The organism is Actinoplanes siamensis (assembly GCF_016862395.1).
GTDB lineage: Bacteria > Actinomycetota > Actinomycetes > Mycobacteriales > Micromonosporaceae > Actinoplanes > Actinoplanes siamensis.
Window position 1 is genome coordinate 1 of sequence record NZ_BOMW01000019.1, and the last position, 115,343, is coordinate 115,343.

Genomic DNA, 115,343 nt, shown 5'->3' on the forward strand with positions numbered 1-115,343 from the left:
GCCTCGGACCACAACCCGGACAGCGCCGGCCGGGTGCTCGCGATCGACATCGACTCGACCGGACCGTGGCCGATGCCGTTCAACACCCTGGTGGAACGGCTGCGGGGCGACTCCCGGCTGGAATACATCATCTGGAACCGCCGGATCGCCTCGCGCACGCGCGGCTGGACCTGGCGGTCCTACACCGGTTCCAGCGATCCGCACACCGGCCACGCGCACTTCAGCGCGCGCCACGACCACACCGGAAACACGTCAACCGCACCCTGGCCCCTGGAGGACGTCGTGACCCCCGAAGACATCGAGAAGATCGCCAACGCTGTCTACGCGAAGCTGAAGCCGCAGCTCGAGCAGGCCTCGTCCGCCTGGGACGACACGTTCGGCCGGGACACGGCGCAGGCCGCGGCCGGCACGATCCTGGTCGAGACCCGCAACAACACCCGCGAGATCCTGTCCCGGCTGCCCGACGACGAGCCGGCCGCGCCCACCGCCTGAACGTACGGAACCGGGGTTGCGCGGACCGCGCAACCCCGGGACTCGTCCCGTCAGACGCGGCACTGCCAGGAGCGGGCGTCGTAGAAGTCGCGGAAGCGGTCGATCGTCGCGGCGCCGCCGGCCGTGTACCGGCACACCTCGGGCAGGCTGACGTCGAAGTAGACCGGGTCGACCCGGCTGTAGTTGACGCAGCGCCAGTCGTAGACCGTGCCGCCGAGCAGCGCGGCCGCGCTGTGGCCGGTGGAGACGCAGTAGTCGTCGATCGCCGGTGACACGGTCGCCGAGGTGACCCGCCAGCACCGTACCGACGTGGGGTCGGTGAAGCTGCCGATCCGGTCCACCGCCTCGTCGGTGCTGTAGGTCCAGCGGCAGGCCGCCTCGAGGGTCAGGTCGTGCCGGCTGCCGTCGCCGGCCACGCAGTGCCAGTCGTAGGCGGTGGAGCCGGTCAGCGCGGCGTCCGGATACCCGATCGAGCGGCAGTAGGCGCCGAGGTCGAGACCGCCGAGCTGGTGGGGCGTCGAGGCCGCGGCGGCCGGGCCGGCCGCCGTGAGCGCTCCGGCGGCCGCGGCGATCAGGGCGAGCAACACCTTGCTGAGCGAACGCATGGCTCTCCTGAGAGATCTGGTGATGTCCGGCAAGCCGGATCCATCCTCTTTGGACAGGGCAGCCTCAGCCTAGGGCGAGCTCGCGGCTTTGCAAGTCTTTGCAAATAGAACGTAACTTCATCCAGCCAATGATTCATCTTGCGGACATGACAGCCCGTCACCCATCCCGGCGCCGGACCGATGTCAAGGGGACGAAAGGGGATCATCGTGCGCTGGACCCGGGCAGTGGTGTCCGTCGTCGCCCTGGTGACCACCACCATGGCGACCCCCGCGACCGCGGGAACCGAGGCGTGCGAGGCGGCCATGACGGTCGTCGCGCACGAGGACGACGACCTGCTCTTCGTCAACCCGGAGATCAGCGAGGACATCCTCGCCGGGCGCTGCGTCACGACTGTCTACATCACCTCGGGCGACGCCGCCCGCGGCAAGGCCTACTGGCGCGGCCGCGAGCTGGGGGAGATGGCGGTCTATGCCCGGATGGCCGCCCGCCCGGCGCGCTGGATCGAGGACACCCAGACCATCCGGGGGTACGACGTGCACCGCGCCACCCTCGCCGACGCCCCGGTCAGGCTGCTGTTCCTGCGGCTGCCCGACCGGGTCGGCGGCTGGCCGGACCAGACCCTGCAGATGCTCTGGCTCGATCCGGCGGCACGGGTGCGCACGCTCGGCAGCGAGCAGGCGTACACCCGGTCGTCGCTGCTCGGCGTGCTGGTCGCGATGCTCGACGCGTACCGGCCGCGGGTGATCCGGACCCTCGACTTCCACAACGCCTACGGCGACGGCGACCACGACGACCACCACACCACCGCCTATTTCACCTGGGCCGCGCAGCAGCGTTACCACGTCCCCCACCGGACCATCGGGCACCTCGGCTATCCGGTGGCGCGGCGGCCCGCCAACCTGACCGCCGCCCAGTACGACCTCAAGCTGCACTACTTCCTCACCTACGCCCCGCACGACCCGGTGGTCTGCCAGAGCATGGACTGGTGCGGCCGCGGGAACTACGGCGCCTACGCCCGGCGCGACGTGGCGGTCCCCGCGCCGGCCGGCCCCGGGCGCAACGTGGCCGCGCAGGCCCGGGTCACCGCGTCCTCCGGGAACGGCGCGACCGTGCAGGTGCCGGCCAAGGCGGTGGACGGCCGGCTCGGCGCCGACCTGATCGGCGAGTGGGCGACCGCTGGCGAGCGGGAAGGCGCCTGGCTGCGCCTGGTCTGGCCGGCGCCGCAGCGGATCGGCGCGGTCGTGCTCCACGACCGGCCGAACCCCAGTGACCGGATCACCGGCGGTCTGCTCCGCTTCTCCGACGGCAGCACGATCCCGGTCGGCCCGCTGCCCGACGACGGCAAGCCGCTGATCGTGCGCTTCGCCCCGAAGACGGTGACCAGCCTGCGGTTCGTCGTCACCAAGGTCTCCGCCGGCACCCGGAACACCGGCCTCGCCGAGATCCGGACCATCACCGCCGGCCCACCGGCGACATGAGACGTCGCGGGCCCGGCGGGCAGTCGAAGCACCGCCGCCCGGCCCGCCCGCGGGACGAGGCGCCCCCGGCCCGGCCGGGAGGCGACGGGCCGCACGTCCGAGCTGAGCGTCGCGAAGGCGTTCCTGGGCGGCCGCGGCAAGCGCGCGCTGTCGGGATTCACAGGCGTGGGGGGTAAGCGATTTTCCGGCATTCCCGGTTACGTGACGGGCGGGGCGTTGATGGCATATCGTGCCGGAGTCGTTGCTGTCGGTCATTTTCGGGGGAATCATGCCGCGCCGCTGGCACCTCGTCGTGCTGAGTCTGCTCGCCGTCCTGGCGCTGGCCTGCGAGGGCGGGGCCGGCGCGGCCGACCCGGAGGCGACGAAGCCCCGGACCCGGCCACCGGCCCAGGGGTACCCGTCGTCGATGGCCGCGCTCGGCGACTCGATCACCGCCGGGGTGGGCAGCTGCCTGGCGTACCTGGCGTGCAGCCGGAACTCCTGGTCCACCGGCGCCGACGGCGACGTGGAGAGCCACTACCGGCGGATCCTGGCGAAGAACTCCAAGATCAAGGGCAATGTGCACAACTTCGCGGTGCCCGGCGCCGAGGCCGACGGCCTGGCCGCGCAGGCGACGCGGGCGGTCGAGGCGAAGGTCGCCTACGTGACCGTGCTGATCGGGGCGAACGACGCCTGCGCTCCGTCGGCCGGCGCGATGACCTCGGTCCCGGCGTTTCGCGCCGCGGTGGACCGGGGGCTGGCGCGGCTGAGGAGGGGCCTGCCCAAGGCGCGGGTGCTGGTGGTCAGCATCCCGGACCTGTACCGGCTGTGGCGGGTCGGCCGGGACGACGCCGAGGTGGTCCGGGCCTGGAACGCGGGCAAGATCTGCCAGTCGATGCTGGCCGACCCGACCTCCACGGCCGGCGCCGCCGAGAAGCGGCGGCGCGCGGTGCGGGACCGGATCGACGCGTACGACGGCGAGCTGCGCGAGGCGTGCGAGGCGTACGGCAGCCGGTGCCGCTGGGACGGCGGCCGGGTGCACGACGTCCGCTTCGACCTCGACCTGGTCAACACGTTCGACTTCTTCCACCCCAACCTCAAGGGCCAGAACGCGCTGGCCGAGGCCACGTATCCGGACCGCTTCACCTGGTGACGCCGGGCGCCGTCCATCCGGCGCGGACTACCTGAGGTTCCTTCCCGGGCGCACGTCCGGTCCCCGCGCCGCGCCGCTGCCCGCGGCGGCTGAGCGCGGGCCCACCCGCCGGGTCCGGGAGCGGACGGTCACGCGCCGGCGGTCGGCAGCGTGGCCCGCCGCGCGGCGGACCTCGCGTACCACCAGGCCAGCAGCGTGCCCACGCAGAGGGCCGCCGCGCTCAGCCCGAGCGACCAGTGGATCCCGACGATCGCGCCGAACAGGCCGACCGTCACGCCGCTGCCGAAGCGCAGGCCGTTCGCGGACATCCCGTACACGCCGATCACCCGGCCCCGGTCGGCCGGCGGCGCCATCAGCTGGACCACGGTCTGCCCCACCGACATCGACGCCAGGTTCGCCACCCCGCCCGCGACCAGCAGGATCACCGCCAGCAGATAGCTCGGGGTGACCGCGAAGCAGAGCGTGAACAACCCGTAGAGACCGGTGCTGATCACCGCGGAGATCACCGTGGGCCGGATCCATCCGGTCGCCTCCAGGACCAGGCCGCCCAGGACGCCTCCGGCGCCGTTGGCGAAGAGCAGGACGCCGTACGCCGTACCGGCGCTCCCGCTGCCCAGATCCTGCGCGAAGAGCGGCATCGCCGACTGCAGGGACGCGCCGACGAAGAACGACCCCAGCCCACCCAGGATGATCATGCTGACCAGGGTGTGGTCGGCGCGTACCTTCCGCAGCACCCGGACCGAATCCATGATCCCGACGCGTTGCCGCTGCCGGGGGACGCCGCCGTCCCGGCTGTGCCCGGTGAACCGGGTGCGGAACAGGAACAGCGTGAGCGGCAGGTAGAACGCGATGTTCGCGAAGATGCCCCAGGTCGGGCCGAGGCCGAGCAGCAGGGCCGAGCCGACCGCCGGCCCGAAGAGCACCCCGAGGCTGCGGAACGTGGCGTTGAGCCGGACCGCGCTGGGCAGCTCGTCGTCGCCGACGAAGTCGTGCAGCATCAGCTGTTCGCCGGGACCCCACAGCGCGCCCGCGACGCCGTGCAGCACCAGCAGCACGCAGGCGTGCCAGATCTGCAGCGTGCCGGTCAGGAACAGCACCCCCCAGGCCGCCGAGACCAGCATGAACAGCACCTGTGCGGCCTGGATCACCCGGCGGCAGTCGTAGCGGTCGGCGAGCGAGCCGAACCAGACCGACAGGAACAGGAACGGCACCCAGTGACTGATCACCTGGAAGCCGGAGAGCGCCGGCGAGTGGAACTTCTCCCACAGCACCCAGTACGTGACCACGTGCTCGATGTTGTCGGCCATCATCGCCAGGGCCGCTCCGAACAGATACGGCCGGCAGTCCTTGTTCCGCAACGCCGCGAACCGGCGGGGCGTTTCCGGCTTCGGCACATGGGTGTTCTGACCACAGGCTGCGCACACACCTACAGCCTTGTGCCTGCGGCCGGGCCGGGGACAACGTAAGTGATCAAACTAACCGGCCCACATGGTGGGACCGCGCGCCCGGCCCCACCGTCGCCGGCCGGGTCCGGACACCGCCCGCGCCGCCGACTCCCGGGGCGCCCGCTGCCGATCTCCGTGTGGCTTCCCGGCGATCGACCCCCGGTTTCCGTGTGACGGGCCGCACCCGATGGCTTGCATCGAGTAACGTAAATCACATGCCGGACCTATACTCACGGCGATCCTTCATCGCCGGCGCGCTCACCGCCGGGATGCTCTCCAGTACCGCGGGCTACCTGTTCACGCGGCGCGCCCCGGTGACCCTCACGCTGGTCACCGGGGTGGACAACACCGGTGGCCGGAACCTGCTGATCAATCTGTGGAACCGGTTCCACCCCGACGTGACCGTCGAGGTGGTGACCGTCAACAGCTCCACACAGGACCAGTACGACAAGTTCGTCAGCACCCCCGCCGACATCTACAACCTGGACGTCATCCACATCCCGCGCTTCGCCGCCCGGGAGCGGATCACGCCGCTCCGGCCGCCCGACGGCATCACGCTGCTCCCGCCGGTGCAGCGGGTCAGCCAGGTTCGGGAGGACGCGGCACAGCTCTGGGCGGTCCCGTTCAACACCGACGTGGGCATGCTGTTCCGCCGGGTCACCGACAAGACGGTCGCCGACCCGGAGCCCACGCTGGACACCGTGATCGCCGGGAACCGGCAGTTCACCGGCCAGCTGAACACCGAGGGGTCGGTCACCGACGAGGCCTTCGTGATCAACGTGCTGGAGCAGGCCCTCGCCCAGGACCGGACCATCCTGGACGAGCGGGGGGTGGTCTCCACCAGCCTGGGCCAGTGGCAGCGGGCGCTGCGGCCGCTGGCCGAGGCGCTGCGCGGCAACCGGATCGTGACGGCGGCCGGCGAGGAGAACACCAACGCGGCGTTCACCAAGGACACGCTGCGCTACATGCGGAACTGGCCGGTCTGGTACCCGGCGATCGACCGCGGAGAGCGGGAGAAGGCCGGCACCGTCGCGATCCGGCTCGGCCGGCTCCCGATCGGCATCCTCGGCGGTCAGGGCCTGGCCATCGCCGAGAGCAGCGAGCACCGGGAGGAGGCCCAGGCGGTGATCCATTTCCTGACCGGCATGCCGGCCCAGAAACTGCTGGCCACCTACGGGTTCGCGCCGACCGCGCAGGAGGCGTACAACGATCCGGAGGCGCGGGCCGCGGTGCCGCACCTGGACATCGTCCGGTCCGCCGTGGAGGACGCCCACCCGCGGCCGATGCACGCCGGGTACGCCGACTTCGCCCGGGTGTTCCGCCAGCACACCTACGACTACCTCTACCGCCGGGTCGAGCTGACCGACGGCTTCGTGGAGGGGATGCAGAGGGCCCTGCAATGAACGCCAGCCTCGCGATGAACGACGACAGCGGCCTGCAGGCCTGGCTGGTCCCGGTCTTCGTGACCGCCGCGATCATCCTGATCGAGGCGGCCGTCTGGCTGGTCGCCAACCGCCGCGCCTCGTCCCGCTCGACCAGCACGCACCCGGATCGCCGGGCGCAGACGGTCGCCCTCGGCCTGCTGGTGCTGCTGGCCCTGGCGGTGGCCGGCATGGCCAGCCTCGGCCCCAATCTCGCCGACCAGCTGGCCAGCGTCATCGCGGCCCTGCTCGGCGGCGTCTCGGCCTTCCTCACCTACCTGTCCTACAAGGCCAGCCAGGACGCCAAGACCGTCGACACCAAGGACGAGTCCGGCTAGCGTCGCGGGGATGCCAGGAGGCCGGCTACCGGGCCTGCGGCGAGGGCGTGACGCCGCCGAAGCGCGCCACGAACCGCCGCTGCCACGGGGTCTCCACCGCGCCGCGGTGGTAGTGCTCGCGCACGTAGGCGACCGCCTCGGCCGGCGGCACGCCGTCGAGGACCGCGAGGCAGGCGAGCGCGGTGCCGGTGCGGCCGCGGCCGCCGCGGCAGGCGATCTCGACCCGGTCGCGGTCCGCCCGGCGCAGGGCTTCGAGCAGGACCGATTTGGCGTACGACGGATCGGCCGGCAGCCAGAAATCCGCCCATCGCACCCAGCGGCTCTCCCACCCGAACTCGGGCGGCGCCGAGCCCAGCAGGTAGACGCCGAACCGGGGCGGATGCCCGGACGGCATCGGCTCGCGCAGCCCCCGCCCCCGGACCAGCCGCCCGGACGGGAGCCGCAACACCCCCGCCGCTTCTGGATCCCAACCCGCAAATTCGGTCACAGTCCGGGATGTTATTCCGTAAGGTGCACCCCTTGTGATTGCTCCTCTGGTCCGGACCGTCCTGCCCCCACGCCTCGGCCGGAGTTTCCGCTGGCTGGTCGCCTCGTCCTGGGCGACGAACCTCGGTGACGGCATCTCCGCGGCGGCCGGCCCGCTGCTGGTCGCCTCGCTCACCGACGACCCGTTCCGGATCTCGCTGGCCGCCCTGCTGTCCTGGGCCCCGCCGCTGGTCTGCGGCCTGTACGCCGGGGTGCTCTCGGACCGGCACGACCGGCGCCTGATCCTGCTGGTCGCGAACGCGGTCCGGGTCGTGGTGCTGCTCGCCCTGATCGGCACGCTGGCCGCCGGCCGGCTGTCGGTGGAGCTCGCCCTGCTGGGCCTGGGACTGTTGAGCACCGCCGAGGTGTTCGCCGACAACACCGCCGGGACGCTCGCCCCGATGCTGGTCTCCCGGGACGACCTGGCACTGGCCAACGCCCGGCTGCAGGCCGGCTTCGTCACCCTGAACCAGTTGGCCGGACCACCGGTCGGCGCCGCGCTGTTCGCCGCCGGACGAGCCTGGCCGCTGCTCGCCGAGGCGCTGCTGCTCTGCGCCGGGACGCTGCTGGTGGCCCGGATGGCGCTGCCGCCGCACGGGCGGGACGAGCCGTCGGCCGGCGTGCGCCGGGACGTGGTGGAAGGGGTGCGCTGGGTGGTGCGGCACCCGGCGGTCCGCACGCTCTGCCTGATCGTGCTGATCTTCAACCTGGCGTTCGGAGCGGCGTGGTCGATGCTGGTGCTGTACGCGAGCGAGCGGCTCGGGCTGGGCGCGGTCGGCTACGGCCTGATCACCACGGTCGGGGCGGTCGGCGGGATCCTCGGCACCGTGGCGTACGGGTGGCTCACCGCCCGGATCAGCCTGGGCAACCTGATGCGGATCGGCCTGATCATCGAGACCGGCACCCACCTGGTCCTCGGCGTCACCAGTTCGCCCTGGGTGGCGCTGCCGACCTTCTTCCTGTTCGGGGTGCACGAGTTCGTCTGGCGGAGCACCGCGATCACGATCCGGCAGCGGGCGGTGCCGGCCCACCTGCAGGGCCGGGTCGGCGCGGTCAACGTCATCTGTGTGTACGGCGGCCTGGTGGCGGGCGCGGCCTTCGGCGGCGTGCTGGCCTCGCGGTACGGCGTGGTGGCCCCGTTCCGGGTGGCGTTCGTGGGCGCGCTGGTCTTCCTGGTCGCGCTCTGGCCGCAGATGAAGCACGTCGCCCACGACGACTGAGCCCGGCTATAGTCACGCCATGCACAGCGCGTTCAGCTCCCCGCTCGTCACCGGGCGACGCGGGCGTCCCCAGGGCCGCCGCTGATCTGTGCTTTCCGCCGGCGGGTCGATCCCGCCGGCGACTGATCCGTTTCCGGTCGACCCGCTTCGTTTCGTACGACATGTGGGGTTGCTCGTGGATCTCGAAGTTCTTCTGCAGGACCGGCTGGCGCCCGCGCTCGAAGCGGTCGCCGGGCATCCGGTCGATCCGGCGGTGCGGGTCTCGCCGCACGCCGACTTCCAGTCCGGCGCGCCGCTGGCGCTGGCCCGCGAGTTGGGCCGGCCGCCCCGGGAGATCGCCGCCGAGGTGGCCGCGAAAGCGGACCTGGCCGGCCTCGCGGAGATCGCTGTCTCCGGTCCCGGCTTCTTGAACCTGACCGTTTCCGGCAGCGCGCTGGACGAGGCTCTGCGGGCGACTGCCGCCGACGGGCGGCTCGGCGTCCCGCGGACGACCGTGCCCCGCCGGGTGGTGATCGACTACTCCGGGCCTAACGTGGCAAAGGAGATGCACGTCGGCCACCTGCGGTCGACGATCATCGGCGACGCCCTGGCCCGGATGCTGGAGTGGCTCGGCGACGACGTGGTTCGGGTGAACCACTTGGGCGACTGGGGCACCCCGTTCGGGATGCTGGTCGAGCACCTGATCGACAGGGGTGGCGACGCCGACCACTCGATCAGCGACCTGACCGCCTTCTATCAGGCCGCCCGGGTCAAGTTCGACAACGACGACGACTTCCGGAGGCGGGCCCGGCTGCGGGTGGTGGCGCTGCAGTCCGGCGATCCGGTCTCCCGGGAGCTGTGGCGGGAGCTGGTCAGCCGGTCCGAGCGGTACTTCCTGGACGTCTACGCGCGGCTCGGCGTGACGCTCGGCCCGGACGACTTCGCCGGCGAGAGCCGCTACCAGGACGACCTCGACGGCATCGTGGCCGAGCTGGGGGAGAAGGGGCTGCTGACCGAGAGCGACGGCGCGCTCTGCGTGTTCCCGGCGGGCTTCACCGGGCGTGACGGCGTCGCGCTGCCGCTGATCGTGCGCAAGGCCGACGGCGGGTACGGGTACGCCGCGACGGACCTGGCCGCGATTCGGCACCGGGTCCGGGCTCTCGGCGGGCAGCGGCTGCTCTACGTGGTCGGCGCCCCCCAGCGCACCCACTTCGAGATGGTGTTCGCGGTGGCTCGGGCGGCCGGCTGGCTCCCGGACGTTGTGACCGCCGAGCACATCGGGTTCGGCTCGATCCTCGGCGCGGACGGCAGGATGCTCAGGACCCGGGCCGGGGACACGGTCAAGCTGGCCGGGCTGCTGGACGAGGCGGCCGGCCGGGCGTCCGCGCCAGCGATCGGGATCGGCGCGATCAAGTACGCCGACCTCTCTGGCGACCGGCGCGGCGACTACGTCTTCGACCTCGACCGGATGCTGGCGATCACCGGGAACACCGGTCCGTACCTGCAGATGGCGCACGCCCGGGTGCGGTCGATCTTCCGGAGGGCCGGCCGCCCGGCGGGCACGATCACGGTGACCGAGCCGGCCGAACGGGATCTCGCCCTCGTGCTGCTCGGATTCGAGCCGGCCGTGCGGGCCGCCGCCGGCTCGGCCGAACCGCACCGGCTCGCGGTCCACCTGCACGACGTGGCCGCCGCGTTCTCGGCCTTCTACGAGCGGTGCCCGGTGCTGCGGGCGCCGACCGAGGAGGTGCGGAGGAGCCGGCTCGGGCTGGCCGACCTGACCGCGCGGACCCTCCACACCGGGTTGTTCCTGCTGGGTATCGAGGCGCCGGAGGAGATTTGAGGAAATGTGATCGGCGGGCAACCCGGCGTTGATCGACCGATGACCCGATCGGCCGTTAGGGTGCTCTGGTTGCGCCGCCCGCGAGGCGCGCATCGAAAACTGCGAAAGGTTCGCCATGACGCTTCCCAACGGTGTATCCCGGCGCGGTGTGCTGGCCGTCTCGGCGGCCGCCGCCGCGACGCCGCTCGCCTTCCCGGCCGCGGCGCAGGCCGGCGGCAAGGGCCACCCGAAGCCCCCGGAGACATACCACCTCACCGTGCTGGGCACCTCGGACCTGCACGGCAACGTCTACAACTGGGACTACTACAAGGACGCCGAGTACGACGACTCGGCGCACAACGACGTCGGCGTCGCCAAGGCCGCGGCGCTGATCAACAAGCTGCGCCGGGAGGCGACCGGCGGGACGCTGGTGCTCGACGCCGGCGACACCATCCAGGGCACGCCGCTGGCTACGTACTACGCCAAGCAGGAGCCGATCACCACGACCGGTGAGAAGCACCCGATGGCCAAGTCGATGAACGTGCTGAACTACGACGCCGTGGTGCTCGGCAACCACGAGTTCAACTACGGCCTGCCGCTGCTCAACCTGTGGATCCGGCAGCTCGGGTTCCCGGCGCTGGCGGCCAACGCGGTGAGCGCCCGGAACGGCAAGCCGGCGTTCACGCCGTACGTCATCAAGAAGGTCTCCCTCGGCAGGCACGCGCCGACGCTGCGCGTCGGCATCCTCGGCCTGACCAACCCCGGCGTGGCGATCTGGGACAAGGGCAACGTCGAGGGCAAGCTGAACTTCCTCGGCATGGTGGAGACCGCCGCCAAGTGGGTGCCGGTGATCCGGGCCCGCGGCGCCGACGTGGTGATCGTGGTGGCGCACGGCGGCGACAGCGGCGCCTCCAGCTACGGCGACGAGCTGCCCAACGAGAACCCGGTGACGCTGATCGCCCAGCAGGTCCCGGGCATCGACGCGATCCTGTTCGGGCACGCGCACGCCGAGATCGCGCAGCGGTTCGTCACCAACACCCGAACCGGTAGGCAGGTGCTCACCTCGGAGCCGTCGAAGTGGGGCCAGCGGGTCACCAGGATGGACTTCGACCTGGTCCGCGAGCACGGCCGCTGGACGATCACGGCCGCCGCGTCGGCGACGCTGAACACCAACACGGTGGAGGCCGACCCGAAGGTGCTGGCCGTGGTGAGGAGCCAGCACAACAAGACCGTGGCGTACGTCAACCAGGTGGTCGCCGCCTCGACCGGGGAGCTCTCCGCCGCCAGCTCGCGGTACGAGGACACCCCGATCCTCGACTACATCAACAAGGTGCAGACCGACGAGGTGACCCGGGCGCTGGCCGGCACGCCGTACGCGAGCCTCCCAGTCCTCTCGATCGCCGCGCCGTTCAGCCGCACCGCCGTGTTCCCGAAGGGCGACGTCAAGATCAAGGACGTCGCGGGCCTCTACATCTACGACAACACCCTGGAAGCGGTGGTGCTGACCGGCGCCGAGGTGCGGGCGTACCTGGAGCACTCGGCGAAGTTCTTCAAGACCCTGGCCGTGGGCGCCCCGGTCGACGTCGCGAACATCAGCGACAGCTCGGTCCCGGACTACAACTACGACATCCTCTCCGGCGTCGACTACGACATCGACATCAGCAAGCCGATCGGCAGCCGTATCACCCGGCTGCAGATCGGCGGGGTGGAGGTGGCCCCCGACGCGCAGTTCGTCGTCGCCGTCAACAACTACCGCCGGTCCGGCGGCGGAGCGTTCCCGGGCATCGTGAAGACCCAGGTCTACAACGAGCAGAAGGAGATCCGCCAGCTCCTGATCGACTGGGCGCAGGCGAAGGGCCGGATCGACCCGGCCGACTTCTTCGTCCGGAACTGGCAGCTCGTCCGCGAGGGTGTCCCGGTCACCTTCTGACCGGCGCCTCCCGGCCGGCCGGGCCCGCCTTCCGGCCGGCCCGGCTCAGTCGGAGGTCTCCCAGTTGCCGCGGGTGTCCGCCTCGATGGTCACCGAGGCGGACCGCCCGTCGGCCAGCTGGAACGTGCAGGTGTAGGGGCGCAGGCCGGCGGCGCCACGGTCACCGGACGGCGCGCAGCCACCGGTCTTCACCCTGGTGCCGACGGCCGCCTCGATCCGGCCGTCGCCGAGCACCTTCTGCTGCACCGCCGCCGTCGCCCGGTCCTCCACCCGCTGCTGGTGCAGCGGCACCACCACGTTCAAGACCAGCGCCGACCAGAACGCGGCGCCAGCGACCAGCGTCATGCCGAACGCGATCCAGTACGGGGCGCGGGCCCGGCCGTACGCCTTGGCCCGGCCGGACCGCCGCATCGCCGAGACCACCCCCAGCACGCTGAGGAAGAACGTCCACGCCACCACCGGCCGCCAGGACGGCGCCTGCGGCCGCGCCTCGCCGAGCAGCGCGTGCGGGAAGCGGACCAGCAGAGCGCCGTGCTTGTTGTCCGGCGAGCCGTACGGCGGGACCGTACCGCCGAAGGGCAGCACCTCCAGCTCCGCTGTCTCCGGCTCGGCGCCGGCGGCCCACGGCGGCGACACGGGATACTCGTTGCGCGACATCTGGACGGTCATCTTGCGGCCTTTCCCGGTAGCGGCTCGGGTGCGGTTTCCGTGCCGCCCGGTTTCATCGGCCGCCGCCGGGAGCAGTTGAGGATTCAGTTGCCGCCGGTTGCAATTCCGGTGCCGGCCGGTGGCGCTGCACCTCGGTGAGCCGGTCGGCGAGCTCGCCGGGCGGCAGTGCGGGTTACACCTCGCGGGTGTGACGCCCACCCCGACATCGCCGATCGGGAACGTGCGCGGTGATCGTCTCGTCCCGGCCAGGCCGGCTTGTGGTGCGCCGGCGGCCACCCGGTGATCGCGATCCCGGACCGCTCCGGCGACTCCCGCGGACGCGGGTGAAGGGGGATCAGATCTCCGGTGACCGACGCGGGGTGGCCGCGCCCCGTGCGCGGCGTCTCCGACACCCGGCACGGTCGTCACACCGTGCGGCCAGACCCGGCGTGCGGGTCAATCCTGCAGGTCCGGAATCGCCGGGGTGGTCGTCGTGGTGGGGTCGTTCGCCGGGGTGGTCGTCGTGGTGCCCGGGTCGGGCTCGTTCGTCTCGGTGTCCGTCGGCTTCGTCGACGGCGGCGCCGACGACGGCTTGACGCTGGGCGGCGCGGACGACACCGGAGCCGAGATCGTCGTGCTGGGGGCCGGCTTCGACGTCCGCCTGGTGCCTGTCGGCTTGTGCGTGGGGCCCTCGACCACCGGGGCCTCGGACTGCTCCGGGAACGGCGCGTCGCTGGTCTCGATCACCGCCGGCTGGTTCCTCTTACCGTTGTCGCTGGCGTCGGCGGGCTTGTTCGCGTTGTTCAGCGCGAACGCCACGCCCAGGCCGCCGGCCAGCACGAACAGCGCGATCACGGCGATCATCAGGCCGCGCTGGCCGCGCGCTCCGGTGCTCACCACCTCGGGCGCCGGCATCGGCGGGGGCGCCGGCGACATCCGTGGGCGGGTCAGCGCCTGGGTGGGCAGCGCCGGCGGCGGGCTGACCGGCATCGGACTCTTCGGCGCGATCATGGCGGTGCCGGTGAGGCGCTTCCAGTCCTGCGGGGTGCCGACCGCGGCATACGCCGCCTCGGCGAACTCGGCAGCGGTGGCGAACCGGTCGGCCGGCTGCTTGGCCATCGCGCGGGCGATCAGCTCGCGCACCTCGTACGGCACGTGGTCGGGCAGCGGGTCGGGCTCGTCCTCCAGGTGGCGCAGGGCCACCTGCAGCGCGTTGTCCCCGTCGAACGGCGGGCGGCCGGCGATGCAGTGGTAGGCCACCGCGCCCAGCGCGTAGACGTCCGTCCCGGGCGTGAGGTTGCCCTTGGCGACCTGCTCGGGGGCCATGTAGAGAGCCGTGCCGACGATCGCGTTGAGCCCGGTCATGCTGGTCATCGCGTTGGACCTGGCGACGCCGAAGTCGATCAGGATGACCGCGCCGGTCGGCTTCACGATCAGGTTGCCCGGCTTGATGTCGCGGTGCACGATGCCGGCCTCGTGCGCGGCGTGCAGCGCGTCGGCGGCCTGTGCCACGATCGACAGGGTCTCGGTGACCGGGATCGGGCCCTGCTTCACCCGGTTGGACAGCGGCTCGCCCTCGACGAACGCCATCACCAGGTACGCCACGGTCTCGGGGCCGCCGGCGTCGCCGGCCTCGGCGTAGTCGTAGACCTCGACCACGCCCGGGTGACGGAAGGCGGCCATCATCCGGGCCTCGCCGTAGAACCGGGCGGCGAACTCCGGGTCGTCCAGCATCGCGGTGCGCAGCACCTTCACCGCGACGACGCGACCCAGCACCACGTCGGTGCCGCGCCACACGTCGCCCATGCCGCCGGTCGCGATCCGTTCGTCCAACCGGTAGCGGTTGTCCAGGAGATGTCCCGCACTGAGCACCAGGTGGACCTTTTCTGATCAGGCGGCCGGGCCGCTGGACGAGTCGATCGTGTGCAACGCCGCTCAAGAGTACAGAGCCGGGCCGATCAACGGGAGGTCAGCGGCCGCCCTGGTGACATGGCTGAACGACAGCGGAACAGGGCATGACGGCCAGCCGCCATGCCCTGTCGGGTCGAGACCTCGGAAAAACCCTTATTGATTGTCTCCGTACGCCGGGGTGACCACCACCGCGGTCTCGGCCAGCTCGAGCTGCTCGTTCTCGGCCTCCCGCTCCAGCGCGGCCCGGGCGGTCGTGGCGACCGCCCACCCGGCGGCCAGCCCGAGCAGACCGACACCGGCGATCAGCCCCCACGGGCGGCCCGGTCTGCGGCCGGCCAGGGCGTCCGCCGCGGCGTTCGCTCGGGCCCAGGCCTCGTCGGCGGCCCGGTGACCTTTCTTACTCGCCGTGCGGGCCTTCTTGTTGGCCTTGTCGGCCAGCTTCTGGCTGCGCCGGCTGGCGCTGGTGGCCAGCTCATGGCCGCGCTTGCCCGCGTTGGTGGCCAGCTTGCGGCCTCGCCGGCCAGCCTCGTCGGCCGTGTTGGCGGCCTTGCTGGCCGTGCTGGCGGCCTTGGCGCCGGCCCGGCCGGCCGTGCCCGCCGCCCTGGTGCCGGCGTCCCGCGCGGTCTCCCCGGCGGCCGCCATGGCGGACGACAGATATTCCCAGGCCTGGGCGGCTGTCCGTTCGGCCTGGTTCTTCCTCGTCGCGAACATCGTCGGTTACCTCCTGCGCTCGCCTTGCACTCCGATTCCTGCCCCGCTGGGGTCAACGGCAAACGTCCGGTATGGACGTCATCACGTTTCCAAAACGATTTGACGTCCCGCAGTAGTGTTGACCGGGCTCATACGGGGCCACTCAGTTGTCTAACAGGTTCGGGGCCTAACCTTTCGGTCAGTTTCACCGAACCTTCCGGGGGTAGTTCAACCGCCCTGCTCGTCGGGGCGATCGTGGACAACCCGCGTTATCGAGGAACAACGCCCGGAGCCCCCGGGCGGGTGGAGGGAAGAGGCGTGACGCTGTCGATAACGACGTCGACGCTGGCTGACGGCGCCGTCGAGGTCTCGCCCCGCGGCGAGATCGACGTCGAGAACGCGTACGAGATCCGGGAAGCCGTCGCAGCCCAGCTCGATGGTTCTCCGGCGCGCATCGAGCTCAACATGCAGCACGTGACCTTCATCGACTCCGTCGGCATCAGCGCCCTGGTGGCGGCTTTCCAGCTCGCCGGTGTCAGTGGTGTCAAGGTGGTCGTCACCCGGCCCAGCCGGTTCGCGCACAAACAGCTGTGGGTGACCGGGCTCCTGGGTCTGTTCGGCAACCCGCAGCCGCACCAGGAGGACGCCGCGCTGTCCGGCGCCTGATTCCCTCGGCTTGTCCGCGCCCGGACCGTGCGGGGGCGGCGCCTGACCGGGGCGCGGCGGCGCTCGCGTTCCAGGGGCGCGCCGTTCACCTGGCATTTCGCATGGGCCGTGCTCTGCGCCCACCGGACCGTCCCTAGATGGCCGGGGACTGGATCCGGACGCCGTCCACGTTGACCCGGATACCGATGTCCTCGTGCGGGGCCCGGATCGGCGTCACCACAGCGAAGTTGTCAGCCAGCGCGGCCAGGTCGGTCCCCGGGTCCAAATCCTCCTCGGCGGCCTGGACCGCGGTGCGGACGTAACCGTCGCCGGCCTCGGCGATGCTCATCTGCACCTGACCGAATCGGGCCAGGGCCGCCTGCTTCAGGCCGCGGATCCCGTCCACGTGCAGGTCCGGCACGTTCAGGTTGAACACCGTTCCGGGCGGCGTGTGCAGCAGGGACGGCATCAGCCGGACCGCCAACTCGGCGGCGCTGGCCCAGTGATGCTTCTCCTCGTCCGCCTTGTGGATCGCGTCGATCGCCGCGCCGCCGCTGGCCGCGGTCGCCTGCGCCGGGGTGAGCACGTCCAGCGACACGGCCAGGCCGCGCAGCCCGGCTTGGGACGCGGTCAGGGTGGCGCCGACGGTGCCCGAGTGGATCACCGCGGCGCCGGCGTTGGCGCCGCGGTTGATGCCCGAGACCACCAGGTCCGGCGCCGGGCCGAAGGCTTCCCGGAGGGCGAGCAGGACGATGTACGCCGGGGACGCGGCCACCCCGTACGCCGGAATCTGTTTGGCCCCGCTGATCCTGCGTGGCTCGGAGACGATCTTGCCGTCCTGCACCACCGCTGTGACCGAGGCGCTGCTACCGCTCGACTCGCTGAGCGGGGCGGCGACCACCACGTCGTAGTCCGCGTGCGCGAGCGCGCGGGCCAGCCAGCAGATGCCCGGCGCCTCGATGCCGTCGTCGTTGGTGATCAGGATCCTCATATGGCGGTGGTTGCCCGGGTTCGCGGTCATGATGCCTTCTTGATCGGGGTCAGCCGGACTCGTTCGGTAAGTACCCGGACGGCGTCGACGTGCCCGGTGCCGAGGCCGTGCCGGGTGACGTTGAGGGCGCCGGCGGCCGCGCCGGTGCGCACCGCCTCGGTCATCGATCCGCCGCCGGCCAGCGTGGCGGCTACTCCGGCGGTCATCGAGTCGCCGGCGCCGCGATGTTCGGCGGCGGCCAGCCGGGGCAGCGTGACCTCGTAGATCTCGTCATCGATCAGGGCCAGCGCGCCGTCGCCGGCCCGCGACACCAGGGCCGCCGCGGCGCCTTCGCTGTTCAGCTTGACCAGCGCGTTGACCAGTTCTTCGGTGGAGCCGTCGGTGACCAGCCCGTCCTTGATCAGCTCTTCGTGACTGATCTTGACGACGTCCAGGCCGGCGGCCAGCACCTCCTCCAGGTACCGGCCGCACAGATCGGCGATCACCTGGCAGCCGTGCGCCCGCAGGTCCGCGGCCAGCCGTCCGTACACCTCCGGTTTGATCACCGAGGGATGGGCCGGGCCGCTGAGGATCGCGATGCCCGCCCGCAGCCCCTCGGCCAGCGTGACGTTGTAGAGCTCGTCCAGCTCGTGGCGGGAGAGCGGAACGCCGGGGCGCTCGGCGATCTCCTGGCGGCTGCCGCTGCGGCGGTCGTGCACGTACCAACCGGTGCCGTGGTCGCGGGGCACCAGCCGGATGGTCACCCCGCTGAGCCCGGCCATCAGTGGGATCAGCACCCGGCCGACCTCGCCGCCGGCGGCCGTGCAGAGCGTCACCTGGGAGCCGAGCGACGTGATCATCCGGGTCTGCCAGATGCCCTGGCCGCCCGGGTGCACGTGCAGCTCCGGCTCGTCGTGGTGTTGCTCGATGGTCACCGTCAGCTGGGGAGCCGGTGCGAAGACCATGACCCGGCCGTCACTCATGACTCGCATTCTCATCTTTTTGCGCATCCGGCGTGGGTGATCGCAAAAAGAGCAGAAGCCCCGTTCTACAACGCGAAGACCCGGGCGGTGAGCCCGACCACCGCGCGGTTCGGATCCGGGCGGGCGCGCAGCAGTTCCTCCAGCCGGATCCGCCACCGGCCCGCCTCCAGATCACCGGCGGACCGGTCCCCGCCGGTCCGGATCCACGCCGCCGCCAGGCGTTCCCGGGTGGCGGCGAGCTCGGCACGCGTCTGCGGGCCGGGCAGTTCCCGCACCCGTTGTGCGAAGCCGGGGCCGGAGGCGGCGCGGACGCCGTCCCGGACCACCCGGGGCTGGCGCACCACCGGTGAGGTCATGGACCGATCCTCCATCGTCGATGTGATGATCGCCATAGTCACCAGCCGGTCGGGGTACAGTGCCTCCCCGCGCCGGCCGGCTCGACCTGGAGCGTGGCGTGCTCGATGGCGAAGTCGTCGTGCAGCGCCGCCCGCGCCTCGGTCAGCACGTCGCCGAGTTCGGCGGACGGTTCCAGGCTCAGGTGCGCCGACGCCACCTCCATGCCCTCGGTGAGCGTCCAGACGTGCAGATCGTGCACATCGCAGACGCCCGGCACGGCGGCCAGCCGCTCCCGGACCGTTGCCACGTCCACGTGCTCCGGGGCCGCCTGGACCAGGATGCGCACCGCCGAGCGGCCCAGCGCGAAGGTGCGGGGCAGGATCATCAGAGCCACCACGACGGCGACGATCGGGTCCGCGTACGCCCAGCCGGTGAGCCAGATGATCACCGCGGCCACGATCACGCCGACCGAGCCGAGCAGGTCGCCGAGCACCTCCAGGTACGCCCCGCGGACCCCGATGTTCTCCTTCGCGCCCGAGCGCAGCAGCGCGAACGCCACCAGGTTGGCGACCAGCCCACCGATCGCGACCAGCAGCATCGCGCCGGCCGGCACCTCCGGCGGGTCGGTGAACCGGCGCACCGCCTGAACCACCACGACGATCGCCACAGCGGTCAGCAGGGCGGCGTTGGCCAGCGCGGCGAGCACCTCCAGGCGGTACAGCCCGAAGGTGCGCCCGGAGTCCGACCGGGCCCGGCCGGCGGCGGTGATCGCGGCCAGGGTCATCGCGATCGCCAGCACGTCGGTGAACATGTGGCCGGCGTCGGAGAGCAGGGCCAGCGAGCCGGTGAGCCCGGCGGCGGCCGCCTCCGCCAGCATGAAGCCGGTGAGCAGCGCGCCGGCCCACCACAGGCGGCGGCGATGGCCGGCGCCGGCGTGCAGCGCCCCGGCGCCGTGATCGTGACCGGCTCCCATGTTCTTACCTTCCGTCGTCGAGCGGACCGCCGCCAAGGTATGCGTACATCGCAATATGTGCAATCGGATGTCCGACTCGCTCCCGCGGGCGGGAATCGGGGCGACGTGCGTGCGGCGTACCCCCGCGAAACGTCTCCGCGCCGTTATCGCGGTGACCGTAACCGCCCAACCGGCCGCGGCGTCGAAGACGCCCGCGCCGGTCAGCACAATCACCCAGCCGAGCGGCCTCCGGCCGGAGGACGCGGGGACCGGCCGTTCGCCTGCTCCGGCTCACGCGGCAGCGGCGTGCGGACCCCCGGGCCGGCCCGGCACAGGGGCGTCTCCGCCGGGGTGCGGACCCCCGGGCCGGCCCGGCACAGGGGCGTCTCCGCCGGGGTGCGGCGCCCCGGCCCGGCCGGACGTCGCCTACGGATGCCAGCCGGGGTTCGTGCCGACCGTGGTGAGGCGCTGCGTGGCGCGGGACAGCGCGACGTACAGCGTGCGGACGCCGGCCCGGTCCACCGCGATCTCGCCCGGCTCGACCAGCACCACCGCGTCGTACTCCATGCCCTTGGCCTCCAGCGCGGTCACCACCTGGACGCGTTCCGGCAGGCCGGCCACCCAGCCGGCCGTCTCGTCCCGGCGCGGCACCGGGGCGATCACGCCGATCGTCCCGTCCACGTCGGCCAGCTGCTTCTCGGTCAGCTCGCGGACCGTCGCCGGCAGCGCGCCGGGAGCGGTCACCACGTCCACCGGGTCGACGCCGGTGGACCGGACCGCCGAGGGCAGCGGCAGATCCGGCAGGATCGCCCGGATCACCCCGGCCGCCACCGCGAAGATCTCCGATGAGTTCCGGTAGTTGGTGGTCAGCGCGTAGCTGTTGCGCTTGCGCGAGCCGAGCGCCTTCTCCCGGGCCCGGTCCAGCTCGGCGGGGTCGCCGGACCACGCGGTCTGCGCCGGGTCGCCGACGATCGTCCAGGACGCGTACTGCCCGCGGCGGCCGATCATCCGCCACTGCATCGGCGAGACGTCCTGCGACTCGTCGACCACGACGTGCGCGTAGTCCCGGTAGTCCTCCTCGCGCTGGACCTGCTGGGCCCGCTGCGCGGCCTGACGGTCGGCGAAGGTGGAGACCTCCTGGATCCCGTCCCGTACGTGGAAGGGGTTCTTCGTCTTCTTCTGCGGCCGGCGCGGGCGGCCCATCAGCTCGTCGAGCTCGTCCAGCAGCGCCACGTCGGCGATCGTCGGGCCGTGCTCGGCCAGGGCGTCGAAGGAGCCCTGCAGGGTCTCGATCTCGTCCCGGGACAGGACCCCGGTGGCGTACGACCGGAGCCGCCGCGGATCGGCCAGCCACCGCAGCACCCCCAACGGGGTGAAGCGCGGCCACCACGCCTTGAGGAACTCCCGGAAATCGGAGCGGTCGGCCAGCTCCGCCTCGAATTCGCGCTTCTCCGGCAGCCCGGCCACCTTCTGATCCCGGGCCTGCGCCCAGAGCGCGTCGAAGAGCCGGTCGAAGCCGTGCCCCCGAACCTCGTTGCGGCGCGCGCCCCGGGGCAGCGCGGCGCGGCGGATCTTGTCCAGCCCGGCCGAGTCCACCCGCAGCAGCGTGCCGCGGTAGAGCAGGCGCAGCTCGGTGGGACCGTCCGGGACCGCGTCGTGCGAGGCCCGCTCCAGCACCCGGCGCATCCGCAGCGAGCCCTTGATCGCGGCCACCTCGCCGGTGTCCACCCGGGTCGCGTCCCAGCCCGGCACCAGCGACCCGAGCGAGCGCAGCGTCGCGGTGTCCTCGCCGAGCGAGGGCAGCACGGTGGCGATGTACTCCACGAAGACGCCGGACGGGCCGACCACCAGGATGCCGCCGCCGGCGAACCGGCTGCGGTCGGAGTAGAGCAGGTAGGCGGCGCGGTGCAGGGCCACAGCGGTCTTGCCGGTGCCCGGGCCGCCGGTCACGATCGTCACCCCGGAGGCGGGGGAGCGGATCGCCTCGTCCTGCTCGCGCTGGATGGTGGCGACGATGTCGCGCATCCCGCGGCCGGTCGCCTTGGCCAGGCTGGCCAGCAGGGCGCCGTCGCCGACCACCCGCATCCCGGGCGGGGCCGACTCCGGGTCCAGCAGGTCGTCCTCGATGCCGGTGACCTTCTCCCGGCTGGACTGGATCATCCGGCGCCGGATCACGCCCAGCGGCTCGGCCGGGGTGGCCTGGTAGAAGGCCGCGGCGGCGGGCGCCCGCCAGTCGACGACCAGCGGTTTCGAACTGTCGTCGCGGATGCCCATGCGGCCCACGTAGTGGGTGGCGCCGTCCTTCTGGTCGAGGCGGCCGAAGACCAGCCCCTCGTACTCGGTGTCCAGGGCGTGTCGGCGGCGGGCCGCGTGGTAGACCATCGCGTCGCGCTCGACCAGGGCTCCGAAGGTGCCGACTCCGGCGAGCTGATAGCCCTCCTTCTCGGCGCGGGACGCGAGTGCCCGCAGCTCGGCGAGACGGGCGTAGACCCGGTCCACGTGCTGCTGCTCGACCGCGATCTCCTGTTGCAGGACGGTGGCGTCGCTCAAGTCGGTCGTTCTCCCTTTCATGCGCACCACCAGCGCTCGCGCGAAGGGGGCAATCGAACTTACTCCTGCCCCGCAACGTGCGTCGAAGCGGCCTGGCGTCACCGCATCGTTCGAACCTCTCACAAACGATCGGCGAGGTGCGGATGTTCCGGTCAAGCGGCCTTGCGGTACTGGGCGCGGGTGGCCCTGCGGGTGGCCCGGTTGGCCCGGCGCACCACCTCGACCAGCGCTGCGGAGACCTCCTCCGGGCGCTCCAGCGGCAGCATGTGCCCGGCGCCCGGGCAGACCGTCAGCCGGGCGTTCGGCAGCGCCCCGGCGATCGATTCGGCGCACGGCGGCGGGGTGAGCCGGTCCCGGTCGCCGACCAGCACCGCGGCCGGCACGTCGGCGAACGCGGCCAGGGTGTCCAGCCGCTGCTGGGCGCCGATCGAGGCGCGGAAGCCGCCGATCGAGCGCAGCGACGCGCGTCCCACGCCGCGCAGGGTCAGGCCGAGCGCGTCGTCGGCGCACTGGTCGCCGAAGAGCAGCCAGCGCAGCGCGGGCGCCAGGGCGGGCAGCACGATCCGGTGCGGCCGCCAGGCGCCGGAGCGGGCCAGCACGCCGGCCCCGAGCGTCTCACCCACCCGCAGCACGCCGGCCACGCTCTCCGGCAGCCCGTAGCGGGTGTGCGTGTGGCCCTCGGCGGTCGTGGAGACCAGCAGCAGGCCGGCCACCCGGCCGCTGAACTCGTCCGGGTGGCGGTGGGCGTACTCCATGATGGTCATGCCGCCCATCGAGTGCCCGCCGAGCACCACCGGGCCGGCCGGCGCCAGCCGGCGCAGCACCTCGGCCAGGTCGTCGCCGAGCTGGTCCAGGGTGGCCGAGCGGCGCCGGGTGGCCGACGAGCGGCCGTGTCCCCGGGTGTCGTAGGTGATCACCCGTGGCGCTCGGCGGCCCAGCCCGCGCAGCGCGTCCACCTGGTGCCGCCAGGTCCGCCGGTCCAGGCACCAGCCGTGCGCCAGCACCACGGTGACCGGGGCGTCCCGCGGCCCGTCGATCTCGGCGTGCAGGCGCACGCCGTCGGCCAGCGTGATCTCGGTTCGCTCGGACATGGGCACCTCCGCGTATCGCACGTACGCCCCCCGCTGTACCCACGGGTAATAATCATCACTCGCGATCTTCCGATCCGCTACTGTGCGACACGATCACGGTGAACTGCCTCCCAATCACTTTCGTTCGCCCCCCGGGCAGCGAGAATCAAGGACATGACAGCCATCCGCGCTGCCCAGGCCATCACGCCCAGTACCGCCTTGGGCGAGCTCATCACGGGCAACAAGCGCTTCGTGTACGGGAATCCGCAATACGGGCACAACGTCACTCAGGCCGCCGCGACGGCCGGGGGGCAGCAGCCGCACTCGGTGGTGCTCGGCTGCATCGACTCCCGCGTGCCGCTCGAGGCGATCTTCGACCAGCCGTTCGGCTCGATCTGCGTGGCGCGCTCGGGCGCGCACGTGCTGGACCGGTCCCTGGTCGGCTCGGTGGAGTTCGCGGTGTCGGCGCTCGGCGTCTCGCTCGCCCTGGTGGTGGGGCACAAGCGGTGCGGCGCGGTGACCGCCACTGTCGACGCGATCCGTTCCGACGACCGTCCCGGCGGTGACGTCGGCTACCTGGTGGAGGAGATCGCCGCGGCGGTGGACGGGGTCGACCTGGACGACCCGGCCGCGACCGACCAGGTGATCCGGGCGCACGTGATCCGCACGACCGAGCGGCTGCGGGAGAGCCCCGCGCTGGCCACCGCTGTCGCCGAGGGGCGGATCGACGTGGTCGGCGCGATCTACGACCTGGACACCGGCTGGGTGGAGTTCCTCAACCGCAAGGACTGATCAGATTGGGCTGATCATCAGCAGATGTGAAAAGGCACCTCCCGGCCGCGGCCGGGAGGTGCCTTTTACCGTTCCTGCTCAGCCCTCGAAGACGCCGGCGTCGACGAGACGCTTCTCGGTGTCGGCCCAGCCGTGCTCCGGGTTGGTCGAGTGCAGCGAGTTGATCTCGGCGCGGATCTTGGCGCCGTGGCCGGCCCCGGCCAGCACGCGGATCTCCTCGACGAAGGCGTCCGAGTCGGTCTTGAGGTGGGTGGTCTTGCCGTTGGTCAGGTTGCGCACGTACGCGAAGCGGCCGTTGGCAAGCGGGATGAGGTACTTGTACTCACCGAGCACGCTGAGGGCGCCACCGGTGCTCTGGCCGGCGCGGACTGATGCGCGGGCGGTCTTTGAGGTGTTGCTCGCCACGGCGGTACTCCTTGAGGAAAAGCTCGAGCAGAGAGAAAAAGGCCGTACCAACTCTACACGACCGGCCGCGGACCGTGCCGTCGGAGCAGGTACAGCCGTTGGACCGGATATGCCACTACGACTGGTCCCGCAGTCGATGTTGCGGATTCTCTGGCGCACCATCCGTACCAACCGGCATCATGGGACACGATCAACCGCGGTCGAGGTCGTAGGGGAAGACGCACCTCGGTCTCCGGGAGGTCACCGTGCCAACGTGTGGCGTCGTATACGTCCACTCAACCCCGCTCGCCGTGTGCCAGCACGTCGAGTGGGCCATAGCGCGCGTCCTGACCGCGCCGGTCAACCTGCATTGGACCGTGCAGCCGGTCGACCCCAGCATGCGTCGAGCGGAGTGCAGCTGGACCGGACGCGCGGGAACTGGCGCCGAGCTGGCTGCTGCCCTCCGGCAGTGGCCCATGATCCGTTTCGAGGTGACCGAAGAGCCGAGCCCCGGACTGGACGGCGAACGCTTCATGCACGTCCCGGGCCGCGGGCTGTTCCACGCAACGATGGGCGCCTCGGGCGACATCCAGCTCGGCGAGGACCGGCTGCGCGCCATCATGGCTTCGGCCCGCGCTCCGGAGGCGTTGGCGCATGCCCTGGAGAAGGCGCTCGGCACCGCGTGGGACGCCGAGCTCGAGCCGTACCGGTACGCCGGCGACGGCGCCCCGGTGACGCTTCTCACCCGGGTCGGCTAGACCCTGTCCCGCGGCACGCGCATACGAGGCCAGGGGCCCGAGAACACGCGATCGGTGGACGTACCTGGGGGGATCACGTGGCGGCGATTTCCGCGACCTGATTCGATGGCGGTCGTGAAAAAGTTGTCGCGTGTCGCATTTGTCGCGCCGCTGTTGCTGCTCGCCGGGGCCTGCGGGGACGACACGAAGACGCCGCGGGCCACGCCCAGCGCCGCCCCGGTGGGGTCGGCCGCGTCCGCCCCGATCTCCGAGTCGGCGTCCGCGCCGCCCGGCGACCCGGCGGCGCGCGCCGCCGGGACGGTGGCCAAGCTGAGCGACGAGGACCTGGCCGGCCAGGTGCTGATGCCGTACGCCTACGGCGGGTCGGCAACCCGGGTGGACGCCGGGTCGGCGGCCGGAAACCAGCAGCTGGCCGGGGTCGCGACGCCGGCCGAGATGATCGCCAAGTACAGGCTCGGGGGCCTGATCCTGGTCTCGTTCACCCAGAACGACCCGACCGGCGGGACCAACCCCACGTCGAACGTGGAGAACCCGAAGCAGGTCCGGGAGCTCACCGACGGCCTGCAGGCGGCGGCCCGGCAACTGCCCGCGGCCGCGCCGCTGATGATCGGGACCGATCAGGAGTACGGCATCGTGACCAGGATCACCGAGGGGGTCACCGCGCTCCCCTCGGCGCTCGCGGCCGGCGCGGCCGGCAAGCCCGAACTGACCGAGGCGGCCTGGCACGCGGCCGGCGAAGAGCTGGCCGCGATGGGCATCACCGTCGACTTCGCTCCGGTCGCCGACACGCTCGGCACGGCCGGCAGCGCGGTGATCGGCTCCCGGTCGTTCGGCTCGGACCCCAAGGCCAACGCCACCCAGGTCGCGGCCGCCGTCCGCGGCCTGCAGGGCGCCGGGGTGTCCGCCGCCCTCAAGCACTTCCCGGGTCACGGGCACACCAGCGGCGACAGCCACGACGAGCTGCCGGTGATCAAGCAGAGCGCGTCCGCCTGGCGTACCCGGGACCTGCCGCCGTTCCAGGCCGGCGTGCAGGCCGGCGCCGGCGTGGTGATGTCCGGCCACCTGGACCTGCAGGCTGTCGACAAGGGCGTGGCCGCCACGTTCTCGCACAAGGTGATGACAGACGTGCTGCGCGGACAGCTGAAGTTCACCGGGGTGGCGATCACCGACGCGATGAACATGGCGCCGGCCCGCAAGTGGCCGGCCGGCGAGGCAGCGGTCCGGGCGCTCAACGCGGGCAACGACATGCTGCTCATGCCACCGGACATCGGCGCCGCCCGGGACGGCATCCTGGCCGGCCTGAAGAGCGGCAGCCTGAAGCGGGCGCGGCTGGTCGAGGCGGTGACCCGGATCCTGACGCTCAAGTTCCGGACCGCGGCGACCCCGCAGCCCGGCCTCGAGGTGGTCGGCTCGGAGCAGCACGTGCGGGCGGTCTCCGCGCTGGACGCGGCCTCGGTCACGGTGCTGCGCGGGCGCTGCTCCGGACCGCTGGTCAGCGGCCCGGTCACGGTGACCGCGCCGTCGTCGCGCGGACTGGCCCGGTCCACCCTGGTCAAGGCGTTGCAGGACCAGGGCGTCACGGTCCAGGCCGCTGGTGGTCAGGAGATCCGATTGGTGGGGTACGGCGACAAGCCCGTCGACCTGTCCCCGGATGCCGCGATGACGGTGATGATGGACCTGCCGGGCATCCTGGCCTATGCGAAGTCGCCCACGCTCGTCGCCACCTACTCCTCCAGCCAGCTGTCGCTCACCGCCCTGGCGGCGGTCATCGCCGGCAAGGCCAAGGCGCCCGGCAAGTCCCCGATAGCCGTCGCGGGCCTGCCCCGAAGCGCCTGCGTGAAGTAGCCGGCCGGTCGGTCAGGGGTGTCCCGCGCCCCGCGAGACACCCCTGAGCGCCGGCCGGGACCCGGCGCCGCAAGCGCCGCGCCCCCGCTGCCGGCCGGTTCCGGGGGCGTCGCACGCGGACCCTGCGACACCCCCGGCGCCGGCTGGTCGTGAACGGTGGCTCGCGGTCCGTGAGAGACCGCTCAGGGCCGGCTGCGGCGTGGTCTCAGAGGGGGATGTTGCTGTGGGTGCCCCGGCCCGGCGGGGCGGCCGCCAGGGCCTCGGCCAGGCGACGACGGGTCTCGTCCGGGGTGATCACCGCGTCGACCCGGCCGGCGGGCGTCTCCAGCTGAGCCCGGACCAGCCGCTCGTGCAGCGCGTCGCGCTCCTCCGGCGGGACGCCCGCCAGCCGGCGGCGGTGCAGGATCGGGACCGCCTCGGCCGGGTCGTGCACCGCCAGCTCGGTGCCCGGCCAGGCGAACACCGCCGACGCGCCCAGGGCCGCCGAGTTCAACGCCAGGTAGGCGCCGCCGTACGCGCGGCGGGTGACCAGCGTGACCCGCGGGACCACCGCCTCGGCGAACGCGTGCAGGAGCTGGGCGCCGCTGAGCACGACGCCGTCCGGCTCGTGACCGGGGCCGGGCAGATAACCGGGGGTGTCCACGACCACCAGCAACGGCAGGGCCAGGGCGTCGCACATGCGGACGAAACGGGCCGCCTTCTCGGCGCCGGCCGCGTCCAGGCGACCGCCGAGGTGCTGCGGATTCGTGGCGACCACACCGACCGTGCGGCCGGCGAACCGGCCCAGCGTGGTGACCAGGTTCGGGGCGCGCGGGGCGTGCAACTCCAGCGGGTCGCCGTCGAGGAGGGCGCGGAGCAACGGCCGTACGTCGTAATCCTGGTGGTGATCTCGGGGCAGGAACGAGTCGAGCGACCGGCCCAGCGTGCTGCCCGGCGTGACGTCGGCCGGCGAGAGCCGGCCCGGACTGCCCAGCAGCCGCACCGAACGGCGGCCCGCGGCCACCGCTGTCCCGTCGTCCCCGGCGACCAGGTGTGCCACCCGGGTGGACCCGCCGGCACTGGTGATCACGATGTCGGTGAGCGCCGACGCGTAGGCGGCGCTGCCGGCCGTCGGTCCGAGCAGCACCGAGATCTGCGGGATCCGGCCGGACGCCCGCACCGTCGCGGCGAAGACCTGGCCGGCCGCGTCCAGAGCGGCCATGCCCTCGTCCAGGCGCGCCCCGCCGGAGTGCCAGACGCCGGCCACCGGCACCCGTTCCCGGACCGCGAGGTCGATCGCCTCGACGATCCGCCGGCAGCCGCGCACCCCGATGGCGCCGCCCATCCGGGTGGCGTCGGTGGCGAAGGCGACCGCAGGCGTGCCGTCCACCGATCCGCGCGCGTGCAGCACCCCCGAGTCGTCCCCCGGTGCGAGCAGGCGCATCGTGTCGTGGTCGAAGAAGCGGCGGAGCCGTGATCCCGGGTCGCGAATCACGGCTCCACCCCTGGTCGCGTCAGGGACGCGTGAAGACCAGGGCCACGTTGTGGCCACCGAAGCCGAACGAGTTGTTCATTGCCGCCGGGATGTCGAGCGGGCGGGCCTTGTGCGCCGCCACGTCGAGGTCCAGACGATCGTCCGGGTCGTCCAGGTTGATCGTCGGCGGGACCACGCTGTCGCGGATCGCCAGGATGGTGGCGATCGACTCCAGCGCGCCGGCCGCGCCCAGCAGGTGGCCGGTCATCGACTTGGTCGAGGTGATCACCGGGTGGTCGCCGACAGCGGCCCGGACGCCCTTGACCTCGCCCATGTCACCGGCCGGGGTCGAGGTCGCGTGCGCGTTGACGTGCGCGATGTCCGCACCGGTCAGACCGGCGTCGCGGATCGCCATCGACATGGCCCGGATCCCGCCCTTGCACTCCGGGTCGGGCTGGACGATGTCGTAGCCGTCCGAGGTGATCCCGGCGCCGGCGAGCCGCGCGTACACGGTGGCCCCACGAGCCGCCGCGTGGTCGGCGCGCTCCAGGATGAGCGCGCCCGCGCCCTCGCCGAGGACGAAGCCGTCCCGGTTCCTGTCCCACGGGCGGGAGGCCCGCTCCGGGTCGTCGTTACGGGTCGACATGGCCCGCATCGACGCGAAACCGGCGATCGGCAGCGGGTGGATCACGGCCTCGGTGCTGCCGGCCACCACCACGTCGGCCCGTCCGGCCCGGATCAGGTCCAGGCCCAGGGCGACCGCCTCGGCGCCGGTGGCACAGGCGCTCGCCATGGCCCGGACGCCGGCGCGGGCGCCGACCTCCAGCCCGACGTACGCCGCGGGGCCGTTCGGCATGAGCATCGGCACCGTGTGCGGGCTGACCCGCCGCGGTCCCGACTGCTCCAGGATGTCGTCCTGGTCGAGCAGGGTGATGGCGCCACCGATGCCGCTGCCGAAGCTGACCGCGAGACGCTCCGGGTCCAGCCCGGTGCCCTCCAGGCCGGAATCGGCCCAGGCCTGCTTGGCGGCGACGATGGCCATCGCCTCACTGCGGTCCAGCCGCCGCATCCGGACCCGCTCGATGACCTCCGACGGTTCCACGGCGATCTGCGCGGCGATGCGGACGGACAGCTGCCCGGCCCACTCCTGGGTGAGCGGACTCACCCCGGAGCGGCCGTTGAGCATGGCGTCCCAGGTGGACGCGACGTCCCCGCCCAGCGGGGTCGTCGCGCCGAGCCCGGTGACGACGACGTCGACGGAGCTCATGTCAGGCGTTCGCCTCGATGTAGTTGACGGCGTCGCCCACGGTCTTGAGGTTCTGCACCTCGTTGTCAGGAATCTTGACGCCGAACTTCTCCTCGGCCGCCACCACGACCTCGACCATCGACAGCGAGTCGACGTCCAGGTCGTCGGTGAACGACTTGCCCTCGGCGACGTCGTCCGGGTTCACCCCGGCGACCTCCTCGAGGATCTCGGCGAGGCCGGAGGTGATCTCTTCACGAGTAGCCATGGTTGTTCTTTTCCTCTCGAAACTGTGTGAAATGAGACGGACGGGCGCCGCTCACGGGCAGCGGACGACCTGACCTGCGTAGGTGAGGCCGCCGCCGAAGCCGAACAGCAGCACCGGCGCCCCGGAGGGCACCTCGCGGCGCTCGACCAGCTTGGACAGAGCCAGCGGCACGCTGGCCGCGGAGGTGTTGCCGGACTCGACCAGGTCCTTGGCGACGATCACGTCGGGGCCCAGGCCCAGCCGCTTCACGATGCCGTCGATGATCCGGGTGTTCGCCTGGTGCGGCACGAACGCGGCCAGCTCGGACGGCTCCACGCCGGCCCGCTTGCACGCCTCCAGCGCGAACGGCGCGAGCTCGGTGGTCGCCCAGCGGAAGACCACCTGACCCTCCTGCTGGATGTAGGGCTGCCAGCCCTCGATCCGCAGCACGTCGCCCTTGTCCGGGGCGGAACCCCAGAGCACCGGGCCGATGCCGGGCGCCTCGCCGTCCGGCACGCCGGTGATCACCGCGGCGCCGGCGCCGTCGCCGAACAGCACAGCTGTGGTCCGGTCCGACCAGTCGGTGACGTCGGAGAGCTTCTCCGCGCCGATGACCAGCGCGTTGCGGGCGGCCCCGGCGCGGATCGCGTGGTCCGCGCTGCCGACCGCGTACGAGAAGCCGGAGCAGGCGGTGTTCAGGTCGTACGCCGCGGGGGCGACGATGCCGAGCTTGGCCGCCACCCGGGTGGCCACGTTCGGGCAGCGGTCGATCGACGAGCACGTGGCGACCACGACCAGGTCGATGTCGGCGGCGGTCAGGCCGGACCCGGCCAGCGCCTTCTCGGCGGCGAACCCGGCCATGTCGGCGACCGTCTCGGTGTCGGCGATGCGGCGCTCGGCGATGCCGACCCGGCTCCGGATCCACTCGTCGTTGGTGTCCAGGGTCTTGGTCAGGTCCTCGTTGGTGACCACGCGCGAGGGCTGGTAGTGGCCCATCGCGACGATGCGGGAACCCGCGGTCATCCTGTTCCTCCTCTAGTCGCGACTGCGCGCGTCAGTGCTGGGGCGTGGCGTGCCGGGCGATCAGGTCGCGCGCGGCGGGCAGGTCGTCAGGTGTGTTCAGGGTGACGATCTCCGGAGCACCGTCGCCCTTCAGCTCCCGCTTGACCAGGCCGGCCAGCGTGCCGGCCGGGGGCAGCTCGATCACCGCGGTGACGCCGAGATCCTCGAGCGTGCGCATGCACAGGTCCCAGCGGACGCCGGCGGTGATCTGGCGGACCAGGCGGTCGAGCATCTCCTGCCCGCTCGTCACCGCCGTGCCGTCCAGGTTCGACAACAGTGGGCGGGCCGGATCGGTGACGGCTGTGTTCTTCGCCACGACGGCCAGCGCGGCCTCGGCCGGCGCCATGAAGGGCGTGTGGAACGCCCCGGCCACCTGCAGCTTGATTACGCGCGCCTTGGCCGGCGGCTCGGCCGCGAACTCGGCCAGGGCGTCCAGCGCGCCGGCCACGACGACCTGACCGGCGCCGTTGCGGTTGGCCGCGTGCAGCCCGTGCTTCTCGACGGCGGCCAGCACCTCGTCCGGCTCCCCGCCGAGCACCGCGGACATCCCGGTCGGCTCCAGCGCGCAGGCGGCGGCCATCTCCCGGCCGCGGACCCCGGCCAGGGTGATCGCGGCCTCCGGGGTGAGCACCCCGGCGGCCGAGGCGGCGCCCAGCTCGCCCACGCTGTGGCCGGCGACCACGCCGACCTGCTCCAGCGGCAACTGGGCGGCGGCGAGCAGGGCGGCGGCGACCAGCAGCGGCTGGGTCCGGGCGGTGTCCTTGATCTCCTCGGCGCCGGCTTCGGTGCCGAGGTGCACCAGATCGACGCCGGCGAGCGCTGACCACTCGGTCAGGCGGTCGGCGGCACCGGGGAGTTCGAGCCAGGGGGCCAGGAAGCCGGGCTTCTGGGAGCCCTGGCCGGGCGAGAGTACGGCGAGCACGATGACGACTCTTCCGGATCGGGGAGCGTTCCGGGGTTGCCGGGCGCGACCAAACCCTACGACAGACGTTGTGGGAACCCTACAAATCGGGGGTTGAGTTGCCCTACTTGAGCACTATTTCAAGCCGCAGTCGTTAGTGCTGGACCCTTGTGACGCTGGGCACTGATCAGACGTTTACGTCACCGGATCGAGTCGGCCGATGCTCAGCGCCAGGCGCAACGCGAAGGCGTCCCGGCCGTCCAGCGGGGAGAGCGCGGTCACCTCGGTGACCCGGCGCAGGCGGTAGCGGACCGTGTTCGGGTGCACGTACAGCTCCCGCGCCGCGCTCTCCAGCACCCCGCCCGCGGCGAAGAACGCGTCCAGCGTCTCCAGCAGGCCGCCGCCGGACCGGGCCAGCGCGCCGTACACGTCGTTGCGCAGTTTCCGGCGGGCGTCCAGGTCGCCGGCCAGAGCCCGCTCCGGCAGCAGGTCGTCGGCGGCCACCGGGGTGGGCGCGCCCGGCCAGGCCGGCGCGGCCCGGAATCCGGCGAGCGCCGCCCGGGCCGACTCGGCGGCCTGCTCCAGGGTCGGCACGGACGGCCCGGCGACGATCGGCCCGTCGCCGAAGCCGGACCGCAGCGCCGCCGCGGTGGCCACCGGGTCGGCCGCGCCGCCGACCACCGCCACCAGCCGGTCGCCGTGCAGCCCGCCGATCACCTCGAGCCGGGCGCGCCGGGCCGCCCGGTAGAGCGCGTGCAGCACCGCTGTGATGTCCCCGCCGGGGGAGCGGCCCACCACCACCGCCACCGGCGGCGAGTCCACCCAGCCCAGCGCGGCCGCCCGGCTGGCCAGCACGTCCGAGGAGTCGCCGCGGAGCAGCGCGTCGACCAGCATCGCCTGCAGGCGGGCGTCCCACGCGCCGCGCGACTCGGCGGCCCGGGCGTAGACCCGCGCGGCCGAGAAGGCGATCTCCCGGGAGAACCGCAGGATCGCCCGCAGCAGCAGGTCCTCCTCGCCCTTGCCGGCGAAGCTGGGCACCTCGACCTCGGCGACGTCGATGGTCACCTTGATCAGTTGCACGGTCTGGGTCAGCGTGATCGCCCGGGCCAGCGCCCGCGGCGCGGCCGCGAACACCTCGTCGGAGATCTCCTGGGTGCTGGCCGCGACGGTGGCCCCGGACCGCAGCCACTCGACCAGCGACCGCACGCCGGCCTGTGCGACGAGCATCACCCAGGACCGTTGATCGGCCGGCAGTGCCCGGAACCACGGCAGCGTCTCGTCCATGCGGGCCACCGCGGAGCTGGCCAGAGCCCCCGCGTGCCGCTCGATCCGGCGCAACGTCGCAGGTTGCAGCGGGTTCGCCGGCGCCTCGGGATCGGATTCGGTGATTCGGCTCTCGGCCACGCGCCCAGAGTGTCACGCTCCCATGTGCTGACGCGAGCCGCGTCAGTTTCATCATTTTTATGACATTTGTCGGGTGTAGCGGTGCGCCTCTTCCCTGATTCCGGTGGGTGACCTGGCATCGTGTGTGCCGGTTCGGGTTCAACCCGGCCCCGGGCGTGCCGATGAAGAAACGGTGCCGGAAAACCGGGCGACGGCCGAGACCGAGGATCGAGGAGGGGATGATGGAACGGGACGACGCACGTGCCGAGATCGATCCCGCCCTTGAGGACCTGCCACCGGTGGCCGAGGAGGAGCCGATCATCGTGTCGGCGCCGGGCCGCGTCGGTTGCCGGACCGAGTTGCGGGGTTGGGCCGGGGCTCACCTGCACGGCGCTGTGCGCCCGCGCCGTCGTGCGGCGGGGCGTGGCCGCCCTCCGGGCCGCTGGTGCTGACGGTTCTGGATCTCCGCGGCCGGCTTGCGGGGCGTTGACGGTTTCAGGCTCTCGGTGAGCGGCGTGCGGGGGTCCGCGGGCTGATCTTTCCGCGGCCGGCGGACGGCCGCCCGTTCGTGGATCTTGACAACGTCAGTGAGTTCCACCCTGTGTGGATCTTGGAAACTCACGGCCGGCGGTGCCGGCGCGGCGGGTCACTCCGGCGGGTGAGCGGGGGACCTGCCCCGGGCGCGTTTCGCCGGTGGAAGCGATCGTGCTCGTCACGGTGAACGGGTGGACGACAAGAGACGGCTGATCCTGGACCAGGCGCTCGCCCTCGTGGACGAGCGGGGACTGGCCGCGATGTCGATGCGGGCGGTGGCCGAGCGGGTCGGGCTCACCTCGATGGCGTTGTACCCCTACGTCGGCGGCAAGGACGCCCTGCTCGACGGGCTTGTCGATCTGCTGCACCTGGAGCTGGGGACCGCTGTCGGCGACGATCCCGCCGACATCGACTGGCGGAAGCGGCTGCGTGCGCTCGGCCGGTCGGTCCGGGCGCTCGCCCACGCGCATCCGAGCGCCTTCCCGCTGCTGCTGAACCGTTCCGCGGCCGGCGCCTCGGCCTCCTGGATGACCGCCGCCCTGCGCGGGATCCTGCACGACGCCGGGGTCGCCGATCGCGAAGTGCCGCGGTTGGCCCGGATGATCTGCGCGTTCCTGCTCGGATACACCACCGGTGAGGTCACCGGAGGCCTTCCGTCCGTTCCCGCGGCTGCCCCCGAGTCTCCGGACGCGGTGGCGGGCCCGGAGCCCGGCGCCGCCGCGGCGGAGGCCCAGGAGCGCGAAGCCGATCCGCGGGCGGGAGCGGCGGAATTCGAGGAGGACCTGGTGGACCTGGTCGCGGTGGTGGAGCGTGCGGTTCGCCACCACGCCGTCGACCCCCGCTGAAACGGGGCGGCCGGCCCGGGAACGACGAACGCCCCGGTGCCGGAGCAGCCGAGGCGTTCGTGACGAAGCCGGTCGAGCGGGGAGGCGGCGGAGGTCGCGGAGACTCAGACCCGGCGGCGGATCAGGAACGCCATGCCGGCCAGGCCGGTGAGGATGATCAGCAGGACCGCGCCGTTCAGCAGGAACAGGCGGCGGAACTCGCCGAACATCTGGTTCGCGTCCTCCATCGGGTCGGTGTCGGCCGCGAGCTTCTTGCCGACCCCGCCGCCGATGCCGCCGTTGACCACGTCCGGCTTGGACTTCAGCGGGACGCCGCTGAGGCGCAGCGACTCGGACAGCGACAGGCGGCCGTAGAACCACCCGTCCGACTTCTTGCCGGACGGCTGCGCGGCCGGCCGGTGTGCCCGCGGACCGCCGGTGGCGAGCGGGTAAAGGTCGTACAGCTGGGTGGCTTTTTCCTTGATCAGGATCTGGACCGTGTACTTCGGGCCCATCTTGCCCTTCTGCGGCGCCGCGGTCTGCGGGGTCGCCGAGGCCAGCCAGCCCACCTCGTCGAACAGCATGCGGAACAGTTTCGGGTCCTCGGCCTGGAGGACCTTGATACCGGATTCCGGGATCTGCTCGCCGGTGATCAGAATCGTGTCCGGCTGCGGTTTCGCCGTGGGCTTGGTCGTCGACTCGGCCTTCACCGAGCCGGTCTGGCCGGCGGGTGCGGCGTGCGCCACCGCCGGAGTCGTGCCGAGAGTGACCGCGGCCGCTATCGCCAGCGCACCGATGCCGGCGGCGAACCGCTTCCTCGCTCGTCGAACCACCATCCGACCTCCCCCGCCCGTGGATGACATGGTTACGTGGACCGCGCTGCCCGGCCCCGACCTCCAGCCTTCCCGAGCGCCGCCCCGGCCGCATCCTGAGGCGGGGTGAATTGGAGCTATCTGGGGGGACGACCGTGCAGGGCGGAACAGCCGGTGATCAGCGGCCGAATATTACCCAGTCCCCGCAACCCGTGGGGGCGGCGGCCACCCCGGTAGCTGACCGCATCACCGCATTCGACGACCAGCTATGGTGGCGGGCCGTCGAATGCGGTAAAAGGGGGCGGATCAGGCGGACAGGCGTGCCCGAGCGGCGGCGATGCGGGCCAGCGTCCGCTCCCGGCCGAGGAGCTCGATCGACTCGAACAGCGGCAGGCCCACCGTACGGCCGGTGACCGCGACCCGGACCGGCGCCTGGGTCTTGCCGAGTTTCAGCCCGCGCGCCTCGCCGACCTGCTCCAGCGCGGCCTTGAGCACGTCGGCGCGCCACTCGGTGAGCTCGGCGAAGACGGCCGCCGCGCCGTCCAGGATGTCCGCCGCGCCCTCCTTCATCGCCTTGGCCCAGGAGGCCTCGTCGTCGACCGGCTGGTCGAGGAAGAGGAAGTCGACGTTCTCCACGATCTCGGAGAGGACCGCGATCCGGGTCTGTGCCAGCGGCGCGATCGCGGTGAACAGGTCGGCGTCGAACGCGGACGGCTCCCACGGCGGGGCCGGGATGGTGTCGGTGCCGCTCAGCCACGGCGCGCAGACCTGGGTGAACTCGTTCGGGCTCAGCGCCCGGATGTACTCCCCGTTGAACGCGCGCAGCTTCTTGACGTCGAAGAACGCCGGAGCGTGGTTGACGTCCTCGATGCGGTACTCCTCCTCGACGACCGACCACGGGACGATCTCCCGGTCGCCGGTGGGCGCCCAGCCGAGCAGCATCAGATAGTTGCGCATGGCGGCGGCCAGGTAGCCCTCGTCGCGGTAGGACTCCAGAGCGACCTTGTCCCGGCGCTTCGACAGCTTCTGCCGCTTCTCGTTGACGATCACCGGGACGTGGCCCCAGACCGGGGGAGTGGCGCCCAGCGCCTCCCAGAGCAGCTGCTGCTTCGGCGTGTTGGGCAGGTGCTCCTCGGCGCGGAACACGTGGGTGATCCCCATGCTGAGGTCGTCGACCACGTTGGCCAGCAGGAACACCGCCGAGCCGTCGCTGCGGGCGATGACGAAGTCCTCGATCAGCTTGTTCTCGAAGGTGGGCTTGCCGCGGACCAGGTCCTCGACCACCGTCTCGCCCTCGTCGGGCGTGCGGAAACGCAGCGCGCGGCCCTCGCCCGGGCCCAGGGCGCGCTCACGGCAGAAGCCGTCGTAGCCGGTGTGCGTGTTGCCGGTGCGCGCGACCACGTCCTCGCGCTTGCAGTCGCAGTAGTACGCCTTGCCCTCGCCGTAGAGCCGGGTGGCGGCGGCGGTGTGGTCGGCCGCGTAGGACGACTGGAAGTAGGGGCCCTCGTACGTCCCGCGCTCGATGCCGATCCAGTCCAGTGCCGAGATGATGCCCTCGGTCCACTCGGGCCGGTTGCGGGCCGCGTCGGTGTCCTCGATCCGGAGCACGAAGACACCGCCGTGCTGCTGGGCGTAGATCCAGTTCTGCAGCGCCGAACGGGCGCCGCCGACGTGGAACATGCCGGTGGGAGACGGGGCGAAACGTACGCGAACAGTCACGGCACCAGCCTACCGAGGCCCGCGAGGGGTATTCGACCTGCGGTGGCTTTACCGGACGGAAGGAGTACGGGCCATGGGCAAGGTCGTGGCGGTGGAGTACGTGACCCTGGACGGCGTCTTCGAGGAGCCGTCCTGGAGCGCCCCGTACTTCGACGAGGAGCTGAGCGCCTGGCAGGACCGGAACCTGCGGGAGGCGGACGCGATGTTGCTGGGCCGGCGGACCTACGAGGGGCTCAGGACCGCCTCGATGCTGAAGTACGTCGCCACCACCACGCTCACCACGCTGGAGGGGAACGCTGTCGTCTTCCCGGGTGACCTGGCCGGCCTCGGGAACCTGCTGATCACCGGCAGCGCCACCCTGGTGAACCATCTGACCAGACACAACCTGATCGACGAGTACCGGCTGATGGTCTGCCCGGTGGTGCTCGGCGAGGGGCGGCGGCTCTGGGCGGAGGGCACCCGGGTCGCCCTGGCCCTGAAGGACTCCTGGACCACGGCGACCGGTGTCCAGGTGGTCACCTACGTACCCGCCTAGGCGCGCACCGCGCGGCGCGGCGTTTCCGTGGCGAAAGGCGAGGCCCGCCGCGGAAACGCGACGGGCCTCGCTCGGATCGGAGGATCAGCTGTCGCCACCGGTCTCGCCGACCGGGGCCGCGTTCACGTCGTCGATCGCGTACTTCTTGGCGGCCTCGCCCGGCACGTGCGCCGGCACCTTGCCGCGCAGCGCGAGCTCACGCAGCGTGGCGACGGCCACCGACTCGCCGTCCACGTGGAAGTGGCGGCGCAGCGCGTGCCGGGTGTCGCTCATGCCGAAGCCGTCGGTGCCCAGCGAGGTGTAGCCGTTCGGTACCCAGCGGGCGATCAGGTCCGGCACCGCCCGCATCCAGTCGCTGACCGCGACCGACGGGCCCTCGGTGTCCTCCAGCTTCTGCTGGATGTACGGCTTGCGGGGCTGGTCACTCGGGTGGAGCAGGTTGTGCTCCTCCGCCTCGACCGCGTCGCGCCGCAGCTCGGACCAGGAGGTGACCGACCAGACGTCGGCGCTGACCCCCCAGTCCTGGGCGAGCAGCTCCTGCGCCTTGAGCGCCCAGCGCATGCCGGTTCCGGAGGCCAGCAGCTGCGCCTTCGGGCCGTCGGAGAGCGAGCTCTCGGAGTACCGGTAGATGCCCTTGAGCAGGCCCTCCACGTCCACACCGGCGGGCTCGGCGGGCTGGATCGCCGGCTCGTTGTAGATGGTGAGGTAGTAGAAGATGTTCTCCTGCTTCTCGCCGTACATCCGGTGCAGGCCGTTCTCGACGATGTGCGCGATCTCGTACGCGAACGCCGGGTCGTACGCCACGACGGCCGGGTTCGTCGCCGCGATCAGCAGCGAGTGCCCGTCCTCGTGCTGCAGGCCCTCACCGTTGAGCGTGGTGCGGCCGGCGGTGGCGCCGAGCAGGAAGCCCCGGGCCATCTGGTCGGCCGCGGCCCACAGCTCGTCGGCGGTCCGCTGGAAGCCGAACATCGAGTAGAAGATGTACAGCGGGATCATCGGCTCGTCGTGCGTGGCGTACGACGTGCCGGCCGCGATGAAGCTCGCCGTCGAGCCGGCCTCGTTGATGCCCTCGTGCAGGATCTGGCCGTTCGTCGCCTCCTTGTAGGACAGGAACAGCTCCCGGTCCACCGAGGTGTACGTCTGGCCGTGCGGCGAGTAGATCTTCTTGGTCGGGAACAGCGAGTCCATGCCGAACGTGCGGGCCTCGTCCGGGATGATCGGCACCCACCGGGCGCCGAACTCCTTGTCCTTCATCAGGTCCTTGAGCAGGCGCACGAAGGCCATCGTGGTGGCCACCTTCTGCTTGCCGCTGCCGCTCTTGACGCCGCTGAACTGCGAGGACTCCGGGATCGCCAGCGACTTGGCCTTGGTGCGCCGGGACGGCACGTAACCGCCCAGATCGCGCCGGCGCTCCTGCATGTACTGGTACTCGTCGGACTTCTCACCGGGGTGGAAGTACGGCGGGAGGTACGGGTTCTCCTCCAGCTGCTTGTCGCTGATGTCGAGGTAGAGCCGGTCCCGGAAGCCCTTCAGGTCCTCCAGGGTCAGCTTCTTCATCTGGTGCGTGGCGTTGCGGGCCTCGAAGTGCGAGCCCAGCGTCCAGCCCTTGATGGTCTTGGCGAGGATCACCGTCGGCTGGCCGGTGTGCTCGGTGGCCGCCTTGTACGCCGCGTAGAGCTTGCGGTAGTCGTGACCGCCGCGCTTGAGGTTCCAGATCTCCTCGTCGGTCATGTGTTCGACGAGCTTGCGGGTGCGCGGGTCGCGGCCGAAGAAGTGCTCCCGCACGTACGCCCCGGACTCGCCCTTGTAGGTCTGGTAGTCGCCGTCGGGCGTGACGTTCATCAGGTTGACCAGCGCGCCGTCGGTGTCCGCCGCGAGCAGCGAGTCCCACTCCCGGCCCCAGACCACCTTGATCACGTTCCAGCCGGCGCCGCGGAAGAAGGACTCCAGCTCCTGGATGACCTTGCCGTTGCCGCGCACCGGGCCGTCGAGCCGCTGCAGGTTGCAGTTCACCACGAAGGTGAGGTTGTCCAGTTCCTCGCGGGCGGCCAGGCCGATCGCGCCGAGCGACTCGACCTCGTCCATCTCGCCGTCGCCGAGGAACGCCCAGACGTGCTGCTGGCTGGTGTCCTTGATGCCGCGGTTGTGCAGGTAGCGGTTGTACCGCGCCTGGTAGATCGCGTTCATCGGGCCGAGGCCCATGCTGACGGTCGGGAACTCCCAGAAGTTCGGCATCAGCCGCGGGTGCGGGTAGGACGGGAGGCCGCCACCCGGGTGGCTGAGCTCCTGGCGGAAGCCGTCGAGCTGGTGGGTGGTGAGCCGGCCCTCGAGGTAGGCGCGCGCGTACATGCCGGGGGAGGCGTGGCCCTGGAAGAAGATCTGGTCGCCGCCGCCCGGGTGGTCCTTGCCGCGGAAGAAGTGGTTCATGCCCACCTCGTAGAGGCTGGCGCTGGACGCGTACGACGAGATGTGGCCTCCGACGCCGATCTCGGGACGCTGCGCGCGGTGCACCAGCATGGCGGCGTTCCACCGGACGTAGGCCCGGATGCGCCGCTCCACGAACTCGTCGCCGGGGAACCAGGGCTCCTGCTCCGGCGTGATCGTGTTGATGTAGTCGGTGGACGTCAGTGGCGGAACGCCCACCTGTCGTTCGCGAGCGCGCTCCAGCAGGCGCAACATCACGTACCGGGCTCGTTTGGCGCCCCGCTCGTCGATGACTCCGTCGAGGGACTCGATCCATTCGTTTGTTTCCGAAGGGTCGATGTCGGGAAGTTGGCTCGGCAGGCCATCGCTGATCACCGGGCGCTTGCGCTCCGTGGCCACAGGCAATCCTCTTGGTTGAGTGTCGGAACCGGTGCGATCCAGGTGGCGTATCGCCCGGAGGTCTCCATCCTGCCTCTTAACGGTGGGCATCGTCACGCCTAACGGTCGGGGCAGCGATACGCGACACATGTACCGACCAGTAACTTTGTGGATCACCCGGCGAGGAAGGAGAACCGCACCTGCCGGGTCGGGTTGTCGCCATTGGGATCCACCAGGCAGATCGACTGCCACGTGCCGAGCGCGATCCGGCCGCCGATCACCGGCAGCGTGGCGTAGGGCGGGATCCAGGCGGGCAGCACGTGGTCGCGGCCGTGCCCCCGTGAGCCGTGCCGGTGCCGCCACTTGTCCTCGGCCGGCAGCAGCTCGCCGATCGCGGTGAGCAGGTCGTCGTCCGAGCCGGCCCCGGTTTCGATGATCGCCAGTCCGGCCGTCGCGTGCGGCACGAAGACGTGCAGCAGCCCGTCGGTCTCCGATCCGACGAACCGCTCCGCCTCGCTGGTGATGTCGACGACGACCGGTGAGCTCCCGGTCCGGACCGTGATCACTTCGGTGCGCATCCGACGAGCCTAGCCGGAAGATCGACATCGATGATCGGGCTTCCGGCGGGTGGCACGGCTCGCCCGGGTCCGCGATGCTGATTTCGTGACCACCCCGCAAAACCTCGACGAGCGGTTCCGCGAAGCGGTCTCGGCCCTGCGCACCCCGGAGCACCGGCGCGCCCCCGGCGACCCGGTCCGCGACGGCTCCGCGCTGACCGGCGCCCGTGCCCTGGAACTCTTCGACGCCCAGCTCACCAGCCGTCACCTCGACCTCGCCGCGCGCTGGCTGCGCAGCTTCAACGAAGGCTTCCACACCGTCGGCTCGGCCGGCCACGAGGGGAACGCGGCGGTCGCCGCGGCGCTGCGCGACGACGACCCGGCGCTGCCGCACGACCGGGCCGCCGCCTTCTATTGCGTACGGGCCGCCCGCTCGTCCCCGGAGAACCGCGCCCAGCGGCTGGAGGACGCCGCCCGCGACATCCTGCGCGGGGTCGTGGCGTCGGTCCGGGACCCGATCAGCGGCGGCCGCGACAAGGTCTTCGGCAACGCCGCGCTGCACCTGGTCCCGGTGGTCTCGACGCCGGCGGGCCATCTGCCGAGAGCTGTCGGACTGGCGTACGGCCTGAGCCGCTCACCCGATCCGCGCTGGCCCGCCGACGCCATCGTGGCGGCCACCTTCGGCGACGACGGGGCCGACCAGCCGGGCGCCGTCGCGGCCCTGCACGCGGCCGGCTGGCACGACCGGGCCGGGCAGCCGATCCCCCTGCTCCTGGTCTGCGAGGACGACGTCTGCGAGGACGACGCGCCCGGCGGGCCGGCCGAGGACGGCTGGGTGGCGGCGGTGCTCCGCGGCCGGCCGGGGGTGCGGTACTCCGCCGCGGACGGCTGCGACCTGGCGGCCACGTTCGACGCCGCGGCCGAGGCGGCGCAGTACGTGCGCCGCGAGCGCCGCCCCGCGGTGCTGCACCTGGGCACGGTGCGCCTGCTGGGCGACCCCGGCGACCCGGAACCCGGCGCCGGCCTGGACCGCGACCCGCTGGCCGGCACCGCCCGGCTGCTGGTCGAGGCCGGCCTGCTCGGCCCGGACGACGTGATCACCCGGTACGACGAGGTCGGCTGGCAGGTCCGCAAGGCCGCCGAGGAGGTGCTCGGCGAGCCGAAACTGGCCACCGTCGGCGAGATCGTGGCCGCGCTGGCCCCGCGCCGGCCGCTGCGGGTGGCGCACGCGATCGCCGACGCCGCGGGCCGGGCCACCGGGCCGGCCGCGGCGAACCGGTCCCGGGTCTTCGGCGGCCGCCTGCCCGAGCAGGCCGGCCCGATGACCCTGGCGCAGACCCTCAACGCCACCCTGACCGACGCCCTCGCCGCCCGCCCGCAGCTGCGGGTCTTCGGCCCCGGCGCCACCCGCGGCGGGCGCCACGGGGTCACCGCCGGGCTGCACGAGCGCGGCGGCGACCGGGTCTTCGACACCCCGCCGGACGCCACCAGCGTGCTCGGGCTGGCGCTCGGCGCCGGGCTGGCCGGCCTGCTCCCGGTGCCCGAGCTGCCCGGCCTGGCCGCCCTGCACAGCGGCGAGGACCAGCTGCGGATGGAGGCGGCGACCATGTCGTTCCTCTCCTCCGGCGCCTACCGCAACCCGCTGGTGCTGCGCGTCCCGGCGCTGGCCGACCCGTTCGGGCTGGGTGGCCCGCTGGCCAACGACAACTCGCTGGCGGTGCTGCGGGACGTGCCCGGTCTGGTCGTCGCGGTGCCGGCCCGGGCCCAGGACGCCGCCCCGATGCTGCGCACCTGCCTGGCCGCCGCCGAGGTGGACGGCAGCGTCTGCGTCTTCCTGGAGCCGGCCGCGCTGTATCAGACGAGGGACCTCTATCAGCAAGGCGACAACGAGTGGCTGGCGGTCTATCCGGGCCCCGACCGGTGGGCCGGCGAGCACGCCCCGATCGGTCGCGCGCGCATCTACACCCTGGGCACGGGGCAGGACCTGACCATCGTCACGTACGGTGGCGGTGTGCGGATGTCCCTGCGAGTCGCGGCCCGGCTGGCCGCCGACGGGTACGGCACCCGGGTGGTCGATCTACGCTGGCTGAGCCCGCTTCCCGTCGCTGACCTGGTGCGCGAGTCGCTGGCCACGGGCCGGGTGCTGATCGTCGACGAGACCCGCCGCTCCGGCGGGGTCGGCGAGGGCGTGCTGGCGGCGCTGGTCGACGGGGCGTTCGTCGGGTCCGCGCGCCGGGTGGCCGCGGCCGACGCCCCGGTCCCGCTGGGGCCGGCGGCACAACACGTGCTGGTGGGGGAGGATGCCATCACACAGGGTGCCCAGGCCCTGCTGGCGCGGTAAATTGCCACACACTCGGTGCGCCACTTGCGCCGGGGGCCCGGAGTGTGTGGACTACCCCCAGGTTCCGGTGCGTTTTTGATGCATTTCACGGCTAGGAGGATTTGGACAGTGAGCGCGACCGCGGGTCAGGCCGACGGCGTACGCAGCCTGGCGGACCGGTTCGGCTTCGAGCCGAACATGGTGGTCATGGAGATGGGTTACGACGACGACGTCGACGAGGAACTCCGTGACGCCCTGACCGAACGCGTCGGTGAATTGGTCGACGAGGACACCGACGAGGTCGTCGATGCGGTGCTGTTGTGGTACCGCGACGGCGACGGTGACCTGTTCGAGCTGCTCACCGATGCCCTCGGCCCCCTCGCCGACAACGGCGTGGTGTGGCTGCTGACCCCGAAGGCCGGCCGCGACGGGCACGTCGAACCGAGCGAGATCAGCGAGTCGGCGCCCACCGCCGGCCTGCAGCAGACCTCGACGGTGAACGCCGGCAAGGACTGGACCGGGGCTCGACTCGTCTCCCCGCGGGGCGCCAAGAAGAAGTAGCTCACCGCTCGATCCCCACCCCCAGGTCGGCGTCCCCTCGCGGGCGCCGGCCGACAGGCATGACTAGGCTTGGCCGGGTGCCGATCGAGGTGGGCGCGCCGGCGCCGGATTTCCTGCTCAAGGACCAGAACAACCAGGAGGTACGCCTCGGCGGCTTCCGCGGCCGCAAGGCGGTGCTGCTGGTCTTCTACCCGCTCGCCTTCAGCCGGCGCTGCCACGGGGAGCTGACCGAGATCCAGGAGCACCTGGGCGACTACGCGAACGAGCGGGTCCAGGTGCTCACCGCCAGCGTCGACTCGGTCTACAGCCACAAGGTCTGGGCGGAGCAGGAGGGCTTCGAGTTCCCCCTGCTCGCCGACTTCTGGCCGCACGGGGAGGTGGCCCGCGCCTACGGAGTCTTCAACGAGCAGACCGGCTTCGCCAACCGCGGCACGTTCCTGATCTCACCCGAAGGCGTGATCCTCTTCGCCGAGATGACCGGTCCCGGCGAGTCCCGCGACCAGTCCGCCTGGCGCGCCGCCCTGGCCACCGTGTGACCACACCCCACCCCCGCCGGCCGGCACCCGTCCCGACCGCCGCGGCGTCCAACCCTGGCGGATCGTGCCGCCGGCCATTGCGCTCCGCGCCCGCAGCTGCCGTGCATTGACGCCGGAGCCCTGTCCCGCGGCCCAGCGAGCCCCGCGCCCGCAGCTGCCGTGCACTGACGCCGCAGCCCTGTCCCGGGGCCCAGCGAGCCCCGCGCCTACGGCCCGCGGCGCGGCGCCGCCGGCCCCCGGCCCGCAGCGCTCTGCGTCCGTGGTCCGCAGCGCTCTCGGCCCGCGATCCGTGGCAGGGTAGGATGACCACTCCGGCGAAGCCGTAGCCGGGCGCGTAGCTCAGTGGGAGAGCACTCGCCTTACAAGCGAGGGGTCGTAGGTTCGAAACCTACCGCGCCCACCACCGTGAGCAGCACCGGAGCGGACACCGAACGGGTCGGCCGTCCGCTCCGGTCTCATTCTTGGTCTCAGTTGCTCTTCCACGGCAGGACGGCAACCTGCTCGGCGATGCCGCTGTCAGTGCTTTCTGAAAGTTGACCCTCTTTGGGTTCTTGGGTTCGAGTACTCGTCGCAACCTCCATGATGATCGGCGTGTTGATGGCGAGACGTGGACGTAAGCGGCGGTTGGACGTTGAAACCCGGTACTGGGGGATGATCCTGGCCGGTCTCCGGACGGTGCAGGCGTGCAAGATCCTCGGGATCGGCCGCAAGACCGGCTATTGGGTGGCCGGCCGAGCACGGCGGCGTGCCGCCGGTCCGGCTGGTCGAAGCGGCGCGGTGCGGACGGTACTTCTCGCTGCTGGAACGGCAACGGATCGCCACCCTGCGTCGAGACGGGCTCGGAGCGCGTGCGATCGCGGAGGTGCTGGGCCGGTCGACCTCTACGATCAGTAGGGAACTGCGCCGCAACACCCGCCTGCACGACGTGGCCTACCGATTCCGAAGAATGCAACCCCTGTGTGCCCCGGGAAGACCCCCGCGCGTGCGGGGACAACATCATCAGGACGACGCCGCCGATCTTGACCTCGGGAAGACCCCCGCGCGTGCGGGGACGACTAGGTGCCGAGGTCGACGCCGAACGCGTCCTCGGGAAGATTCCGGCGCGTGCGGGGACGACGACCGCCGTCTTCGGCGAACGACCGCAGGATGTGGAGACCCCCGCGCGTGCGGGGACGACCGGCGCAACGGCATCCCCGGCGACACCGTCAGCGGAAGACCCCGCGCGTGCGGGGACGACACCTCGTACCGATCCACTACCTCGCTGAACGGGGGAAGACCCCCGTGCGTGCGGGGACGACCCGGTGGACCACCTGAGCAGGTCGTTCCGGAAAGGAAGACCCCCGCGCGTGCGGGAACGACGGCACCGACCGCCAGGGCCGCCATGAGGGACGCGGAAGACCCCCGCGCGTGCGGGGACGACTGGCCAGCCCGGCGCTCGCTGTCGCCTCCGGCGGGAAGACCCCCGCGCGTGCGGGGACGACACGGGCACGGTCCACCTCGGCGTGCTGGACGTGGGAAGACCCCCGCGCGTGCGGGGACGACAGGATGCTCCACTTCAGCGCGCCGATGGCCGAGGGAAGACCCCCGCGCGTGCGGGGACGACGATCGTGCGACCGGCGGCCCCGGTCGTCGTGACGGAAGACCCCCGCGCGTGCGGGGACGACCTGCGCGGGACGGTCGATGATCTGCCCCGGAAGGGAAGACCCCCGCGCGTGCGGGGACGACCGGATCGCTCCCGCGATCAAGACGGGATCGACGGGAAGACCCCCGCGCGTGCGGGGACGACCAGCGCGCGCACGTCATCACGAGGCAGAAGGGCGGAAGACCCCCGCGCGTGCGGGGACGACGCCGCGTGACCGGGGCTGACGCGGGCGTGACCTGGAAGACCCCCGCGCGTGCGGGGACGACGCTCCCCCCGCTGTCCCGGACCGAAGATCGTATGGAAGACCCCCGCGCGTGCGGGGACGACACGCCTAGATAGGACTGTGCGGTCGCGATGATCGGAAGACCCCCGCGCGTGCGGGGACGACAGCCGGTCCTCGCTGTTGGTCTTGCGCGCGAAGGGAAGACCCCCGCGCGTGCGGGGACGACCCCCGCGCGCTGTTGCTGGACCAGACCCGGCCGGGAGAAGACCCCCGCGCGTGCGGGGACGACCGCACCGTCGCAACGGTGATCCGTTCCTCGGGAGGAAGACCCCCGCGCGTGCGGGGACGACGGCGGCGGTGGCCAGCGCGACGGGGATGGAGACGGAAGACCCCCGCGCGTGCGGGGACGACGTGGTCTGCCGCGGCGTCTGCGACACCAAGAGCGGAAGACCCCCGCGCGTGCGGGGACGACTGGACGGTCAGCGTCGGCATCGGCACGTCGGGGGGAAGACCCCCGCGCGTGCGGGGACGACGAAGCGCATCAGTCGCTCACCGCCTCGGTGACCGGAAGACCCCCGCGCGTGCGGGGACGACCCCGAAATGGTGCTGATGTTGGTGGCCGGCGCGGGAAGACCCCCGCGTGTGCGGGGACGACTGATGGGCTCCGCCGCAGAGGTACCCTCAACCGGGAAGACCCCCGCGCGTGCGGGGACGACCTGCCCACCACCGATCTCTGCGAGCCTGTCGTAGGAAGACCCCCGCGCGTGCGGGGACGACATGGACGGGGTGCCGCGCACCAACGCCGGTTGGGGAAGACCCCCGCGCGTGCGGGGACGACCACGGGGAGGCCATCGAAGCGGACCTCCGCCGGGGAAGACCCCCGCGCGTGCGGGGACGACACCCCCACAACCGCGGTCACCGTCGGATTCAAGGGAAGACCCCCGCGCGTGCGGGGACGACGCAGGTGAGCCGATGAGCCTCGACCTGCAGTACGGAAGACCCCCGCGCGTGCGGGGACGACTCGGCCACCTACAGCCCCACCGATCATGCGTGGGGAAGACCCCCGCGCGTGCGGGGACGACTGCGGGCGCGACCTGCCCGCGCACCTGTATCAGGGAAGACCCCCGCGCGTGCGGGGACGACATGAGATCAGACCGAACTCAAGGGAGCGTTCCGGGAAGACCCCCGCGCGTGCGGGGACGACTTCCACGTGCCGAGCACGTCGGTCTTCCCGCCCGGAAGACCCCCGCGCGTGCGGGGACGACATTCCCGCCGCCCGGCTCGGCGCGAGTTTCATCGGAAGACCCCCGCGCGTGCGGGGACGACACTTGCTGAGCTGGCCCTTTATCGGCGTGGCCGCGCCATCAGGATTAGTCCGTCAAGATCGATAGGGTGCCAACGATCTCGACCGGCCGTCCGTGTTGTCCAGCCTTGCTCATTTCGAGCAGGTTCGATCATGATGGCTTGGCCGTCGTGGATGCGGTCGCTGAGAAGGTTCCAGAGTCGGTCCCGGACACGAGCGCTGGGGTTTCCTACAAAGACGCCGGCAGCGACTTCGATCATCCAGCGGGTGAGGTGCCCGCGAAGTCCTTCCGCGGCGGCGATGAGGACGATGACGGTCACCAGTCGACCTGCTGCGACTCGTCGATCTCGGGACCGCTCACTCCGATGTACGCGTCATCGTCGAAGTCATCCGCGTAGTCGCCGGCCCAGTTGATGCCACCCGGAACTGCACCCGCGCGTTCATCCCAGAGCAGGTTGGCGTCTTCTTCGGTGGCATTGTCGGAGCCGTCGAGCAGGAGCTCCTTGATGTCCTTGACGACTTGCGCCATCAGTTTGCCGTCAGCCACCTTGTCGCGGAAGGCAAGACGTATTTTGCGTTCGTCGGTGTGACCTGCCGCCGCGAGGTCGAATGCGAGAGGAATCGTGTATTCGGCCTTGTAGAGGTCGGCGATGTCGAGCACGAACGAGGTGGCTCCGCCGGTGTGCACGAAGCCGAGGGCGGGGCTGGCACCGATGCCCACGATCGCGGCGTGGCAGATCGCGTAGAGGCAGGCGTGTCCGGCAGACAGCAGGCGGTTGATGTCGTCGCCGGCCTCGAACGGCTGACCCGGCTTGTATTCGCGCCCTTGCCAGGGAACCTTGGTGCGAACGGAATGCTGACGGTAGATCTTCTTGACTCGCGCGCCCTCGCGCCCTCGCAGCTGTTGCATGTTCAGGCCGCTGACGTCCTCGCCGGGAAATCGTTTGGCGTACATGGCACGGGCGACGGCCAGGCGATGCGGGGCGCGGGTGACGAGGTACGCCTGCCGGTGTATGAGTGCGGCGCCTCGCGACGGTCCGAGACCACTGGCGTAGAGACGTACTCCGTGCTCGCCGACCCAGCAGATGGTGGTGCCGGAGTCGGCGAGCAGGGCGGCAGCCGCATGGGTGATGCGGGTGCCGGGCCCGAGTAGGACGCTAGCGATCATGGCGGCCGGAACGCGGATGGTTCGCTCCCGGTTAACGAGCACGATCGCATTGTCGGCACGATCGACGTGGCATCGTTCGATGTAGATGGTGGAGAGCCGGTCGCTGACCCGGTGGAGATCTTGCGGATTGGCCAGCCACCACATCAGGTGGTGCTCCTCGCTCGGGGTGGGGCCAGAGTGATGAGTCCCATGCCGTAGGCCTTACCGGGACCGACCCCCTCGAGAAGGGCATTCCGGGCGGCCTGTGGGTCGGTGACGCGTACGAGCCCGTGGAAGGTGGCGGTTTGCAGGACCACCTGGTCGCCGCTCTTCTTGCGGAAGCTGACGCGATCACGAGCGGTCAGGTGTACGGCGGGAAGGTCGTTCTCGCCCGTGACGGCAGCGAATCCCCATCGTTCGAGCCGATTGGTGAGCCATTCGATTTGGTGAGATACGGTGCGGTGTGGGACTCGAACGCCTCGTGGGCGATCGTGGGTGAGACGTTCCTTCTGTGTCACCGATGGCTTGTCGGGCGTCTTGGTCGTACCGACGGTGTTGGCTCGTAGCTTGAAGGCGAATTCGCGGCCTAGGGAAACAGCGGCCAGGACTGGTTCGTACGGCCGGACGAGGATCTGCGGCTCGTCGCTGTCCGGCCAGCCGGCCTGCTCGACGATGTGCTCCCAGGACGGACGGCCGCGTGTCAGAACGATGAGCTGAAGTCGGTGCCGGCTGTCGGGGGCACTCTCAAGACGCCACAGGACCCGTTCATGGTCGCCCGGTGCGCTGAATCCTCCGAGCGTTGCGGCGTGCACGGTCTGGGGGTTGCGCAGATACGCCTGCGTGGTGGTGCGCAGCGGGTTCAGCCAGATGCGTGACAGGTAAGGCATGGCGGCTCGCTAATAGGTGAGGGCGAACGGATCGTGGTCGTCGGGGCTTGCCTCAGCCGGCGCGTCCGATGGAGGGTCGACCCAGATATTGCGTACGGTCCTGGTGGCGTAGCTGCGATTCTTCGGGTCGAAGGTGCGCGGGACATCGATCCGCACCTCGTCGCCGGCCGGGTCGTCAATGGTCGCGGCCAATGGCCGCCTACCGCCGAGACGTCCTCCCTGGCGAGGTACTGCTTGCAGAACCTCGGTGAGGGTGCCTGGCCACAGAGGTTTGTCCGGGCCGGTGTACGGAAGGACCAGCGGTTGTGTGGGCGGGCAGGAGCGGCGTCCCAGCGCCAAGGGGAATCTGGGGTTGGCCAGCGCGGCGGTCAGCGCGCCGAGCAGCTCGAGCGGCCCGTGTACAGCCGCGACGAAGACGGCGTCCTGCAGGTAGTAGCGCGTGGTGACGTACGTGTTCTTGGCCGGGGAGGTGGCTTTCTGCCGCCCCCGGTTGTTCGTCTGCGCCGATGGCAACGGACTTCCGTCGAGGTTGCTCGCCGTGTGGTAATCGCGGAGCAGGCTGCCCGGCCGGTCGGTGCGCACACCGAGGCTCAGACCGAGCAGATCCTCGATCGGGTCCTGTCGGCGCCGTCCCTGTGCGGCAGCAAGCAGGCCCACGATCCCGCCCTTGGTCGGTTCCGGCATGGTGTCACGGCGGTTGAAACGGCTCGGCCCTCCCCAGGATTGCAGCGGTGCCGCCAGACGCAGGACGAGGCAGCGCGGTGGCGTCAACGCGGTGTTCACGGCTGCCCCGCCAGGTGGGCGCCGACCGTGTCGCGGACTGCGGTGATCAGGTTGGCGAACGTGTGCACCGGTCCCAGCTTCTTCGGCTCGGGAAGCATGTCGCGGCGATAGACGGAGATGACCGCCGCCGGGTGCGCGCCCCAGTTCTCGGCCGCCCCGGAAAGCTCCTGATCAAGAAGGTCGATGGATTTGGCGGCGATGCCTTCGCGCGAATCAATGGGTTTTTCGAAGGCGGAGACAAGATTGACCGGCTGGTCGGTACGGACCACGACGCTCAGCAGTTGCGGGAGGGTCTGATGAGCGAAGCTGTTGCGGTGGCCGCTGGGAATTGAGTATGCGAAGGCTTCGAGGAACGCGGCGAGGGCTGCCTGAGCGGCCTCCAGGTCGCCGTCGAGGTTCTCCAGGAGCTGGTGCACTCCGACGGTCGCGAACCGGTAGAGCGTGGCCGAAGTGAATTCGACCGTGCCAATCATTCCCGCCCCGGCGTCGTCGGTGTTCGCGTCATCGACCGCGGTGAAATAGTCGAATTCGATTTCGGCGGCATGGGTGCTGATGGCATGTGCGACCTGCGTGGCGGCATCGACGTTCAGGTTCGGCAGGTCGGCGACCATCCGACCGAACAATGCGACGTCGATCGGGTGCCCACTGGTGAGGATCGGCAGGATGTTGAGCTCCTTGCCGGTGGCCGCCTTGGAAAGCGCATCGTCGGGAAGAGCGGCGAGTTCCTCCACCCGGTCAGCGACCAGGTCGACGATGCGGTCCAGTTGATGCCGCCCGTAGAACAGCAGGTAGGAGCTCTCTTCGGCCTTCTTCTTGCTCGCGGTGAGTCCTAGTTGGCTCAGAAGAGCATCTGCCAGGCGTCGGCTCTCCTGAGCGGATAGCCCGGTCCGAGCGGCGATTCGATCGCCGAGCTGTCGTCCGATCCGCTTGGAACGGGTGCCCAGTTTCTCGTCGGGCAGATTGAGGCGGTCAGCGAAGGCCGACCGGGTGGCTCGTTTCCAAGCCTGGGATGACACCCGCGCGCGACGCACGCCGCCATACGTGGCCTGTTTCGGGCTTCCGGCGTCGTCCCGGTTGACGTTCGACGGTGGCAGCGTCTGAATGATGTGGACGTCGACGTAAACAGGCTTCTTCACTTCTGGTCCTCCTCGGCGGAGCTCGCGGATGGCTTGCTGATGGTGCGATCGACGAAATACTGCGATCCCCATCGGCGGCGGATCTTCGAAGCCTCCTCAGGCTTCTCCCAATTGGCCAGGTCCTTGTGCAGAGCGGTGTAATCAAGCCCTTGGCCGACCCCGCGCAGTTGGGTGATGAGTCCCCGCAGGTGCAGAACCAATTCGCTGCGGCTGCTGGCAGTCGCGGCCGCGGCGAATCTACGGTCGACGGCCTCGATCCGGTCCTGCTTCGGTGTCCCACGGTCGTTGCTTTGTTTTTGAGCGCCATCACCGTTGAAATTCCGCAGGGCTCGGACGGCGGTTCCGAGCCCCACCCCAGCACGATGCATCGGCCGAGACTGCGACTGCTGGTGCAGGGCGAAAAGTGCCAAGGCGTCGTGTTCCCCCGCAAGCCAAGCGGTCTTGTTGCCCTCCCGGTTCAAGGTTGTGTAGAAACGCCACATCTCCGGCACATCCCCTGGCTCGCGGCCGAGGCCACGCCGCAGCTTGGCAAGGTCCGCGCCGGGTGGCATTCCGTTGCCGTCACCAGCGCGGATCCACCGTCCGTCACCGGTAGTGTGGCGGGTCCAGTAGAAACGGGATTCTCGCGAATCGCTGCTCATCGTGCCTGTGCCCCTCCCGATCGGGTCTCGCGCTCCGGTCGCCCGAGGACTTTCGTGACTGCGCTGACGAACCACAGTTCAGCGGTCGCCGTGCGCTGCGGGTGCTGGTTCTTGACGACACGACCGAGGAACGCCTGCGGCGGAGTGCGGTCGAGCAATGGCTCTGCCGTTTCCCATGCGACCTTGCGCGCAGCGCGCAGCCAGACCTCACGAATGTCTTCCGTGTCCGAGGGGTTGTGTTGCAGGGCCGAGAGCGCCTCCCTGGCCGGGCGGTTGAGGTCGTGCATCATCTGGTCGCCCATGCGGTGGCCGCGGTCCCACGGCAGCCGCTCACCGCCCGCGGCCGCCCGCAGGTCGTCACCGAGTCGGTTCAGCGCCTGGCGCAGTTCTTCGGCCTGCTGCACGATTTCTTCGATCAGCTGGTAGGCGTCGCTGGAGTCGTCGAGTGCGGCGACGGGGACCGGAAGCAGATCCGTGACCACGTCTTCGACCACGGCGTTCTGGGTGCCGTACGTCATGCCGACACACAAGACCCGAAGCGGATAGTCGGCCGGCAGCACGTCGCGGTACTGCATGTCACGAATGTGCACCAGCGTTCTACTGCTGGACCCGTACGCGGTCGGCCTGCCGCTGGCTGAGAGCATCGGCAGCATGCCGCGCCATGCGGCCTGCCCGGCGGAGTGCCGGACCGGTACCTGGTGCTTCGTCTGCTTGGAAGTACGCCACGCGCAGTGCGGTTCGATCTGTGGGGTGCTGTGCATCCGGTCGCCGGCAGAAAGCACCACCTGACGGACTCGGATTCCCTCCGGGCTCTGCTCCGGCACGAGTCTGATCCGGCGAGCCTGCCAGGTGAGCAGGTCGAGCAGTCCTTGCGGATCGCGTACCTGCCAAGCCGACGGCGGCTTGCTCTGTTCGATCTCGTCGCGTCGCCACTGCGGTCGGTCCTCAGGTTCCAAGCCGCTGGTGCACCGCAGGTGCAGAAGGATCGTCTCTGCCAGAGTCCGGCCCAGCGGCACGACAACCCCGATGGAGCCGAGCGGGCCGACCTGGTTGCCGGTGGTCTTGCCTGCCTTCACGGCCGGATCGTCGGCGGCTCCCGACTTGATCCCCGCTGTGTCCCAGCAGTGGGTGGCAAGAACCGCACGGATGGCGGCGCCTGCTGACAAGGCCGGAGCCTCGGCTTCCGTCCGGGCGGAGAACAGCGGCACGTTGTTCCCGGTCGCCGCGGACGCCAGCAGCAAGGACACCGGCTTCGTCGCATCATTGGCCGTACGCAGTCCCGCCACCTGGGCGAAGGGAGACTCACCGAAGACCTCGAAGCGGTCACGGTAGCGTTCCAGGTAGCTGGTGATCGGCGGCGGCATGGCGCTCCCAGGTGAACACCATGACGGCCACCGGTCCAGAGTTTCGGCTGACCAAAGCTCGGCCCACTGTTCTGCGTCAGCTGGGGGATCACATCCCGGCTCCTGGAATACCGCATCGAGGTAGGCCGGGAGCAGCACCTGGCGGAGCAAGGCCACCGCCTCGAGCGGCGAATCCAGCGCCAGGCCGAGATAGCCAGGCGCACCGATCAGGCACTCCGAGAGCGAGACTTCGGTAGGACCCTGTTCGGTCAGTACCGGAATCCAGGGGTCGATCACGAGATTGAACCCGCTCATGACTTTCCTAACTAGTGGAGGAGCCGCATCGCTATGACTGCCGCTTCTGCGAGGACTTGTGTGCATGTCCGGCCGAATCGGTACCACTTGCCTTATCGGTCTCGTCTCTCAAGCCGAGTTGGCGGTCGTAGCGGAGTCGCCGGCCGCCGACGACCGCGCGACGGTCCTGATCGAGGTCGAGCACCCGGGTACGGCACAGCCACGGATCGCCACCGCTTTCGACAAGTGGCCGAAGCTCCTCGATCGCGCTCTTGGTCAGTCGAGTGGGCAGTCGGAGCGACGACCGCAGGAGCGCTTCCGTGACCTCGGGGTCGCTGACCCGGGTATCTGCAGTACCCAGCCACCGGCCGTCGAGGGTGAATCGACCCTCTTCGGTACGACGTACCAGAATTACTTCTACGGAATCTTCGCCGTCCCGGACCAGGGCCTGGACAGTGTCCTCATCGTCTTCCGGGCCACGGGCGCGCATCACGTGGAGCCCGGCCAAGTCCGTACGGTTGAGGTCTTCCTCGCCGGCCAGAACGAACGGTGCGGCAGCCTTCGCCCGGCGTGCCTGCTGCTCGATAAACTCCCCGCAGGCAGCTTCCATCTCTTTCCGCCAGGCTGCGGGGCCGACAGGGTCGCTGCTGTAGCCACGCCTGACGAGTTCGGGGACCTGTGCGGGGATGTCCCACGTGCCGCTGTTCCCAGCTACTTCTTCGACTAGAGCAGCCGCTCGCAGCAACGGGTAGCTGCCGTAGACGTGTTTGCTTCCGCGAGGAAGTCCGGGTACACCGTCGCGGCGTCTCATACCGGTCACGATCACTGTCGCCGGGCTCAGGCGGCCCGGACGACGTGGCCTTTCATGCCGGTGCAGCCGCCCGATGCGCTGCAGCAGCAGGTCGATCGGAGCGAGATCTGTGATTAGTAGATCGGCGTCAACGTCGAAGGACTGCTCGGCGAGCTGAGTCGCTACGACGATCATGGGCGGACGCTCGGCCGCCGCATCTTCCTCGCCCGGAGGGCCGAAATGCGCGAGCACTCGCTCGGTACGGTCGGCACGTTCGCCCGCTGTGATACGCGAATGAAGGAGCACCACGGGCATCCGGGCACCGAACTCCTTCTCGAGACAGACGTAGGTGTCCTGGGCCCGCGCGACGGTGTTGCGTACGACGAGAAGGCAGCCACCGTCGGCAAGGCGCTCTCGAAGCAATACCGACAAGTCACCGATCGGGTCGTCACCCTCGTCGAGGATCTCAACGTTGACCTTCATGGATTCCCGCCAGCCGCGGGCACCGCATGCGGTGGCTGAAGGCCGACCCTCTTCGACAGTCAACGTCCGCACTACCGGATAGCCATCATCGCGATTCCAGGCCTCCGGAATTTCGACACGCCGGCGCCGCAGTGCGCCCTGAAGGTATGCCGACGCCAACGCCGACCGAACCGGTGGCGGTAGCGTCGCCGAGAGCAGAACCACCGGTACGCCGGCATCGGCCAGCCAGCGCAGCGCTTCGCCGAGGAACTGCATCATGTACACGTCGTAGGCGTGCACCTCGTCGAGGATCACGACTCTGCCAGCCAGGCCGAGGTGGCGAAGCATCACATGCCGGGTTCGTGTCGCGGCATAAAGGAGCTGATCGATGGTGCCGACGGAGCACCTCATCAGCAGACCGAGCTTCGGCCCGAGAAACCATGCCGATGGCGCCGACTCGGCTGTTCCGTGGTCGCCGCCTCCCATCCCGTACTCGTCGCTACATCCGTATTCGTCCTGGTCATGAATGTCCGCTGTACGCGCCAACTGCTCGAGGTCCCACCACCGGGTGTTGAACCGGCGCTTCCCGTGCAGCAATCCGAGTGGCGTCGTTCGATCGACCTTGCTGGCCCATTCGATCGAACGGTTGTAGAGAGCGTCGCTGGTAGCTTGGGTCGGCATCCCGATATAGACGCCGTCAGCTCCGAACCGATGTGCAAGCACCTCGGAGGCGGCCAGCGCCAACTCCGTCTTTCCCTCGCCCATCGGCGCCTCGACCAGCAGTAGACCCGGTGCGAACATCGCCCAGGCTTCCCGGACTGCCAGATCTTGCACGGGCCGTGCTGCCTTGCCGAATCGATGCTGGATCAGATCTTCGGAGTTCGGTGCCGGCACGTCGCACCACCCACCGGAGATCCGGAGCGCATCCCACGCACGTCGCGCCCGCTCGCGAGCCACCGGCAAACCAACCTGTGCCGGGTCGTCGAGCCCGGAAAAATGAACCCCGCTGGCGATCCAGTCGGCCATGATCACGGCACCGGAAAGCGCCAACTGCACAGCCCGCGGCGGTTCCAAGGTTGGTGCCATCGCGGGCAGATCGAGATCCAGCTCGCTGGCGACTGCATCGACGATCTCTTCTTGCGCCGATCGCCAGCCTGCGGCCCGCCCATGGCCCTCGGGCGGAACGGTTCGATATTCCTCAGCGGGAGGTATGACGCCGTGATGGCCACTGATCAAGGGCACAATCCAGAAAATCGTCCGACGAGGCCAACCGCGAGTGCTCAACACTCGGTCCACAATCACGGCGCCGGACAGCGTGTGGTGCCAGCGGCGGTCCTTGCCGCTCAGGGGGCGCCAGTCCAGTCCGCGGCGACGGAGCCGAGCGGCAAGGGCATCACTTTTGGATTGGAAAGATGGCGTCGCTTTACCGACGTCGTGAAGGCCCGCGAGCAACGCGAACAACTCTCGGCCGCGCCCGGCGCAGCAGTCGTCCAACTGCGAGCGCACCGCCGGAGCCAGGTAGTGATCCCAGATCAGCTCCGCGACAGCGGCGGCATCCAGAAGGTGCTGTAGCAGGAGATTCGGGCTTCCGCCGGCATTCGATTTACCCCACAACCAGCGCCATGCTGCGGTCTCGGGCTCCGTCATGGCGGGCACTCTAGCCAGCCGCACCGACAATTTTAGGGCTGGAAGTCCTGATCATGGATAGAAATGACGGTAGATGCCCGTGCCTTCGCTGGCATGACCTGCGTCGATTCACTCGTCCGGCTTAATCTGGCAGACTTCCTGCTTAGCGCATGGTGCCCCTCGGAAATGAAGCCTCCGATGCTGTCAGTCCGTGCCCAACTGGGACTTGAGTGCTAAGAGTGCCGCGGTGATATGTTCTCGGCTGGACTGCGGATTTTGATGGTTCCTCAGCTGTAAAGCTGCAGTTCAGCAAGCGTCGTCCCCGCACGCGCGGGGGTCTTCCTCGACGACCGCGCGCCGTCCTTGATTAGCGCCGGTCGTCCCCGCACGCGCGGGGGTCTTCCGCGGGAGCCCTTGCGCCGGCCGCTGGCCCACTCGTCGTCCCCGCACGCGCGGGGGTCTTCCGACCGGGTGTTCACGCAGGCCGGCGCGGAGGCGGTCGTCCCCGCACGCGCGGGGGTCTTCCCCAGCTCCAGCCGCCCGGCCACGGCCCGGTGGAGTCGTCCCCGCACGCGCGGGGGTCTTCCTCAACATCGCGTACGGGACGACCTCGTTCACCTGTCGTCCCCGCACGCGCGGGGGTCTTCCTGACCCCTTCCGCTGGCCGGTCGGACACTCCGCGTCGTCCCCGCACGCGCGGGGGTCTTCCGCGCTTGGAAACCATTTCCATTAGTGATGTCGAGTCGTCCCCGCACGCGCGGGGGTCTTCCGGTCACCGTGTCCGGCGGCGTCGGATCCGGCACGTCGTCCCCGCACGCGCGGGGGTCTTCCCTTTTCCCCAACGCTGACCGCGCCCGCAGCTACGTCGTCCCCGCACGCGCGGGGGTCTTCCGTACCCGCTGTTTGTCCTTGACTCCGCGACCAAGTCGTCCCCGCACGCGCGGGGGTCTTCCGTCGAGGGGCCCGCCGGAGCCGTTGGCGATCTCGTCGTCCCCGCACGCGCGGGGGTCTTCCGCGACGGGGGTGATGCCGACCCGGCCGAGAGACGTCGTCCCCGCACGCGCGGGGGTCTTCCGGCGACGATGGCGGTCGCTCCGTAGCCGATGCAGTCGTCCCCGCACGCGCGGGGGTCTTCCCCAGTCCGCGGAGGGCGCCCAGCTCCAGCGCGAGTCGTCCCCGCACGCGCGGGGGTCTTCCCCGAACCGGATCCAGCGACTGACCAGGGCCACGTCGTCCGCGCACGTGTGGGGTCTTTCCCGCGAGTACGCGCCGCTCGTCCCCGTGCGCGAAGGTGTGTCGGCTGGATCGAGAGCCTCTGGTCCAGCCGGCGGCTGGCAGCGAGAGGTGTGTCGGCTGGGTTGACGCGCCTCCCGGGATCAGCTGAGTGCTGGCGGCTGCGGGTGAGAGGCCTGGTGGGCCGGGGTCGGGCCGGCCCACCGGGTCGCTGTGGTCAGGTGGTTGCCGGTGGGGCGGGGCGGGGTGACTGCCAGCGGCCGCCGGGTGCGAGCTCGCCGAGGTGCTCCAGCCGGGCGCGGACCGCGCCGCTGGTGCGGCCGAACTCGGCGGCCAGCTCGGCCTGGCCGGCGCCCTGGTGGTAGCGGGCGCGGAGCCGGTCGTCGTCGGCCGGGGTCCAGCGGGCGCCGCGGTTGGGCGCGCGGCCGCGCTGGGCCGGGACCTGGGCCGTGCCGGGGGTCGGCGGGCCGGTCATCGCGATCAGGCCGGCCAGGGTGGAGGCGAGCACCTTGGTGAGGCCGGTCAGGTCCGCGGGGGCGAGGCTGCCGCTGATCTCGCTCACCGCCTGGCCGTCGGCGTCGCTGCTCACGATGCAGAGATCGAGCCGCTGGTCCTCGGTGGGGAAGACGGTGACCTGGTAGTCGGTGTCGCCGAGCCGGAGGCGCCGGTCGAGGGTGATCGGGGCGTCGCGGAGTGCTGTGTCGGTCATGGGGGGACTCTAGGGTTGCCCTCTGACAGTTTTTCGCGGCGTGCTGGGCGGCGTTCCGGTCAGCGCCGCCGGGGCCGGAGGCGGCCGACGGGAGTGTGCGGGTCGGTGCCGGCGGCGGTCGGATGGAGTGTGCGGGTCGGTGCCGGCGGGGCTGACGGCGGTCGGGTAAGAGTGTGTGGGTCGGGGCCGGCGGCGGTCGGGTGGAGTGTGCGGGTCAGCGCCGCCGGCGGCCGGGCATGGCGGCGCGGGCGAGCCACTCCCGGTAGCGCCCGGCGAACGGCTCGGCGCCCCCGGTCAGCGCGGCGTGCAGCTCGGCGGCAGCCGCGGTCGCGCCGGCCACCACGTCGTCCGGGTATCCGAAGCGGACCCGGTGCTCGGCGAACTCGTCCTCGTCGTCGATCACCACCCGGCCGTCCGGGCGCATCCGGATCAGGTCGATGTCCAGGTCGATCACGGTGAACTCGGCCGGGCCGGTCCGCCGGGCCGGGGTGGTCACGTCACAGTAGATCTCCGAGCGGCTCGGCTCGGCCGAGAACATCGCCATCCACCAGGCGTCCCGCGGGATCAGCCGGACCGAGTCCGACCTGGTCCAGGAGACTCGCCGCAGGCCGTAGCTGTAGCGCACCCGGGTGCCGCGCGGGGTGCCGATCCAGGCGCCGAACTCGTCCTCGCCGAGGAGGTGGCCGGTGACCCGCCGGTGCGGGCGGCCGTCGTACTTGCGCAACACCAGGTCGACCCTGTCCACGCCCGCGACGGTAGCGCAACGGCCGTGCAACCGGTGGTGTCTCAACTCGCCCGGGCGCGCTCCGATCCCTACTGGTGCGCGGGGCGAACCCGCGGTGGGCGGGTCCGGCCGGTTTCCCCTCGGCGGTTCGGGCCCGCCCGGTCGGCGCAACGGCGAAGGGGACCGCGGTGAGCACGGATCTGCACATCGGCACGGACGCGGAGAAGGTCGTGGTCTCCGCCCGCCCGGTGCGGGTGCGCACCGGGCGCGCCCGCCGCCGCCGTACCGGATCGATCGTCGAAGCCCGGCCCCGCACCCCGAGTGGGCGGACCCGGGAGGCCCGGGCGGCGAACGCCGGCCGGCTTGCTCTCTGCCTGCTCCTGGTCAGCGCCGTTCTCTGGGCCACCGGCCTGGCCTGGTGGCTGCCGGCCGCGGTGAGCGCCGGCCTGGTCGTCCAGTTCTGGCGGGCGCAGGCGCGGGCCGCCCGGACCGCCGTGTTCGCGGTGCCACGCGACCCGCAGGCCCGGGTGCTCTGGACCGAGCCGGAGCGCGACGCGTTCGCGCGGGCCCTGGCTGTCTCGCACCGGGTGCGCCGGACCTGGCCGGCGCTGGCCGGCATGGTCGACCCGGTGCTCGCCGACCACTCGCTGACCGGGGCCCTGGACGAGCTGGCCGGCCTGCTGGCCCGGCGCCAGGAGCTGCGCCGGGTGCGGGCCGGCCTGCACGCGACCCGCGACGCCGACATCCCGGCGGACAGCCCGGCCCGGATCGCCGCGGACGTCCAGGGGCGGCGGGCGGACGAGCTGTGGCGGGAGACCGGCGCGGCGGCCAACCGGATCCTGCGCGCGATCGACGCGGCGGCGCGGGCCGGCGAGAGCTTCATCAGCGAGCAGCGGGTGGCCGCGACCGCGCGGCACGCCGAGCGTGCGCTGGCCCGGGTCGGCGGCGCGCCGGCCGCGGAGAGCGGCCCGGAACTGGCCGACCGCACGGCGGCGGTGATCGCCGCGTACCGTGATCTGATGGTCTGAGCTCTTCCTTCCTCAGTGTCATCCATTCGGGTGACTCGTCCCATGCCGCGGCGCGGGATACCTTGTCGGATGACATGTGTTCCCGTGCCCACACCCGGCAACCGGCCGCCGGCAGCGACGAGGCGGCCGGCGGCGGACGGCTGCCCGGTTCAGGCCGCCCGGCGGGTGGTCGACACCTGGCGGGGCACGACCGGTGGTCGTGGCGCCCGGCGCGCCGCGGCCGCGAGCCGTTCCTGGACCTGTTCCGGGTCCGGCAGGCTCCAGTCCACCTGACCGGGTGTGACCACCCAGCGGACCGGCCCCTCGGCCATCCGGCTCGGCGGGGCCGGGATCCACGAGCCGGTCCCGTGCCGCACCACGTCCAGGCGCATGTCGAGTTCGGCCCGGAGCGGGCAGCCCGGCCGGACCAGGAACATCCAGCGGCCAGCCGCGGTGACCGCTACCGGTCCGGACCTGCCGGCGTCCTGGTCCGCGACCGGGCGTCCCAGCATGGCCGGCACCTCCAGCACGTCGAAGGCGGCGCCGGTGGTGAGCAGCACGTTGTGCGGCCGGCGCCGCCACCAGCCGGCCACCTGGCCGGGGTCGGTGCTGGCCGACTCGGCGACCGAGTCGACTGCCGGATGGCAGCCGGTGACCGGGCATCCGGGGCGCCCGCAGTCGAAGCGGGCGCCGGTCGGGAAGGCTCCGGGCGCGACCGGCCAGCCGCGCCCGGCGTAGGTCTGCGCGGCCCGGCGCAGGCGCACCCGGCCGAGCCGATCGAGAAGCGATGGTCGGACGAACGGCTGACGCCTGCTCCACTGCATGGCCCAACTCCCCCGGTTCCGGGAGACCCGGCCGTATCCCATCGAGGTGAGTCTCGTTGGGACGGGCAGATCCACCCTTTGCAACTTGCAAGAAAACTACGAGCATCGGTGAGCAGGCGATCACACACGCTGTGCGATCTGTGCGCATATGAGCGGTTGACACTGCAGGTCACCGGATGGCTCACCGGCGGAAGGGCCGCCGGTCGAGTGGGGGAGGCACCGTGGACGAGCTGCCGATCGGCCGCCGCGTCGCCTACTGGCGGGGCAGGCGCAAGATGTCCCAACAGGTCTTCGCGGACCGGTTGGGCAAGAGCAAGAGCTGGGTCGACAAGGTGGAGCGCGGGGTTCGCCGACTCGACAAGTTCTCCGTGGTGTACGACATCGCGGACGTGCTCCAGGTCGATGTCCAGCTGCTGCTGGGCAAGGAAGTGGAGCGCAAACCGGAGACGCAGAGCTGCATCGACCAGGTTGAGGTCGAGGAGATCCGGGCGGCTCTGGAGCGGTACGACCAGATGAGCGCGTTCTTCCAGGCCGTGCCGCAGTCACCGCCGCTCCCGGAGATGCACAAGGCGGTCAGCCACGCCTGGTTGACCTACCAGCACGCGAAGTACGGCGCCCTGGCCCGTGCGCTGCCCAAACTCTTGCGCGACGCGCAGGCCGCGGACAGCGCGTACGCCAACAGCGACCAGGCGTCGCGGGCCGCGCACCTGCTCGGGCAGGTCTACCAGATCGCCTCGTCGGCGCTGCGGAAAGTGGGCGAGCACGAGCTCTCCTGGCTGGCCGCGGACCGGTCGATCGCGGTCTCCCAGCGAGCCGGCGACCAGTTGCTGGCCGGCCTGGCCAGTTACCGCGTGGGCAGCGCGCTGCTGGCGCTCGGCCGGGTCCGCCCGTCGCTCGAGGTCAACGTCAACATCGCGAACCGGCTCGCGCCCGGGCCGAACCGGCCCGACGCGGAACAACTCTCGGTGTACGGGATGCTGCTGCTCAACGGCGCGATGTCGGCGTCCCGGATCGGCGACAGCGCGACCGTGCGCGACCTGCTCAGCGGCGCCGAACAGGCGTCGATCGAGCTGGGTGGCGACTTCAACCACTACTGGACCTCCTTCGGGCCGACGAACGTGCAGCTGCACCGCTGTGCCACAGCTGTGGAACTGGGCGACGGCCGGTTGGCGGTGGAGGCCCACGAGCGGATGGACCGGGCCGGGTTCAACGCCCTGCTTCCGGAACGGCGGGCGCACCACTACCTGGACATCGCCCGCGGGTACACACAGATCGGCGACGTGGAGAAGGCCGGCGAGATGCTGCTGGAGGGCGACCGGCTCGCCCCCTCGGAGATCCGCTGCCGCCCACTCGCCCACGAAGTCCTTTCCGACGTGCTCCGGCGTACCCGTGGCACGCCGCCGGCTCCGATCGCGGAGCTGGCCGAACAGATGGGAGTCGGCGTATGAGGTGGGTCCACGCGTGATGACGGGTAACCCCTCACCCGGTGTGCTGTACGTCCTGGTGTGCGGCTCACCGATGGCCCGGGACGTCGGGATCCTCGTCACTCTCGCCCAGAACGAGGGCTGGGAGGTGTGCGTGATCACGACCCCGGACGGTCGCAAGTTCGTCGATGTGCAGGCCCTGCAGGAGCAGACCGGGCATCCGGTGCGCACGTTCTACAAGAGCCCCGGCGACCCGGACGTGCTGCCGGCCGCGGACGCGATGATCGTCGCGCCGGCGACCGTCAACACGGTGAACAAGTGGGCCGCCGGGATCACCGACACGCTGGTGCTCGGCCTGCTCGTGGAGGGGTACGGCTACGGCGTCCCGACCGCCGTGGTGCCGTACACCAACCGGGTCATGGCCCTGCACCCGTCGCTGCACGAGAGTCTCGCCAAGCTCCGTGACTGGGGCGTGCACGTGCTCTACGGCGAGGACGTGTGCCGGCTCGGCGGCCCCGGTCAGACCGACAGGTTCCGCGGCCAGTTCCCGTGGCGCCGTGCCCTGCAGGCGGTGAGCAACCCGATCGCGGCGGCCGGCCGAGTCGAGCCTGGAGCGGTTTCCTAGCCGTATAGAGTTTCTGGTCGTGACCGACCGCACCGCGCCGAGCCCCGTACCGACCGTTCGCCAGGTGGTCGACGCCCTCGACGCGCGCTATCCCAGGAGCTGGGCGGAGTCCTGGGACCGGGTCGGCCTGGTGCTGGGCGAGTTCGAGCACGCCGTCTCCCGCGTCCTCTGCGTGGTGGACTGCGTGCCCGAGACCGTCGACCAGGCTCTCGCGGCCGGCGCCGATCTGATCGTCGCCCATCATCCGCTGCTGCTCAAGCCGGTGTCGTCGATCGCCCCGGACACCTTCAAGGGGCGGATCGTGCACCGGTTGATCCGCGCCGAGGTGGCGCTCTACACCGCGCACACCAACGCGGACGTCGCCAACCCCGGCGTCTCCGACGCGCTGGCCGCCCGGCTCGGCCTGACCGGGCTGCGCCCGCTGGCGCCGGCCGAGGGCGCGGCCGCCGGCGAGGGTCGCGGCGCAGGCCGGATCGGCGAGTTGGCCGAGCCGCTCACCCTGGCCGCGCTCGCCGCGCTCGCGGCGGAGCGCCTGCCGGCCACCGCGGCCGGGGTGCGCGCCGCCGGTGATCCGGAGCGGACGATCCGCACGGTCGCGGTCTGCGGCGGCGCCGGTGATTCCTTCCTGGCCGACGCGGCACGTGCCGGCGTGGACGCGTATCTTTGCGCGGACCTGCGGCACCACCCGGCCGGCGAGCACCTCGCGAACGACGGCCCGGCGCTGCTCGACGCCGCGCACTGGGCCACCGAGCGGCCTTGGCTGGACGACGTGGCGGCCTGGCTGCGTTCGCGGTTCCCCGTCGATGTGGTGGTGTCCGACCTGGACACGGACCCCTGGACCGTTCATTCCGCATCCGCGCAGAAGGAGACCCACTCGTGAAGGCCGCCCCGGAAGCCCAGCGCCGCCTGCTCGACCTGCAGGCGGTCGACACCGCGCTGGCCCAGCTCGCGCACCGCCGCAAGAACCTGCCCGAGCTCGCCGAGATCGCGGCGGTGGTCCGGGAGATCTCCGCGCTGGAGGACGAGCGGGTCCGCGCCCAGGTCGCGGTCGACGACCTGGACCGTGACATCGCCCGGTTCGAGAAGGACATCGACCAGGTCCGGCAGCGCAAGGCGAAGGACCAGCAGCGGCTCGACGCGGGCGGCTCGCTCCGGGAGGTCGAGGGCCTGCAGCACGAGCTGGCCACGCTGAACCGGCGCCAGTCCGAGCTGGAGGACTCCGAGCTGGAGCTGATGGAGCAGCGGGAGTCCGCCGCGGCGGCGCTCGCCGACGTGCAGGCCCGGATCAGCGCGGCGGGTGAGCGGCGCGCCGCCGCCGAGCAGCGCCGCGACGAGTCGTACACGGAGATCACCAAGGAGCAGGAGTTCAAGTCGGCGTCGCGTGGCCCGCTCGCCGCCGACCTGCCGTCCGACCTGGTCACCCTGTACGACAAGATCCGTACCGAGACCGGGATGGGAGCGGCGCTGGTGTACGCCGGACGCTGCGGCGCCTGCCGGATCGAGCTGTACGGCGCCGACCTGAACCGGGTGAAGTCCGCCCCGGCCGACGAGGTGGTCCGCTGCGAGGAGTGCCGCCGGATCATGGTGCGCACCGCCGAGTCGGGGCTGTGATGCGACAGCACCGGGCGGCAGGCCAGGAGGAAACGGCACCTTGAGCACAGTGAGCGGTGAGCTTCGGGTCGTCGTCGAGGCGGACGGCGGCTCGCGGGGCAACCCCGGGCCGGCCGGCTACGGCGCCGTGGTCAAGGACGAGTCCGGCGAGGTGCTGCTGGAGCGGTACGCCGGTCTCGGCACCACCACGAACAACGTCGCGGAGTACTCCGGGCTGATCGCCGGCCTGCGTGCGGCCGCCGAGCTGAACGCCACCCGGGTCGACGTCCGGATGGACTCCAAGCTGGTCATCGAGCAGATGTCCGGTCGCTGGCAGATCAAGAACCCGGGGCTGCGGCCGCTCGCCGCGGAGGCGGCCGGGCTGGTCGCGCGGTTCCGGGCGGTCACCTTCGAGTGGATCCCGCGCGACCGCAACCGGGACGCCGACGCCCTGGCCAACCGGGCCATGGACGAGGCGGCTGGCCGGGTGCCGCGGGACGCGGCGGCCCGGGTCCCGCAGGAGAAGGGGACAGCCGCGCCGAAGTCCTGGGCCCCGCCCTCGCTCGACAACGCCACCCGGCTGATCCTGGTCCGGCACGGGGCGACCGCCATGACCGCGCAGGGCCGCTACTCCGGCCGGGGCGACGTGCCGCTCACCGAGGAGGGCGAGGCCCAGGCGATGGCCGCGGCTGGCCGGGTGGCCGGGCTGTCCCGGGACGTCGCGGCCGTGCTGACCTCGCCGCTGACCCGTTGTGTGCGGACCGGCGAGCTGATCGCCGCCGAGGTGGGCGGCGTGCCGGTGACGGTGATGGACGACCTGATCGAGTGCGACTTCGGACTCTGGGAGGGCAAGACCTTCGCCGAGGTGCAGGAGGCCTGGCCCCGGGAGATGACGGCGTGGCTGGAGTCGACGAGCGTGGCGCCGCCGGAGGGGGAGTCGTTCCAGGCGGTCGCGAAGCGGGTGCGCGGCGCGCTGGCGAAGATCCTGCAGGCGTACCCGGGTCAGGTGATCGTGGTGGTCTCGCACGTCACGCCGATCAAGCTGATCCTGCGCGACGCGCTGGCCGCCGGTGACGCGTTCCTGCACCGGCTGTTCCTGGACGCGGCCGGCGTTTCCACCATGGACGTCTGGCCGGACGGCAACATCGCGGTCCGATCGGTGAACGAGACAGCCCATCTTCGATAGAGACCGTCGAACCTCCCGGGGCGGCACGTCTCCGGCCCGGGGACAAGCAGAACTTCACGCTGCCCGGCACCTGAGGTCACCCCTCGGGCGCCGGGCGTCGGTCAGCTCACCGGTTTCGCCTCCCTCCGCGTCGCTGACGGGCGCGGCACACCACCGGCTCACGCCGTCACCAGGACCCGCCTCGGCGCGACGTCAGTGATCGTCGATGCCGTCCTCTGGAAGGCGTGGACGCGCGGCGGGGCGGACGAACTCGCGGAGCTCGGGACGAGCCGCCGCCGGCGGGTACGGGCCGTTCGGCGCACGGCCCGGCCCGTTCGGCGCAGGTTGATCGCCAGCGGTCCGGCCGGATCGCTAGCGTGACAAAAACCCTACGCGCTGTTGACGGAGGCGGATCATGGCGGAGCCCCAGTCCCCACCACCACGTACCGATAGCAGTCCCTGGAACTGGTTGCTCCTGGTGCCGATCGTGGTGCCGCTGCTGACCTTCCTGTTCAACCACGACCAGCCGCGGCTCGCCGGCTTTCCGCTCTTCTACTGGCTGCAGTTCGCCTTCATCCTGCTCGGCGTGGGCACCACCACGCTGGTCTACCGGATGACCACGAAGCGGAGCCGGCCATGAGCGGTCACGTGACCGAGATCGTCGTCTTCTCCGTCCTCTTCCTGCTGGTGAGCGGGATGGGCTTCGTCGCGGCGCGGTGGCGGGCGCCGCGGGACATGGCTCATCTCGACGAGTGGGGGCTGGGCGGGCGCAGCTTCGGCGGCTGGATCACCTGGTTCCTGGTGGGCGGGGACCTCTACACGGCGTACACCTTCGTGGCGGTGCCCGCGCTGATCTTCGGCGCCGGGGCGGCCGGGTTCTTCGCCGTGCCGTACACCGTGGTGATCTATCCGTTGTTCTTCCTGATCCTGATCCGGTTGTGGTCGGTGTCGCACCGGCACGGCTTCGTCACCCCGGCCGACTTCGTGCGGACCCGGTACGACTCGCCGACGCTGGCGCTGCTGATCGCGGTCACCGGGATCGTGGCGACCATGCCGTACATCGCCCTGCAGCTCGTCGGCATCGAGGCGGTGCTCAAGACGATGGGGGTGACCGGGGACAGCGCGATCGCCCGGCACCTGCCGATCATCATCGCGTTCGCGATCCTGGCGGCGTACACCTACCAGTCCGGGCTGCGGGCACCGGCGCTGATCGCGTTCGTCAAGGACACCCTGATCTACCTGGTGATCATCGTGGCGGTGCTGTACCTGCCGTACAAGCTCGGGGGTTGGGGTGCGATCTTCGAGGCGGCGGACAAGAAGTTCCAGGCCTCGCCGGCGCCCGGCGACGGGATCATCCTGAACGCCAACAACCAGGTGCAGTACTTCACGCTGGCGCTCGGGTCGGCGCTCGCGCTCTTCCTCTACCCGCACAGCATCACCGGCGTGCTGGCCAGCAGGAACCGGGACGTGATCAAGCGGAACATGTCGGCGTTGCCGGCGTACAGCTTCCTGCTCGGCCTGATCGCGCTGCTCGGCTACATGGCCATCGCGGCCGGGGTGAAGCCGCTGCCCGGCGCCAAGGCCGGCAGCGTGGACAGCAACACGGTGGTGCCGCTCCTGTTCGACCTGCACTTCCCGGCCTGGCTCGCCGGGGTGGCGTTCGCCGCGATCGGGATCGGCGCCCTGGTGCCGGCCGCGATCATGTCGATCGCCGCGGCCAACCTGTTCACCCGCAACATCTACAAGGAGTACCTGAAGCGGGACGCCAGCCCGGCCCAGGAGGCGAACGTCGCCAAAATCACCTCGCTGGTGGTGAAGATCGGCGCGGTGGCCTTCATCGTCTTCCTGGACCCGCAGTTCTCCATCGACCTGCAGTTGATCGGCGGGGTGATCATCCTGCAGACCGCGCCGTCGGTGATCCTCGGCCTCTACACCCGCTGGCTGCACCGGGGCGCGCTGATCGCCGGCTGGGCGGGCGGCATGATCCTGGCGTTCTGGATGCTCTGGCAGATCCCGAACGCGGCCACCGGACGCGAGCACTTCGGCGGCTCGGCGTTCTCGCTCGCCGAATTCGGACTGGACACCCCGAAGACCATCTACGTGGGGTTCGTCGCGGTGCTGGCGAACCTGGTCGTCGCGGTGCTGGTGACGTTCCTGCTGCGGGCGCTGCGGACGCCCGAGGGAGCGGACGGGACGACGCCCGACGACTACTTCGCCGACGAGGGCGACCCGCGGATCGGGCGGGAGACGAGCACCACTGTCGGCACGGTCTCCTCGACCTGACCGATCGCCGGAGAACACGACTGAGGGGTACGGGGCGCCGCGTCCCGCCGTGGACGCGGCGCTCGTGCTCAGGCCGTGCGGCCGGACCGGACCGGCCCATCACGCCCTCGGTCCGGCGACTTCGAGGGCGGCGGACGAGTCGGCCTGTACGCCGGATTCTGTGGCCGGGACCTTGCGGTCCGCGGTGGCGGCCATCCATCTCGGCCTGCCGTCGCCGACAGGCTCTTGCGGCCTACCCGCAGGATCAGGCGAGCAGCCCTCGAACCCTGCGCCGGCCGTGACCTCGCGGTCGCGGCCTTGCTTGGCCTTGCTCCGGGTGGGGTTTACCGAGCCACCCCGGTCACCCGGGGTGCTGGTGAGCTCTTACCTCACCGTTTCACCCTTACCGCCTGGCGCCGAGGCACCGGCGGCGGTCTGTTTTCTGTGGCACTTTCCCGCGGGTCGCCCCGGGTTGCCGTTAACAACCACCCTGCTCTGCGGAGTCCGGACGTTCCTCGGCGGTGCCACAGGGCACCGACGCGGCCGCCCAGCCGACTCGTCCGTCGCGCCGCAATACTACGTCGCACCCGGTGGCCCGCCGCGGACCCGGTGGGTGTCGGTCGTGCGGCGGGTTCCCGGACAGCGCTGGCGGGCACGGCAGTAGATTCACTCCCATCATGGATCTGGCACATGTGGTGTTGCTCGTGGCGGCGGGCCTGGCGGCCGGCGGCGTGAACGCGATCGCCGGCGGCGGCTCGCTGATCACCTTTCCCAGTTTGATCGGCACCGGGCTGGCCTCGGTGGCGGCGAACGTGACTAACTCCGTGTCGGTCTTCCCGGGGTACGTCTCCAGCGTGGCCGGCAGCCGGGCGGATCTCGCCGGGCAGGGGCGACGGGTGCGGGCGGTGCTGCCGGCCGCGGTGATCGGAAGCATCGGCGGGTGCGTGCTGCTGCTGGCCACTCCCGGGCGGGTCTTCGAGGTGGTCGTCCCGTTCCTGGTGCTGGGCGCGGCGGCGACTCTGGCCTTCCAGGAGCGGCTGCGCGGGCTGGTCGGGCACCCCCACGCGATGTCACCGCGGCGGGCGTCGCTCACCCTGCAGGGTGTCGTGCTGGTCGGGGCGGTGTACGGCGGCTACTTCGGCGCGGCGCTCGGCGTGATGTACGTGGCGGCGCTCGCGCTGATCCTGGACGAGCCGCTGAAGCGGATCAACGCGTTGAAGAACGTGCTCTCGGCGACCGTCGGGCTGCTGACGGTGCTGGTGTTCGCGCTGTTCGCGGATGTGGACTGGGTGGCGGTGGCGGTGCTCGCGCCGGCGACGGTGGTGGGCGGGTACGCCGGGGCGCGGGTGGCCCGCCGGCTGCCGGCGCGGGTGCTGAGGTACGTCATCGTGACCTTCGGTACGGCGATCGGGCTGGTGCTGCTGTACCGGGCCTTCGCGTGACGACGCCGGCCGGTCACGATTGACGATCTGCATACTCCACATCGAGCGGAGTCAAACGGCCCACAATCACGGCGTACGCGAAAAAGGGCTTTGCGGGCCGCCGACGGCGGCCATCAGGATCTCCAGAGCCTCCTCTTCATCCAGGTCGTGCAGGCTTTCGCAGTCGGCGGCGCGCAACGCCGGCGGCACCGGGCAGGAATCCAGTCGAAGCACCGTCAAACCGGTCGAGACGGGCACCGCGGACCAGTCCGAATGGGACGCCCGGTGCTCGGCGGAGACCAGGATGATCACCGGATCCGCACCGGCGAGCGCTGATGCGATCCGGTGCGCGAAGCCGGTTCCGGCGGGCAGCATTTCCACCGTATGGCCCGCTGCCTGCAGCGCACCGCGGATCCATTGTGCCCAGAGGGCGTCCGCCGGGGCGAAGGAGAGGAGTACGGGCACGCCTTCCAGCATGACGCAACCCTCTCCCCAGCGGGCGCAGGGCTTCGAAGGGCGTCACTCGGAGGGTGTGACATTGTCATCCGTTGACGTGCAACTTGCACAACTCATAGTGTCGACTCCATGACACCGGGTGCGCTCTTGCGCGAACAAGGGCGTCCGGCGGCGGGGACACATAACAGCACCGGAGTCGAGGAGCGCTCGATGACTGTCGCGATCGGGATCAACGGCCTCGGGCGGATCGGTAAAAGCTTGACCCGAATCGTGGCGTCGGCGACGAATCCGGGTGTCTCGATCGCCGCGGTGAACGACATCGCGACCACCGAGAAGCTGGCGTACGGCCTGCGCCGGGACAGCATCCGGGGGTCGTTCCCCGGCACGGTGACCGCCCGCGGCGAGTACCTGGTGGTCAACGACCACGCCATCCGCGCCTATCACCACGAGCGCCCGGAACGCATCCCCTGGGCCGACCAGGGCGTGGACGTGGTGATCGAGGCGACCGGCCGGTTCCGGGCCGGCGGCACCGCGCGGACCCACATCACCCACGGCGGCGCCCGCAAGGTGGTGATCAGCGCCTCGGCCGACGACCCGGACGCGTTCCTCGTCTTCGGGGCGAACCACCTGAGCTACAACCCGTCCGTGCACGACGTGGTCTCGCCGGCCTCCTGCGGGGTGAACGCGCTGACCGTGATGGCGAAGGTGCTGCTCGACCGGTTCGGGCTGCGCTCGGTGAACACCTCGGTGATGCTCGCCAGCCAGGGCTGGGGCCGGGTGCAGGACTCGCTGATCGGCGCCTCGCGGGACGATCCGCGGCTGGGCCGGGCCAGCGCGGAGAGCATCATTCCGCACAATCACGTGGTCGGCGACCTGGTCCGGATGGCGCTGCCGGAGATCGGCGAGATGCGCTACAGCTACTACTGCGTGCCCACCCCGGTCGGCTCGCTCGCGGAGCTCTCCGGGCAGATCGATCGGCCGGTGTCGGCCGAGGAGGTCAACCGGGCGATGGCCGAGGCCGCGGCCGGGCCGCTGCGCGGCATCCTGGCGTACGACCCGGACCCCACCGTCTCGATCGACGTGAAGAACAACCCGGCGTCGTGCCTGTTCGACCCGTCCGGCACCCAGGCCACCACGGACGGCGGGGTGAAGGTGCGCGGGTGGTTCGACAACGAATGGGGCTTCTCGAACCGATTACTCGACCTCGCACGGCTGATCGGTGAGCGTCTGCCCGTCCCGTCCGGTCAGGTGAGCTGGAGCGTCGCCTAGTTTGACGGCATGACGAACCTCGCGGACGTGGAAGCCGCCGCCCGGCGCATCGAGGGCCGGATCCGGCGTACCCCGCTGGTCGAAGCCGGGCCGGATCGGTGGTTCAAGCTCGAGTACCTGCAGCACGCCGGGTCCTTCAAGACCCGCGGCATGATGAACAAGATCCTCGGCAGCACGGTCCCGGAGGCCGGCATCGTGGCCGCCTCGGGCGGCAACGCGGGGCTGGCGGCCGCCTGGGCGGCGCGCGAGCTGGGCGTGCCGGCCGAGGTTTTCGTGCCGGTCACCGCGCCCCCGGTGAAGGTCGCCAAGCTGGGCAGGCTGGGCGCCAAGGTGGTGCGGACCGGCAACGAGTACGCGGAGGCCTACGCCGCCGCGCGGGAGCGGACCGGCGCGCTGTTCTGCCATGCCTACGACGACCCGGCCATGGTCGCCGGGAACGGCACGATCGGCCTGGAGATCTCCGAGGTCACGGATACCGTGCTGGTCGCGGTGGGCGGCGGTGGCCTGGTCGCCGGCGTGATCGCCGCTCTGCGCGACCGGGTCCGGGTCGTCGCGGTGGAACCGGTCACCTCGCCGACGCTCCACGCCGCCTTGCGGGCGAAAAAGCCGGTGGATGTACGGGTCTCCGGAGTCGCCGCGGACTCGCTGGGCGCCCGCCGGGTCGGGGAGATCGCCTTCGAGCTGGCCACCGACGCGAGGATCGAGTCCGTCCTGGTCGAGGACGACGCGATCGTCCAGGCCCGGCAGAAGCTCTGGGACGACTACCGGATCGTGGTGGAGCACGGCACGGCCGCCGCCTATGCCGCTCTCACCTCGGGCGTCTATCGCCCGGCTCCCGGTGAACGGGTGACGACGCTGCTCTGCGGCGCCAACACCGACCCCGCCGACCTCGGCTGAGAGAATCTCGCGGAGCACCCTCAGATTTTTCCCACCGCGCCGAACCAGTAGAGCGTGGGAATCGACGGAGTGAACGCACGCATCGCCGACATCCAGAGCCGCATCCTGGCGCTGCAGACCCAGCAGGCCACCACGACCACCGCGACCACCGCGTCCCGGACGTCCCGGGTGAGCGGCACCACGTCGTTCGCCAGCGAGCTCCAGGGCGCCATCGCGGCACAGAACGCCCCCGCGGCGAACAAGACGTACAAACTGAACGGCAAGGGCATTCCGCAGGATCTCGCCGCGTACGGCAACGGGAAGATCCCCGCGAGCGCCCTGGAGCAGGTCGGCGGCACCCGGCACAAGCTCTGGGCGCCGGCCGCGCAGAAGCTCACCCGGCTGATCGCCGACGCCAAGCGGGACGGGGTCACCATCGGCATCACCGACTCCTACCGTCCCTACGCGGAGCAGGTGGACCTGGTCCGCCGGAAGGGGCTCTACTCGCAGGGCGGCCTCGCGGCGCGGCCGGGCACCAGCGAGCACGGCTGGGGCATGGCCACCGACCTGGACCTGAACTCCGAGGCGCTGTCCTGGATGCGGAAGAACGCCGGCCGATACGGCTTCGTCGAGAACGTCAAGCGGGAGAGCTGGCACTGGGCGTTCCGCCCCAACACCTGACGATCGAGGGGTACGCCGCCGGCTCCACCGCACTCCGGGCCCGGCCGCGCCCGGCGCTTCCCGGCTGGTCGCCAAGGGTGTCTCCACCCGGTTGAGACACCCCGGGGGACCGGCCGGAGACCCGGCGCCTGGGCCTCAGCGGTCTCTGCGGCCCGCTGAGGGACATCCGGGTGCCGGCCGCGAGGTTGCGGCTGGCGCGCGGGGCTGTCTGCGGGGCCGGCTCAGACTCGGCAGAGGATCTCGCCGTGGGGGATGGTGAACCAGCCGTCGCCCGACTGCGACCAGCGGCGCCAGCCGGCCGAGATGCGCTCCAGGCCGGCCTCGGTGGCCGCGCCGGTGGACCGGGCGGTCGCGGCCAGGTCCGACTTCAGGACGCGCTCGGCCCACATCGTGCCCCACCACTCGCGGTCCGCCTCGTCGGCGAAGCACCAGACGCTCGCGGTGGCGGTGACGTCGGTGAAGCCTGCAGCGCGCGCCCAGGAGAGCAGGCGGCGCCCGGCGTCCGGCTCGCCGCCGTTGCCCCGCGCCACCTTCTGGTACAGCGCCAGCCACTCGTCCAGCTCCGGCGCCGGCGGAAACCAGACGAAGCCGGCGTAGTCGCTGTCGCGGGCCGCGACCACGCCGCCGGGGCGGGTGACCCGGCGCATCTCGCGCAGCGCCGCCACCGGGTCGGCCACGTGCTGCAGGACCTGGTGCGCGTGGACCACGTCGAACGAGTCGTCCGGGAAGTCGAGCGCGTGCACGTCGCCGGTCGCGAAGTCGACGTTGGAAAGGCCGCGGCGGGAGATCTCGGCGCGGGCCAGGTCCAGCGCGTCGCCGGTGCGCTCCAGGGCGGTGACCCGTGTGACCTGTGTCGCCAGGTCGGCGGTGATGGTGCCCGGCCCGCATCCGACGTCCAGCAGTGTGAATCCGGAGGAAAGATGCGGCAGCAGGTACGCCGCCGAATTCTCTGCGGTGCGCCAGCGGTGTGAGCGCAAGACCGACTCGTGGTGCCCGTGGGTGTACGTCGCCATGCCCTCGAAGCTAGTCCCGTCATCCTCAAATGTGGGACATGCTTCCCGTATTTTGGACAAGACGATTTCTTGGTGCACAGTTCAGGCCGTATTTTGGTCGTCATGAGGATCGGCATCGTCGGCGCGACGGGACAGGTCGGTGGCGTCATGCGCCGCATCCTGGCCGAGCGCGCCCTCCCTGTGGACCAGCTCCGGCTCTTCGCTTCCGCGCGTTCCGCGGGCCGCACCCTGCCCTGGGGCGGCGGCGAGGTGACCGTCGAGGACGCGGCGACCGCTGACTACAGCGGCCTGGACATCGTGCTCTTCTCGGCCGGCAAGGGCGGCTCCAAGGAGTACGCGCCACGCGTCGCCGAGGCCGGCGCCGTGGTCGTCGACAACTCCTCGGCCTGGCGGATGGACCCGGAGGTCCCGCTCGTCGTCGCCGAGGTCAACCCGGACGCGGCGAAGGTGCGGCCCCGGGGCATCATCGCCAACCCGAACTGCACGACCATGGCGGCGATGCCGGTGCTCCGGCCGCTGCACGACGAGGCCGGTCTGGTGTCCTTCGTCGCCACGACGTACCAGGCGGTCGGCGGCGCCGGGCTGGCCGGCGTGGCCGAGCTCGACGAGCAGGTGAAGAAGGTCGCCGACCGGGCCACCGAGCTGACCTTCGACGGGGCCGCCGTGGAGTTCCCGGAGACCAGGGTCTTTCCGAAGCCGATCGCGTTCAACGTCATCCCGCAGGCCGGGTCGTTCGTCGACGACGGCAGCTTCGAGACCGACGAGGAGCAGAAGCTCCGCAACGAGAGCCGGAAGATCCTGGGGCTGCCGGAGCTGCTGGTGTCCGGCACGTGCGTGCGGGTGCCGGTGTTCACCGGGCACTCGATCCAGGTGAACGCGCGGTTCGCGCGGCCGCTCGCGCCGGAGCGGGCGCGCGAGCTGCTCGCGTCGGCCCCCGGCGTGGAGCTGTCCGACGTGCCGACCCCGTTGCAGGCGGCCGGCCGCGATCCGTCGTTCGTGGGCCGCTTCCGGGTGGACCCGACCGCGGAGAACGGGTTGGCGTTCTTCATCTCGAACGACAACCTCCGCAAGGGCGCGGCGCTGAACGCCGTGCAGATCGCCGAGCTGGTCGCCGCCGAGCTCAGCTGATCCCGGTTCTCCCCACCGCCCCCGGTCGCCCCGCGCGACCGGGGGCGGCGTCGTTTCGAGGCAGTGATGGTCTCTGTGGTGTGAATGCGAGCGGGAAGCCGGGCGAATTGACCGGGTGGCTCGTTCCGATGAGATATGACGGTCAATCCACTCGGATCCACAATGGAAATCTTGGGCATTTTGCCCGAATCGGTAGCGCATGGTCGTTTTTAGTTGCACAGTGATGGGATGAACGACAGTGGGCTCGGTGGGGCGGGCTACTTCTGGTGCCTCCGACACCACCGGGTCGAGATCGGCGACGAGGTGTGTCCCGCTCAGTACCGGCTCGGCCCGTTCGCCACGGCTGACGAAGCGACGCGGGCCCTCGAAACGGTCGAGAAGCGCAATGCCGAGTGGGATGCCGAAGACGCCCGCTGGACCGGGGAGAGCAGTTAGACCGTCATCGCTCCCTGTTCGACCTTCCCTGGCGCAGACGTGCCCGCAGTCATTCGCAAGGAGGAACGCCCCCGATGTCCGCTGCCAAGAAGAAGGCTCCGATCAGACCCGCCGCCTCCGGCGCGGGTCCAGATTCCGTTTCCGGTACGGGGAAACGCGCGACCGCGAGCAGGACGACGGCCGGTGTGGCCGGGGGGAAGGGTGTGGCCGGGCGGGCGCCCGCGTCGCGGGCCGGCACGCCGAAGACGGCAGCGCTGGGACGTGCCGCCGCGAAGGCGGGGAGTGGTGTCGCGGTGGCGGCCAAGACGAAGGTTCCGGCGGGTGTGACGGCCCGGGTGCCCGGCAAGCAGGCGGCGGCGCAGCCGGGTGCGGTCCGGGCGAAGGTGAGCAAGGCGGCGGCCGGCAAGCCGGCGGTGAGCAAGACGGCGGTGAGCAAAGCGGCGGCCGGCAAGACGGCGGTGAGCAAACCGGCGGCCAAGAAGGCGACCGTGGCGAAGACGGTGGCTGCGGCCAAGCCGGTGACCTCCGGGAAAACGGTAACCCCGGCGAAGACGGTGCGGAAGACGGTGGTTCCCGCCGCGCGGACCGCCAAGGCGGTTCCGGTCGAGCGGGCTGCCGGCACCAAGGCGACCGGCGTGCGAGCGACCCCGGCCAAGGCGTCCGCGACCAAGAAGGTTGCCGCGGCGAAGGCGACCGCGACCAAGACGGCCGCGACCAAGAAGGTTGCCGCGACCAAGAAGGTTGCCGCGGCCAAGGCGGCCGCGACCAGGACACCTGCGGGCAAGGCGACTTCCGGCAAGGCAGCTGCGAGCAAGACGACCGCGGGTAAGGGGACCGCGGGCGGGGCGAGCGCGGGGAAGTCCGGGGTGACGAAGGCGGTGGGGAGCAAGGCCGCTGCCGGGCGGGGGAAGGTTCCCGCGGCGCGGGCTGAGGTCGTACAGAAGCGGGGTCTGTCGCAGGCGCCGAGCCCGAGTGCGGCAGCCGGCCGGAGCGGGCGGCGGGTCGCGGCGGCCAGCGGCAACGTGCCCAACAAGAGGCAGGTGACGGTCTCGGCGGACGCCGGGGAGGAGAAGGACCGGAGCGATGTGCGGAACTCCGAGTCCGCCTGGCCGGCGTCGACGTCCGAAGGGGCGCCACCCGGAGGATCGGACGAACCGGAGACGTCGCCCAGTGAGCTGACCGACCGGCCGTTCCTGGGTGGGTGGTTCGCGCCGCCCCGCGACGCGGCGAACCCCGAACGGGAATCCGACCAGTGGGGCGCGGACCGGCCCGACCTGGAGGCGCTGAGCACGCCGGAGAGTCCGGTCGCGGAGGCCGGCCGGGCCGGGATGGAGGCGGCGTCGGCGCAGATGGAGGCGTTCGCCATGAGCGCGCGGGCCCGGGGACAGTTGTTCCTCTCACCCGAGGACGAAGGGGTGATCGAGGAGGACGACGGGATCGTCCGGAGCACGCCGGTACGGAAGCGGGCCGGGGCCGCCGAGCGGGCGGCCGCTGCCGGTTCCGCCGGGCGTGGCTCCGAGGCGGCTGCCGGGCAGCCCGCGGCCCGTCGTGATGCCGGGGCGGTCGCCGGGCGACCCGCGGGTGAGCGCGGCGACTCCGAGGCGGCGGCGGTTCGGGCGGCGCAGGCGCAGAGGGCGGCCACCCGGGCGGCTCAGGCCGGGACCGTGGCGGTCGGGCAGTTCGGGCCGGATCAGCCGGAGCCGCCGGCCGGGCAGGTGGCGGTGGGCGCCGGTGGGGTGCCTGGTGGGCCCGCCGCGAGGCGGCCCGGGCTGGCTGCCGTTCCGCCGGCCGCACAGGCCGGGGCTGAGCCCTCCGCGCCGGAGTCTGCTCCGGCGGCCGACCGGGGAGAAGCCGGGCGGTCGTCGGTGGAGCCGGGTGCCGCTACGGAGGCCGCGCCGGCGCGGATGACCCGGCGGGAGGCTGCGGCCCGGCGTGCTGCCGGGCGGGCCACCCGGGCCGGTGCGCCCGGTGGGCGACCGGCGGTCCAGCCGGAGGAGGACTGGGACTCGAAACCGGCGGCGGACGTCGACGAAGGGCTCGAAGCCGCGCCCGGGGCCGTCGGGGCGGCTCGCGGGGCGGCGGTCAAGGCGGCGGAGGCGGCGGAGGCCGCGGCGGAGGCCGCGGAACTCGCTGACGAGGCGGTCATGGCGACGGTCGAGGAGCAACAGCCGGCCGTACGCCGCAGGAGGGCGACGCCGGTCAAAGCGGTCGGCTCCCGGGCGACTGCCGAGCGGGGCGCCCGGCCGGCGAAGGCTGTCGGATCCAAGGCCGCTGGGGCGAAGAAGGCGACCCCGGTGAAGAGGGCCGGGGGCGCCGGCAAGGCGGCCGCGGCGGCTGCCGCCCGGGCAGCGGCCGCGGCTGAGGAGGCGGCGGCCGCCACCACCCGGGAGCGGGCGGCGGCGAAGAAGACCGGGGGACGGGTGACCGGCGCTTCCAAGGCGGTTCCGGGCAAGGCGGCTGCCGGTAGGGCTGCCGCGGGCCGGGGCGCCGCCAAGGCGACGGGTGCGAAGGCCGCGCCGGTGAAGGCTTCCGCGGCGAAGGCTGCGGGCGCCAAGACCACCGGGGCGAAGGCTGTGGGTACCAGAGCCACCGGGGCGAAAACCGTCGCGGGTAAGGCCGCGGGCGCGAAGGCTGTTGCGGGCAGGACGGCGGGTAAGGCGGCTGGTGTCAAGGCTGCGCCGGGCAAGGTGGCGGCCACCAAGGTGACCGCGGTCAAGGCGACCGGTGTCGAAGCGACCGGGGCAAAAGCGACCGGGGCAAAAGCGACCCGGACCAAGGCGACCGGGACCAAGGCGACCGCGGCGAAGGCCACTGCTACGAAGGCTACCGCCGCCAAGGCCGCTGCCAGCAAGGCCGCTGCCAGCAAGGCTGCCAAGGCGACGGCCGCGAAGGCAACCGGCGCCAAGGCGACGGCGGCCAAGGCGACCGGGACCAAGGCGACCCGCACCAAGGCGACGGCGGCGAAGGCGGGCGGGACCAAGGCTGCGGCTTCGAAGGCGACTGCGGCGAAGACGACCGGGACCACGGCGGCCAAGGCCAAAGCGACGGCGGCGAAGGCCGCTCCGGCCAAGTCGGCTGCCAAAACGGCTGGGAGCAGGGCGGCCGCGGCCAAGGCCACTGGTACCAAGGCGACAGCCGCGAAGGCGACTGCGGCCAAGGCGACGGGAACCAAGACGGCCGCGATCAAGGCGACCGGGACCAAGGCGACCGGGACCAAGGCGACCGGGACCAAGGCGGCGCCGGCCAAGGGTGCGGCTGCCAAGGCTACGGCGGCGGGCCGCAAGACGACGGCTGCCAAGACCGCCACCGCGAAGACCACCGGGAGCAAGGCGGCGGCGAAGGCGGGCGGCACCAAGGCCGCGGCGGCGAAGTCGGGCGGGACGCGTGCGGGGGCGGGCCGGTCCACGGCCGCCAAGGCGTCCGGCCGGGGTGCCGCGGCGAAGGCCGCGGCTCTGGCCGAGGCGATGGTCGCCGAGGCGGCGGCCGCGGAGGCCGCGGCCACCGAGGTCGCGGCCGCGAAGGCGGAGGAGGCGATGGCCTCCGCGAGCCAGGCGGCGGAGTCGGCCACCGCCGCCCGGAGTGCCGTGGCCAAGGCTGCCAAGATCGCCTCGACCACCCGGACGGCGGCGGTGAAGGCTGCCAGGACCACCAAGGCGGCTGCCGCGAAAGCCGTGCAGGCGGCCGAGACGATGCCCGGGGAACCACCGGCGAAGGCAACGAGCCGGTCCACCGCCAGGAAGACCGCGTCCAAGTCGGCCACGTCGAGGACGACGAAGGCTGCCGGAGCGACGAGAACGGCGGGCGCGACGAAGGCGGCCGGGACGGCGAAAGCCGCAGGCGCGACGAAGAAGGCCACCGCGACGAAGGTGGCCACCGCGACGAAGAAGGCCAACGCCGCGAAGGCGGCCGGGGCCACGAAGGGAACGGGGGCGGCGAAGCCGAGCCGGGCGGGTGCCGGATCCGCGGCGGCGAGGGCCGCTTCGGCCGCGAACTCCGCGGCCTCGGCCAGGAAGGCGCCCGCGAAGAAGGGCGCCAACCAGCCGGCGGCCGCGACCGGCGGTAAGGCCACCGGAAACGGGGCCAAGCCCGCCAAGGCCACCGGAAACGCGGCCAAGCCCGCCAAGGCTGGACGTGCCTCCGGTACGAAGGGCGGCGCCGGTGGGTCCCGCACCTCGAAGAACAGTGCTGCCACCGCGGCGTCGCGCGCTCGCGCCGTCCGCGCGCCGTCCGAGACGGTCCGGCGGCGCCGGTAACCCACGCCGGGGAGCACCAGCGGGCCGCGCCGCAACGGCGCGGCCCGTTCGACGTGCGCGGCGGCAGGCGGGAGGCGCTGCGGTGAGGAAACGGCGCCGGCCTGGTAGGAATGGGCGGTGCCGATCAAAAGGGTGTGGGCGCCGCAGATCGACTTCTCGGTTCTGCGGCGGGAGCTGGGACTGCCGGGCGAGTTCCCGGCCGAGGTGATCGCCGAGGCCGAGCGGGCGGCCGGGACGTCGCCGGGTGGGGCCGACCGGACCGCGGTGCCGTTCGTGACCATCGACCCCGCCGGGTCGCAGGACCTTGATCAGGCGATGCATCTGAGCCGCCGGGACGGGGGCGGCTACCGGGTGCGGTACGCGATCGCGGACGTCGCCTCGTTCGTGCCGCCCGGCAGCGCGGTCGAGGCGGAGAGCTGGGTGCGCGGTCAGACCGTCTACCTGCCGGACGGGCGGATCCCGCTGCACCCGCCGGTGCTGAGCGAGGGCGCGGTGAGCCTCTTCCCGGACGTCGACCGGGCCGCCGTGGTGTGGACGATCGACCTGGACGCGGACGGGGCGACCAGCGGGGTGGGCCTGGAACGGGCGCGCGTGCGCAGCCGGGCCAAGCTGGACTATCCGAGAGTGCAGCGGGAGCTGGACGGCGGGAACCCGTCCGAGACGGTGGCCCTGCTCGCGGAGATCGGCACGGTGCTGGCCCGGCGCGCGGCCGAGCGGGGTGCGGTGAATCTGCCGCTTCCGGCGCAGGAGGTGGAGCGGGACGGGAACGGCTGGCGGCTGGTGCTGCGGGCGCCGCTGCCGGTGGAGGAGCACAATGCACAGATCTCGCTGCTGACCGGGATGGCCGCGGCGCGGATCATGCTGGACGGCGGGATCGGGATGCTACGGACCATGCCGCCGCCGAAACCGGAGGCGGTGGCGGGGCTGCGGGCCGCGGCGGAGTCGCTCGGGGTGGACTGGCCGGACGGGGCGAGCGTGGGCGCGGTGGTGGCCTCGGTGGATCCGGGCGGCCCGCGCGGCGCGGCGTTCCTCGACCAGGCGGCGGAGCTGTTGCGCGGTGCGGCGTACACGGCGTTCGGCGGGGCCGCCGGGCCGGTGCCGGAGCAGACCGGGCACGGTGGCGTGGGCGCGCCGTATGCGCACGTCACGGCGCCCCTGCGGAGGCTGGCCGACCGCTATGTCACCGAGGCCTGCCTTTCGCTGTACGAGAACCGCCCGGTCCCGCAGTGGGTCCGCGACGCCCTGCCGCGGCTGCCGGAGCAGATGACCACCACGGACCGGCTCGCCGGGGCCGCCGACCGGGGCGCGATCGACCTGGCCGAGGCCGTGCTGCTGCAGGGCCGGGTGGGTGACCGGTTCGACGCCGCGGTGCTGGACCGCGAGGAGGCGTCCGGGAAGCGGCCGGCCGGCGGCACGGTGGCCCTCGACGATCCGGCCGTGCGGGCCCGTTGCCTCGGTGATCTGCCGCTGGGCGGCCGCGTCCAGGTGCGCCTGACCACCGCCGACCCGGCGACGCGTACCGTCCGCTTCGAAAAGGCCTGACCCGGCGGCGCGCTGCCCACCGGGAGTGGGCAGCGCGCCGCGCGTACGTACGACTCGATAATCAGAACGTGTGCTCAGCGGCCGGGAACTCGCCGCTGCGGACCTCTTCCGCGAATCGCCGCGTCGCCTCGGTCAGCACGCCGGACAGGTCGGCGTAGCGCTTCACGAAGCGCGGCGCCTTGCCGGTGCGCAGCCCGGCCATGTCCTGCCAGACCAGCACCTGGGCGTCGGTGTCCGGACCGGCCCCGATGCCGACCGTGGGAATCGCCAGCTCCTTGGTGATCTGCTTGGACACCTCGCCGGGCACCATCTCCAGCACTACCGCGAACGCTCCCGCGTCGGCCACCGCGCGGGCGTCCGAGATCACCTCGGCGCCCTCGTTCTCCCGGCCCTGCACGCGGTAACCGCCGATGGCGTGCTCGCGCTGCGGGGTGAAGCCGATGTGCGCCATCACCGGGATGCCGGCGCCGGTGATCGCCTCGATCTGCGGGGCCATCCGGCGGCCGCCCTCCAGCTTGACCGCGTGGCAGCCGCCCTCCTTCATGAACCGGACGGCGGTGCGCAGCGCCTGGGTGGGGCCCTCCTCGTAGCTGCCGAACGGCAGGTCGCCGACGATCAACGCGGTCCTGGTGGCCCGGACGACGGCCTTGACCAGGGGCAGCATCTCGTCGACGGTGACCTGGACGGTGGTCTCGTAGCCGTAGACGTTGTTGGCCGCCGAGTCGCCGACCAGCAGCACCGGTACGCCGGACTGATCGAAGACGGAGGCGGTGTACTGGTCGTAGGACGTGAGCATCGGCCAACGGTCGCCGCGGGCCTTGGCGTTGAGCAGGTCACGGGTCCGGACCCGGCGGGTGGCCGGCCCTCCGTACAAAGTCGGGATCTCCGACATCTCGTCACTCTCCTCCCTCGAGGCCGCCTGGTGCGGTCCCCGGGTGTTGCGAGCATCGTCGCACCGGGAGCCAGGCCGCTGTCAGGGTGCAGTGGAGGTTTTCACAGACCTTCGCGATACCGGTTGGTGATGGGTAGGCGCCGGTCCCGGCCGAACGCCTTGCCGGAGATCTTGGTGCCGGGAGCCGACTGGCGGCGCTTGTACTCCGCCAGGTCGACCATCCGCAGCACCCGGTCGACCAGCTCGGGGTCGTTGCCGGCCGCGATCAGCTCGGCGCGGCCCAGGTCGTGGTCCACGTACCCCTTGATGATCGGATCAAGCACGGCGTAGTCCGGCAGCGAGTCCGAGTCCTTCTGGTCCGGGCGCAGCTCCGCGCTCGGCGCCTTGGTGATCGAGTTCTCCGGGATGGGCGGCTCGCCCTGCGTGTTCCGCCAGCGGGCGAGCTGCCAGACCATCGACTTGGGGACGTCCTTGAGCGGGTTGAAACCGCCCACCGAGTCACCGTAGAGCGTGGAGTAGCCGACCGCGAGCTCGCTCTTGTTGCCGGTGGTGAGCACCAGGTGCCCGTCGGAGTTGGAGAGCGCCATCAGGATCACGCCGCGGACCCGGGCCTGCAGGTTCTCCACGGCGACGCCGGAGAGCGACAGGTTCGCCAGGAACGCGTCGACCATCGGCTGGATCGGCTCGACGCGGTAGTGCAGGCCGGTGCGCTTGGCCAGGTCGGCGGCGTCGTCCTTGGAGTGCTCGGAGGAGTAGCCGCTGGGCAGGGAGACGCCGGTGACGCGGTCCGGGCCGAGCGCGTCGACGGCGATCGCGGCGACGACGGCGGAGTCGATGCCGCCGGAGAGGCCGAGGATCACCGAGGGGAAGCCGTTCTTCTCGACGTAGTCGCGCAGTCCCAGGACGAGGGCGGTCCAGACCTCCTGCTCGTCGGAGATCCGCGGGGCGATCTGCCCGGTCCGGCGCTCCGGCGGCGGCGCGAGGGCGCCGGGGATCGCGACCCGGTCGATCGCCATGTCGTGCGGTATCTCCTGCTCGACCGACGGCTTCGCCGCGTCGGTCGAGCCCGCGGCGTTCGGCGCGGCGCCGGCCGGCGGCAGATCGAGATCGTGTACGAGCAGCTCCTCGGTGAACTGCCCGGCGCGGGCCAGCAGCTCCCCGTCCGGCCCGACGATCATCGAGTCCCCGTCGAAGACCAGCTCGTCCTGCCCGCCGATCAGGTTCACGTACGCCACGGTGGCGCCCGCCTCGGCGGCCCGCCGTTGCACCAGCGGAAGCCGCACGTCATCTTTGTTCAACTCGTACGGCGAGGCGTTGATGTTCACGACCAGCCCGACACCGGCCCGCCGCGCCGCGGTGAACGGCCCCCCGGCCTGCCAGATGTCCTCGCAGACGGTGAGCGCGACGTCCACCCCGCCCAGCCGCACCACGGTCAGCGAGTCGCCGGGCTCGAAGTATCGATCCTCGTCGAAGACGCCGTAGTTGGGCAGATGGTGCTTGAAGTAGGTGGCGGCCACGGCGCCCCGGTGCAGCACCGCGGACGCGTCCCGGCGGCCGGCGCCGGGCGTGGCGTCCGCGCTGATCGCGGCCGGGCCGTCGGCGTCCACGTAACCCACCACCACGGCCAGCTCGCCGAGGCCGTCCGTGGCCAGTCCGGCGGCCAGCTCCTCCAGGGCCCGCCGGGAGGCCTGCACGAACGAGTTGCGGAAGACCAGATCCTCGATCGGATAGCCGGTCAGCATCATCTCGGGGAAGGCGACCAGATGCGCGCCGGCGTCCGCCGCGGACCGGGACCAGCGCCGGATCGCGGCCGCGTTGCCGGGGAGGTCACCGACCGTCGAATTCACCTGTGCGAGGGCGATGCGCAGCGTGGGCATGCGCCTTATTGTTCCCCCATACCGCGGTTTCGGATCCTGACCCGGGCCGACGTCACAGGCCAAGGTCAGCGTAGTCTCGGCTCCAGGGATCGACACCGGGACGAGGGGTGGAAGTGGACCGACAGCAGGAGTTCGTGCTTCGCACGCTCGAGGAGCGCGACATCCGTTTTGTCCGGCTCTGGTTCACCGACGTGCTCGGTACGCTGAAGAGTGTGTCGGTCGCCCCGGCCGAGCTGGAGTCCGCCTTCGAGGAGGGCATCGGCATCGACGGCTCGGCGATCGAGGGCTTCGCCCGGGTCTTCGAGTCCGACATGGTCGCCATGCCGGACCCCACCACGTTCCAGGTGTTCCCGTTCGAGGGTGGCGGCAGCGGCGAGAGCGCCCGGATGTTCTGCGACATCCTGCTCCCCGACGGCAGCCCGGCCTGGGCCGACCCGCGCCACGTGCTGCGCCGCGCGCTGGCCCGGGCCGCGGAGAAGGGCTTCACCTTCTACACCCACCCCGAGGTCGAGTTCTTCCTGGTCCAGGACGGGGAGAACGACGGCTCGGTGCCGGTGCCGGTGGACACCGGCGGCTACTTCGACCACACCACCCACGCGGTGGCCCGCGACTTCCGCCGGCAGGCCGTGCTCGCCCTGGAGCGGATCGGGATCTCCGTCGAGTTCAGCCACCACGAGGTCGCGCCCGGCCAGCAGGAGATCGACCTGCGGTACGCGGACGCGCTGACCACCGCCGACAACATCATGACGTTCCGGCACGTGGTCAAGGAGGTGGCGCTCTCCCAGGGGGTGAAGGCCACCTTCATGCCGAAGCCGTACACCGATCAGCCCGGCTCCGGCATGCACACCCACCTGTCGTTGTTCGAGGGCGAGCGCAACGCGTTCTACGACGGCGAGGATCCGCAGAAGCTGTCCAAGACGGCGCGGGCGTTCATCGCCGGCCTGCTGGTGCACGCCCGGGAGTACACCGCGGTCACCAACCAGTGGGTGAACTCGTACAAGCGGCTTTTCCCGATGCAGCTGCCGGACCGGATCACCGAGTCGCCGGCGTTCGTCAGCTGGGGCCACCTGAACCGGTCCGCCCTGGTCCGCGTCCCCGCCTTCGGCAAGCCGAACTCGGCCCGCGTCGAGGTGCGGTCGCTGGACTCGGCGACCAACCCGTACCTGGCGTTCGCGGTCATGCTCGGCGCCGGCCTGAAGGGCATCGAGGAGGGGTACGAGCTGCCGCCGGGCGCCGAGGACGACGTCTGGTCGCTCTCCCCGGCCGAGCGGAAGGCCGCCGGTTACGAGGCGTTGCCGGAGAACCTGTCCGAGGCGATCGACGTGATGGCCGGCTCCGAGCTGGTCGCCGAGGTGCTCGGGGAGCACGTCTTCGACTTCTTCCTGCGCAACAAGCGGGCCGAGTGGGAGCAGTTCCGGCGCGAGGTGACCCCGTACGAGCGGCAGCGGTACCTGGGCGCGCTCTGATCTTCGCCGGGCATTTCGGGCTTGTCCGGCGGCGGCTCCTGCGGGGCCGCCGCCGCGCCGCGAAGTTTTGCACCAGGGGGTACGGTCTCCTCTGACGTCAGGCGACAAGGGGAGAGGCCGTGCTGCAGGATCTGCTGGAGGGAGCCGGGCGGAGCATCGTCTTCGGCCTGATCGGTATCGGTCTGATGGCCGTCGGTTTTGTGCTGATCGACCTGCTCACGCCGGGCAGGTTGCGCGATCTGATCTGGGTCGAGCGCAACCCGAACGCATCGCTGCTGCTGGCCGCGAACCAGCTCGGCATCGCGGCGATCGTGTTCACCGCGATCTGGACCACCTACGACTCGTTCGGCCAGGGCGTCGCGTCGACCCTGATGTTCGGCCTGCTCGGCATCGTGATCATGGGGCTGGCGTTCAAGGTGCTGGACTGGATGACCCCGGGCAAGCTCGGCGAGGTCATCTGCACCGACAACTTCCACGGCGGCGCGCTGGTGAGCGCGGCCTCCCACTTCGGAGCGGCGTTGATCGTCTGCGCCTGTATCGCCTGAACCCGTCCGCCGGTACGGGGCTCCGGCGCTGCTCGGCCGGGCCGGGGTGGCGGTCCGGCCGAGGCGGCCGCGCTCCGATGTGGACAGCCGGCGGCCCGTGGGTCATCCCGGAGCGGCTAGGCCGTCCCGGGTGACAGCTGGGTGTCGAGCACGTCCGCCTCGGCACGCAGCCGGACGGACTCCGCCTCACGGCCCAGGCGGTCGTACTCCGCGGCGGCCGCCCGGCGCTCGTCGATCTCGGCTCGGACGATCCGCTCGATCTCGGCGTCGTCCTGCTCGCGGCGCGGCACCTCGGTCACGCCCAGCCCGGTGGCGGGCAGCCCGAACGCGGCGTCCCGCGGCGTCACGGCGGCCGCGTTCTCGATCGCGGCCAGCGCCGAGCGCAGCGCCGACACCGCGGCCTTGTCCCGGGCCTTCATCGCCGGCAGCAGGGCGGCCTGGAGACGGTCGCGCAACATTGTCGTACCCCCCGATCATCCCACGTGCGTGGCGTGAACCGTACCGACCGGCTGTACGCCCTTGTCGAGCGATTAAACGGGCGGTGGCGCTCCGGCCCCGTGGCGGGCGGCGGCCGGCCGGATCCTCCGGACCGACCGGATCGGCGCCGTCCGCGCAGGCCCGCGAGCCGGCGCCGCCGCCCACGTTCCCGGAGACCCATCTGGACATCCCGGACGGCCGGCACGAGCGCCTGACCCGGTTTGCCAAGATCCTCCGATGACTTCCACACCGATCCGCCTGGAGCCGGTCACCGCCGGCAACTGGCGTGACTGCGCCGCCCTGACCGTCCACGAGGAACAGCGGCGCTTCGTCGCCGACGTGACCTACTACCTCTGCATGTGCCACTACGGCGACACCTGGCAGCCGCTCGCCGCGGTGCGCGGCGACGAGGTGGTGGGCTTCGCGATCTGGGCCGTCGACGACGACGGCAGCCGCTGGATCGGCGGTCTGGTCGTGGACGCGAAGCACCAGCGTCAGGGGATCGGCCGGGAGCTGGTCCGCCAGTTGCGGGAGCGGCTGGTCGCCGAGCCCGGCACGCCGAACGTGGCGCTCAGCTACCAGCCGGGGAACACCGCGGCGCGCGCCCTCTACCTGTCGATGGGGTTCGTGGAGACCGGCGAGGTGGAGGACGACGAGGTGGTGGCCCGCTGGACCCCGGCGGCCTGATCCGGGGCGCCGGCTGGGGCTGAGGGTCGTCTCAACCCGCCCGGAGAGGGCCCTGACGACCAGCCGGAGACTGGCGGCCCGGTGCCGGCGAGACGACCCGGAAGGGCTCCGGGGAACTCCGGCGGCCGGGCCGGCAACGTCCTGTCGGTGTCTGCCGGCGGGTAATTCGTTAGCCTCGACACGTGAGCACAGCGCTTGTCATCGAGAACGACCCGACCGACGACCTCCGGCGCCTCGGGGACTGGCTGACCGAGGCCGGGCTGGGGATCACCGTGCTCCGGCCGTACGCGGGCGACGAGCTGCCGGAGAGCCTGGAGCGGTTCGCGGCGCTGGTCGTGCTCGGCGGCGACCAGAGCGCCTACCCGGACGCGGCCGGCGCTCCCGGCGCGCCGTGGTTCCCCGCGGTGGAGGCGTTGTTCCGCAAGGCGGTCCGGCACCGGGTGCCGACGCTCGGGGTCTGTCTCGGCGGGCAGCTGCTGGCCCGGGCGCACGGCGGTCAGGTGGAGCGCAGCCCGAGCGGGCCGGAGATCGGGCCCGGATTGGTCGGCAAGCGTGACTCGGCCGACACGGATCCGCTGTTCAAGTGGGTGCCGCTGCTGCCCGACGTGATCCAGTGGCACCGGGACGAGATCACCGAGCTGCCGCTGAACGCGACGCTGCTGGCGGCCTCCAGCCGGTATCCGCATCAGGCCTTCCGGATCGGGGACCGGGCCTGGGGCCTGCAGTTCCACATCGAGTGCGACGCCGAGATGATGGCCGACTGGACCCGCTCCGGGGCGGCCGACCTGGCGGAGCTGGGCTACGACGCGGAGGCCGTGGTGCTCGCCGTCGCCGAGATCCTTCCGGACGTCGAGGAGGTCTGGCAGCCGTTCGCAGCCCGGTTCGCGGCGCTCGCGCTCGGTGAGCTGCCGGACGCCGGCCTGCCCACGACGCTGCCGCTGCTGGGGCACTGAGATGACGCGGCCGACCCGCCTGGCGCGGTACGGCTTCGCCGAGAACGGGGCCGGCCTGCTCGGCGCCACCGGCCTGCGGCTGTGGGACGCCGAGCACGGCCCGGTCAGCGCCGACGCGGCCGAGCTGATCCGCGCGCTGTCCCGGGCCGCCGACCCGGACCTGGCGCTGCGCCAGTTCCACCGCCTGGTCGACTCGGTGTCGCGGGCCGCCGAGCGGGCCAACGGCGGCCGGCCCACCGGACCGACCGGCGAGATCACTCCGAACGCGGCGACCGAGGAACTCGTCGGTGAGCTGTTCCGCGACCACGGGCTGCGCCGGCGGCTGGTCGCGGTGCTCGGCGCGTCGTCGACGCTCGGCGACCACCTGGTCGCCAACGAGCAGGAGTGGCGCACGCTGGCCACCACCAAGAGCGGGCTGCCGCCCGACCCGGAGGGCCATCTCGAACTGGACGCGCCGACCGTGCCGGCGCTGCGCCGGGCGTACCGGATCGCGCTGCTGCGGATCGCCGCGGCCGACCTGACCGGCGGGCGGGGGCTGGAGCCGACCATGGTGGCGCTCTCGACGCTCGCCGACGAGACGCTGTCCGCGGCGTACGGGATCGCCGTGGCCGGCCTGCCGGAGGGCACGCCGGAGCCACGCCTCGCGGTCGTGGCGATGGGCAAGTGCGGCGGCAACGAGCTGAACTACGTCTCCGACGTCGACGTCATCTTCGTGGCCGCCGGCGACGAGGACCTGCAGGCCGGCACCACTGTCGCGGCCCGGCTGATGGAGATCTGCGGGCAGGTGGCCTGGCCGGTGGACGCCGCGCTGCGGCCGGAGGGCAGCCGTGGCCCGCTGGTCCGCACCCTCGCCAGCCACCAGGCGTACTACCGGCGCTGGGCGCGCACGTGGGAGTTCCAGGCGCTGCTCAAGGCCCGGCCGGCGGCCGGCGACCTGGCGCTGGCCGGTGAGTGGCTGGCCGACCTGGCCCCGCTGATCTGGCACGCCGCGGAGCGGCCCGAGGCGGTCGCCGACGTCCGCGACATGCGCCGGAAGATCATCGACAACGTGCCGGCCAAGGAGCTGGACCGGGAGATCAAGCGCGGGCCGGGCGGGCTGCGCGACATCGAGTTCGCGGTGCAGCTGCTGCAACTGGTGCACGGCCGGGTGGACGAGTCGCTGCGGCTGCCGGGCACGCTGCCCGCGCTGCGCGCCCTGGTCGCCGGGGGATACGTGGGCCGGCAGGACGGCGAGACGCTGCTGCGCGGTTACCGGTTCCTGCGCGCCGTCGAGCACCGGCTGCAGCTGCAGCAGCTGAAGCGGACGCACACCGTCCCGGACGATCCGGCCGGCCTGCGCTGGCTCGCCGCAGCGCTCGGCTACACCGCGCTGCCCGGGCAGGACGCCGTCGAGGCGTTCCGCTCGGACTGGGTCGGGCACGCCGCCAACGTCCGGCGGCTGCACGTCAAGCTGCTCTACCAGCCGCTGCTGGAGGCGGTGGCCCGGGTGCCGGCCGATGCGCTGCGGATGACGCCGGAGTCGGCCCGCAAGCGGCTGGAGATCCTCGGGTTCGCCGACCCGGCCGGCGCGCTGCGCCACCTGGAGGCGCTGACCGGTGGCGTGACCCGTACCTCGGCGATCCAGCGCACCCTGCTGCCGATGCTGCTGCAGGACTTCGCGGACGCCCCGGAACCGGACCGTGGGCTGCTCAACTACCGGCAGGTGTCCGACAAACTCGGCAGCACGCCGTGGTACCTGCGGCTGCTGCGCGACGGTGGCCCGGTGGCCCGCCGGCTGGCCCGGGTGATCGGCCTCTCCCGGTACGCCACCGACCTGCTCACCCGTGACCCGGAGGCGCTGCGGCTGCTCGCCGACGACCCGGAGCTGCGCCCCCGCTCCCGGGAGAGGCTGGTGGACGGCTTCGCCGCGGCGGCCGGGCGGCACGCCGGCGACCCGGTCAAGGCGATCGCCGCGGTCCGCGCGCTGCGCCGCCGCGAGCTGTTCCGGCTGGCCTGCGCGGACATCCTGAGCCAGGCCGGAGATCTGGCGCCGGTCCACCCGATCGACGTGCACGAGCTGGGGTCGGCGCTCTCCGCGGTCACCGACGCGACGCTGAACGCCGCGCTGCTGATCGCCCGGCGGGCCAAGCCCGGACCGGCCGGGATGCGCTTCGCGGTGATCGGGATGGGCCGATTGGGCGGGTACGAGATGAGCTACCCCTCCGACGCCGATGTGCTGTTCGTCTTCGACGGCGGTTCCGAGGCCGCCGCGCACGCCGTCGCCGAGGAGATGCGCCGGCTGCTGAACGCGCCAGCCCCCGACCCGGCCCTGGGCATCGACGCGGACCTGCGGCCGGAGGGGCGTCAGGGGCCGCTGGTCCGCAGCCTGCAGGCGTACCGGCAGTACTACGACCGGTGGTCGAAGGTGTGGGAGGCGCAGGCGCTGCTGCGGGCCCGGTTCGTCTGCGGGGACGAGTCGCTGGGGCTCGCCTTCGAGGAACTGGCCGACGCCAAGCGGTACCCGGACGGCGGGCTCAGCCGCGAGCAGGTGGTGGAGATCCGGCGGATCAAGGCGCGGGTGGAGAACGAGCGCCTGCCCCGCGGCGCGGATCCGAACACGCACACCAAGCTGGGGCGGGGCGGGCTGGCCGACGTGGAGTGGGCGGTCCAGCTGCTGCAGTTGCGGTTCGCGCACGAGCTGCCCGAGCTGCGCCGCACCCGGACCCTGGAGGCGCTGGCCGCCGCGCGGGATGGTGGCCTGGTGGAACCGGCCGACGCCGCCGCCATGACCGACGGCTGGACGCTGGCCGCGCAGGTGCGCAACGCGCTCACGCTGGTGCGCGGGCGGCCCACCGATCAGCTGCCGCAGCACGGGGTGGAGCTGGCCGGGACGGTGCTGCTGCTCTCCGGCGGCGATCCGGGCGAGTTCGTCGACCGTTACCTGCGGATCACCCGCCGGTCGCGGGCCGCGATGGAGCGGGTCTTCTCATGACGCCGCCGCGATCACCTGGGTCAGCGCGCCGTGCAGCTTCTGCAGGTCCTCGACGGGCAGCCCGAGCCGGGCGACCACGGCCGGCGGGATCTTCGTGGCCTCGGCACGCAGCGCCCGCCCGGCGTCGGTGAGCGTGATGGCCAGGCTGCGCTCGTCGGCGGGATCCCGCTCGCGGCGCAGGTAACCGATCGTCTCCAGCCGCTTGAGCAGTGGCGAGAGCGTGCCCGGGTCGAGTTGCAGCAGCTCGCTGAGGCGGCGCTGGGACAGCGGCGAGTGCTGCCACAGGGCCAGCATCACCAGATACTGCGGATGGGTCAGGCCCATCGGTTCGAGCAGCGGGCGGTAGATCGCCACCACGCTGCGGGCCGCGACCGAGAGCGCGAAACAGACTTGTTGTTCCAGTGCGAGGGGATCGTCACTCACTTGCGGTACTCCTCAGGTCGGCGGTTATCCTACCAATAGTTGGGGCACCAACTGTTGGCACACCAACTGACGGAGGAGGCGTCGTGGCGCAGTTCCAGGACCGGTTCGCCCGCTGGTTCCACGAGACTTTCGACGACATGTGGTTCCGGTCGATGATCGGGCCGGCCCAGACCAAGGGCGCTGTGCAGGGCTGCGACGAGTTCGCCCGGGAGGGCTGGAAGGCCGACCTGGAGCGGCGCAAGCAATACACCCGTGAGCAGCGCGAACGCAAGCGCGCCGAGCGCGAGGCCGCGAAGTCCGACGCACGGTCCTGACGTCGCGGGCCGCGGCCGGTCGCCGCTCCGGCCGGGCATCAGCTGGACAGCGTGTAGCGCCCCGGTCCCGGGACCCGCAGGATCGTCCAGTCGCCGTCGCGGAGCACCTCGGCGCCGCCCGAGGCGCGCAGCCAGCGGTGCCAGCGCACCCTCAGGCGCACGTCGCCGGCCGCGGGCGCGTCCAGGGTGATCGCGGCGGCGGTGTGCCGGACCAGCGCCGCCGGGGCGGCGACGATCGGCCGCGGGCCGGCGACGGCGTACAGGCGCCAGTGGGGCCCGGTCCAGATCAACGTGAGGTACGGCAACCCGTCCGTCACCAACCGCGCCTCCGCCCGTCCCGGCCAGGACAGCTCGGCGTCGGGCACCGCGACGAACTGGACCGCCTGCTCGGCCAGCCAGGCGCGGTAGGTTTCCGCGGTGAGCGCCACCCGGGTCCCGGACGCGCCGGGCACCGTGGTGAAGAACAGCGGATTCCGATCGATGTCGGCCTGCCGCAGCCAGCCCCGGGCCAGCGGGACGTCGCCCATCCGCGCCGCCTCCCAGTAGTCCCGGGTCGGCGGGATCTCCACGCGCCCGGTCAGTTCCCGGGTGGCCAGGACCTCGGTGAGAGGGCGGAAGTAGTCCGGGTCCGCGGTCGGGTTCCCGAGATCCCGCAGATCGGCGGAGACGATGGGCGGCTGCCACCAGGCCAGCAGTGCCAACGGCAGCACGATCAGCCACTTTTTCCGAAGAGCCGGGATCCGGCCGTACGCGGCCAGCACCGGCAACGCGAACATCACCGCCAGCCGTGTCGCGTTCAAGCCCACCGGCGTATGGATCAGAGCGGCCCCGAGCACTCCCGCCGAGGACAGCAGCGCACCCATCCGAATCGGGCGCACCGGCACCAGCGCGGCCACGACGAGCCCGGTCACCACGGCGTGCACGGTGTCGGTGCGGCTGATGTTCATCCACCCGCCGTCCCCGAACAGCAGCGCGTTGAGCCCGATCAGCACCGCCGCCGGCCCCGCCACGAGCAGCCCCCGCACCCCCGCGGACCAGCCGCCCGCTCGCGGCCGGCGCCCAGGGGTGTCCCCGCGACGGGAAGGGACCTCTGGGGGCCGGCCGCCGGCTCGCGGCCGGCCTCCAGGGATGTGTCGGGGCTCGGGAGAGGCCTCCGGGGGCCGGTGGGGCTGGGGCTCAGGGGTGTGTGGGCGGGGGAAGCGGACGTGGGGGGCGGCGAGGAGGGCGGTGCCGGTGAGACCGAGGAACAGGGCGACCACCGGGCTGGTCGCGGCGGCCAGCGCGGCGAGGAGCAGGGCGGCGAGCGCCGCCGAGCGGCGCGGGAGGAAGGTGAGCGCGACGAGAGCCGCCAGCCCGAGACAGACCCCGAGGCCGTACGTCACCCGCCCGCTCACCAGGTTCCCGGCCAACCCCGCCAGGCCCAGCCCACCGGCCAGCCACAGCCGCCGGCCACCGGTCCGGCGCAGCAGCACGGCCAGCAGCACCGAGCCGGCGACCACCGAGACCACGCCGGCGACCCGCACCCCGAGGACCGCCATCACCGGCTGCGAGAGCAGGCTGTACCCGAGCTGGTCCACCCCGGCGTACCAGCGCAGGTCGACAGGCGTCCAGCCGTGCGCGGCGAAGAACCCGGCCCGCGCCACCTGGGCGGCCAGGTCCGAGCCCATCCGGGGCAGAGCGAGGTACACCCCGCCGAGAGCCGTCGCCACCAGCGCGATGATCGATTCCAGCCGGTGCCTGACCCACATCCCGCCGACAGTACCGGGCGCCCCGTACGTTGCAGCGCGTCACGGTATGGTCGTCGCCATGCCCCGTCCGTTCCTCGTCCGATACACGGGGCTCGCAGGTAGCGCCCTGTTGGGCGGTGCCGCGTTCCTGGGTGGCGCGCACCGCCCGTGGGAACCGACCGTGACCCCGCTCACCATCGTCACCGGCCGGGACGGGGTGCTGCTGCCGCTGTTCTGGATCCTCGGCATGACGTTGCTGATCGGCGCGTGGCTGACCGGGCGGCGGTCGGTGCCGTCCGCGCGGTGGGCCTACGTGACGGCCGGGCTGTGGGCGCTGCCGCTGCTGCCGTTCCTCCCGCTGGGCAGCTACGACGCCTACTCGTACGCGTGTCAGGGCTGGCAGCAGGCGAGCGGGCTGGATCCGTACAGCGGTGGTGTCGACGTCCTGGGCTGTCCCTGGGCCGACGCCGTCGCGCCCACCTGGCGTGGCGCCCCCGCCCCGTACGGCCCGGTCTTCCTGGTCCTGGCCGCCCTGGCGGCGAAGGTGGGCGGCACGCTCACCGGGACCGTCGCCCTGCTGCGCCTGATCGCGGTGGCCGGTCTGGCCGCCACCGGCGCCTGCCTGCCGTTGCTGGCCCGGCGGACCGGCGTGCCGGTGCGGCGTGCGGTCTGGCTGGTGCTGGCCTGCCCGCTGGTCCTGATCCACCTGGTGTCGGGCACGCACAACGACGCGGTGATGGTGGCGTTGCTGGCCGGCGGCCTGGCGGTGGCCGCGACCGGGCGCGGCTGGCCGGCCGGCGTGCTGTTCGGCCTCGCGGTCGGGGTGAAGGCGACAGCGATCGTCGTACTGCCGTTCGCGATCTTCCTCGTCCCGCGGGCATGGTGGCGTGCCGCGCTGGAACTGGCCGTGGGCGCGATCGGCGCGCTGGCGCTGGTCTCGATCGGGTCCGGGCTGGGCCTGGGCTGGGTGACCGCGCTGGCCGACAGCGGCGTCTCGGTGCAGTGGACGTCGCCGCCGACCGCGCTGGGGATGACGCTGGAGCTGATCGGGGCGCCGCACGCGGTCGCGGTGACCCGGGCGCTCGGCGTGATCGTGCTGGCCGGGGTGCTGCTCGTGCTGTTCCGGCGGGCCTGGCGGGGCGGTGACGCGCTGCTGCACGCCGCGCTGGCGATGGCCGCGACGGTGGTCCTCGCCCCGGTGTTCCACCCGTGGTACGCGATCTGGCCGCTGACGCTGCTGGCCGCCACGTTGCGGCCGGACACCCGCTGGCTCACCGTTCCGTGCACGGTGGCGGCCGCGCTCTGCCTGCCGGACGGCTACAACCTGGCCCTCGCCACCAAGGCGCAGGGCGCCGTCGGCATGACCGTGTTCGCCGGATATCTAGCGTGGAAAGTGCTGCATGAAGCGAATCGTGACCCTGGTGGCGTCGGTGCTGGCCGCGGTGGGGCTGATCTACATCGCGTGGGACCGTAACGGGTTCTTCGACTCCACGGTCTACTACGGCGCGGTGAAGTACTGGTTCCGCGACGGCGGGATGGTCTACGACTGGCTGAAGCCGGAGACGCCGTACGGGTTCACCTACCCGCCCTTCGCCGGCCTGGTGATGTCGCCGATGTCGGTGCTGCCGTTCCCGGTCGTCGTGCTGCTCGCCTCGATCGGCACCGTGCTCACCGTCGGCCTGCTGGTGCGCTGGCTGGCCGGGCCGATGCTGCGCGGCCTGGGCAAGCCGCTGTGGTTCACCTTCGGGGTGGCGTTCGCCCTGGCGCTGGCGTTCGAGCCGGTCCGCGAGACGTTCAGCTTCGGTCAGGTGAACACGTTGCTGCTCACCCTGGTCACCGCCGACCTGCTGTTCGGCGTGGCCCGCGGCCGCTGGTGGGGCGGCGTCGGGATCGGCCTGGCCACGGCGATCAAGCTGACCCCCGGCGTGTTCATCCTGTATCTGCTGGTCACCCGGCGCTGGCGGGAGGCCGGCACCGCGATCGCCGCGGCCAGTGCGGCGACCGTGCTGGCCGGGGCGCTCTTCCCGGACCAGTCCCGGGAGTTCTGGACCTCGGCGCTCTGGGACACCAACCGGGTCGGCTCGCTCTGGTTCCTCTCCAACCAATCCGAGCGGGGCATGATCGCCCGGCTGCCCTTCGACGAGGCGGAGTCGAAGATCTGGCTGGTCTGCGTGCTGGCCACGCTGGCGTGGTGGGCGCTGCGGGTGGCGCGGGCGCCGGAGGACGTGGTCGGCGGGCTGGCCCTGACCGGCGTGCTGGGCTGCCTGATCAGCCCGGTCACCTGGATCCACCACTGCGTCTGGCTGATCCCGGCGCTGATCCGCTGCGTCGAGGCGAACCGGCGCGGGCCGGCGGCGCTCGCCGCGGGCGCCTACGCGTTCATGACCTCGCACCTCACCTGGCTCTGGGAGAACCGTCCGTATCCACCGGTGTCCATGCTGGGCAGCAACATCTATGTCCTGTTCAGCCTGGCTCTGCTGATCTGGACACCTGTCGGCGTCCGCAGCTCGGCTCCCGCCCGCGAGCCCGACAAGGTCCTGGCGTAGCCGGTGCGGCCCATGCCGGTCCTGGACGGCCCGGGAGACGAGGGCCACGTCCTCCCAGGCCTGGGCGCCGACGCCCGCGCCGGCTGGGATGAGGCGGTGGCGCGGCTCAACGGCACCGAGGTCCGATTCGGCGCCGCCCCGTCGGCCCCGCGAGTGTTCGCCCGCGGTCCCGACCGGCCCGGTCGCCGGCCGGCGGCGCGCTCGGCGCACGCGAAACGGCGGCAGGTCGGCTGGGAGCCGAGCACGACCGATTCCCTTTAGACCCCAGCCCCCTCGCGGGCCGACCAGCAAGAGCTCCAACAGGTACACCGCGTTACCTCCGCAGCAAGATCCAGAATTCCTCCCCTCCCCCATCGGGGCCCCGGGTTCAGCGCCGCAAACGCCCAGGCCATAGACGGTGTCACAGACGTTGAACCCGGTGACACCGGCGGCCCGCACGCCTTCGTTGTGCTGGTGGCAACGGTTCAACCACTGCCGCAACGAAAGGCACGCTCCGACACCGGGCGCGCTACCGTCGATGACGGCGGCCGGACTCCAGCCGGACCGGCCGCCCCCTGACCGGCTAGCAGGGGACACGACATGACCTCGGCATTCGCCGACGAACCGCGTCGGCTTCGCACCCTCGCCGAGCTGTCCTACAGGCAGCTCGCCAGCCTCTCCAGCGTCAGCCATGCGCAGATCTCCGACCTGGAGAAGGGGCGCCGCCGACCCACGCCCGACATCGCCAAGGCCCTCGATGAGGCGCTCCATGCCTGCGGCCGGCTCACCGCAACCATGCGCACCCCAGCACCCGACGACGTCGAAGGCGAGCCGGAGGCGATCGAGCTTGCGCAGCGTGCAGCCGCGTCCGACGCCAGCGACGAGACACTGAAACGCATTGAGAAGGCATTCGACCAGGTCGCCATGGCGTACGCCACCACTGCGCCCGCCGAGCTGCTACCCCGCGTCCGGCGCCACCTGCGCTACATCGACCAACTGCTCAGCGGCCGGGCAACGCTCGCGCAGCGCCGGCGGCTGCTGGTCGTCGGGGCTGGCTGTCGCTGCTCCGCGCGACCCTGCACATCGACCTGCAGCAACGTGCCGCCGCTGAAGCCCACCTCGACACGGCGGCCGCGCTCCGTCCAGATCGATGGCCTCCGGTGGGTCGGAGATGCCACGGCTCCCCGACCTCGCAACGATCGAGGCTCGTACCGGCGGCCCGAGGTGCCCTCCCGGCGGGCCTCGTGAGGCACCCCAGGGAGACCGAAGGAGGCAGGATGACGGCCCAGCCCGAACCGTACGAGGATGACGAGCCGCCGTCGTTCGTGGTCGTCTCGCCGCGGATGAGCGCCGACGGCAGACCCGGCTGCGGACTCGCTCATGGCTGAGACGCTTGCGGACTCTGTGCGGACTGAGAAGCCCGCACAGAGCCGCTGACCTGCGGTTATAGCCTCTGGCTACACGTTGTAGTACATCTCGAACTCGTGCGGGGTCGGGCGCAGCCGGACCGGGTCGATCTCGTTCGTGCGCTTGTAGTCGATCCACGTGGCGATCAGGTCGTCGGTGAAGACGCCGCCGGCGGTGAGGAACTCGTGGTCGTTCTCCAGCGAGTTCAGGACCGCGTCCAGGGAGCCCGGCACCTGCTTGACGTTGCCCCACTCCTCCGGCGGCAGGTCGTACAGGTCCTTGTCGATCGGCGCCGGGGGCTCGATCTTGTTCTTGATGCCGTCCAGGCCGGCCATCATCTGGGCGGAGAACGACAGGTACGGGTTCGACGACGGGTCCGGCACGCGGAATTCGACGCGCTTGGCCTTAGGGTTACTGCCGGTCACCGGGATGCGGGTGCAGGCGGAGCGGTTGCGCTGCGAGTAGACCAGGTTTACCGGGGCCTCGTAGCCGGGCACCAGGCGCCGGTACGAGTTGACCGTCGGGTTGGTGAACGCGAGCAGCGACGGGGCGTGGTGCAGCAGGCCACCGATGTACCAGCGGGCGGTGTCGGACAGGCCGGCGTACCCGGTCTCGTCGTAGAACAGCGGCTCGCCGCCCAGCCAGAGGCTCTGGTGGGTGTGCATGCCGGAGCCGTTGTCGCCGAAGAGCGGCTTCGGCATGAACGTCGCCGTCTTGCCGTGCTCCCAGGCGGTGTTCTTGATGATGTACTTGAACAGCTGCATCTGGTCGCCGGCGTGCAGCAGCGTCGAGAACTTGTAGTTGATCTCGGCCTGGCCGGCGGTGCCGACCTCGTGGTGCGAGCGCTCGACGGTGAAGCCGGTGTCGACCAGCCGGCGCACCATGGCGTCACGCAGGTCGGAGTAGTGGTCGACAGGCGAGACCGGGAAGTAGCCGCCCTTGAACGCGGTCTTGTAACCGCGGTTGCCGCCCTCCTCCTCGCGGCCGGAGTTCCACGCGCCCTCGATCGAGTCGATGTAGTAGTACGCCTGGTGCGCCGAGGTCTCGTGGCGGATCGAGTCGAAGATGTAGAACTCCGCCTCGGCGCCGAAGTAGGCGGTGTCCGCGATGCCGCTGGAGGCCAGGTACGCCTCGGCCTTCTTAGCCACGTTCCGCGGGTCACGCGAGTACGCCTCGCGGGTGAACGGGTCGTGGATGAAGAAGTTCAGCGCCAGCGTCTTCTGGATGCGGAACGGGTCGACGAAGGCGGTCGCGACGTCCGGCAGCAGCATCATGTCGGACTCGTGGATGGCCTGGAAGCCGCGGATCGAGGACCCGTCGAAGGCGAGGCCGTCGGTCACCACACTGTCGTCGAACGACTCGACCGGCATGTTGAAGTGCTGCATCACGCCGGGCAGGTCACAGAAACGTACGTCGACGAACTTGACGTCCTCGTCTTTGAGGTATCGAAGGAGTTCCTCGGGATTGGCGAACACACGTCCTCCTGGCACAGTTTTCCGATACCGGGCGGCATGGGCCGCCACCTGGCAAGGCTGCTCGCGACGTTATGGGTACGGAGTTGCCCCGGCGTATCCCTATTGTTTCTGCCGTGTTACGTAACCGGATGATCAGGCACGGGGCGAGCGCGCGGCCGACCTCCGGACCCTATCGCGTAGGCTCGGCCGTCGTGGCAGCTTCCGCGAACGATGTACCCCGGGCCCCGGGACGTCCGGAGCCGGCCGGCGGCGGGCAGCGCCTGATCGCCCTGCTCATCGACTGGGTTCTGTGCCTGCTGGTGGCCGGTCTCTACGCCGACCCGTCGAGGACGGCGTGGCCCCCGGTCGTACTGCTGATCCTGATCAATACGTTCTTCATCGGGCTGTTCGGGCAGACGCCCGGCATGCGGCTGGCCCGGATCAGCTGCCGCTCGTTCACCGACGGCGGGGCGATCGGCCTCGGCCCCGGCCTGGTCCGGGCGGTGCTGCTGGCCCTGCTGATTCCCGCGCTGATCGCCGACGGCGACGGCCGCGGCCTGCACGACCGCGCCGCCGGCTCGATGGTGGTCAGGAACCCGAAGCGCTGAGCCCGGCGACGTGGGCGTCCCGCGGGGTCAGCCAGCGCGACGTGAGCACCCGCTCCTCGATGAACCGGATCACCGGATGATCGAGAACCTCGTCCCGGCGGACGGTGGACTGCACCGAACCCGCGTTCGTCTCGGACAGGGCCTTGATGTCGTCGAGCAGCGGAGCGAACTCGGCCCGCGTCAGATAGAACACAACGCCCTGGACGCGGTCCTCGGTCGGCCACGGCAGCGGGAACCGGTCCACGCCACCGGCCAACTCGTCGTTGGGCGTCACGGTGTAGGTGGACTGGAGCAGCGTCAGCAGGCGAACCATGTCCGGGTCCTGCAGGTCGCCGTCCTCCTCCGGCGGCAACGACGCCTCGACCCAGGGCGGGCCGAGATGGTCGAGGCCGTCGATGAAGGCCACCGTCATCCCATGGTTGAGATCGACGGTCCAGCATCCCTCGTGCAGGTGCGCCTCCTCGGGCGGGTAGTCCCAGCCGGAGAACATCGCCCGGACGTAGTAGTTCGCCGGTGTCCCGATCTTCACTGGCCGCCTCCGAGGACGCGGCGGATCTCCGGCTCGTAGGCCGGCTCGTCGCGTCTGCTGGTCACCACGCCGCCGCCCGGGGTCCGCACCTCGAACGCCCGCTCGTCGGTGACCACGCCGGGCTCGTCCTCGCCGTCGGGCTGGACCGGAGCCGGCTCGCCGCCGACCCGGCGCTTGGTGAGCTCGGGCGCCACGGTTCCCGGACGTGCCTGCTGCTCACCGGCGGCCTGGGTCGCGGCGCGGCTGCGCAGGGCCTCCGGCGCCTCCCCGATGCGGGACGCCGGCGGGGTGGGCGCCCCGAGGACCCCGGCGCCGGCGCCGGCGCGGGCCTGTTCGGCACCGAACAGGTCGCCCCAGGCGGTGCCGGCGGGCCGGCGTTGCGCGGGCGTGTCCCGGCGGCGGGTGGGCCGCACCGGCGCGGGGTCGGCCGGCTGGGCGGGCCGGTTCAGCACCGGCGGCGTGGTGCCGTCGGGACGGAACGCGTCCTTGCTGCCGTGCCCCGCCGGATGCAGTTCCTCGGTGCTGCCCGGGCGGCGCTGCCGGTCGCCGTTCGGGTTCTTCAGCACCGGGGGCATGCTGCCCGGCGTACGCCCGAAGGTGTCCTCGCCGTCCACCGGCGCGCCCGGCAGGCGGGCCCCGCGCTCCTGGTCGCCACGCCGGCGGTCGCCGGGGCGGCCCGGCGGCAGGCTGCCCGGCTTGCCGGAGGTCGTGCCCGGCCCGCCTCGGCGCAGGGTGCGGCCGGGCGGCTGGCCGAGACCGGGCGGCTGGGCCGGCCGGTGGAACGCGTTGCGGGTCAGCTGACCCGGGTTGGGCAGGGTGTGGCCCGGCGACGGCGCTCGCGGCGCGGGCGGTCGCTGACCGCCGAGGCCGGGCGTGAGGCTGGGCGGCGTGCCCCGGCCCAGGCCGCCCGGGTTCGGGAACAGCGGCAGGCCGCCGGGCGGCAGCTGACCCGGCGGGAGCTGGCCGGGCAGCGCGGGCGCCTGGCCGGGCAGCTCGCCGGGGGCCGGCGGGGCGTCGCCGGGCGCGTTCGCCGACGGGTCGAGCGGCTGGTCCTCGCCCAGGGCACCGGGGCCGGGCGGGGGCGCGGGCGCGGGCGGAGGCGGCGCCGGGGCGCTCAACGCGGGCGGGGGAGGCGGCGGGGCGCCGCCGCCGGGCAGGTTCGGCGGGCTGGTCAGCGGCGGCTTGCCGGGCTGGTTGAGCACCACGTCCATCGGCTTGTACGGCGGGCCGACGCCGGCGGTGAGGGCCTTGCTGTACTCGTAGTACTGGTTGCCGTACTTCTGGGCCAGCTCCTGCGCCTGCCGGGTGAACTCCTTCTCGGCCTCCTGCACCTGCTGCTGCACCTGGTACTTCTCGGCGTCGCCCCAGGTGGTCGTCAGGTACCGGCTGGTGTCGAACCACTCGCTGAGCCGGCCGGTGAGATCGACCTTCTGGGCGTCCTGCAGCGCCTGGCGATAGCGCTTCATCAGGTCGTCCATCTCCTTGCGGGACTCGATCGCCACGTCGACCAGGTGCCGCAGGGCGGTCAGGTTCTTCTGCGCCGCCTGGATCCAGGCGTCCAGGTAGACCAGGGCCTCGCCGGGGCCCTTTCGCAGGAACGCGTCCCGCGCCTCCGGCGCCGTCCAGTCCTCGTTGCGGAGTTGCACACTCTGATCATGCAGATACGTCTTGTACCGGGTGAGCAAAGTGACGACGTTCTGCCAATGGTCGCCCAGAACGGAGATCTGTTCCGGGTGACTGTTTTTGATCATTAATTCGATGACTTCGATGGTGAGGCCGTTCTTCCCACCGGGGGCCGGCGTGTACTCCGAACTGTAGGTCGGATTGCCGTAATGCAGCTGACCGCTGTAAGGGCTGTAACCATAATTCGGATCGGCTGTCGCGTCGAAGAACGGATCGTCGGCCATGGCCTAGCCCAGCCCGTCCCGCGTCACCGGGTCGTACGCCGAGGCGATGGTCTTCTCCGGTGGCGTGTCGCCGCCGCCCTGGGTGGACGCGCCGGTCACCACCCGGTCGGTCACCTTGCGCTCGCCGTCGACCGGCTTGCTGCTGGTCTCGGTGGTCGACCCGTCCGCCGCGGTGGTGGTGCGCGAGGTGGTGGTCTCCCGGCCCGCGGCGTCGTGGTTGACAGTGGTCTCCTCGGCGACGCGGCCGCCGTCGTACCGCTGGGTGGTGGTCGACGATCCGGTGAGCCTGTCGCCGGAGGTGTTCTCCGTGGTGGTGGTCAGGGTGTGCCGGCTGCTGTCGTACGACGTGGTGGTCCGGACCGTCTTGGTGGTCAGGACCTCGCCCCTGGCGTTGTAGACGGTGGTCGTCTCGATCGTGACGCCGCTGCCCGGGATGCTGGTGACCACCTTCTCCATGCGCTGCCCGTTCGGCCCCGGGGAGGTCTGCATCTGCTGGTACGGCGAGATGGTCTCGCTGGTCGGGTGGCCCCACTCCGGGCTGGACTCGCCGGGCGCCCCGGTCTGCGCGGTGCCTCCCTGCGCGGCCAGCGCCTCCAGATAGGTCTGGCCGATGCCCTTCGGCAGGCCGTCCGGCCGGGGCACGTCCTTGCTGCCGAAGGCGAACAGCACGTCGTTGATCGAGGCGGCCGAGGTGGCGTCGCCGTCGGCGTAGATGTCGGCGATGGTCTGCGCGGCCGAACCGATGTTGTAGAAGGCCTGGCCCAGGTAGCCGAGGTAGGCGGAGAGCTCGGAAGCGTTGTTCGCCAGCTGCTCGCGGACCGTGGCGGCCTCGCCGAGGACCTTGCCGTGCCAGGCCTGCTGTGGAGTGTCGTACAGATGGGTCAGGTGCGCCGAGTCGCCGGCCAGTTGCATCTGCTGCTTGGCCATCAAGGACGCGTACTCCCGGAGGCCGTCGAGATTCACGTCGACAGGGGTGCTCGCGCTGAGCCACGGCGCGTGAGTGTTTCCGTACGTCGCCTTGTCGTACGAATCCTTCTCGCCGCTCATCTCCGCCTCCCCGTCGTCTCTTCGTGCGCACCGGTCAGGTTAGCCGTCCGGTACGCCATGTGGTGACGCGATAGAGTACGCCTTCCCCGATGAGCAGGTTCGAATTCATCAATCTGAACCCGAGCGGGCCCGGGGTGGTACACCGGGGTGGCCCCAGTCGGTGAGGATGGCTACCTTCGGGGCCGACACGGACGTTTCGCCGGCCGCTCACGGAGTGCGCCGACAAGGAAGAATCGGGGTGAACCACCTTGACAGGAACTCCGGGTATGGGCCAGGTCCATGCCACGCAGGATCAGCTGAACTCGATGGCACAGCGCTGCGAGGACACCGGGCAGACCATCACCCGCGGCATGGCGCAGCTGCTGGACCGGATCCAGTCGCTCGGCGGCGCGGGCTTCCAGGGCACGGCCAACAACGCGCTGCAGGACGTCTCGGTCCAGCTGAACGACGGCCTGACGAAGATCATCAACGCGTTGGACGAGCTGGCCGGCAAGATGAGCAGCGCCTCCAAACAGTACGGCGTGCACGACGAGGACGCCGCCCAGGAGATCCGGGCCGCGGCCGCGTCCACCGGTGACAGTTCCGTCATCGGAATCCTGCGCGGCTGAGCGCGCCCGAGCGAGATCGGAGAGGCCAGACATGAGCATCACCTACAACTTCGGCCAGATCAACGACGTCGCGATGGCCATCAGCACCTTCGAGGGCCAGATGGACCAGCAGCTCAACGACCTGTACACGGCTTTCACCGCGCTGTTCGCCGCGGACTGGCAGGGCAACGCCGGCGAGGCGTGCGACCAGGCCCGGCAGAAGTGGAACCAGGGTGCCGTGGAGATCAAGACCGCGCTGCAGAGCGTCGGTGTCAAGCTCGGCGCGTCCGCCGAGCGGATGCAGCAGATCGACCAGCAGATCGCCGCGGGCATGTGACCGGGCCGGCCGCCGGGGCCCCGCACCGGGTTTCCGGCGGCCGGACCGGTACGCCATGATCGGGACACGAGACGGGGAGGTGCCGGCAGATGGCCGAGGTTCCGGGACGGCCCGACTGGGGCGTGCTCCGCGACATGCTCTCGGACCTGCGCAAGGCCACGGCCGAGATACCCAGCACGCACCGCAGGCTGCTGCAGGTGACCGGCACCGGCTGGTCGCCGGACGGGCTGATCAAGGCGGTCGTCGGCCCGCGCGGTCACCTGCTGGACCTGGACATCGACCCGCGTGCGCTGCGCCAGCCGAACTCGAAGGCGCTGTCGGCGAGCATCGTGCGGACGGTTCGCGCCGCCATCGAGGACGCCGGGCGCAAGAGCACCGAGCTGATGACCGAGAGCCTGCCCGGTGACCTGCGCAGGATGGCCGGCACCGACATGCGGACCTTCGTCGGCGGCCACGACGCCGATGTGCGCATCCGGACGGAGGACGACAATGGGTAACTACGTCTCGATCACCTCGAGCCCGAGTGAGCTCATCAACGTCGCCGACCGGCTCCGGGACCGCGGCATCGCGCTGGCCGAGACGGCCGGCGGCATCGAGCGGGACATCCGGGCCCACGAGAGCGGCACGTTCCCGTCCGATCAGTACACCGACGCTTTCGTGCACGACAAGTACCACCAGCCGGTGCCCGGCGCCGACGGCGAGGACAAACCGGCTCACCTGGCGGTCAGCGAGAGCGGCGTGATCAGCGGCCGGCAGCTGCAGAAGGTCGGGGAGTACGTCAGCCGGGCGATGGTCGACTACGACGTCACGGACCTGGACAACGCCGGCCAGATCAACACGGCGACCCGCGTCGCCTCCTGACGGCCGGACCGCCCCGTGAGTGACGATCATGAGTTCATCACGACCATGCTGGACTACTTCTCGGAGTTCGAGGAGTGGCTTCCGGACTGGATCGACTGGCTCTCGCACATCGTCCTGGGCGAGATCCCGCTGGCCCGGGCGAACGACGTCTACGACCTCGCGGACCAGTGGGAACGGCTCGCCGACGAGCTGAACACCGCGTACCAGGACGTGCTGCGGGCGGCCGACCCGATCCTGGACAACTGGTCCGGCGACGCGGCGGCCGCCGCCTTCGTCGAGCAGTGGTACAGCTACCTCGAGGGGCTGCGCCAGTCCGCTGACGGCGCCGCCCAGATGCGCATGGGTGTGCAGGGTTTCGGCCTCGAGGTCGAGCTGATGAAATATCTGGTCGCGATCAACCTGCTGATGCTCGCGGTCTCGATCTACATGCTGGTGGTCGCCGCGATCCCGTCCGGCGGCGCATCGCTCGGCGCCGCGCCGGGCCTGTTCACCGGCTTCCGGCTGGCGCTCGGCAAGCTCGCCGAGAACACCGTCGGCAAGATCGCCCAGATCGTCGTCCGGGTCGCGATCAAGCCGCTGACCAACCTGTTCGTCGAACTGCCGGCCACCGCCGCGACCCGGGCCCTGGCCGCCGGCGCGCGGCTGGCCGTCCCGGTGGTCACCCGGATCTCGCTCGGCGAGGCGATCCCGGCCGCCGTGGTGAAGAACATCGTGACGACCGGCGCCCGGGACATCGCCCGGCGGTTCGGGCAGACCCTGGCCGGCCGGGCGGCCACCAACGTCGCCGCGCGGGGCGTCTCCAAGGCGGTCGCCAACCGGCTGGCCGCGCAGGCCCTGCGCGGCATGGCCGGCCGGCAGATCCGCGGCCGGCTGGCCGGCCAGACCACCCGAGCCGTGCAGAAGCAGCTGGCCAAGGAGATCCAGCAGCAGCTGATGAAGAACTGGGCCGGCAGGAAGCTCGGCGCCGAGGCCGCCGAGTCCGCGCTGACCGGGCTTGCCGTCCAGGAGGCCGCCCACGCCGGGCTGGGCAGGGAGTTCGTCCACTACGTCGGCAGCCGGGTCGCCTTCGGCGCCGGCTTCATGGGCGGCGGCGACCTGGGCGCCCAGCTGCTGCAGATGGCCGAGGGCAACCGGGAGAGCCTGGACTGGGCGCATGTCCGCAACAGCGCGATGCAGGGCGGCGTCTTCGGCGCCGGCATGTTCGGCGGCCCGGTCGGCCACACCGTCGGCGGCGCGCTGGCCGGCGGCGGCATGGGCATCGTCGGCCAGCTCCAGCAGGGCGTCGGCATCAGCGGCGTCAACTGGACCGAGGTCGGCCACCAGACGGTGCTCGGCGCCTCGGCCGGCGTGATCTTCGGCGGCCAGACCCACCTGGAGATGAGCCACCTGGGCGGCGGCAGCCTCCGGATCGGCGACAACCTGCACCTGCTGTCCGGCGAGGACGGCGGCTTCGCCGCGATCTCCAGCGGCACGTATCGCGGCACCGCGGAACATCTGGTGCTCACCGACAACGGGTACGTCGCCTGGCAGGGCGCCGACCCGAGCGGCGAGGCGGGCGGCCTGCGGGTGGTGCCCACCGAGGTCTCCGCACGGCCCGAGGTGGCCGAGCACATCGCGGCGAACTGGGGTGACGCGCCCGCCTCGGTGGTGACCGGATCCGCCGCCCCGCCGGCCGGCGCCACGCCGGTCGCTGCCCGTCCGGAGGCGCCGGCGGCCCGCGCCGAGGCGTCCGCTCCGGCCCGTGCCGACAGCGGCGGCGCCGGGCCGCGGCAGCCCGGTGGGGACGGTGGCGGCGAAGGCACGCCGGTCCGGGCCGCTGCCGACCCCGGCCGCGCGGGGGGAGACGTCTCCACCCTTGGGGGTACGGACGGAGCCCGCCCCGCCGCCGAGCCCGGGGCCGGGGAGCACGCGCCCGCGGACGGCGGCGGCTCACCGCCGGACAGCTCCAACCCAGGTCGTGACCGCACGCCCGCGGACGGCGGCGGCTCACCGCCGGACAGCGCCACCGCAGGCCGTGATCGCACGCCCGCTGACGGTGACGATGCGGCCGCGCCTGGTCGCGGCACGTCCGACCGCGCCGCGGTTGATCACCGTGCTCCCGAGCGCTCCACCGGGGACCGGCTGGCGACCGACAGTCCTGCTACCGATCGTGCGGTGGCGGAGCGGAGCGTCGAGGATCGGCCCGCAACGGATCGCACGGCCGATCACGGGCGCGGGGAGCATCGGCGGGACGACGCTCCCGCGCCAGTGGCCCGGGCCGGCGAAGCACCGGCGCGCGACGATGTGGACAGTCCGGTCCCGCGCGGCGATGCGGCGGCCGGCGGGCGGGGCGCTGAGCCGGCGCACCGGGCCGACGGCGACTCGCCGGGCGCCGGGCATCGTGATGGCGGAGCGGCCGCGAGAGAGGGCGGCGACGAGGGCCCGCCGCCCGACGGGCCGCCGCACGATCCGACGGCGGCACGTCCGGACGACGCGGACCACTCCATGCGGGACGCCGGCGCCGAGGTGGGCGAAGCCGCCACGCCGGAGACCATCCGGCAGGGCACGGTACGGATGGAGCTGCATCCTGAGTTCCCGCGGGTCGTCGAGTACCTCGAACAGCACGGCTTCCGGCTGGTCGAGGACCCGCAGGGCGCCCGCGCGGTCCAGCGCGACGTCTACGACGTGACGGGACGGAACCTTCTTCGCACCGAGCGAGAGGTCCGGCACCTCGACGGCATGCGCTTCCTCGATCTGGAACACGAGGTGGACCATGTCCGCCAGCTCGTGGACCGGTTCGAGGGCAAGGTGGCCACCGAGGCGGTCCGCGAGCGTCCCGGTAACACCCGGAAGCTGATCGAGAACGCGCAGGGGATTCTCGGCAAGCTGGACAACAAGGTCGTCGAATATCACGTTCGTCTGCAGGAGTACATCCGGCTCTCCGAACGCGGAGTGGACGCGGAAATCCTGGCCGCGCACGCCGGGGGCGTCGAGACGGCTCGAAGCGAGTATCAGGCCGCGGTGTCAGGGCGTGGCAACCAGAGGCGCGCCGATTGGGCGCGGCAGCACTTCGCGGACATTCCGGAACTCCGGCGGCGGTATGAGGGGCTGCGGATCGCCCAGGGTGCGGACCCGGCCGCGGCACGGGCATACCCCGAGCTGCGAGACGGGCGGCCGATGTCCAAGGAGCCGATCGGCGATCGCGGTGCCTCGGACGGTGGTCAGGGCGTTCCGGGCCGGGGAGAGCCGGCCAGCGGGGAGGTGCGCCGGGTAGCGGAGTTCCGGCTGGTCGCGGTGGACGGGGCGGCTCCGGGGCGGGCGGTGGCCCGGCCCGAGGACGTCGAGCTGGTGGCGGACCAGGAGATCGGGCGGCTGATCGAGGGGCGTGAGCCCGGGGCGCCGGACCAGCCGCATCGGGCCGGGTTCGATCCCGGGTCGGGGACGATCCGGGTGCGGTACGGCGACGGCGTCGAGGTGGACGTCACGGTTCAGGTCAACGAGTCGCTGCCGCCGGGTGGAGCGCTGGTGCGGCGGCCGGCCCTGGCGGAACTCGGCGACGGGACCTGGCGGCAGGTGGAGCCGGCGGTGATCGGGCTGTCGCCGCACGTGCCGGGTGAGCCGGGGGCGCGGGCCGCGTACGTACGGGAGAATTTGGGGAATGCCTGGCGCACGCTGCACGGTGAGGTGGGGGATCAGCTCCGGCCGGCGGCCCGCGAAGCGGGGCCGGGAACGCACCACCCGGCACCGCCGCGGGACGGCGCGCCCGCCGGAGACCGCGAGCCGGCCGGCGACCCGGCGCGGCCGCACGACGGCGCCGCCGGAGATCGCGGACTCGCCGGGGATCGGGAGCCGGCCGGGGATCGCGGGTCTGGTGAAGAGGGTCCGCCGGCCGGGGAGCGTGGCGGGTTCGACGGGGCGCCGTGGGGAGACCGGGTTCCGCCGGACGACGCGCTGCGGGTGCTGGAGGAGCCCGGGCGGGGCGAGATTCCGCTGCGGGACCACGACGCGGTGCCCCGGCATGCCGCCGAGCCGGCCGAGCCGCCGCTGCCGCCGCGGTTGAGCTCCGCGGAGATCCAGGCGATCCTGAGCGGGTCGCACCTGCCGGAGCAACTGCCGCGGTGGGCGGCCGAGCACCTGGCGGATCCGGGGGAGCACGGGGCGGCGCGGCCCAAACCGGCGGACGAGGTCGCGGAACGTCTGCGCGTGCTCGGGGACGACGCGGTGCGGCGGGTGACCCCGCACGGGTGGGCGGAGCGGCCCGCGGCCCGGTTCCCGGAGCTGGAAGTGCTCGAACCGCGGCGGCCGGAGCTCCAGGGGCCGGGGCCGGGGCCGCGGCGGCCGGACGACGGGCCGGGGCCGCGGCGGCCGGAGTTCGAGGGGCCGCGCGAGGAGAACATTCAGCGTGCATCCGATAATTCGGATTCGCCGATTGTGGAGCCGCCGGTGTCCGAGCGGGATGCCCCAGCTCCGCACGAGCACGACGACGGGCTGCCGGCGCACGATCCGGCCGATCCGAGCCGGCCGTGGGCGCCGGGGGAGACGCCGCCGATCGACGAGCTGATCCCGCGGACCGACGCCGAGGCGGCGGCGCGCAGGGACGCCATCGCGGCGGCCGTGCAGGCCAGGCTGGACGGGCACGAGTTCGCCGGCCTGCGGGTGCGGGTGAAGTTCGAGGGCGTGTACGCGGGCCCCGACTACCTCACCGTGCACCTGGAGATCCGGTCGGCCGACGGGCAGCGCGGGCTCGGCGACATCATCCGGGCCTTCGACCGGGCGCCGGACGGCACGCTCGGGGTCAAGCACTCGCACCTGGCGCTGCACGAGGAGGCGCAGGGGCAGGGCTTCGCCCGCGAGTTCAACCGGCACCTGGACGGCTGGTACCGGGAGTCCGGCGTCTCCCACGTCGAGGTGCGCACCGCCTGGGTCGGCGGGTACACCTGGGCCAAGGCCGGCTTCGAATGGCAGGCGCTCGGCGGCCACGACGTCTTCCGCGGCCTGGGGCGGGAGGTCGCCGAGCTCGACCGGCACCTGTCCGGGTTGGACCGGTACGGGCCCGACGACCTGCGGCCGCTCTACGAGAAGTTCGGCGGGTCGACCCCGGACGAGCTGGCCCGGCACATGCGCGAGCAGGGCCAGCAGGCCAGGGCGCTGATCAACCGGGCCGAGCGGGTGCAGAACGGGGCGCTGCCCGGGCACGAGTACCCGACGCCGCAGGAGGTGGCGCGGCTCGGGTACCGCGAGCCGCTGCACGCTCGGGCCACCGGGCCGGAGCGCGCCGCCCAGCACTGGCTGGGCAAGGACGCGATGATCGACACCAAGTGGACCGGCCGCCGCTACCTGGACGGGCCGGCGCCCGAGGAGTGGCTCGGGTACCACCCGGCGCTGCGCGCGGAGCCGGGCGGCGCGGTCACGCACACCGCCGCCCCGATCCACGCCACCGGGTTCGTGCCGGCCGGGCGGGGCGCGCACCTGCCCGACGTGACAGTCGAGGAGATGCACGCGGCCACCGGGAACGTGCGGCCGCGGGACTTCGCCGGCCGCGACATCGTGGAGGTGGTCAGCGACGGCGCGATCGTCCGGGTGACCCTGGCGGACGGCGGCGCCCGGCACTTCGTGACCGAGGTCGGCCGGGGGATGGACAGCCTCGCGGAGACCACCGTGCGGGCGGGCACCGAGGCGGACCCGCACGTGGTCCGGGTCAACCACCGGGTGGCGCCGGAGCAGCTGAGCCGCGTCTGGGTGCACGAGATCACCGAGACGTTGGCGATCAAGCACGCCGAGGAGGCCGGGCGCCCGGCGCAGGGGCTGGTGCGGCGCGCCGCGGCGGCCGTCGGGCAGGCCGTCGGGCCGGGCGACGGCACGCCGCGGCCGCCGGTGGATCCGCACGTGGCGGCCCGGATCAACGAGCGGGTGCACCTGCAACGGCAGTTCCGGGAAACGGCCGGGGACCCGGTCGAGCGGAACCGGCTGCGCGACGAGATCGCCGGGGTGGAGCGGGACCTGCGGGCGCTCGGGCACCCGGTGCGCCAGCAGGCCGCGGCGCGCGACGGCGGCCCTCCGGACGGCACCGCGCCGCCACCGGCGGACAGCCGCGCGGACGGGCGGCCCGACGAGAGCGCGCCGCCGCGGATCGACGAGCGGCGGCGGACCGCGCCGTTGCGGCTGCTCGCCTTCGACGACGTGCCGGACGGGCCGATGCAGCGCGGGGTGCTGTGGGACCTGGCCGGGGCGCTCGGCGCGGGCGGGGACCACGTCGCGCTGCGGGCGCCCGGCCTGGAGGCGGGCGAGCTCGGGCCGAACGTGCGGGGCGTCCCGGCCGACCCGGTTCCCGGGGTGACCGGGCGGATCAGCCCGCTGCTGCGGCCCGACCACCTGCCCGCCGACACCGACGTGATCGTCGGCTATGGACAGACCGCCGGTGTCGCGCAGGCGCGCCGGGACGCCTACCCGGACGCCCGGGTGGTGCAGATCGTCGACAGCCTGCCCACCGAGCCCGCGCACCTGGACGTGCTGTCCCGGGCCGACCTGGTGGTCGCGGCCGGGCCGGAGCTCGCCGACGGCCTGCGGGCCGCGTTCCAGCGGCACGGCGCCGAACCGGTGCCACCGGTGCACGAGGTGGTCCCGCCGGTCGACGGCGGCGGCCCGCCTCCGCCGGTGCGCGATCCCGGCCGGGGCGGCTACCGGGTGCTGGCCGCCGGCGACGAGCGGGCGCAGCTCGCGGCCGCCGGGACGGTGCGGGAGCTGCGCTCGCAGGGCGTGGACGCGCGGCTCACGGTGGCCGTGCGCGACCCGGAGGGCCCGGAGACCCGCTGGCACCGGGACCGGCTGTCCGAGGTGGCGGACAGCGAGGTGACCGTCCGCCGGCTGCCCGGCGACGTGGCCGGGCGGCGCGAGCTGCTGCACGGCGCGGACGTGGTGATCGACCCGGTGGCCCGCCCCGAGCTGGACACCCTGGTGCTGCAGGCCACCGGCGACGGCGTGCCGGTCCTGGTGCACCCCGGCAGCGGCGCCGGGCGCCTGCTGGGCGATCCGCTGCGGGTCGCCGACGATCTCGGCGCCGGTTCGGTGGTCCGGGACGGCGGCGACACCGCCGGGTGGTCCGACCGGATTCGGCGTACGTTCCAGGAGCTGCCCGCCGAACGCGACCGCGCCCTGGCGTTGCGGGACGAGATGCGGCAGAGGTACGGCGCGGAGGCGGCCGCCCGCAGCGTGCACGACGCGATCAGCGGCCTCGGCGAAGGGGTGGCGCGGGTCGGCCACGAGCGGTTCCACGACACGCTGGACCCGCGGGAGGTGGTCCGCCGCAACGCCGCCACCGACGCCGTGGCCGGCCCGGACGCGGTGCGGGTGATGACCGTCTGCACCGAGTACGACTCCGACGCCGGCGGCGTGATCACCGCGAACCGGGAGCTGAGCGAGAGCTTCCGGACCGCCGGCGCCGAGGTGTACGGCCGGGTCTGCCTGGTGTCGGCGGAGCGGCCGCACCTCACCCGGCTGGACACCGAGCAGGGCATCCACGTGCGTGGCGTGCACGAGGTCTGGGGCGTGCTGGACGAGAACGGCCGGCCGGACCGCCGCGCGATGTCGATGCTGCTGGACAACCTGCCGCCGGACGTCGACGTGATCGTCGGCAACTCCCGCTTCGGCGGCGGCGCGGCCCGGATCCTGCGCGAGCACGTCTACCCCGGCGCCAAGTACGTCCACGTGCTGCACACCTCGCCCGAGGTGCTCGACGCGGTGCGTGGCAAGCCGGGCGAGGGACTGGACCGGGCCGCCACCGAGCGCGCGCTGATGACCGGCGCCGACCTGGTCACCGGCATCGGCCCGCTGCTCGGGCGGGAGGCCGCCCGGCTGGCCGCCGAGGCGGTGCCGGGTGACCCGCCGCCGGCGCACACCATCGTCTCGGACATGCCGCGGGACACCGGGCCGGCGCCCTCACGAATCCCGGGCGACCGGTACGAACTGCACGTGCGCGGCCGTGCCGACGACACGATCAAGGGTGTCGAGATGGCCGCCCGGATGGTGCGTGAGCTGCGTGCCGAGGGACTGGACGCGCACCTGACCGTGCGCGGCGCCCCGGCCGGCGCGGGGCCGCGGATGGCGGAGCGGCTCGGCGAGCTCGCCGGGCATCCGGTCGAGGTGCGCGAGTTCGTGCCGTCCGGCACCCCGCAGGGCCGGGCCGAGCTGCGGCGCGACCTGGTCGGCGCGGACCTGGTGCTGATGCCGTCCCTCCAGGACGGTTTCGGGCTGGTGGCCAGCGAGGCAGCGCAGGCCGGGGTGCCGGTGGTGGTCGGCGAGGGGACCGGCGCCGGGATGTTCTTCGGCGACCCCCGGTACGTCCCGGAGGGGCTGGGCGAGGCGGCGACCGTGCGGGACGGCAACACGGTGCCGGCGCTGCGGGACCGGGTGGACCGGGTGGCCGGGGACGCGGCGGTCCTGCCCGAGCACGTGGTGGACGGCGTGCTGCGCGACGTGGACGAGGCCCGCCTCGGCGCCTGGACCGACCACGTGCGGTCGGCGTTGCGCGGGCTCGACGAGCACTACCGGCGGGCCGCCGAGCTGCGTGACTTCCTGAGCGAGCGGTATCCGCCGGGCAACGCGGCCCGTGGGGTGCTGGACGTGCTGCGCGGGGTGGCGCCGGCGGATCCGCCCTATCTGCCGTCGGCCGTGCCCGAGACCAGGCACGGCGCGGAACCTCCGGCGGCCGCGGCGCACGGTTCCGGGACGGCGTTGGGGGAGACCCGGAGCGGCGTACCGGAAAATCGCATCTCATCGGAGGTGCCGCGCGGGCCCGAGGTGGGTCAGGAGGCCGCCGGGGGGCACTCGGGGCCGCCGGAAAGCGAGCCCGCCGGACCGGACCGGGAACCGGGCGGGCGCGGCGGTGCGGCGGATCGGGAGCCGCGTCTCGGCGATCTGCTGCCGCACCCCGGCCGGGAGCCCGGACCCGGGCCGGACGCCGTCCGCGAGCACCTCACCGGGCAACTGGACGGGCGCCGCGCCGGCGACCGGGTGCTGCGCCTGGAGGGCGACCCGCCGATCACGGTGGGCCACGACGAGGTGGTCGTCCGGTTCCGCGTCGAGGGGCCGGGCGGCGAGCACCTGGGCAGCGAGACCCGGGTGCTGTCCCGGGACCCGGACGGCAGCCTGGTCGCCCGGCACGAGGGGCGCTCGGTGGACCCGTACGCCGACCGGCGGCTCATCGAGTGGTACCGCGAGTCCGGAGTGGACCGGATCGAGGTGCGGGCGGGCGGCCGGGACGGCTACGAGCTGGCCCGGGAGGGCTACGGCTGGGGACGCGACGTCGACCCGGAGGTGGTCGGCGAGATCCTGCGGGACGTGGACGCCCGGGTGCGCCGGATGGAGCGCGCCCTCGACGGGTCCACCGACTCGCCGGCGCTGCGCGAGCGGTTCGGCGGTCGGACGCCCGAGGAGACCGCCGCGAACCTGCGCCGGGAAGCGGACGCCGGCCGCGACCTGCTGGAACGTGCGAAGCACCCGTTCGGCAGCCGGGAGTTCCCGGCGCCCCGGGACATCGCGCGGGCCGGCACCGAGGACGGCTGGCACCGCGGCCGCACCTCGCTCGGCGAGGAGGTGATGACCGGGCGGGAGTGGCCGGCCGGGTTGTCGCTGCACGACCCGGAGTCCCGGGCGGCCGGCTCGCCGTCCCCGCCGGCCGCGGTCCCGCGCCCGCCGGAGCCCCGGCCGGGCGAGACCGCGCCGGTGCGCCGGTACACCGAGTCGCAGCTGAGCTGGGACGGCCGGCGGGACACGACGTACGGCCAGAAGCTCCTGCGCGGGCCGGACGGCAAGGATCACTTCCCCGGCGACCGGGTGGGCACCCGCCGGGGCGCCGACGGCCGGCTGCGGGACGCGCAGACGTACGTCCGGGACGACAACCCGCCGCCGCGCGCCGACCTCGACGCCCGGGCCGTCCGGGCCTCCGCCGAGCACCGCTGGGACACGTCGGGCGAGGCCGCGACCGACCGGGCGGTGCGGGACGCGGTGGCGCACCGCGACGGCATCCGCGGCCGGATGGACGCGCTCTGGGACGGTCACCTGGAGCCGATCCTGCGGGTGCTGTCCGGGCACGGCATCGACCTGACAAGGCCGGCGCTCGGCCGCGCCTCCCTGGACGCCGCGCTGGCCGAGGGCAGGCGTTTCCTGACCCGCGAGCAGCGGCTGGAGCTGCGCGCCCGCGGCCGGGAGTTCATCAAGCTCGACGACCAGTTGCACCAGGCCAGCGAGCGGCTCGGCGCCGCCGGGGGCGACCTGGTGCGGGAGCGCCGGTTCCCCGGGGCCCGCCAGCTGACCGGCAGCGTCGAGGGCGAGCGCGGCACGCCGGACAACGTCGACCGCTGGCTGCTGTACGACGACCCGGACCACGGCCCGGTGCTGGTCGCCTTCGAGGAGAAGGGCGCGGGCAGCGGCCTGAACGCCCGTTGGGT

General features: G+C 72.0%; 94 protein-coding genes, 1 tRNA gene, 1 other RNA gene, 1 pseudogene and 2 CRISPR repeat arrays (1 of these 99 running past the window's edge). Of the genes and pseudogenes, 51 read left to right on the top strand and 46 right to left on the bottom strand.

The features are described from left to right. A partial coding sequence (locus Asi03nite_RS09425) for a hypothetical protein (protein WP_203678182.1) occupies window positions 1-492 on the top strand: 492 nt, incomplete at its 5' end. 50 nt (window positions 493-542) lie between these two features. Here the strand turns inward: Asi03nite_RS09425 and Asi03nite_RS09430 are convergent. After that, window positions 543-1,097 carry a hypothetical protein gene (locus tag Asi03nite_RS09430; RefSeq protein ID WP_203678183.1) on the bottom strand — a complete coding sequence of 185 codons (555 nt, stop codon included), beginning with the start codon at window positions 1,095-1,097 and terminating at the stop codon, window positions 543-545. A 207-nt stretch (window positions 1,098-1,304) separates the two neighbouring features. Between Asi03nite_RS09430 and Asi03nite_RS09435 the strand changes: the two genes are divergently transcribed. Then, entirely contained in the window at window positions 1,305-2,576 is a 1,272-nt protein-coding gene (locus Asi03nite_RS09435; protein WP_203678184.1) for a DUF7402 domain-containing protein, read from the top strand. A gap of 268 nt (window positions 2,577-2,844) precedes the next feature. After that, the gene (locus Asi03nite_RS09440) at window positions 2,845-3,708 is read left to right on the top strand and encodes a GDSL-type esterase/lipase family protein (protein ID WP_203678428.1); all 864 of its coding nucleotides are present in this window, start codon (window positions 2,845-2,847) and stop codon (window positions 3,706-3,708) included. Between the two features lie 128 nt (window positions 3,709-3,836). On the opposite strand, the gene Asi03nite_RS09445 is transcribed toward Asi03nite_RS09440, so the two are convergent. Then, the gene (locus Asi03nite_RS09445; protein ID WP_239102567.1) at window positions 3,837-5,102 is read right to left on the bottom strand and encodes an MFS transporter; all 1,266 of its coding nucleotides are present in this window, start codon (window positions 5,100-5,102) and stop codon (window positions 3,837-3,839) included. Between the two features lie 266 nt (window positions 5,103-5,368). On the opposite strand from Asi03nite_RS09445, the gene Asi03nite_RS09450 reads away from it, so the two are divergent. After that, window positions 5,369-6,556, top strand: coding sequence for an extracellular solute-binding protein (locus Asi03nite_RS09450; protein WP_203678186.1), 1,188 nt, complete (start codon window positions 5,369-5,371; stop codon window positions 6,554-6,556). Then, a complete protein-coding gene (locus tag Asi03nite_RS09455) occupies window positions 6,553-6,912 on the top strand; it encodes a hypothetical protein (protein ID WP_203678187.1) in 360 nt (119 codons plus the stop codon). The genes Asi03nite_RS09450 and Asi03nite_RS09455 overlap by 4 nt, the downstream gene beginning before the upstream one ends. A 25-nt stretch (window positions 6,913-6,937) precedes the next feature. Here Asi03nite_RS09455 and Asi03nite_RS09460 read toward each other — a convergent pair whose 3' ends face one another. Then, on the bottom strand, window positions 6,938-7,399 hold the full coding sequence (locus Asi03nite_RS09460; protein ID WP_203678188.1) for a protein-tyrosine phosphatase family protein: 462 nt from the start codon (window positions 7,397-7,399) through the stop codon (window positions 6,938-6,940). Window positions 7,400-7,436: 37 nt separating this feature from the next. Between Asi03nite_RS09460 and Asi03nite_RS09465 the strand changes: the two genes are divergently transcribed. The 3 genes from Asi03nite_RS09465 (at window position 7,437) to Asi03nite_RS09475 (ending at window position 12,388) form a co-directional block, all read left to right on the top strand. Beyond that, window positions 7,437-8,657 carry an MFS transporter gene (locus Asi03nite_RS09465; protein ID WP_203678430.1) on the top strand — a complete coding sequence of 407 codons (1,221 nt, stop codon included), beginning with the start codon at window positions 7,437-7,439 and terminating at the stop codon, window positions 8,655-8,657. A gap of 175 nt (window positions 8,658-8,832) precedes the next feature. Beyond that, window positions 8,833-10,479 (top strand): arginine--tRNA ligase, encoded by a 1,647-nt coding sequence (argS, locus tag Asi03nite_RS09470; protein ID WP_203678432.1) that lies wholly within the window; start codon window positions 8,833-8,835, stop codon window positions 10,477-10,479. A 115-nt stretch (window positions 10,480-10,594) separates the two neighbouring features. Beyond that, complete coding sequence (locus tag Asi03nite_RS09475; protein ID WP_203678189.1) at window positions 10,595-12,388, top strand: bifunctional metallophosphatase/5'-nucleotidase; 1,794 nt, start codon at window positions 10,595-10,597, stop codon at window positions 12,386-12,388. Between the two features lie 45 nt (window positions 12,389-12,433). On the opposite strand, the gene Asi03nite_RS09480 is transcribed toward Asi03nite_RS09475, so the two are convergent. The 3 genes from Asi03nite_RS09480 to Asi03nite_RS09490 all read right to left on the bottom strand — a co-directional run bounded on the left by Asi03nite_RS09480 (window position 12,434) and on the right by Asi03nite_RS09490 (window position 15,658). Then, entirely contained in the window at window positions 12,434-13,057 is a 624-nt protein-coding gene (locus Asi03nite_RS09480) for a hypothetical protein (protein ID WP_203678190.1), read from the bottom strand. Between the two features lie 435 nt (window positions 13,058-13,492). Beyond that, window positions 13,493-14,908 (bottom strand): protein kinase domain-containing protein, encoded by a 1,416-nt coding sequence (locus Asi03nite_RS09485; protein WP_203678191.1) that lies wholly within the window; start codon window positions 14,906-14,908, stop codon window positions 13,493-13,495. A gap of 192 nt (window positions 14,909-15,100) precedes the next feature. Further along, window positions 15,101-15,658, bottom strand: coding sequence for a hypothetical protein (locus tag Asi03nite_RS09490; protein WP_203678192.1), 558 nt, complete (start codon window positions 15,656-15,658; stop codon window positions 15,101-15,103). A gap of 297 nt (window positions 15,659-15,955) precedes the next feature. On the opposite strand from Asi03nite_RS09490, the gene Asi03nite_RS09495 reads away from it, so the two are divergent. Beyond that, on the top strand, window positions 15,956-16,303 hold the full coding sequence (locus Asi03nite_RS09495) for an STAS domain-containing protein (protein WP_203678193.1): 348 nt from the start codon (window positions 15,956-15,958) through the stop codon (window positions 16,301-16,303). A 133-nt stretch (window positions 16,304-16,436) separates the two neighbouring features. Here the strand turns inward: Asi03nite_RS09495 and surE are convergent, their stop codons facing one another. The 6 genes from surE to Asi03nite_RS09525 form a co-directional block, all read right to left on the bottom strand. Then, window positions 16,437-17,303, bottom strand: a complete 867-nt coding sequence (gene surE, locus Asi03nite_RS09500) for a 5'/3'-nucleotidase SurE (protein WP_203678194.1) — start codon at window positions 17,301-17,303, stop codon at window positions 16,437-16,439. Further along, window positions 17,300-18,235 carry a 1-phosphofructokinase family hexose kinase gene (locus Asi03nite_RS09505; RefSeq protein WP_239102568.1) on the bottom strand — a complete coding sequence of 312 codons (936 nt, stop codon included), beginning with the start codon at window positions 18,233-18,235 and terminating at the stop codon, window positions 17,300-17,302. The genes surE and Asi03nite_RS09505 overlap by 4 nt, the downstream gene beginning before the upstream one ends. 65 nt (window positions 18,236-18,300) lie before the next feature. Continuing rightward, a complete protein-coding gene (locus Asi03nite_RS09510; protein ID WP_203678195.1) occupies window positions 18,301-18,591 on the bottom strand; it encodes a hypothetical protein in 291 nt (96 codons plus the stop codon). Between the two features lie 38 nt (window positions 18,592-18,629). Continuing rightward, on the bottom strand, window positions 18,630-19,544 hold the full coding sequence (locus Asi03nite_RS09515; RefSeq protein WP_203678196.1) for a cation diffusion facilitator family transporter: 915 nt from the start codon (window positions 19,542-19,544) through the stop codon (window positions 18,630-18,632). 405 nt (window positions 19,545-19,949) lie between these two features. Further along, window positions 19,950-22,073: a HelD family protein gene (locus Asi03nite_RS09520; RefSeq protein WP_203678197.1), complete on the bottom strand. Its 2,124-nt coding sequence runs from the start codon at window positions 22,071-22,073 to the stop codon at window positions 19,950-19,952. Between the two features lie 152 nt (window positions 22,074-22,225). After that, window positions 22,226-23,164 carry an alpha/beta fold hydrolase gene (locus Asi03nite_RS09525; RefSeq protein ID WP_203678198.1) on the bottom strand — a complete coding sequence of 313 codons (939 nt, stop codon included), beginning with the start codon at window positions 23,162-23,164 and terminating at the stop codon, window positions 22,226-22,228. A gap of 153 nt (window positions 23,165-23,317) precedes the next feature. Between Asi03nite_RS09525 and Asi03nite_RS09530 the strand changes: the two genes are divergently transcribed. Next, window positions 23,318-23,935: a carbonic anhydrase gene (locus tag Asi03nite_RS09530; RefSeq protein ID WP_203678199.1), complete on the top strand. Its 618-nt coding sequence runs from the start codon at window positions 23,318-23,320 to the stop codon at window positions 23,933-23,935. 78 nt (window positions 23,936-24,013) lie between these two features. Here Asi03nite_RS09530 and Asi03nite_RS09535 read toward each other — a convergent pair whose 3' ends face one another. Continuing rightward, window positions 24,014-24,340, bottom strand: a complete 327-nt coding sequence (locus Asi03nite_RS09535; protein WP_203678200.1) for a hypothetical protein — start codon at window positions 24,338-24,340, stop codon at window positions 24,014-24,016. 245 nt (window positions 24,341-24,585) lie between these two features. Between Asi03nite_RS09535 and Asi03nite_RS09540 the strand changes: the two genes are divergently transcribed. Beyond that, entirely contained in the window at window positions 24,586-25,077 is a 492-nt protein-coding gene (locus Asi03nite_RS09540; RefSeq protein ID WP_203678201.1) for a DUF3145 domain-containing protein, read from the top strand. 105 nt (window positions 25,078-25,182) lie between these two features. After that, window positions 25,183-26,922 carry a glycoside hydrolase family 3 protein gene (locus Asi03nite_RS09545; RefSeq protein WP_203678202.1) on the top strand — a complete coding sequence of 580 codons (1,740 nt, stop codon included), beginning with the start codon at window positions 25,183-25,185 and terminating at the stop codon, window positions 26,920-26,922. Window positions 26,923-27,127: 205 nt separating this feature from the next. Here Asi03nite_RS09545 and Asi03nite_RS09550 read toward each other — a convergent pair whose 3' ends face one another. The 6 genes from Asi03nite_RS09550 to Asi03nite_RS09575 form a co-directional block, all read right to left on the bottom strand. Beyond that, entirely contained in the window at window positions 27,128-28,396 is a 1,269-nt protein-coding gene (locus tag Asi03nite_RS09550) for a carboxyl transferase domain-containing protein (RefSeq protein WP_373872099.1), read from the bottom strand. 19 nt (window positions 28,397-28,415) lie between these two features. Next, window positions 28,416-29,642, bottom strand: coding sequence for a beta-ketoacyl-ACP synthase II (gene fabF / locus Asi03nite_RS09555; protein ID WP_203678203.1), 1,227 nt, complete (start codon window positions 29,640-29,642; stop codon window positions 28,416-28,418). A gap of 1 nt (window position 29,643) precedes the next feature. After that, window positions 29,644-29,886, bottom strand: a complete 243-nt coding sequence (locus tag Asi03nite_RS09560; RefSeq protein WP_203678204.1) for an acyl carrier protein — start codon at window positions 29,884-29,886, stop codon at window positions 29,644-29,646. A gap of 51 nt (window positions 29,887-29,937) precedes the next feature. Continuing rightward, window positions 29,938-30,888 (bottom strand): beta-ketoacyl-ACP synthase III, encoded by a 951-nt coding sequence (locus Asi03nite_RS09565; RefSeq protein ID WP_203678205.1) that lies wholly within the window; start codon window positions 30,886-30,888, stop codon window positions 29,938-29,940. Window positions 30,889-30,919: 31 nt separating this feature from the next. Continuing rightward, window positions 30,920-31,849 carry an ACP S-malonyltransferase gene (locus Asi03nite_RS09570; RefSeq protein WP_203678206.1) on the bottom strand — a complete coding sequence of 310 codons (930 nt, stop codon included), beginning with the start codon at window positions 31,847-31,849 and terminating at the stop codon, window positions 30,920-30,922. Window positions 31,850-32,023: 174 nt separating this feature from the next. Beyond that, on the bottom strand, window positions 32,024-33,232 hold the full coding sequence (locus Asi03nite_RS09575; protein ID WP_239102569.1) for a PucR family transcriptional regulator: 1,209 nt from the start codon (window positions 33,230-33,232) through the stop codon (window positions 32,024-32,026). A gap of 704 nt (window positions 33,233-33,936) precedes the next feature. Here Asi03nite_RS09575 and Asi03nite_RS09580 point away from each other — a divergent pair. Further along, window positions 33,937-34,590: a TetR/AcrR family transcriptional regulator gene (locus tag Asi03nite_RS09580; RefSeq protein ID WP_203678207.1), complete on the top strand. Its 654-nt coding sequence runs from the start codon at window positions 33,937-33,939 to the stop codon at window positions 34,588-34,590. Window positions 34,591-34,694: 104 nt separating this feature from the next. On the opposite strand, the gene Asi03nite_RS09585 is transcribed toward Asi03nite_RS09580, so the two are convergent. Both Asi03nite_RS09585 and gltX read right to left on the bottom strand, forming a co-directional pair. Then, on the bottom strand, window positions 34,695-35,405 hold the full coding sequence (locus tag Asi03nite_RS09585; RefSeq protein ID WP_203678208.1) for a hypothetical protein: 711 nt from the start codon (window positions 35,403-35,405) through the stop codon (window positions 34,695-34,697). A 282-nt stretch (window positions 35,406-35,687) separates the two neighbouring features. Beyond that, window positions 35,688-37,100 (bottom strand): glutamate--tRNA ligase, encoded by a 1,413-nt coding sequence (gltX, locus tag Asi03nite_RS09590; RefSeq protein WP_203678209.1) that lies wholly within the window; start codon window positions 37,098-37,100, stop codon window positions 35,688-35,690. 73 nt (window positions 37,101-37,173) lie between these two features. Between gltX and Asi03nite_RS09595 the strand changes: the two genes are divergently transcribed. Continuing rightward, a complete protein-coding gene (locus Asi03nite_RS09595) occupies window positions 37,174-37,635 on the top strand; it encodes a dihydrofolate reductase family protein (RefSeq protein WP_203678210.1) in 462 nt (153 codons plus the stop codon). Window positions 37,636-37,719: 84 nt separating this feature from the next. Here Asi03nite_RS09595 and aceE read toward each other — a convergent pair whose 3' ends face one another. Beyond that, window positions 37,720-40,458 (bottom strand): pyruvate dehydrogenase (acetyl-transferring), homodimeric type, encoded by a 2,739-nt coding sequence (gene aceE, locus Asi03nite_RS09600; RefSeq protein WP_203678211.1) that lies wholly within the window; start codon window positions 40,456-40,458, stop codon window positions 37,720-37,722. Window positions 40,459-40,610: 152 nt separating this feature from the next. After that, the gene (locus Asi03nite_RS09605) at window positions 40,611-41,015 is read right to left on the bottom strand and encodes a YjbQ family protein (protein ID WP_203678212.1); all 405 of its coding nucleotides are present in this window, start codon (window positions 41,013-41,015) and stop codon (window positions 40,611-40,613) included. Between the two features lie 85 nt (window positions 41,016-41,100). On the opposite strand from Asi03nite_RS09605, the gene Asi03nite_RS09610 reads away from it, so the two are divergent. From Asi03nite_RS09610 to Asi03nite_RS39080, 5 genes and pseudogenes are all read left to right on the top strand, one after another. Next, entirely contained in the window at window positions 41,101-43,335 is a 2,235-nt protein-coding gene (locus Asi03nite_RS09610) for a transketolase C-terminal domain-containing protein (RefSeq protein ID WP_203678213.1), read from the top strand. Between the two features lie 108 nt (window positions 43,336-43,443). Beyond that, the gene (locus Asi03nite_RS09615; protein ID WP_203678214.1) at window positions 43,444-43,875 is read left to right on the top strand and encodes a DUF3052 domain-containing protein; all 432 of its coding nucleotides are present in this window, start codon (window positions 43,444-43,446) and stop codon (window positions 43,873-43,875) included. A 77-nt stretch (window positions 43,876-43,952) separates the two neighbouring features. Further along, window positions 43,953-44,411, top strand: a complete 459-nt coding sequence (locus Asi03nite_RS09620) for a peroxiredoxin (protein ID WP_275409352.1) — start codon at window positions 43,953-43,955, stop codon at window positions 44,409-44,411. A gap of 328 nt (window positions 44,412-44,739) precedes the next feature. After that, window positions 44,740-44,814 (top strand) — tRNA-Val (locus Asi03nite_RS09625). A 179-nt stretch (window positions 44,815-44,993) separates the two neighbouring features. Then, window positions 44,994-45,345 (top strand): annotated as a pseudogene (locus Asi03nite_RS39080) (helix-turn-helix domain-containing protein); the annotation flags it as partial. A gap of 33 nt (window positions 45,346-45,378) precedes the next feature. Next, window positions 45,379-47,602: a CRISPR direct-repeat array (repeat unit 28 nt; unit sequence GGAAGACCCCCGCGCGTGCGGGGACGAC). An 18-nt stretch (window positions 47,603-47,620) separates the two neighbouring features. Here Asi03nite_RS39080 and cas2e read toward each other — a convergent pair. The 10 genes from cas2e to Asi03nite_RS09680 all read right to left on the bottom strand — a co-directional run bounded on the left by cas2e (window position 47,621) and on the right by Asi03nite_RS09680 (window position 59,375). After that, window positions 47,621-47,899, bottom strand: a complete 279-nt coding sequence (gene cas2e, locus Asi03nite_RS09635; RefSeq protein WP_203678216.1) for a type I-E CRISPR-associated endoribonuclease Cas2e — start codon at window positions 47,897-47,899, stop codon at window positions 47,621-47,623. Then, on the bottom strand, window positions 47,896-48,891 hold the full coding sequence (cas1e, locus tag Asi03nite_RS09640; protein WP_203678217.1) for a type I-E CRISPR-associated endonuclease Cas1e: 996 nt from the start codon (window positions 48,889-48,891) through the stop codon (window positions 47,896-47,898). Before cas1e ends, cas2e begins: the two co-directional genes overlap by 4 nt. Beyond that, complete coding sequence (gene cas6e, locus Asi03nite_RS09645; RefSeq protein ID WP_203678218.1) at window positions 48,891-49,613, bottom strand: type I-E CRISPR-associated protein Cas6/Cse3/CasE; 723 nt, start codon at window positions 49,611-49,613, stop codon at window positions 48,891-48,893. The genes cas1e and cas6e overlap by 1 nt, the downstream gene beginning before the upstream one ends. A gap of 9 nt (window positions 49,614-49,622) precedes the next feature. Continuing rightward, complete coding sequence (cas5e, locus tag Asi03nite_RS09650; protein ID WP_203678219.1) at window positions 49,623-50,396, bottom strand: type I-E CRISPR-associated protein Cas5/CasD; 774 nt, start codon at window positions 50,394-50,396, stop codon at window positions 49,623-49,625. Further along, a complete protein-coding gene (cas7e, locus tag Asi03nite_RS09655) occupies window positions 50,393-51,532 on the bottom strand; it encodes a type I-E CRISPR-associated protein Cas7/Cse4/CasC (RefSeq protein WP_203678220.1) in 1,140 nt (379 codons plus the stop codon). The genes cas5e and cas7e overlap by 4 nt, the downstream gene beginning before the upstream one ends. Further along, window positions 51,529-52,173 carry a type I-E CRISPR-associated protein Cse2/CasB gene (casB, locus tag Asi03nite_RS09660; RefSeq protein ID WP_203678221.1) on the bottom strand — a complete coding sequence of 215 codons (645 nt, stop codon included), beginning with the start codon at window positions 52,171-52,173 and terminating at the stop codon, window positions 51,529-51,531. The genes cas7e and casB overlap by 4 nt, the downstream gene beginning before the upstream one ends. Beyond that, the gene (casA, locus tag Asi03nite_RS09665) at window positions 52,170-53,831 is read right to left on the bottom strand and encodes a type I-E CRISPR-associated protein Cse1/CasA (protein ID WP_203678222.1); all 1,662 of its coding nucleotides are present in this window, start codon (window positions 53,829-53,831) and stop codon (window positions 52,170-52,172) included. Before casA ends, casB begins: the two co-directional genes overlap by 4 nt. A gap of 31 nt (window positions 53,832-53,862) precedes the next feature. Further along, a complete protein-coding gene (cas3, locus tag Asi03nite_RS09670; RefSeq protein ID WP_203678223.1) occupies window positions 53,863-56,709 on the bottom strand; it encodes a CRISPR-associated helicase Cas3' in 2,847 nt (948 codons plus the stop codon). A 294-nt stretch (window positions 56,710-57,003) separates the two neighbouring features. After that, a CRISPR array of direct repeats spans window positions 57,004-57,885; the repeat unit is 28 nt; unit sequence GTCGTCCCCGCACGCGCGGGGGTCTTCC. Between the two features lie 253 nt (window positions 57,886-58,138). Continuing rightward, complete coding sequence (locus tag Asi03nite_RS09675) at window positions 58,139-58,630, bottom strand: hypothetical protein (RefSeq protein WP_203678224.1); 492 nt, start codon at window positions 58,628-58,630, stop codon at window positions 58,139-58,141. 214 nt (window positions 58,631-58,844) lie between these two features. Beyond that, complete coding sequence (locus Asi03nite_RS09680) at window positions 58,845-59,375, bottom strand: ribonuclease FAU-1 family protein (RefSeq protein WP_203678225.1); 531 nt, start codon at window positions 59,373-59,375, stop codon at window positions 58,845-58,847. A 167-nt stretch (window positions 59,376-59,542) separates the two neighbouring features. On the opposite strand from Asi03nite_RS09680, the gene Asi03nite_RS09685 reads away from it, so the two are divergent. Further along, on the top strand, window positions 59,543-60,382 hold the full coding sequence (locus tag Asi03nite_RS09685; protein ID WP_203678226.1) for a hypothetical protein: 840 nt from the start codon (window positions 59,543-59,545) through the stop codon (window positions 60,380-60,382). A 149-nt stretch (window positions 60,383-60,531) separates the two neighbouring features. Here Asi03nite_RS09685 and Asi03nite_RS09690 read toward each other — a convergent pair whose 3' ends face one another. Next, window positions 60,532-61,185: a bifunctional DNA primase/polymerase gene (locus Asi03nite_RS09690; protein WP_203678227.1), complete on the bottom strand. Its 654-nt coding sequence runs from the start codon at window positions 61,183-61,185 to the stop codon at window positions 60,532-60,534. A 221-nt stretch (window positions 61,186-61,406) separates the two neighbouring features. Here Asi03nite_RS09690 and Asi03nite_RS09695 point away from each other — a divergent pair, with 221 nt between their 5' ends. The 7 genes from Asi03nite_RS09695 to mctP all read left to right on the top strand — a co-directional run bounded on the left by Asi03nite_RS09695 (window position 61,407) and on the right by mctP (window position 68,272). Further along, complete coding sequence (locus Asi03nite_RS09695) at window positions 61,407-62,633, top strand: helix-turn-helix domain-containing protein (protein WP_203678228.1); 1,227 nt, start codon at window positions 61,407-61,409, stop codon at window positions 62,631-62,633. Window positions 62,634-62,649: 16 nt separating this feature from the next. Next, window positions 62,650-63,234 (top strand): flavoprotein, encoded by a 585-nt coding sequence (locus tag Asi03nite_RS09700; protein WP_203678440.1) that lies wholly within the window; start codon window positions 62,650-62,652, stop codon window positions 63,232-63,234. A gap of 19 nt (window positions 63,235-63,253) precedes the next feature. After that, window positions 63,254-64,114, top strand: coding sequence for a Nif3-like dinuclear metal center hexameric protein (locus tag Asi03nite_RS09705; RefSeq protein WP_203678229.1), 861 nt, complete (start codon window positions 63,254-63,256; stop codon window positions 64,112-64,114). Next, the gene (locus Asi03nite_RS09710) at window positions 64,111-64,845 is read left to right on the top strand and encodes a zinc ribbon domain-containing protein (RefSeq protein ID WP_203678230.1); all 735 of its coding nucleotides are present in this window, start codon (window positions 64,111-64,113) and stop codon (window positions 64,843-64,845) included. Before Asi03nite_RS09705 ends, Asi03nite_RS09710 begins: the two co-directional genes overlap by 4 nt. Window positions 64,846-64,894: 49 nt before the next feature. Next, window positions 64,895-66,010 carry a bifunctional RNase H/acid phosphatase gene (locus tag Asi03nite_RS09715; RefSeq protein WP_203678231.1) on the top strand — a complete coding sequence of 372 codons (1,116 nt, stop codon included), beginning with the start codon at window positions 64,895-64,897 and terminating at the stop codon, window positions 66,008-66,010. Window positions 66,011-66,404: 394 nt separating this feature from the next. Further along, on the top strand, window positions 66,405-66,629 hold the full coding sequence (locus Asi03nite_RS09720; RefSeq protein WP_203678232.1) for a DUF3311 domain-containing protein: 225 nt from the start codon (window positions 66,405-66,407) through the stop codon (window positions 66,627-66,629). Then, entirely contained in the window at window positions 66,626-68,272 is a 1,647-nt protein-coding gene (gene mctP / locus Asi03nite_RS09725; RefSeq protein ID WP_203678233.1) for a monocarboxylate uptake permease MctP, read from the top strand. Before Asi03nite_RS09720 ends, mctP begins: the two co-directional genes overlap by 4 nt. 131 nt (window positions 68,273-68,403) lie before the next feature. Here the strand turns inward: mctP and rnpB are convergent. Continuing rightward, window positions 68,404-68,810: RNase P RNA component class A (gene rnpB, locus Asi03nite_RS09730), an RNA gene on the bottom strand. 118 nt (window positions 68,811-68,928) lie between these two features. Between rnpB and Asi03nite_RS09735 the strand changes: the two genes are divergently transcribed. Next, the gene (locus Asi03nite_RS09735) at window positions 68,929-69,693 is read left to right on the top strand and encodes a sulfite exporter TauE/SafE family protein (protein ID WP_203678234.1); all 765 of its coding nucleotides are present in this window, start codon (window positions 68,929-68,931) and stop codon (window positions 69,691-69,693) included. Window positions 69,694-69,759: 66 nt separating this feature from the next. Here Asi03nite_RS09735 and Asi03nite_RS09740 read toward each other — a convergent pair whose 3' ends face one another. Continuing rightward, window positions 69,760-70,149, bottom strand: coding sequence for a toll/interleukin-1 receptor domain-containing protein (locus Asi03nite_RS09740; protein ID WP_203678235.1), 390 nt, complete (start codon window positions 70,147-70,149; stop codon window positions 69,760-69,762). A 189-nt stretch (window positions 70,150-70,338) separates the two neighbouring features. Here Asi03nite_RS09740 and Asi03nite_RS09745 point away from each other — a divergent pair, with 189 nt between their 5' ends. From Asi03nite_RS09745 to Asi03nite_RS09755, 3 genes are all read left to right on the top strand, one after another. Further along, complete coding sequence (locus tag Asi03nite_RS09745; protein WP_203678236.1) at window positions 70,339-71,397, top strand: type I glyceraldehyde-3-phosphate dehydrogenase; 1,059 nt, start codon at window positions 70,339-70,341, stop codon at window positions 71,395-71,397. Window positions 71,398-71,406: 9 nt separating this feature from the next. Next, on the top strand, window positions 71,407-72,294 hold the full coding sequence (locus tag Asi03nite_RS09750) for a serine/threonine dehydratase (RefSeq protein ID WP_203678237.1): 888 nt from the start codon (window positions 71,407-71,409) through the stop codon (window positions 72,292-72,294). A 69-nt stretch (window positions 72,295-72,363) separates the two neighbouring features. Next, entirely contained in the window at window positions 72,364-72,954 is a 591-nt protein-coding gene (locus Asi03nite_RS09755) for a M15 family metallopeptidase (RefSeq protein WP_239102570.1), read from the top strand. A 221-nt stretch (window positions 72,955-73,175) separates the two neighbouring features. Here the strand turns inward: Asi03nite_RS09755 and Asi03nite_RS09760 are convergent, their stop codons facing one another. Next, on the bottom strand, window positions 73,176-73,967 hold the full coding sequence (locus tag Asi03nite_RS09760; protein ID WP_203678239.1) for a class I SAM-dependent methyltransferase: 792 nt from the start codon (window positions 73,965-73,967) through the stop codon (window positions 73,176-73,178). 102 nt (window positions 73,968-74,069) lie between these two features. Here Asi03nite_RS09760 and Asi03nite_RS09765 point away from each other — a divergent pair, with 102 nt between their 5' ends. The 4 genes from Asi03nite_RS09765 to Asi03nite_RS09780 all read left to right on the top strand — a co-directional run bounded on the left by Asi03nite_RS09765 (window position 74,070) and on the right by Asi03nite_RS09780 (window position 81,325). Next, window positions 74,070-75,095 carry an aspartate-semialdehyde dehydrogenase gene (locus Asi03nite_RS09765; protein ID WP_203678240.1) on the top strand — a complete coding sequence of 342 codons (1,026 nt, stop codon included), beginning with the start codon at window positions 74,070-74,072 and terminating at the stop codon, window positions 75,093-75,095. 228 nt (window positions 75,096-75,323) lie between these two features. Further along, on the top strand, window positions 75,324-75,530 hold the full coding sequence (locus Asi03nite_RS09770) for a hypothetical protein (RefSeq protein WP_203678241.1): 207 nt from the start codon (window positions 75,324-75,326) through the stop codon (window positions 75,528-75,530). Window positions 75,531-75,823: 293 nt separating this feature from the next. After that, on the top strand, window positions 75,824-79,783 hold the full coding sequence (locus Asi03nite_RS09775; protein WP_203678242.1) for a TrbL/VirB6 family protein: 3,960 nt from the start codon (window positions 75,824-75,826) through the stop codon (window positions 79,781-79,783). Window positions 79,784-79,900: 117 nt separating this feature from the next. Further along, window positions 79,901-81,325, top strand: coding sequence for an RNB domain-containing ribonuclease (locus tag Asi03nite_RS09780; protein WP_203678243.1), 1,425 nt, complete (start codon window positions 79,901-79,903; stop codon window positions 81,323-81,325). A 61-nt stretch (window positions 81,326-81,386) separates the two neighbouring features. On the opposite strand, the gene panB is transcribed toward Asi03nite_RS09780, so the two are convergent. Together panB and Asi03nite_RS09790 are read right to left on the bottom strand one after the other, a co-directional pair. Continuing rightward, a complete protein-coding gene (gene panB / locus Asi03nite_RS09785) occupies window positions 81,387-82,217 on the bottom strand; it encodes a 3-methyl-2-oxobutanoate hydroxymethyltransferase (RefSeq protein ID WP_203678244.1) in 831 nt (276 codons plus the stop codon). Window positions 82,218-82,318: 101 nt separating this feature from the next. Continuing rightward, window positions 82,319-84,094 (bottom strand): NAD+ synthase, encoded by a 1,776-nt coding sequence (locus Asi03nite_RS09790; protein WP_203678245.1) that lies wholly within the window; start codon window positions 84,092-84,094, stop codon window positions 82,319-82,321. A 113-nt stretch (window positions 84,095-84,207) separates the two neighbouring features. Between Asi03nite_RS09790 and glnA (Asi03nite_RS09795) the strand changes: the two genes are divergently transcribed. Both glnA (Asi03nite_RS09795) and Asi03nite_RS09800 read left to right on the top strand, forming a co-directional pair. Next, window positions 84,208-85,560 (top strand): type I glutamate--ammonia ligase, encoded by a 1,353-nt coding sequence (gene glnA, locus Asi03nite_RS09795; RefSeq protein ID WP_203678246.1) that lies wholly within the window; start codon window positions 84,208-84,210, stop codon window positions 85,558-85,560. A gap of 119 nt (window positions 85,561-85,679) precedes the next feature. Further along, entirely contained in the window at window positions 85,680-86,105 is a 426-nt protein-coding gene (locus Asi03nite_RS09800; RefSeq protein WP_203678247.1) for a DUF350 domain-containing protein, read from the top strand. Between the two features lie 116 nt (window positions 86,106-86,221). On the opposite strand, the gene Asi03nite_RS09805 is transcribed toward Asi03nite_RS09800, so the two are convergent. After that, entirely contained in the window at window positions 86,222-86,563 is a 342-nt protein-coding gene (locus Asi03nite_RS09805; protein WP_203678248.1) for a GatB/YqeY domain-containing protein, read from the bottom strand. Window positions 86,564-86,819: 256 nt separating this feature from the next. Here Asi03nite_RS09805 and Asi03nite_RS09810 point away from each other — a divergent pair, with 256 nt between their 5' ends. The 3 genes from Asi03nite_RS09810 to Asi03nite_RS09820 all read left to right on the top strand — a co-directional run bounded on the left by Asi03nite_RS09810 (window position 86,820) and on the right by Asi03nite_RS09820 (window position 91,193). After that, window positions 86,820-87,269, top strand: a complete 450-nt coding sequence (locus Asi03nite_RS09810) for a GNAT family N-acetyltransferase (protein ID WP_203678249.1) — start codon at window positions 86,820-86,822, stop codon at window positions 87,267-87,269. Window positions 87,270-87,451: 182 nt separating this feature from the next. Continuing rightward, complete coding sequence (locus tag Asi03nite_RS09815) at window positions 87,452-88,222, top strand: type 1 glutamine amidotransferase (RefSeq protein ID WP_203678250.1); 771 nt, start codon at window positions 87,452-87,454, stop codon at window positions 88,220-88,222. Window position 88,223: 1 nt separating this feature from the next. Continuing rightward, a complete protein-coding gene (locus tag Asi03nite_RS09820) occupies window positions 88,224-91,193 on the top strand; it encodes a bifunctional [glutamine synthetase] adenylyltransferase/[glutamine synthetase]-adenylyl-L-tyrosine phosphorylase (RefSeq protein WP_203678251.1) in 2,970 nt (989 codons plus the stop codon). Here the strand turns inward: Asi03nite_RS09820 and Asi03nite_RS09825 are convergent. Then, complete coding sequence (locus tag Asi03nite_RS09825; RefSeq protein ID WP_203678252.1) at window positions 91,188-91,616, bottom strand: MarR family winged helix-turn-helix transcriptional regulator; 429 nt, start codon at window positions 91,614-91,616, stop codon at window positions 91,188-91,190. The two genes, Asi03nite_RS09820 and Asi03nite_RS09825, sit on opposite strands and share 6 nt — an antisense overlap. 83 nt (window positions 91,617-91,699) lie before the next feature. On the opposite strand from Asi03nite_RS09825, the gene Asi03nite_RS09830 reads away from it, so the two are divergent. After that, window positions 91,700-91,930, top strand: a complete 231-nt coding sequence (locus tag Asi03nite_RS09830; protein WP_203678455.1) for a hypothetical protein — start codon at window positions 91,700-91,702, stop codon at window positions 91,928-91,930. A 38-nt stretch (window positions 91,931-91,968) separates the two neighbouring features. On the opposite strand, the gene Asi03nite_RS09835 is transcribed toward Asi03nite_RS09830, so the two are convergent. After that, window positions 91,969-93,678, bottom strand: coding sequence for a hypothetical protein (locus Asi03nite_RS09835; protein WP_203678253.1), 1,710 nt, complete (start codon window positions 93,676-93,678; stop codon window positions 91,969-91,971). Between the two features lie 58 nt (window positions 93,679-93,736). Here Asi03nite_RS09835 and mptB point away from each other — a divergent pair, with 58 nt between their 5' ends. The 4 genes from mptB (at window position 93,737) to Asi03nite_RS09855 (ending at window position 97,430) form a co-directional block, all read left to right on the top strand. Next, window positions 93,737-95,131 (top strand): polyprenol phosphomannose-dependent alpha 1,6 mannosyltransferase MptB, encoded by a 1,395-nt coding sequence (gene mptB / locus Asi03nite_RS09840; protein ID WP_203678254.1) that lies wholly within the window; start codon window positions 93,737-93,739, stop codon window positions 95,129-95,131. Then, complete coding sequence (locus Asi03nite_RS09845; protein WP_203678255.1) at window positions 95,058-96,203, top strand: glycosyltransferase 87 family protein; 1,146 nt, start codon at window positions 95,058-95,060, stop codon at window positions 96,201-96,203. Before mptB ends, Asi03nite_RS09845 begins: the two co-directional genes overlap by 74 nt. 12 nt (window positions 96,204-96,215) lie before the next feature. After that, window positions 96,216-96,464, top strand: a complete 249-nt coding sequence (locus Asi03nite_RS09850; protein ID WP_203678256.1) for a hypothetical protein — start codon at window positions 96,216-96,218, stop codon at window positions 96,462-96,464. A gap of 318 nt (window positions 96,465-96,782) precedes the next feature. Beyond that, the gene (locus Asi03nite_RS09855) at window positions 96,783-97,430 is read left to right on the top strand and encodes a helix-turn-helix domain-containing protein (protein WP_203678257.1); all 648 of its coding nucleotides are present in this window, start codon (window positions 96,783-96,785) and stop codon (window positions 97,428-97,430) included. A 209-nt stretch (window positions 97,431-97,639) separates the two neighbouring features. On the opposite strand, the gene glnA (Asi03nite_RS09860) is transcribed toward Asi03nite_RS09855, so the two are convergent. Next, window positions 97,640-99,064, bottom strand: coding sequence for a type I glutamate--ammonia ligase (gene glnA, locus Asi03nite_RS09860; RefSeq protein ID WP_203678258.1), 1,425 nt, complete (start codon window positions 99,062-99,064; stop codon window positions 97,640-97,642). Window positions 99,065-99,255: 191 nt separating this feature from the next. Between glnA (Asi03nite_RS09860) and Asi03nite_RS09865 the strand changes: the two genes are divergently transcribed. Next, the gene (locus Asi03nite_RS09865) at window positions 99,256-99,651 is read left to right on the top strand and encodes an RDD family protein (RefSeq protein ID WP_239102571.1); all 396 of its coding nucleotides are present in this window, start codon (window positions 99,256-99,258) and stop codon (window positions 99,649-99,651) included. Here Asi03nite_RS09865 and Asi03nite_RS09870 read toward each other — a convergent pair. From Asi03nite_RS09870 to Asi03nite_RS09880, 3 genes are read right to left on the bottom strand one after another with little or no spacing between them, the layout of a single operon-like run. Then, window positions 99,632-100,180: a hypothetical protein gene (locus Asi03nite_RS09870; protein ID WP_203678259.1), complete on the bottom strand. Its 549-nt coding sequence runs from the start codon at window positions 100,178-100,180 to the stop codon at window positions 99,632-99,634. The genes Asi03nite_RS09865 and Asi03nite_RS09870 overlap by 20 nt on opposite strands. Next, entirely contained in the window at window positions 100,177-102,087 is a 1,911-nt protein-coding gene (locus tag Asi03nite_RS09875; RefSeq protein ID WP_203678260.1) for a hypothetical protein, read from the bottom strand. Before Asi03nite_RS09875 ends, Asi03nite_RS09870 begins: the two co-directional genes overlap by 4 nt. 3 nt (window positions 102,088-102,090) lie before the next feature. Further along, window positions 102,091-103,134 carry a hypothetical protein gene (locus Asi03nite_RS09880; RefSeq protein WP_203678261.1) on the bottom strand — a complete coding sequence of 348 codons (1,044 nt, stop codon included), beginning with the start codon at window positions 103,132-103,134 and terminating at the stop codon, window positions 102,091-102,093. Between the two features lie 266 nt (window positions 103,135-103,400). Here Asi03nite_RS09880 and Asi03nite_RS09885 point away from each other — a divergent pair, with 266 nt between their 5' ends. The 5 genes from Asi03nite_RS09885 to Asi03nite_RS09905 form a co-directional block, all read left to right on the top strand. After that, on the top strand, window positions 103,401-103,742 hold the full coding sequence (locus tag Asi03nite_RS09885; protein ID WP_203678262.1) for a WXG100 family type VII secretion target: 342 nt from the start codon (window positions 103,401-103,403) through the stop codon (window positions 103,740-103,742). Window positions 103,743-103,773: 31 nt separating this feature from the next. Next, window positions 103,774-104,058, top strand: a complete 285-nt coding sequence (locus tag Asi03nite_RS09890; protein ID WP_203678263.1) for a WXG100 family type VII secretion target — start codon at window positions 103,774-103,776, stop codon at window positions 104,056-104,058. 89 nt (window positions 104,059-104,147) lie between these two features. Then, entirely contained in the window at window positions 104,148-104,555 is a 408-nt protein-coding gene (locus Asi03nite_RS09895) for a YbaB/EbfC family nucleoid-associated protein (protein WP_203678264.1), read from the top strand. Further along, a complete protein-coding gene (locus Asi03nite_RS09900) occupies window positions 104,548-104,919 on the top strand; it encodes a hypothetical protein (RefSeq protein WP_203678265.1) in 372 nt (123 codons plus the stop codon). The genes Asi03nite_RS09895 and Asi03nite_RS09900 overlap by 8 nt, the downstream gene beginning before the upstream one ends. Window positions 104,920-104,934: 15 nt before the next feature. Beyond that, window positions 104,935-115,343, top strand: the 5' portion of a protein-coding gene (locus Asi03nite_RS09905; protein ID WP_203678266.1) for a glycosyltransferase. 304 nt of this gene lie beyond the right edge of the window; 10,409 of the gene's 10,713 nt are visible here — the first part of the coding sequence; its start codon is at window positions 104,935-104,937; the stop codon falls past the right edge of the window.

Coding starts and splice junctions, on each gene's coding strand:
- Asi03nite_RS09510 (WP_203678195.1), bottom strand. CDS start 18,591: ATGACCTCACCGGTGGTGCGCCAGCCCCGGGTGGTCCGGGACGGCGTC.
- Asi03nite_RS09855 (WP_203678257.1), top strand. CDS start 96,783: ATGACCTCGGCATTCGCCGACGAACCGCGTCGGCTTCGCACCCTCGCC.
- Asi03nite_RS09585 (WP_203678208.1), bottom strand. CDS start 35,405: ATGGTGGTTCGACGAGCGAGGAAGCGGTTCGCCGCCGGCATCGGTGCG.
- Asi03nite_RS09450 (WP_203678186.1), top strand. CDS start 5,369: ATGCCGGACCTATACTCACGGCGATCCTTCATCGCCGGCGCGCTCACC.
- Asi03nite_RS09675 (WP_203678224.1), bottom strand. CDS start 58,630: ATGACCGACACAGCACTCCGCGACGCCCCGATCACCCTCGACCGGCGC.
- Asi03nite_RS09560 (WP_203678204.1), bottom strand. CDS start 29,886: ATGGCTACTCGTGAAGAGATCACCTCCGGCCTCGCCGAGATCCTCGAG.
- Asi03nite_RS09810 (WP_203678249.1), top strand. CDS start 86,820: ATGACTTCCACACCGATCCGCCTGGAGCCGGTCACCGCCGGCAACTGG.
- surE (WP_203678194.1), bottom strand. CDS start 17,303: ATGACCGCGAACCCGGGCAACCACCGCCATATGAGGATCCTGATCACC.
- Asi03nite_RS09455 (WP_203678187.1), top strand. CDS start 6,553: ATGAACGCCAGCCTCGCGATGAACGACGACAGCGGCCTGCAGGCCTGG.
- Asi03nite_RS09525 (WP_203678198.1), bottom strand. CDS start 23,164: ATGTCCGAGCGAACCGAGATCACGCTGGCCGACGGCGTGCGCCTGCAC.
- Asi03nite_RS09820 (WP_203678251.1), top strand. CDS start 88,224: ATGACGCGGCCGACCCGCCTGGCGCGGTACGGCTTCGCCGAGAACGGG.
- Asi03nite_RS09880 (WP_203678261.1), bottom strand. CDS start 103,134: ATGAGCGGCGAGAAGGATTCGTACGACAAGGCGACGTACGGAAACACT.
- casB (WP_203678221.1), bottom strand. CDS start 52,173: ATGAGCAGCGATTCGCGAGAATCCCGTTTCTACTGGACCCGCCACACT.
- Asi03nite_RS09805 (WP_203678248.1), bottom strand. CDS start 86,563: ATGTTGCGCGACCGTCTCCAGGCCGCCCTGCTGCCGGCGATGAAGGCC.
- Asi03nite_RS09845 (WP_203678255.1), top strand. CDS start 95,058: ATGAAGCGAATCGTGACCCTGGTGGCGTCGGTGCTGGCCGCGGTGGGG.
- Asi03nite_RS09740 (WP_203678235.1), bottom strand. CDS start 70,149: ATGCTGGAAGGCGTGCCCGTACTCCTCTCCTTCGCCCCGGCGGACGCC.
- Asi03nite_RS09770 (WP_203678241.1), top strand. CDS start 75,324: ATGAACGACAGTGGGCTCGGTGGGGCGGGCTACTTCTGGTGCCTCCGA.
- Asi03nite_RS09545 (WP_203678202.1), top strand. CDS start 25,183: ATGGCGGTCGTGAAAAAGTTGTCGCGTGTCGCATTTGTCGCGCCGCTG.
- Asi03nite_RS09530 (WP_203678199.1), top strand. CDS start 23,318: ATGACAGCCATCCGCGCTGCCCAGGCCATCACGCCCAGTACCGCCTTG.
- panB (WP_203678244.1), bottom strand. CDS start 82,217: ATGTCGGAGATCCCGACTTTGTACGGAGGGCCGGCCACCCGCCGGGTC.
- Asi03nite_RS09835 (WP_203678253.1), bottom strand. CDS start 93,678: ATGTGGGTCAGGCACCGGCTGGAATCGATCATCGCGCTGGTGGCGACG.
- Asi03nite_RS09850 (WP_203678256.1), top strand. CDS start 96,216: ATGCCGGTCCTGGACGGCCCGGGAGACGAGGGCCACGTCCTCCCAGGC.
- Asi03nite_RS09595 (WP_203678210.1), top strand. CDS start 37,174: ATGGGCAAGGTCGTGGCGGTGGAGTACGTGACCCTGGACGGCGTCTTC.
- fabF (WP_203678203.1), bottom strand. CDS start 29,642: ATGAGCTCCGTCGACGTCGTCGTCACCGGGCTCGGCGCGACGACCCCG.
- Asi03nite_RS09430 (WP_203678183.1), bottom strand. CDS start 1,097: ATGCGTTCGCTCAGCAAGGTGTTGCTCGCCCTGATCGCCGCGGCCGCC.
- Asi03nite_RS09490 (WP_203678192.1), bottom strand. CDS start 15,658: ATGTTCGCGACGAGGAAGAACCAGGCCGAACGGACAGCCGCCCAGGCC.
- Asi03nite_RS09895 (WP_203678264.1), top strand. CDS start 104,148: ATGGCCGAGGTTCCGGGACGGCCCGACTGGGGCGTGCTCCGCGACATG.
- Asi03nite_RS09765 (WP_203678240.1), top strand. CDS start 74,070: ATGAGGATCGGCATCGTCGGCGCGACGGGACAGGTCGGTGGCGTCATG.
- Asi03nite_RS09900 (WP_203678265.1), top strand. CDS start 104,548: ATGGGTAACTACGTCTCGATCACCTCGAGCCCGAGTGAGCTCATCAAC.
- Asi03nite_RS09440 (WP_203678428.1), top strand. CDS start 2,845: ATGCCGCGCCGCTGGCACCTCGTCGTGCTGAGTCTGCTCGCCGTCCTG.
- Asi03nite_RS09700 (WP_203678440.1), top strand. CDS start 62,650: ATGACGGGTAACCCCTCACCCGGTGTGCTGTACGTCCTGGTGTGCGGC.
- Asi03nite_RS09885 (WP_203678262.1), top strand. CDS start 103,401: ATGGGCCAGGTCCATGCCACGCAGGATCAGCTGAACTCGATGGCACAG.
- Asi03nite_RS09480 (WP_203678190.1), bottom strand. CDS start 13,057: ATGACCGTCCAGATGTCGCGCAACGAGTATCCCGTGTCGCCGCCGTGG.
- Asi03nite_RS09565 (WP_203678205.1), bottom strand. CDS start 30,888: ATGACCGCGGGTTCCCGCATCGTCGCGATGGGCCACTACCAGCCCTCG.
- cas3 (WP_203678223.1), bottom strand. CDS start 56,709: ATGACGGAGCCCGAGACCGCAGCATGGCGCTGGTTGTGGGGTAAATCG.
- Asi03nite_RS09720 (WP_203678232.1), top strand. CDS start 66,405: ATGGCGGAGCCCCAGTCCCCACCACCACGTACCGATAGCAGTCCCTGG.
- Asi03nite_RS09890 (WP_203678263.1), top strand. CDS start 103,774: ATGAGCATCACCTACAACTTCGGCCAGATCAACGACGTCGCGATGGCC.
- Asi03nite_RS09605 (WP_203678212.1), bottom strand. CDS start 41,015: ATGCGCACCGAAGTGATCACGGTCCGGACCGGGAGCTCACCGGTCGTC.
- Asi03nite_RS09475 (WP_203678189.1), top strand. CDS start 10,595: ATGACGCTTCCCAACGGTGTATCCCGGCGCGGTGTGCTGGCCGTCTCG.
- Asi03nite_RS09790 (WP_203678245.1), bottom strand. CDS start 84,094: ATGCCCACGCTGCGCATCGCCCTCGCACAGGTGAATTCGACGGTCGGT.
- Asi03nite_RS09515 (WP_203678196.1), bottom strand. CDS start 19,544: ATGGGAGCCGGTCACGATCACGGCGCCGGGGCGCTGCACGCCGGCGCC.
- mptB (WP_203678254.1), top strand. CDS start 93,737: ATGCCCCGTCCGTTCCTCGTCCGATACACGGGGCTCGCAGGTAGCGCC.
- Asi03nite_RS09760 (WP_203678239.1), bottom strand. CDS start 73,967: ATGGCGACGTACACCCACGGGCACCACGAGTCGGTCTTGCGCTCACAC.
- Asi03nite_RS09750 (WP_203678237.1), top strand. CDS start 71,407: ATGACGAACCTCGCGGACGTGGAAGCCGCCGCCCGGCGCATCGAGGGC.
- Asi03nite_RS09505 (WP_239102568.1), bottom strand. CDS start 18,235: ATGAGTGACGGCCGGGTCATGGTCTTCGCACCGGCTCCCCAGCTGACG.
- cas6e (WP_203678218.1), bottom strand. CDS start 49,613: ATGCCTTACCTGTCACGCATCTGGCTGAACCCGCTGCGCACCACCACG.
- Asi03nite_RS09735 (WP_203678234.1), top strand. CDS start 68,929: ATGGATCTGGCACATGTGGTGTTGCTCGTGGCGGCGGGCCTGGCGGCC.
- casA (WP_203678222.1), bottom strand. CDS start 53,831: ATGAGCGGGTTCAATCTCGTGATCGACCCCTGGATTCCGGTACTGACC.
- cas1e (WP_203678217.1), bottom strand. CDS start 48,891: ATGTGGTGGCTGGCCAATCCGCAAGATCTCCACCGGGTCAGCGACCGG.
- Asi03nite_RS09745 (WP_203678236.1), top strand. CDS start 70,339: ATGACTGTCGCGATCGGGATCAACGGCCTCGGGCGGATCGGTAAAAGC.
- Asi03nite_RS09875 (WP_203678260.1), bottom strand. CDS start 102,087: ATGGCCGACGATCCGTTCTTCGACGCGACAGCCGATCCGAATTATGGT.
- Asi03nite_RS09690 (WP_203678227.1), bottom strand. CDS start 61,185: ATGCAGTGGAGCAGGCGTCAGCCGTTCGTCCGACCATCGCTTCTCGAT.
- mctP (WP_203678233.1), top strand. CDS start 66,626: ATGAGCGGTCACGTGACCGAGATCGTCGTCTTCTCCGTCCTCTTCCTG.